At 52.9% G+C, this 115343-nt stretch carries 100 protein-coding genes, 15 tRNA genes, 2 pseudogenes and 1 riboswitch (2 of these 118 cut by a window edge); of the genes and pseudogenes, 74 read left to right on the top strand and 43 right to left on the bottom strand.

The window, feature by feature from the left end; translation table 11 throughout:
* From fliQ to LZP73_RS10930, 16 genes are all read left to right on the top strand, one after another.
* On the top strand, nt 1-12 hold the final stretch of the coding sequence (fliQ, locus tag LZP73_RS10855; protein ID WP_169564259.1) for a flagellar biosynthesis protein FliQ. 258 nt of this gene lie to the left of the window's left edge; the window shows 12 of its 270 coding nt (coding positions 259-270); its start codon lies off the left edge, out of view; the stop codon is at nt 10-12.
* Between the two features lie 3 nt (nt 13-15).
* The gene (gene fliR / locus LZP73_RS10860; protein ID WP_234234991.1) at nt 16-813 is read left to right on the top strand and encodes a flagellar biosynthetic protein FliR; all 798 of its coding nucleotides are present in this window, start codon (nt 16-18) and stop codon (nt 811-813) included.
* A 138-nt stretch (nt 814-951) separates the two neighbouring features.
* On the top strand, nt 952-2085 hold the full coding sequence (gene flhB / locus LZP73_RS10865) for a flagellar biosynthesis protein FlhB (protein WP_234234993.1): 1134 nt from the start codon (nt 952-954) through the stop codon (nt 2083-2085).
* Between the two features lie 165 nt (nt 2086-2250).
* A complete protein-coding gene (gene flhA, locus LZP73_RS10870; RefSeq protein WP_234234995.1) occupies nt 2251-4350 on the top strand; it encodes a flagellar biosynthesis protein FlhA in 2100 nt (699 codons plus the stop codon).
* An 11-nt stretch (nt 4351-4361) separates the two neighbouring features.
* A complete protein-coding gene (flhF, locus tag LZP73_RS10875; RefSeq protein ID WP_234234997.1) occupies nt 4362-5741 on the top strand; it encodes a flagellar biosynthesis protein FlhF in 1380 nt (459 codons plus the stop codon).
* Between the two features lie 4 nt (nt 5742-5745).
* A complete protein-coding gene (locus LZP73_RS10880; protein WP_234234999.1) occupies nt 5746-6627 on the top strand; it encodes a MinD/ParA family protein in 882 nt (293 codons plus the stop codon).
* The gene (locus LZP73_RS10885; protein ID WP_234235001.1) at nt 6620-7339 is read left to right on the top strand and encodes an RNA polymerase sigma factor FliA; all 720 of its coding nucleotides are present in this window, start codon (nt 6620-6622) and stop codon (nt 7337-7339) included. The genes LZP73_RS10880 and LZP73_RS10885 overlap by 8 nt, the downstream gene beginning before the upstream one ends.
* Nucleotides 7340-7382: 43 nt before the next feature.
* Nucleotides 7383-7766, top strand: a complete 384-nt coding sequence (gene cheY / locus LZP73_RS10890; RefSeq protein ID WP_007649667.1) for a chemotaxis response regulator CheY — start codon at nt 7383-7385, stop codon at nt 7764-7766.
* Nucleotides 7767-7779: 13 nt separating this feature from the next.
* Nucleotides 7780-8517 (top strand): protein phosphatase CheZ, encoded by a 738-nt coding sequence (locus tag LZP73_RS10895; RefSeq protein ID WP_169564266.1) that lies wholly within the window; start codon nt 7780-7782, stop codon nt 8515-8517.
* A gap of 15 nt (nt 8518-8532) precedes the next feature.
* Nucleotides 8533-10845 carry a chemotaxis protein CheA gene (locus LZP73_RS10900; RefSeq protein ID WP_234235002.1) on the top strand — a complete coding sequence of 771 codons (2313 nt, stop codon included), beginning with the start codon at nt 8533-8535 and terminating at the stop codon, nt 10843-10845.
* A 21-nt stretch (nt 10846-10866) separates the two neighbouring features.
* Complete coding sequence (locus tag LZP73_RS10905; protein ID WP_234235003.1) at nt 10867-12009, top strand: protein-glutamate methylesterase/protein-glutamine glutaminase; 1143 nt, start codon at nt 10867-10869, stop codon at nt 12007-12009.
* A 43-nt stretch (nt 12010-12052) separates the two neighbouring features.
* Nucleotides 12053-12445 (top strand): hypothetical protein, encoded by a 393-nt coding sequence (locus LZP73_RS10910; protein ID WP_234235267.1) that lies wholly within the window; start codon nt 12053-12055, stop codon nt 12443-12445.
* A gap of 41 nt (nt 12446-12486) precedes the next feature.
* Nucleotides 12487-13278, top strand: coding sequence for a ParA family protein (locus LZP73_RS10915; protein WP_234235004.1), 792 nt, complete (start codon nt 12487-12489; stop codon nt 13276-13278).
* Nucleotides 13262-14185, top strand: coding sequence for a chemotaxis protein CheW (locus LZP73_RS10920; protein ID WP_234235005.1), 924 nt, complete (start codon nt 13262-13264; stop codon nt 14183-14185). The genes LZP73_RS10915 and LZP73_RS10920 overlap by 17 nt, the downstream gene beginning before the upstream one ends.
* A 7-nt stretch (nt 14186-14192) precedes the next feature.
* Nucleotides 14193-14687, top strand: a complete 495-nt coding sequence (locus LZP73_RS10925) for a chemotaxis protein CheW (protein ID WP_169564271.1) — start codon at nt 14193-14195, stop codon at nt 14685-14687.
* Nucleotides 14688-14776: 89 nt separating this feature from the next.
* A complete protein-coding gene (locus LZP73_RS10930; RefSeq protein WP_234235268.1) occupies nt 14777-15178 on the top strand; it encodes a DUF2802 domain-containing protein in 402 nt (133 codons plus the stop codon).
* Between the two features lie 145 nt (nt 15179-15323).
* Here LZP73_RS10930 and LZP73_RS10935 read toward each other — a convergent pair whose 3' ends face one another.
* Together LZP73_RS10935 and LZP73_RS10940 are read right to left on the bottom strand one after the other, a co-directional pair.
* Nucleotides 15324-15635, bottom strand: a complete 312-nt coding sequence (locus LZP73_RS10935; RefSeq protein ID WP_234235006.1) for an EscU/YscU/HrcU family type III secretion system export apparatus switch protein — start codon at nt 15633-15635, stop codon at nt 15324-15326.
* Between the two features lie 51 nt (nt 15636-15686).
* Entirely contained in the window at nt 15687-17525 is a 1839-nt protein-coding gene (locus tag LZP73_RS10940; protein ID WP_234235007.1) for a hypothetical protein, read from the bottom strand.
* A 295-nt stretch (nt 17526-17820) separates the two neighbouring features.
* Here LZP73_RS10940 and LZP73_RS10945 point away from each other — a divergent pair, with 295 nt between their 5' ends.
* Both LZP73_RS10945 and LZP73_RS10950 read left to right on the top strand, forming a co-directional pair.
* Nucleotides 17821-18591 (top strand): MlaA family lipoprotein, encoded by a 771-nt coding sequence (locus LZP73_RS10945; protein WP_234235008.1) that lies wholly within the window; start codon nt 17821-17823, stop codon nt 18589-18591.
* A gap of 105 nt (nt 18592-18696) precedes the next feature.
* Nucleotides 18697-19800 (top strand): response regulator, encoded by a 1104-nt coding sequence (locus LZP73_RS10950; protein ID WP_234235010.1) that lies wholly within the window; start codon nt 18697-18699, stop codon nt 19798-19800.
* A 320-nt stretch (nt 19801-20120) separates the two neighbouring features.
* Here the strand turns inward: LZP73_RS10950 and LZP73_RS10955 are convergent, their stop codons facing one another.
* Nucleotides 20121-21596 carry a peptide MFS transporter gene (locus LZP73_RS10955; protein WP_234235012.1) on the bottom strand — a complete coding sequence of 492 codons (1476 nt, stop codon included), beginning with the start codon at nt 21594-21596 and terminating at the stop codon, nt 20121-20123.
* 452 nt (nt 21597-22048) lie between these two features.
* On the opposite strand from LZP73_RS10955, the gene rfaH reads away from it, so the two are divergent.
* The 14 genes from rfaH to LZP73_RS11025 all read left to right on the top strand — a co-directional run bounded on the left by rfaH (nt 22049) and on the right by LZP73_RS11025 (nt 37873).
* Complete coding sequence (gene rfaH, locus LZP73_RS10960) at nt 22049-22573, top strand: transcription/translation regulatory transformer protein RfaH (RefSeq protein WP_234235014.1); 525 nt, start codon at nt 22049-22051, stop codon at nt 22571-22573.
* Nucleotides 22574-23336: 763 nt separating this feature from the next.
* Nucleotides 23337-26093: an SLBB domain-containing protein gene (locus tag LZP73_RS10965; RefSeq protein ID WP_234235016.1), complete on the top strand. Its 2757-nt coding sequence runs from the start codon at nt 23337-23339 to the stop codon at nt 26091-26093.
* 86 nt (nt 26094-26179) lie between these two features.
* A complete protein-coding gene (locus LZP73_RS10970; protein WP_234235018.1) occupies nt 26180-27151 on the top strand; it encodes a Wzz/FepE/Etk N-terminal domain-containing protein in 972 nt (323 codons plus the stop codon).
* 213 nt (nt 27152-27364) lie between these two features.
* Nucleotides 27365-28441: a dTDP-glucose 4,6-dehydratase gene (gene rfbB, locus LZP73_RS10975; RefSeq protein WP_234235020.1), complete on the top strand. Its 1077-nt coding sequence runs from the start codon at nt 27365-27367 to the stop codon at nt 28439-28441.
* 51 nt (nt 28442-28492) lie between these two features.
* Nucleotides 28493-29362, top strand: a complete 870-nt coding sequence (gene rfbA, locus LZP73_RS10980) for a glucose-1-phosphate thymidylyltransferase RfbA (protein ID WP_234235022.1) — start codon at nt 28493-28495, stop codon at nt 29360-29362.
* 2 nt (nt 29363-29364) lie between these two features.
* On the top strand, nt 29365-30246 hold the full coding sequence (rfbD, locus tag LZP73_RS10985) for a dTDP-4-dehydrorhamnose reductase (RefSeq protein ID WP_234235024.1): 882 nt from the start codon (nt 29365-29367) through the stop codon (nt 30244-30246).
* Nucleotides 30247-30792, top strand: a complete 546-nt coding sequence (rfbC, locus tag LZP73_RS10990; RefSeq protein ID WP_234235026.1) for a dTDP-4-dehydrorhamnose 3,5-epimerase — start codon at nt 30247-30249, stop codon at nt 30790-30792.
* On the top strand, nt 30789-31703 hold the full coding sequence (locus LZP73_RS10995) for a glycosyltransferase family 2 protein (protein WP_234235027.1): 915 nt from the start codon (nt 30789-30791) through the stop codon (nt 31701-31703). Before rfbC (LZP73_RS10990) ends, LZP73_RS10995 begins: the two co-directional genes overlap by 4 nt.
* Nucleotides 31700-32767 carry a glycosyltransferase family 4 protein gene (locus tag LZP73_RS11000; RefSeq protein WP_234235028.1) on the top strand — a complete coding sequence of 356 codons (1068 nt, stop codon included), beginning with the start codon at nt 31700-31702 and terminating at the stop codon, nt 32765-32767. Before LZP73_RS10995 ends, LZP73_RS11000 begins: the two co-directional genes overlap by 4 nt.
* On the top strand, nt 32760-33524 hold the full coding sequence (locus tag LZP73_RS11005; RefSeq protein WP_234235029.1) for a glycosyltransferase family 2 protein: 765 nt from the start codon (nt 32760-32762) through the stop codon (nt 33522-33524). The genes LZP73_RS11000 and LZP73_RS11005 overlap by 8 nt, the downstream gene beginning before the upstream one ends.
* Complete coding sequence (locus tag LZP73_RS11010) at nt 33514-34743, top strand: oligosaccharide flippase family protein (protein WP_234235030.1); 1230 nt, start codon at nt 33514-33516, stop codon at nt 34741-34743. The genes LZP73_RS11005 and LZP73_RS11010 overlap by 11 nt, the downstream gene beginning before the upstream one ends.
* Nucleotides 34709-35725 (top strand): hypothetical protein, encoded by a 1017-nt coding sequence (locus LZP73_RS11015; RefSeq protein WP_234235031.1) that lies wholly within the window; start codon nt 34709-34711, stop codon nt 35723-35725. Before LZP73_RS11010 ends, LZP73_RS11015 begins: the two co-directional genes overlap by 35 nt.
* A 10-nt stretch (nt 35726-35735) precedes the next feature.
* Nucleotides 35736-36815: a hypothetical protein gene (locus tag LZP73_RS11020; RefSeq protein WP_234235032.1), complete on the top strand. Its 1080-nt coding sequence runs from the start codon at nt 35736-35738 to the stop codon at nt 36813-36815.
* Between the two features lie 8 nt (nt 36816-36823).
* Complete coding sequence (locus LZP73_RS11025; protein WP_234235033.1) at nt 36824-37873, top strand: glycosyltransferase family 4 protein; 1050 nt, start codon at nt 36824-36826, stop codon at nt 37871-37873.
* A 361-nt stretch (nt 37874-38234) separates the two neighbouring features.
* Here LZP73_RS11025 and LZP73_RS11030 read toward each other — a convergent pair.
* Nucleotides 38235-39099, bottom strand: a pseudogene (locus LZP73_RS11030) (IS5 family transposase).
* 854 nt (nt 39100-39953) lie between these two features.
* Here LZP73_RS11030 and wecA point away from each other — a divergent pair.
* From wecA to rfbD (LZP73_RS11050), 4 genes and pseudogenes are all read left to right on the top strand, one after another.
* Entirely contained in the window at nt 39954-40997 is a 1044-nt protein-coding gene (gene wecA, locus LZP73_RS11035) for a UDP-N-acetylglucosamine--undecaprenyl-phosphate N-acetylglucosaminephosphotransferase (RefSeq protein ID WP_234235035.1), read from the top strand.
* A 96-nt stretch (nt 40998-41093) separates the two neighbouring features.
* Nucleotides 41094-41978, top strand: a complete 885-nt coding sequence (gene galU / locus LZP73_RS11040) for a UTP--glucose-1-phosphate uridylyltransferase GalU (protein ID WP_234235037.1) — start codon at nt 41094-41096, stop codon at nt 41976-41978.
* Between the two features lie 216 nt (nt 41979-42194).
* Nucleotides 42195-43234: pseudogene (rfbB, locus tag LZP73_RS11045) on the top strand (dTDP-glucose 4,6-dehydratase).
* 83 nt (nt 43235-43317) lie between these two features.
* Nucleotides 43318-44271, top strand: a complete 954-nt coding sequence (gene rfbD / locus LZP73_RS11050) for a dTDP-4-dehydrorhamnose reductase (RefSeq protein WP_234235039.1) — start codon at nt 43318-43320, stop codon at nt 44269-44271.
* A 63-nt stretch (nt 44272-44334) separates the two neighbouring features.
* Here rfbD (LZP73_RS11050) and LZP73_RS11055 read toward each other — a convergent pair whose 3' ends face one another.
* Nucleotides 44335-44922 carry a HutD/Ves family protein gene (locus LZP73_RS11055; protein ID WP_234235041.1) on the bottom strand — a complete coding sequence of 196 codons (588 nt, stop codon included), beginning with the start codon at nt 44920-44922 and terminating at the stop codon, nt 44335-44337.
* 281 nt (nt 44923-45203) lie between these two features.
* Between LZP73_RS11055 and rfbA (LZP73_RS11060) the strand changes: the two genes are divergently transcribed.
* From rfbA (LZP73_RS11060) to LZP73_RS11075, 4 genes are all read left to right on the top strand, one after another.
* On the top strand, nt 45204-46094 hold the full coding sequence (rfbA, locus tag LZP73_RS11060) for a glucose-1-phosphate thymidylyltransferase RfbA (protein ID WP_267960145.1): 891 nt from the start codon (nt 45204-45206) through the stop codon (nt 46092-46094).
* Entirely contained in the window at nt 46094-46627 is a 534-nt protein-coding gene (gene rfbC / locus LZP73_RS11065; RefSeq protein ID WP_234235043.1) for a dTDP-4-dehydrorhamnose 3,5-epimerase, read from the top strand. Before rfbA (LZP73_RS11060) ends, rfbC (LZP73_RS11065) begins: the two co-directional genes overlap by 1 nt.
* A gap of 155 nt (nt 46628-46782) precedes the next feature.
* Nucleotides 46783-47949, top strand: a complete 1167-nt coding sequence (locus LZP73_RS11070) for a nucleotide sugar dehydrogenase (protein WP_234235045.1) — start codon at nt 46783-46785, stop codon at nt 47947-47949.
* Between the two features lie 49 nt (nt 47950-47998).
* Nucleotides 47999-49006, top strand: coding sequence for an NAD-dependent epimerase (locus tag LZP73_RS11075; protein WP_234235270.1), 1008 nt, complete (start codon nt 47999-48001; stop codon nt 49004-49006).
* A 79-nt stretch (nt 49007-49085) separates the two neighbouring features.
* Here LZP73_RS11075 and LZP73_RS11080 read toward each other — a convergent pair whose 3' ends face one another.
* The 7 genes from LZP73_RS11080 to LZP73_RS11110 all read right to left on the bottom strand — a co-directional run bounded on the left by LZP73_RS11080 (nt 49086) and on the right by LZP73_RS11110 (nt 55919).
* Entirely contained in the window at nt 49086-50264 is a 1179-nt protein-coding gene (locus tag LZP73_RS11080) for a patatin-like phospholipase family protein (RefSeq protein WP_234235047.1), read from the bottom strand.
* 29 nt (nt 50265-50293) lie between these two features.
* Entirely contained in the window at nt 50294-50503 is a 210-nt protein-coding gene (locus tag LZP73_RS11085) for a hypothetical protein (RefSeq protein WP_234235049.1), read from the bottom strand.
* A 181-nt stretch (nt 50504-50684) separates the two neighbouring features.
* Nucleotides 50685-52400: a proline--tRNA ligase gene (locus LZP73_RS11090; RefSeq protein ID WP_234235051.1), complete on the bottom strand. Its 1716-nt coding sequence runs from the start codon at nt 52398-52400 to the stop codon at nt 50685-50687.
* Nucleotides 52401-52721: 321 nt separating this feature from the next.
* Entirely contained in the window at nt 52722-53354 is a 633-nt protein-coding gene (locus tag LZP73_RS11095) for an acyltransferase (RefSeq protein WP_442800731.1), read from the bottom strand.
* Between the two features lie 98 nt (nt 53355-53452).
* Entirely contained in the window at nt 53453-54214 is a 762-nt protein-coding gene (gene tsaA, locus LZP73_RS11100; protein ID WP_234235053.1) for a tRNA (N6-threonylcarbamoyladenosine(37)-N6)-methyltransferase TrmO, read from the bottom strand.
* A gap of 17 nt (nt 54215-54231) precedes the next feature.
* Nucleotides 54232-54618 carry an Rcs stress response system protein RcsF gene (rcsF, locus tag LZP73_RS11105; RefSeq protein WP_234235055.1) on the bottom strand — a complete coding sequence of 129 codons (387 nt, stop codon included), beginning with the start codon at nt 54616-54618 and terminating at the stop codon, nt 54232-54234.
* Nucleotides 54619-55526: 908 nt separating this feature from the next.
* Nucleotides 55527-55919, bottom strand: a complete 393-nt coding sequence (locus LZP73_RS11110) for an H-NS histone family protein (RefSeq protein WP_169564330.1) — start codon at nt 55917-55919, stop codon at nt 55527-55529.
* 325 nt (nt 55920-56244) lie between these two features.
* Here LZP73_RS11110 and LZP73_RS11115 point away from each other — a divergent pair, with 325 nt between their 5' ends.
* The 4 genes from LZP73_RS11115 to LZP73_RS11130 all read left to right on the top strand — a co-directional run bounded on the left by LZP73_RS11115 (nt 56245) and on the right by LZP73_RS11130 (nt 60677).
* Entirely contained in the window at nt 56245-56994 is a 750-nt protein-coding gene (locus LZP73_RS11115; RefSeq protein WP_234235057.1) for an electron transfer flavoprotein subunit beta/FixA family protein, read from the top strand.
* Nucleotides 56995-57924, top strand: a complete 930-nt coding sequence (locus LZP73_RS11120) for an electron transfer flavoprotein subunit alpha/FixB family protein (protein ID WP_234235059.1) — start codon at nt 56995-56997, stop codon at nt 57922-57924. It abuts the gene before it with no gap.
* Between the two features lie 142 nt (nt 57925-58066).
* Nucleotides 58067-58264: riboswitch (Lysine riboswitch) on the top strand.
* 79 nt (nt 58265-58343) lie between these two features.
* On the top strand, nt 58344-59900 hold the full coding sequence (locus LZP73_RS11125; RefSeq protein WP_234235061.1) for a Na+/H+ antiporter NhaC family protein: 1557 nt from the start codon (nt 58344-58346) through the stop codon (nt 59898-59900).
* Between the two features lie 198 nt (nt 59901-60098).
* On the top strand, nt 60099-60677 hold the full coding sequence (locus LZP73_RS11130) for a thymidine kinase (RefSeq protein WP_234235063.1): 579 nt from the start codon (nt 60099-60101) through the stop codon (nt 60675-60677).
* Nucleotide 60678: 1 nt separating this feature from the next.
* Here LZP73_RS11130 and LZP73_RS11135 read toward each other — a convergent pair whose 3' ends face one another.
* The 3 genes from LZP73_RS11135 to LZP73_RS11145 all read right to left on the bottom strand — a co-directional run bounded on the left by LZP73_RS11135 (nt 60679) and on the right by LZP73_RS11145 (nt 63916).
* Entirely contained in the window at nt 60679-61116 is a 438-nt protein-coding gene (locus tag LZP73_RS11135) for a hypothetical protein (RefSeq protein ID WP_234235065.1), read from the bottom strand.
* 105 nt (nt 61117-61221) lie between these two features.
* On the bottom strand, nt 61222-61854 hold the full coding sequence (locus LZP73_RS11140) for a class I SAM-dependent methyltransferase (RefSeq protein ID WP_234235067.1): 633 nt from the start codon (nt 61852-61854) through the stop codon (nt 61222-61224).
* Nucleotides 61855-62020: 166 nt separating this feature from the next.
* Nucleotides 62021-63916, bottom strand: a complete 1896-nt coding sequence (locus tag LZP73_RS11145) for a M61 family metallopeptidase (RefSeq protein ID WP_234235069.1) — start codon at nt 63914-63916, stop codon at nt 62021-62023.
* Between the two features lie 614 nt (nt 63917-64530).
* On the opposite strand from LZP73_RS11145, the gene LZP73_RS11150 reads away from it, so the two are divergent.
* A complete protein-coding gene (locus LZP73_RS11150) occupies nt 64531-64890 on the top strand; it encodes a hypothetical protein (RefSeq protein WP_169564342.1) in 360 nt (119 codons plus the stop codon).
* Between the two features lie 324 nt (nt 64891-65214).
* Here the strand turns inward: LZP73_RS11150 and LZP73_RS11155 are convergent, their stop codons facing one another.
* On the bottom strand, nt 65215-66216 hold the full coding sequence (locus LZP73_RS11155; RefSeq protein WP_234235071.1) for a zinc-dependent alcohol dehydrogenase family protein: 1002 nt from the start codon (nt 66214-66216) through the stop codon (nt 65215-65217).
* Between the two features lie 103 nt (nt 66217-66319).
* Here LZP73_RS11155 and LZP73_RS11160 point away from each other — a divergent pair, with 103 nt between their 5' ends.
* Nucleotides 66320-67198, top strand: a complete 879-nt coding sequence (locus LZP73_RS11160) for a LysR family transcriptional regulator (protein WP_234235073.1) — start codon at nt 66320-66322, stop codon at nt 67196-67198.
* 227 nt (nt 67199-67425) lie between these two features.
* A complete protein-coding gene (locus LZP73_RS11165) occupies nt 67426-68178 on the top strand; it encodes a hypothetical protein (RefSeq protein ID WP_234235075.1) in 753 nt (250 codons plus the stop codon).
* A gap of 288 nt (nt 68179-68466) precedes the next feature.
* On the opposite strand, the gene LZP73_RS11170 is transcribed toward LZP73_RS11165, so the two are convergent.
* From LZP73_RS11170 to LZP73_RS11210, 9 genes are all read right to left on the bottom strand, one after another.
* The gene (locus tag LZP73_RS11170) at nt 68467-69147 is read right to left on the bottom strand and encodes a PilZ domain-containing protein (RefSeq protein WP_234235077.1); all 681 of its coding nucleotides are present in this window, start codon (nt 69145-69147) and stop codon (nt 68467-68469) included.
* 198 nt (nt 69148-69345) lie between these two features.
* The gene (locus tag LZP73_RS11175) at nt 69346-70002 is read right to left on the bottom strand and encodes a 3-oxoacid CoA-transferase subunit B (RefSeq protein WP_169564349.1); all 657 of its coding nucleotides are present in this window, start codon (nt 70000-70002) and stop codon (nt 69346-69348) included.
* Nucleotides 70003-70031: 29 nt separating this feature from the next.
* On the bottom strand, nt 70032-70736 hold the full coding sequence (locus LZP73_RS11180; RefSeq protein ID WP_234235079.1) for a CoA transferase subunit A: 705 nt from the start codon (nt 70734-70736) through the stop codon (nt 70032-70034).
* 92 nt (nt 70737-70828) lie between these two features.
* Nucleotides 70829-71722, bottom strand: a complete 894-nt coding sequence (locus LZP73_RS11185) for a hydroxymethylglutaryl-CoA lyase (RefSeq protein WP_234235081.1) — start codon at nt 71720-71722, stop codon at nt 70829-70831.
* A 1-nt stretch (nt 71723) separates the two neighbouring features.
* Nucleotides 71724-73760, bottom strand: coding sequence for an acetyl/propionyl/methylcrotonyl-CoA carboxylase subunit alpha (locus LZP73_RS11190; protein ID WP_234235082.1), 2037 nt, complete (start codon nt 73758-73760; stop codon nt 71724-71726).
* A complete protein-coding gene (locus LZP73_RS11195) occupies nt 73761-74645 on the bottom strand; it encodes an enoyl-CoA hydratase-related protein (RefSeq protein WP_442800732.1) in 885 nt (294 codons plus the stop codon).
* Nucleotides 74646-74671: 26 nt separating this feature from the next.
* Nucleotides 74672-76294: a carboxyl transferase domain-containing protein gene (locus LZP73_RS11200; protein ID WP_169564356.1), complete on the bottom strand. Its 1623-nt coding sequence runs from the start codon at nt 76292-76294 to the stop codon at nt 74672-74674.
* A gap of 60 nt (nt 76295-76354) precedes the next feature.
* The gene (locus LZP73_RS11205; RefSeq protein ID WP_234235084.1) at nt 76355-77524 is read right to left on the bottom strand and encodes an isovaleryl-CoA dehydrogenase; all 1170 of its coding nucleotides are present in this window, start codon (nt 77522-77524) and stop codon (nt 76355-76357) included.
* A gap of 189 nt (nt 77525-77713) precedes the next feature.
* The gene (locus LZP73_RS11210; protein WP_234235086.1) at nt 77714-78121 is read right to left on the bottom strand and encodes a MerR family transcriptional regulator; all 408 of its coding nucleotides are present in this window, start codon (nt 78119-78121) and stop codon (nt 77714-77716) included.
* A gap of 403 nt (nt 78122-78524) precedes the next feature.
* Here LZP73_RS11210 and LZP73_RS11215 point away from each other — a divergent pair, with 403 nt between their 5' ends.
* Together LZP73_RS11215 and gndA are read left to right on the top strand one after the other, a co-directional pair.
* Complete coding sequence (locus LZP73_RS11215; RefSeq protein ID WP_234235273.1) at nt 78525-80474, top strand: propionyl-CoA synthetase; 1950 nt, start codon at nt 78525-78527, stop codon at nt 80472-80474.
* Nucleotides 80475-80777: 303 nt separating this feature from the next.
* Nucleotides 80778-82304, top strand: coding sequence for an NADP-dependent phosphogluconate dehydrogenase (gndA, locus tag LZP73_RS11220; RefSeq protein ID WP_234235088.1), 1527 nt, complete (start codon nt 80778-80780; stop codon nt 82302-82304).
* 165 nt (nt 82305-82469) lie between these two features.
* On the opposite strand, the gene LZP73_RS11225 is transcribed toward gndA, so the two are convergent.
* Nucleotides 82470-83345, bottom strand: coding sequence for a 1,4-dihydroxy-2-naphthoate polyprenyltransferase (locus LZP73_RS11225; protein WP_234235090.1), 876 nt, complete (start codon nt 83343-83345; stop codon nt 82470-82472).
* 240 nt (nt 83346-83585) lie between these two features.
* Here LZP73_RS11225 and tesB point away from each other — a divergent pair, with 240 nt between their 5' ends.
* Together tesB and LZP73_RS11235 are read left to right on the top strand one after the other, a co-directional pair.
* A complete protein-coding gene (gene tesB, locus LZP73_RS11230; protein ID WP_234235092.1) occupies nt 83586-84452 on the top strand; it encodes an acyl-CoA thioesterase II in 867 nt (288 codons plus the stop codon).
* Entirely contained in the window at nt 84453-84854 is a 402-nt protein-coding gene (locus LZP73_RS11235) for a YbaY family lipoprotein (RefSeq protein ID WP_234235094.1), read from the top strand. It begins immediately after the preceding gene.
* Nucleotides 84855-84862: 8 nt separating this feature from the next.
* Here LZP73_RS11235 and LZP73_RS11240 read toward each other — a convergent pair whose 3' ends face one another.
* The gene (locus LZP73_RS11240) at nt 84863-85732 is read right to left on the bottom strand and encodes a LysR family transcriptional regulator (RefSeq protein ID WP_234235096.1); all 870 of its coding nucleotides are present in this window, start codon (nt 85730-85732) and stop codon (nt 84863-84865) included.
* Nucleotides 85733-85850: 118 nt separating this feature from the next.
* On the opposite strand from LZP73_RS11240, the gene LZP73_RS11245 reads away from it, so the two are divergent.
* On the top strand, nt 85851-87098 hold the full coding sequence (locus tag LZP73_RS11245; RefSeq protein ID WP_234235098.1) for an MFS transporter: 1248 nt from the start codon (nt 85851-85853) through the stop codon (nt 87096-87098).
* 36 nt (nt 87099-87134) lie between these two features.
* Here the strand turns inward: LZP73_RS11245 and LZP73_RS11250 are convergent, their stop codons facing one another.
* The 13 genes from LZP73_RS11250 to LZP73_RS11310 all read right to left on the bottom strand — a co-directional run bounded on the left by LZP73_RS11250 (nt 87135) and on the right by LZP73_RS11310 (nt 96414).
* Nucleotides 87135-88514, bottom strand: a complete 1380-nt coding sequence (locus LZP73_RS11250; RefSeq protein WP_234235099.1) for a sigma-54-dependent transcriptional regulator — start codon at nt 88512-88514, stop codon at nt 87135-87137.
* Complete coding sequence (locus LZP73_RS11255; RefSeq protein ID WP_234235274.1) at nt 88511-90265, bottom strand: ATP-binding protein; 1755 nt, start codon at nt 90263-90265, stop codon at nt 88511-88513. The genes LZP73_RS11250 and LZP73_RS11255 overlap by 4 nt, the downstream gene beginning before the upstream one ends.
* 184 nt (nt 90266-90449) lie before the next feature.
* Nucleotides 90450-91850, bottom strand: a complete 1401-nt coding sequence (locus LZP73_RS11260) for a TRAP transporter large permease (RefSeq protein ID WP_234235275.1) — start codon at nt 91848-91850, stop codon at nt 90450-90452.
* Complete coding sequence (locus LZP73_RS11265; RefSeq protein WP_234235101.1) at nt 91850-92527, bottom strand: TRAP transporter small permease; 678 nt, start codon at nt 92525-92527, stop codon at nt 91850-91852. Before LZP73_RS11265 ends, LZP73_RS11260 begins: the two co-directional genes overlap by 1 nt.
* A 61-nt stretch (nt 92528-92588) precedes the next feature.
* Nucleotides 92589-93611, bottom strand: a complete 1023-nt coding sequence (locus LZP73_RS11270) for a TRAP transporter substrate-binding protein (protein ID WP_326490345.1) — start codon at nt 93609-93611, stop codon at nt 92589-92591.
* Nucleotides 93612-93875: 264 nt separating this feature from the next.
* A complete protein-coding gene (locus LZP73_RS11275) occupies nt 93876-95126 on the bottom strand; it encodes an MFS transporter (protein WP_234235103.1) in 1251 nt (416 codons plus the stop codon).
* Between the two features lie 288 nt (nt 95127-95414).
* A complete protein-coding gene (locus LZP73_RS11280; RefSeq protein WP_169564370.1) occupies nt 95415-95642 on the bottom strand; it encodes a hypothetical protein in 228 nt (75 codons plus the stop codon).
* Between the two features lie 76 nt (nt 95643-95718).
* Nucleotides 95719-95794: transfer RNA gene (locus LZP73_RS11285), tRNA-Val, on the bottom strand.
* A gap of 74 nt (nt 95795-95868) precedes the next feature.
* Nucleotides 95869-95944: transfer RNA gene (locus tag LZP73_RS11290), tRNA-Val, on the bottom strand.
* 48 nt (nt 95945-95992) lie between these two features.
* Nucleotides 95993-96068: transfer RNA gene (locus LZP73_RS11295), tRNA-Val, on the bottom strand.
* 39 nt (nt 96069-96107) lie between these two features.
* A tRNA-Val gene (locus LZP73_RS11300) sits at nt 96108-96183 on the bottom strand.
* A gap of 34 nt (nt 96184-96217) precedes the next feature.
* Nucleotides 96218-96293, bottom strand: a tRNA-Val gene (locus LZP73_RS11305).
* 45 nt (nt 96294-96338) lie between these two features.
* A tRNA-Val gene (locus LZP73_RS11310) sits at nt 96339-96414 on the bottom strand.
* Between the two features lie 483 nt (nt 96415-96897).
* Here LZP73_RS11310 and gltX point away from each other — a divergent pair.
* The 10 genes from gltX (at nt 96898) to LZP73_RS11360 (ending at nt 100617) form a co-directional block, all read left to right on the top strand.
* Nucleotides 96898-98307 (top strand): glutamate--tRNA ligase, encoded by a 1410-nt coding sequence (gltX, locus tag LZP73_RS11315; RefSeq protein ID WP_234235105.1) that lies wholly within the window; start codon nt 96898-96900, stop codon nt 98305-98307.
* 127 nt (nt 98308-98434) lie between these two features.
* A tRNA-Ala gene (locus LZP73_RS11320) sits at nt 98435-98510 on the top strand.
* A 203-nt stretch (nt 98511-98713) separates the two neighbouring features.
* A tRNA-Glu gene (locus LZP73_RS11325) sits at nt 98714-98789 on the top strand.
* A gap of 277 nt (nt 98790-99066) precedes the next feature.
* A tRNA-Glu gene (locus LZP73_RS11330) sits at nt 99067-99142 on the top strand.
* Between the two features lie 119 nt (nt 99143-99261).
* Nucleotides 99262-99337, top strand: a tRNA-Glu gene (locus tag LZP73_RS11335).
* A gap of 48 nt (nt 99338-99385) precedes the next feature.
* Nucleotides 99386-99461 (top strand) — tRNA-Ala (locus tag LZP73_RS11340).
* A gap of 128 nt (nt 99462-99589) precedes the next feature.
* A tRNA-Glu gene (locus LZP73_RS11345) sits at nt 99590-99665 on the top strand.
* A 358-nt stretch (nt 99666-100023) separates the two neighbouring features.
* Nucleotides 100024-100099, top strand: a tRNA-Glu gene (locus LZP73_RS11350).
* A gap of 87 nt (nt 100100-100186) precedes the next feature.
* A tRNA-Ala gene (locus LZP73_RS11355) sits at nt 100187-100262 on the top strand.
* A gap of 279 nt (nt 100263-100541) precedes the next feature.
* Nucleotides 100542-100617 (top strand) — tRNA-Glu (locus LZP73_RS11360).
* Between the two features lie 500 nt (nt 100618-101117).
* On the opposite strand, the gene LZP73_RS11365 is transcribed toward LZP73_RS11360, so the two are convergent.
* A complete protein-coding gene (locus LZP73_RS11365) occupies nt 101118-102947 on the bottom strand; it encodes an ABC transporter ATP-binding protein (RefSeq protein WP_234235107.1) in 1830 nt (609 codons plus the stop codon).
* 166 nt (nt 102948-103113) lie between these two features.
* Between LZP73_RS11365 and LZP73_RS11370 the strand changes: the two genes are divergently transcribed.
* From LZP73_RS11370 to LZP73_RS11400, 7 genes are all read left to right on the top strand, one after another.
* On the top strand, nt 103114-104583 hold the full coding sequence (locus LZP73_RS11370) for a DNA-3-methyladenine glycosylase 2 family protein (protein ID WP_234235109.1): 1470 nt from the start codon (nt 103114-103116) through the stop codon (nt 104581-104583).
* Nucleotides 104584-104704: 121 nt separating this feature from the next.
* A complete protein-coding gene (locus LZP73_RS11375) occupies nt 104705-105205 on the top strand; it encodes a methylated-DNA--[protein]-cysteine S-methyltransferase (RefSeq protein WP_234235277.1) in 501 nt (166 codons plus the stop codon).
* A gap of 56 nt (nt 105206-105261) precedes the next feature.
* Nucleotides 105262-106563 carry a DEAD/DEAH box helicase gene (locus LZP73_RS11380; RefSeq protein WP_234235111.1) on the top strand — a complete coding sequence of 434 codons (1302 nt, stop codon included), beginning with the start codon at nt 105262-105264 and terminating at the stop codon, nt 106561-106563.
* A gap of 43 nt (nt 106564-106606) precedes the next feature.
* Nucleotides 106607-107086: a phosphatase domain-containing protein gene (locus LZP73_RS11385; RefSeq protein ID WP_234235114.1), complete on the top strand. Its 480-nt coding sequence runs from the start codon at nt 106607-106609 to the stop codon at nt 107084-107086.
* A 168-nt stretch (nt 107087-107254) separates the two neighbouring features.
* Nucleotides 107255-108154 (top strand): chemotaxis protein CheV, encoded by a 900-nt coding sequence (locus tag LZP73_RS11390; protein ID WP_234235115.1) that lies wholly within the window; start codon nt 107255-107257, stop codon nt 108152-108154.
* Nucleotides 108155-108409: 255 nt separating this feature from the next.
* Nucleotides 108410-109663, top strand: a complete 1254-nt coding sequence (gene sstT, locus LZP73_RS11395) for a serine/threonine transporter SstT (protein ID WP_234235117.1) — start codon at nt 108410-108412, stop codon at nt 109661-109663.
* Nucleotides 109664-109848: 185 nt separating this feature from the next.
* Nucleotides 109849-110193, top strand: coding sequence for a hypothetical protein (locus LZP73_RS11400; protein WP_234235119.1), 345 nt, complete (start codon nt 109849-109851; stop codon nt 110191-110193).
* 28 nt (nt 110194-110221) lie between these two features.
* Here the strand turns inward: LZP73_RS11400 and LZP73_RS11405 are convergent, their stop codons facing one another.
* A complete protein-coding gene (locus LZP73_RS11405) occupies nt 110222-110875 on the bottom strand; it encodes an RluA family pseudouridine synthase (RefSeq protein ID WP_234235121.1) in 654 nt (217 codons plus the stop codon).
* 108 nt (nt 110876-110983) lie between these two features.
* A complete protein-coding gene (locus LZP73_RS11410; protein ID WP_234235123.1) occupies nt 110984-111580 on the bottom strand; it encodes an acyl carrier protein phosphodiesterase in 597 nt (198 codons plus the stop codon).
* Nucleotides 111581-111773: 193 nt separating this feature from the next.
* Between LZP73_RS11410 and LZP73_RS21335 the strand changes: the two genes are divergently transcribed.
* The 5 genes from LZP73_RS21335 to secD all read left to right on the top strand — a co-directional run.
* Nucleotides 111774-111905 carry a hypothetical protein gene (locus tag LZP73_RS21335; protein WP_267960146.1) on the top strand — a complete coding sequence of 44 codons (132 nt, stop codon included), beginning with the start codon at nt 111774-111776 and terminating at the stop codon, nt 111903-111905.
* A gap of 57 nt (nt 111906-111962) precedes the next feature.
* Complete coding sequence (queA, locus tag LZP73_RS11415; RefSeq protein ID WP_234235125.1) at nt 111963-113000, top strand: tRNA preQ1(34) S-adenosylmethionine ribosyltransferase-isomerase QueA; 1038 nt, start codon at nt 111963-111965, stop codon at nt 112998-113000.
* Between the two features lie 162 nt (nt 113001-113162).
* Nucleotides 113163-114287 (top strand): tRNA guanosine(34) transglycosylase Tgt, encoded by a 1125-nt coding sequence (gene tgt / locus LZP73_RS11420; protein WP_169564749.1) that lies wholly within the window; start codon nt 113163-113165, stop codon nt 114285-114287.
* Between the two features lie 25 nt (nt 114288-114312).
* Nucleotides 114313-114645 carry a preprotein translocase subunit YajC gene (gene yajC, locus LZP73_RS11425; protein WP_169564750.1) on the top strand — a complete coding sequence of 111 codons (333 nt, stop codon included), beginning with the start codon at nt 114313-114315 and terminating at the stop codon, nt 114643-114645.
* A 17-nt stretch (nt 114646-114662) separates the two neighbouring features.
* Nucleotides 114663-115343, top strand: partial view of a protein translocase subunit SecD gene (gene secD / locus LZP73_RS11430; protein WP_234235127.1) — the beginning only. It continues 1170 nt past the right edge of the window; 681 of the gene's 1851 nt are visible here — the first part of the coding sequence; it begins with the start codon at nt 114663-114665; its stop codon lies off the right edge, out of view.

Below are 115343 nucleotides of genomic sequence, written 5' to 3' on the forward strand. Positions count from 1 at the left end.
GTGATAGGCTAAGCCGTGGAGTTGCTGTTTGACACCCTATCCCAGACCATAGCCGCTTATATCTGGCCGCTGTTTCGTATCGCCAGCATGTTGATGGTGATGGTCGTCTTCGGCGCCAATACCACGCCTACCAGGGTGCGCTTGCTGTTTGCCATGGCGATCACCTTCGCCATAGCGCCGGTATTGCCCCCCATGGACAAGGTCGAGTTGTTCGGTTTCAGCGCCGTCTTTATTACGGCGCAACAGATACTGATAGGCAGCGCCATGGGCTTCGTTACCCTGATGCTGATGCAGACCTTCGTGTTGACCGGGCAGATCATAGGCATGCAGACCAGCTTGGGCTTCGCCTCCATGGTGGATCCCAGTTCTGGGCAGCAGACCCCAGTGGTAGGTAACTTCTTTCTCTTGTTGGCGACGCTGATCTTCCTGGCGGTCGATGGCCATCTGTTGATGATCCGCATGCTGGTGGCCAGCTTCGAGACGATTCCCATCAGCAACCAAGGCATAGATATCAGCAGCTATCGGGCGTTGGCCGAATGGGGTTCGTACATGTTTGGCGCCGCGCTGACCATGTCCTTGTCGGCGATCATCGCCTTGCTCTTGGTTAACCTCTCTTTCGGTGTCATGACCCGCGCCGCGCCGCAGCTGAACATCTTCGCCATAGGCTTCCCCGTCACCATGGTGGGAGGCCTGTTGATCCTTTGGCTGACCCTGACCCCCATAATGGCGCACTTCGATGAGGTCTGGCGTGCGGCCCAGTTGCTCCTATGCGACATGTTGCATTTGCAATGTTCCAAGGACGCAGTCCTATGATAGCCCTTGTCATGGCACCTATGTTCGATGAGGTCTGGCGCGGCCCAGTTGCTCTTATGCGACATGCCGCACCTGCAATGCACCAAGGACGCTGTCCTGTGATGGGTCGTATCAAGTCATTGAACTGGAGTTGCCGTCATGGCCGATAACGACAGTAGTCAGGAACGTACCGAGGAGGCCACCAGTAGGCGACTGGAGCAGGCCCGAGAGAAAGGCCAGGTCGCCCGCTCCAAAGAACTCGGTACCGCCGCCGTGCTGCTCGCCGCCGCCGTGGGCTTTTCCATGACGGGGCCGGCACTGGCCCAGAGTCTGTCGAGGATCATGACCCAGGTGTTCACCATGGAGCGGGCGCAGATATTCGATACCAACTCCATGTACCGGGTCTGGGGCGTCGTCGGCACTGAATTGACCCTGCCGATGCTGAGTTTCATTGGCATGCTCGCCGTGGTGGCTTTCCTGGGCAATATAGTGCTTGGCGGATTGAGTTTTTCGACCAAGGCCTTCATGCCCAAGGGTAGCAAGATGAATCCCATGAATGGCTTCAAGCGCATGTTCGGCACCCAGGCCCTGGTGGAGCTGACCAAGGGCATAGCCAAGTTTTCTGTCATCGCCCTGTCGGCCTATTTGCTGCTCAGCTTCTATTTCAACGATCTTCTCATGCTGTCGGCGGACCACCTGCCGGGCAATGTGTATCATGCCCTGGATCTACTGGTGTGGATGTTTATCCTGCTGTGCTCATCCATGTTGATCATCGTCGCCATAGACGTGCCATTCCAGATCTGGAATCACAATAAACAGCTGAAGATGACCAAGCAGGAAGTCAAAGACGAATATAAGGACACCGAGGGTAAACCCGAGGTCAAGGGGCGCATCCGGCAGATGCAGCGCGAAATGGCCCAGCGCAAGATGATGAGTGAAGTGCCCAATGCCGACGTGATAGTGGTTAACCCAGAGCATTATGCCGTGGCGGTGAAATACGATGCGACACGTTCGGCGGCGCCTTTCGTGATAGCCAAGGGCGTCGATGAGGTGGCCTTTAAAATCCGGGAAATTGCCAGGGAGCATAAGGTGGCCATAGTCTCGGCGCCGCCGCTCGCCAGGGCGATATACCACACCACCAAGTTGGATCAGCAGGTGCCCGAGGGCTTGTTTACCGCCGTTGCCCAGGTGCTGGCCTATGTGTTCCAGCTAAGGCAATACCAGAAGGGCCGCGGCCGTAAGCCCTTGCCCATACCGCTCAACCAACCCATTCCGGATGAATTGAAGCATTGAGGCTGAGGCCGGAGTTGGCCGAGGCGCTCCCGGGCCGGCGGGATCGGGCTAAGTGGGCTGCCGCAACTATTGGCTGTTTTTACGGCTGAAACCTCGAATCGAACATAAATCTGGCGTGCTTTTTGCTTTAAGACTGCTATGCGTCAAAGTTTAGGTTAACTGTGAATGGATGTTAAAGCGACCCTGGGTCAGATAAAACAAGTAAGACCTGCCACCTTTAAGGGGATAGGCACGCCTCTGTTGGTGCTCGCGGCACTGGCCATGGTGGTGTTGCCTATTCCGCCATTCCTGCTCGACATCCTGTTTTCCTTCAATATCGCCCTGGCACTCGTGGTACTGCTGGTGTCCATTTACAGCGACCGGCCGCTGGATTTCGCCGCTTTTCCGACAGTGCTCCTGGTGGCGACCCTGCTCAGGTTGGCGCTTAACGTCGCCTCGACCCGGGTGGTGTTGCTCGAGGGCCACAACGGCGGCGATGCCGCGGGTAAAGTCATCGAAGCCTTCGGCTCCGTGGTGATCGGCGGTAATTATGCCGTGGGCCTGGTGGTCTTCCTCATCCTGATCATCATCAACTTTGCCGTGGTGACCAAGGGTGCCGGTCGTATCTCGGAAGTGAGTGCTCGCTTTACCTTGGATGCCATGCCGGGCAAGCAGATGGCCATAGATGCAGATCTCAATGCCGGCACTCTGAATCAGGATCAGGCCAGGATACGGCGCGCCGAAGTGACCCGTGAGGCCGACTTCTACGGTGCCATGGACGGTGCTTCAAAATTTGTTAAGGGTGATGCCATAGCGGGTATCATGATCTTGGTCATCAACATACTGGGTGGTTTCGTCATAGGCATAGCCCAGCATGGACTGAGTTTCTCCGATGCCATGGAGATCTATACCCTGCTGACCATAGGTGACGGTCTGGTGGCACAGATCCCCGGACTCTTGCTCTCGATTGCCGCTGCCCTGATGGTGACACGCCAGAACGAGTCGGGTGACATGGGCCAGATGGTGATGAGTCAGATGTTTGACAGCCCCAAGTCGATGGCGATCGCCTCAGGGGTGTTACTCGTCATGGGGCTGGTGCCCGGCATGCCGCATCTGGCCTTCCTGGGCTTCGCCCTCTGCACCGCCGGCGGTGCGTATTTCATCAATAAACGCAATAATGCCAAACGCACCCAGGCATTGGCGCTGGCCCAACAGGGGCCGACCGAGAAACTGGATAAAGAGCCCAAGGATCTGAGCTGGGATGACGTGCGCCATGTGGATACCGTCGGCCTGGAGGTGGGTTATCGGCTGATCCCTCTGGTGGATAAGGGCCAGGGCGGCGAGTTGTTGGGGCGGATCAAAGGGGTTCGCAAGAAATTGTCCCAGGAGCTGGGTTTCCTGGTGCCTGCGGTGCACATACGTGACAATCTCGACCTGTCGCCCAACGTCTATCGTATCTCCCTCATGGGGGTGGTGGTAGGTGAAGCCGAGGTGCGCCACGATTGCGAGCTGGCGATCAATCCGGGTCAGGTTTATGGCAAGCTCGATGGCATAGAGACCAAAGATCCCGCCTTCGGCCTGGAAGCCGTATGGATAGCCCCGGAACAGAGGGAACACGCCCAGACCCTGGGGTACACAGTGGTGGATGCGGCGACAGTGATCGCCACCCATATCAGCCAGTTGCTCACCAACAATGCCGCCAAACTGCTGGGCTACGAAGAAGTGCAGCAGCTGATGGACATGCTGGGCAAACATTCGCCCAAGCTGGTCGATGGTTTCGTGCCGGATGTGATGCCGCTGGGCAGCGTGGTGAAGGTCATGCAGAACCTGCTCAATGAAGGGGTGTCGGTGCGGGATCTGCGCACCATAGTCCAGACCCTGCTGGAGTATGGCACCAAGAGCAATGATACCGAAGTCTTGACCGCCGCCGTGCGTATCGCCCTGAAACGCATGATAGTGCAGGAGATCTCCGGCCCAGAGTTGGAAATTCCTGTCATAACTTTGGCGCCAGAGTTGGAACAGATGTTGCATCAGTCTATGCAGGCAACCGGTGGCGAGGGACCAAATATCGAACCAGGCCTTGCAGAGCGCATGCAGCAGTCACTCGCTGACGCGGCGCAGAAGCAGGAAATGGTCGGTCAACCTGCCATATTGTTGACGTCGGGTATGTTGCGAGCCACATTGTCACGCTTCGTGAAATATACCATTCCAAATCTCAGGGTGATTTCCTACCAGGAGATCCCAGATGAGAAGCAGATACGCATAGTATCCGCAGTCGGTCAGTAGAGGGTGCGTAATTGAAGATTAAACGTTTTTTTGCCAAAGATATGCGTGCCGCGCTGGCCCAGGTCAAGGAGACCTTAGGCTCGGATGCGGTGATCATGTCGAACAAGAAGGTCACGGGTGGCATAGAAATTGTGGCTGCTGTCGACTATGACGAACCCAAGGCCAACATCAAGACCCAGTCGGCCGTATCCAGTTTGCTGGACATAGGCGACGACAAGGTCTCGCTGGGCAACCAACCTGTCCGGGCCCAAAGCAGGGTCAATGCCCCAGCTGCCCCGGATTCGCTGCAGGCCTTGCTGGAGAAGCAACAGAGCCGCCTGACTCAGCAGTTGTCGCAACAGCAGGAAGAGTTGGATATGCCGGCCTGGGCCAAGGAGTTGCAGACCCCGACCGCCCCTAAGGTCGCGCCCCGAGAGCCTCAGTCAGGTTTCGAGCGCCAGCATAAGGGCAACAGCAAGCCCAGCGCCGAGTTGGACGCCATGCGCGACGAGCTGGCTTCACTGCGAAGCCTGTTGACCCATCAAGTGTCTTCCCTGATGAATGAGCAGAAGAAGCGCACGGATCCCGTCGGTGCCATGTTGGAAACCAAGTTATTGGAAGCCGAGTTTTCTCCTGCGGTCGCAGGCAAACTCGCCGCTCTGAGTCAGCATTACTCTCCGGCCGAATTGGTCAACGCCTTGCCCCAGAGTCTGGCCAATATGCTCGACAATCAGGGGGATGACATAGTCCGCCAGGGCGGGGTAGTGGCCTTGGTAGGCCCCACGGGCGTGGGCAAAACCACCTCGCTGGCGAAACTGGCGGCGCGTTTCGCCGCCCACCATGGCGCCGACCAAGTTGCCCTCATTACCACAGATCATTATCGCATCGGAGCCTTTGAGCAATTGGCGACTTATGGCAAAATAATGGGCTGTCCGGTAAAACAGGCTCACGACTTGGGTGAGTTGGAACAAATTCTTTACCAGTTCAGGAACCGCAAGTTAGTCTTGATAGATACCGCCGGCATGGGCCAGCGGGATATGCGGCTTTATCAGCAACTCGACAATTTGACTGCAAATACCAGGATACCGATACGCAGTTATCTGGTACTGTCTGCAACAGGGCAGCGCCGGGTGTTGCAGGATGCGGTGGATCACTTCAAGCGCATTCCCTTGTCGGGGGCCGTGCTCACTAAGCTCGACGAGTCAGTCTCCTTGGCTGGCGCCTTGAGTGTTTTGATCCAAAGTGGGTTACCATTGAGTTATGTGACTGATGGTCAAAGAGTTCCTGAAGATATGCAGGTAGCGGACACCCTGGCTCTGGCGCAGCAAGCCTTGACAGCGTTGAACAATACCGAACAACAATCGTTACATGACAAAAGCTGGTCAGAAGATATGACCCGTGCATTTGAGTAGAGTTATGACCCCGGATCAAGCAAGTGGTTTACGTATGATGAATCAACCTTATAACGAAAAAGTAAAAGTCATCGCTGTGACTGGCGGTAAAGGCGGCGTGGGTAAGACCAGTGTCTCCATCAATACGGCTGTCGCCCTGGCGGAAAAAGGCAAGCGGGTGTTGGTGCTCGATGCCGACCTCGGTCTGGCGAACGTCGATGTCATGTTGGGGATCCGGGCCGAGCGCAATTTGTCGCACGTCTTGTCCGGTGATGCCGAACTGGATGAGATCATCGTCCGTGGCCCCAAGGGCATAGGCATAGTGCCTGCGACTTCGGGTACTCAGGGCATGGTGGAACTCACTCCGGCGCAACATGCCGGCCTGATCCGCGCCTTCAGCGAGATGCGCACCCAGTTCGATATCCTGGTGGTGGATACCGCCGCCGGTATTTCCGACATGGTGCTGAGCTTCTCCCGCGCTTCCCAGGATGTGTTGGTGGTGGTCTGTGACGAGCCGACATCGATAACCGATGCCTACGCCCTGATCAAGATCCTCAGCCGTGAGCATGGGGTATTTCGTTTCAAGATAGTGGCCAACATGGTGCGCAGTCTGAGGGAAGGCATGGAACTCTTCGCCAAACTCAGCAAGGTGACCGACAGATTCCTGGACGTGGCGCTGGAGCTGGTGGCGACTATTCCCTTCGATGAAAACCTGCGCAAGTCGGTACGCAAGCAGAAGCTGGTCATAGAAGCCTATCCTAAATCGCCTGCGGCTATTGCTTATCAGGGATTAGCCAATAAAATAATGAGCTGGCCCGTGCCACAGCAACCCGGTGGTCATCTGGAGTTCTTCGTCGAGCGTTTAGTGCAAAGACCAGATTTTCAAGAGGAAAAAACGGGTGAATAAAGCCGCTGCGTATACTTGTTTAGACAATAAATCCACTATCGTTGAACAGTATGCTCCGCTGGTTAAAAGAATTGCCCACCATTTATTGGCAAGATTGCCGGCGAGTGTGCAACTGGATGACCTGTTACAGGCTGGAATGATGGGGTTGCTCGAGGCCTCATCCAAGTTTGATGGCGGTAAGGGAGCCAAGTTTGAGACCTTTGCCGGGATCCGCATCCGCGGTGCCATGCTCGATGAAATTCGCCGTGGTGACTGGGTTCCGCGTTCGGTTCACAGGAACCAACGCCGGGTCGCCCAGGCGATAGATGAGTTGGAGCAAGAGCTGGGCCGAGATGCCCGCGATGGCGAAATTGCAGAAAGACTTGATATGACTCTGGATGAGTATCATCATATCCTCAATGACGTTTCTGTCGGGAAAATCATAGGCATAGAAGATTTGGGTGTCTCCCAGGATGTGTTAACTCCCGAGGATGGCACCAACGATGATGCCTTTGAAAGCCTGGCAGAGACCCAATTTCATTCGGCCTTGGTGTCAGCCATTAAACTCTTGCCGGAAAGAGATGCCTTAGTCTTGTCGCTGTATTACGATGAAGCACTTAATTTAAAAGAAATTGGTGCCATTCTTGAGGTGAGCGAGTCGCGGATCAGCCAGATACTGAGTCAGGCTATGTTGCGACTGAAAGCGAAACTCAAGCACTGGACACTAACATAATTACTAATCGAGCACATTGAATGTCAGCTCACCGGAGGAAACCTTGGACAAGAATATGAAGATTCTCATTGTTGACGACTTTTCAACAATGAGACGTATCATTAAGAACTTGTTGCGAGATCTGGGGTTTAATAACACCCAGGAAGCAGATGATGGATCGACAGCCCTACCTATGCTGCAGAAAGGAGATTTCGATTTTGTCGTGACAGATTGGAACATGCCCGGCATGCAAGGGATAGATCTGTTGAAGGCAATACGCGCCGATGACTCACTCAAGCATTTACCCGTACTCATGGTGACGGCGGAAGCCAAGCGTGAGCAAATCATTGCCGCGGCGCAAGCCGGGGTCAATGGCTATGTGGTGAAACCTTTCACCGCGGCCACATTGAAAGAGAAGCTAGATAAAATCTTCGAACGTCTCGCTTGAGCAAGGATGGGTTATGCAGTCACATACTTCAGGGCTCATCACGCTCGAGCAGGCGCAACACTTGGTTGCCTTGCTCGGTGCGGGCAGTCAGAGCCAGGCAGATGATGTCATCAGGGAACTTGCCGCACCGTTACAAAGGGATCTCTTCGAGGAAGTGGGTAAACTGACCCGCCAGCTTCACAGCGCTTTGATGGACTTTCAGGTCGATAATCGCTTGGCGGAATTGGCAAATAATGAGATCCCGGATGCGAAAGAACGCCTTAACTATGTGATTGACATGACAGAGCAGGCCGCTAACAAGACCATGGATGCGGTCGAAGAATGTTTGCCGCTGGCCGATGCGCTGACGACCAATATTCAGACTGTGATGCCGAGTTGGGACAGGTTGATGCGCCGCGACATAGACTTAACCGAATTCAAGGGTTTATGCCACAATATTCAGCAGCTTATGACTCGCAGCGAGCATGACTCCAGCCGGTTGAAAGAGCTGCTGAACCAGATACTGTTGGCGCAGGATTTCCAGGATCTCACAGGGCAGATGATACGCCGGGTGATAGACCTGGTCAGAGAAGTCGAGAATAATTTGGTGTCCATGCTGACGGTATTTGGCGAACAGGCGGTGAGCGAAAGCCAGTTTGTGGTGGAAAAGAATATTGAGGCCGAAGGTCCGATCATGAATGCGGAGCTGCGTGAAGATGTGGTGACAGGTCAGGATGAAGTCGACGACCTGCTGTCGAGTCTGGGTTTCTAACTAGGAGTCAAGCTAATGGCCTTTGAAGTTGATGAAGAGATACTCCAGGACTTTTTGATTGAAGCGGGTGAAATTTTAGAGTTACTGCAGGAGCAATTGGTGGCGTTGGAGAACAATCCCGACGATACCAACCTGTTGAATGCGATTTTCCGTGGTTTCCACACAGTTAAAGGCGGCGCCGGTTTCCTGAGCCTGACTCCCATGGTCGATGTGTGCCACGAGGCCGAGAATACCTTCGACCTGCTCCGGACCGGCAAACGCCAGGTGAACGCCGAGCTGATGGACATCATACTGCAGGCCGTCGATGCCATTAATGGCATGTTCGCCCAGACCCAGCGCGGTGAGGAACAAGACGCCGCCGACAGCGGCCTGCTCGGTCAACTCAAGTTATTGAGTTCGGGCGCCCCGCTGGCATCGGAAACCCAGGTGCAAGCAGCCGCAGCCGATTTCAGTGGTATCGAACTGCTCGATGCCCTGATAGAGGCAGATGCGCCGGCCGATGCCGGCATGGCGCTGTTCGACTCGGTCGCCGGCGTGGCTGAGACCGCCGGCAGCATAGATGAGATCAACGAAGACGAATTCGAGGCCCTGCTCGATGCCTTGCACGGTGCGGGCCAGAGCCCGACCTCCAAGGGCGTCGATATGGCGCAAGCCGGCACGCCGCTTGCGGTGAGCCCGGCGCCTCATGTCGCGCCCCAGACGGGCGGCAACGACGACATCACGGACGATGAGTTCGAGGCCCTGCTCGATGAGCTGCATGGTTCGGGACAGTTCAAGGCGACGTCCGCTCACGCCAGTCAGCCCCAAACCACATCCGCGCCGACATCCAATCAAACCGGCCAGCAGCAGAGTGCGCCGGTCGCCGGCGCCGGCAGTGACTCGGATGAAATCACAGACGATGAATTCGAGCGTTTGCTCGACGAACTCCATGGCAAGGGGGGCGCGCCGGCCAAAGTCGATGTGCCGCAAAGCAATCCTGCCCCCATAGAGGCCTCCAGGGTCAGCGCCCCAAACAGCGCGGCCGAGGTCGCTGCGACGCCGGTACCTCAGGCGCCTGCCGCCAAGGCAGTGCCCAGTGTCGCCGCCAAAGCGAATGTCTCAGTGCCGGAAAAGGCCCAGGCAAAAGCCGTCACCGCCAATGTGCCCCAGGGCGAAACCACAGTGCGGGTCGATACCGCCAGGTTGGATCAGATAATGAACATGGTGGGTGAGCTGGTGTTGGTGCGCAATCGCCTGGTCAGCCTCGGCATCAGCCGTGACGATGAGGAAATGTCCAAGGCGTTGGCCAACCTGGATCTGGTGACCGCCGATTTGCAGGGCGCTGTGATGAAGACCCGGATGCAACCTATCAAGAAGGTCTTCGGTCGCTTCCCGCGGGTGGTAAGGGATCTCGCCCGCAGCCTGAATAAAGAAATTGATTTGATCATGGTGGGTGAAGAGACAGATCTGGACAAGAATCTGGTCGAGGCACTGGCCGATCCTCTGGTGCATCTGGTGCGCAACTCTGTCGATCATGGCATAGAAATGCCCTTGGAGCGCGAAGCCAAAGGCAAACCCAGAACCGGTACCATCACATTGTCGGCCAGTCAGGAAGGCGATCATATACTGCTGAAAATCGAAGATGATGGCGCCGGGATGGATCCCGAGAAGCTCAAGCAGATCGCCATCAGCCGCGGGGTATTGGATGAGGATGCCGCCGCCCGCATGTCTGACGGCGAGGCCTATAACCTGATCTTTGCCCCTGGATTCTCGACCAAAGTGGAGATCTCAGATATTTCCGGTCGTGGCGTGGGAATGGATGTGGTCAAGACCCGCATCACCCAGTTGAACGGCACAGTGCATATCGACTCGCTCAAAGGCAAGGGCACCACCTTGGAAATCAAGGTGCCGCTGACCCTGGCGATCATGCCGACCCTGATGGTCGACGTCGCCCAGCAAGTGTTCGCCTTGCCTCTGTCGAGCGTGAGTGAAATTTTCCACCTGGACTTGACCAAGACGAATGTGGTCGATAGCCAGTTGACCGTCATAGTGCGCAATAAAGCCGTGCCCTTGTTCTATCTCGAGCATTGGCTGCACCGCAACAAGACCCAGTTCAAGCATGGTGACAGACAACACGGTCATGTGGTCATAGTCCAGCTGGGCACTATGCAAATAGGCTTCGTGGTCGATGCCCTGATAGGCCAGGAAGAGGTCGTCATTAAGCCTTTGGGTGCCATGCTTCACGGTACCCCAGGGATGGCGGGTGCGACTATCACCTCAGACGGTGGCATAGCACTGATATTGGATGTTCCCGGATTGCTGAAGCATTACGCCAAGAATAAGAGCTAGTCCGGGATATTAAGGAATTGCATGGCCATTAAAGTATTAGTCGTCGATGATTCGAGTTTTTTCAGGCGACGTGTCAGCGAGATCATAAGCCAGGACGCTGAGCTGGAAGTCATAGGTACCGCGACCAATGGTCTCGAGGCGGTGAAGATGGCTGCCGAGCTAAACCCTCAGGTCATCACCATGGACATAGAGATGCCAGTGATGGATGGGATCACCGCAGTGCGGGAGATCATGGCGAAGACGCCAATCCCTATCCTGATGTTTTCTTCACTGACCCACGATGGCGCCAAGGCGACGCTGGATGCCCTGGATGCAGGTGCGCTGGACTTCCTGCCGAAACGCTTCGAGGACATAGCCACCAACAAGGACGATGCCATCGCCTTGCTGCAGCAGAGGGTCAGGGCCCTGGGACGCAGACGCTTGTTTCGGCCCATAGGTCGACCTGCGCCCCTGCAGCCGCGTCCGCTCACAGGCAGCCAGGTCGGCACTGCTCCTGGCACTTCGGTCGGCAGCAGCCGGCTTCAGAGCCAGAGCCAGAGCCCGGCTCCCGTCAGGCAAGCGGCTCCGACTATCCGTGCCAGCGGCAAGCAATATAAGTTATTGCTGATTGGGACATCCACGGGCGGGCCTGTGGCGCTGCAAAAAATTCTCACCCAATTTCCGGCCGACTACCCCCATCCCATCCTGTTGATCCAGCATATGCCGGCGGCCTTTACGCCGGCCTTTGCCGCCAGACTCAATGGCTTATGCAAGATCCAGGTCAAGGAGGCGGCCGCAGGCGATGTGTTGAGCCCAGGGCATGCCTATCTGGCCCCCGGCGGAATGCAAATGTTGGTCGAGCGGGCGGGCACGAGCGGCAGGATTAAAGTCCTCGCAGGCAATGCCGATATGAATTACAAACCCAGCGTCGACATCACGTTCGCTTCGGCATCCAAGGCCTTCGGCGGCGATATCCTGGCCGTGGTATTGACCGGCATGGGCGCCGATGGCCGTGAAGGCGCACGCATGTTGAAGAGCGTTGGCGCCAACATCTGGGCCCAGGACGAGGCCAGCTGTGTCGTCTATGGCATGCCTCAGGCGGTGACTGCCGCCGGACTGACGAGCCAGTCTATCCCACTGGATAGTATGGCTGAGTCCATCTTGAAAGAGACGGCGCGTGGCTGAGCCAGGGGGCCATGTTGACCCGGGTGCCGCCCGCAGCCTAGGCATTAGCACCGCCGGCAAAAGCACTGCCAGCGGCTTGGCTATTTTTCTGTTGGCAGGCGCAGTGCTGGTATTGCTGGCCTTCTGCACTCAGCTGCAGCGCAAGAATAGCCTGTTGCTCAATGAGCTTGAGCGTTTGCAGGCGGAGCAGGTCGTGCTCATGGCGCCGAGCGAACAGGCCCAGGCGCTGGCCAGCTGGCTGGATTCACATCCGCAGCAAACCCGGGCCTTAGTTCAAAAGCCGTCACAGGCCAGTCCCATGCAACTTGGCCAGGACGCAAACCGTGACACCCGGCCCGCAAGCGCGCAGACGGTCATACTGTCCGAGAATGCTGCGGGCGTGAAAGTAGTGAGTTTACCCGATGGCGGGATCCGGGTGACGACTCGTGTAGAGTAGTCATATCAGGCTGATAACATGGGCTATTCGAGGGGCGTTTCTTGAAAGTATGGACGGTAGCAAACCAGAAAGGCGGTGTGGGGAAAACCACCACAGTGGCGAGCCTGGCCGGCGCCTTGGCCAAACGCGGCAAACGTGTGCTCATGATAGACACGGATCCCCATGCCTCCCTGGGTTATTACCTGGGTATAGACAGTGAAGAAGTGCCGGGCTCCCTCTACGACGTCTTTCTGGCCCATGACAAATTGACCAGGGAGCTCGTCGCCCAGCACATAGTGCCGACCCTGGTCGAAGGCCTGGACTTGTTACCCGCCACCATGGCCCTGGCGACCCTGGACAGGGCTCTGGGACATAAGGAAGGCATGGGCTTGGTACTGCGCAACTTGTTGGCCAGGGTCGAAGATGACTATGACGTCGCCATCATAGATTGTCCGCCTGTGTTGGGGGTGCTGATGGTCAATGCCCTGGCGGCATCACAGCACATAGTGATCCCTGTGCAGACAGAGTTCCTGGCGATCAAGGGCCTGGACCGCATGCTCAAGACCATGGAACTCATGGGGCGCTCGAAGCGGACCCGCTACAGCTATACCATAGTGCCGACCATGTTCGATAAACGCACCAAGGCATCGCCGGTGGCGTTAACCAGCCTGATGCAAGATTACCCTGATACCCTATGGGACGACATCATTCCCGTGGATACCAAATTCCGTGATGCCAGCCTGGCACATGTGCCGGCAACCCATTATGCCGCCGGCAGCCGTGGGGTGAAGGCCTACATGAGGTTGTTGGATTTCTTATTCGCCGGGGAGTTTGGTCATGTCAAAATCGGTTGATCAAACTGTTTTTGATTTCTTCCAGCTGTTGTTGCAGGAACCCGAAACAGGCCAAGACAATGCAAAAGCCGGACTCGAACTAAGGCCGCAAGCCGGAACCCCAGCAGGCCAGAGGGCGCCCCGGGCGGCGGAGTTGAAGCCGGATTTTGCCCCCGCGGAGAAGCAGGCCGGGCCGCAGCTGGATAAGGCCGCGTTGGAAAAATTATTCGCCCCCATGCGGGTGCGGGCCGAGCCCCAGACTCAGAGCCAGTCACGGCAAGCTATGGCGGGGGAGGCGAGTCAGCCAGGTGCGGTAGCGCCGGCACTCACAGGGGAAGCCGCCAGGCTCGCAACTTGCGCCCCTATGCCGGCGGCAGCAAAAACTGCTACCATCGCGCCGCCAGAGGCTCGTCAAGAGGTTGACCTTGCGCCAGCCCCGGCGGAGAGCCTGACCTGTGAGTTGCAGGATGGACTGGATGATGAGTTTCAGGTGTTGTTCTTCAAAGTGGCAGGCTTGACCTTGGCCGTGCCGCTGGTGAGCCTGGGCGGGATAGTCAAGATAGAGAAGATTAACCATATTATCGGCCGGCCCGACTGGTTCATGGGGGTGCAATCCCACAGGGAGTCGCAACTCAATATTGTCGATACCGGCGCCTGGGTCATGCCGGAAAAGTATGACGCTATTCTGGCTCAGAAGGTCAGTTACCAGTATCTTGTGATGCTGGAAGGCAGTAATTGGGGCCTGGCCTGTGAATCTCTGATCAATGCGGTCAAGATTAACAAGTCCCAGGTAAATTGGCGCAGCAAGGCGGGTAAACGTCCCTGGCTCGCCGGGGTGGTACGGGAACAAATGTGTGGTATTTTGCATGTGCAATCGCTGATCGGCATGCTGGATGCGGGTTTAGGTTGTCAGGACTCTATTGGCTGAGGTAAATATGACAGAATCAAGAAATGTGGCAGTGGTTGCTGCGGGTAAAGAAGACGCGGTATTACAGTGGGTAACCTTCAAGTTAGATAACGAAACCTACGGTATTAACGTCATGCAGGTGCAGGAAGTGTTGCGTTATTCCGACATAGCACCTGTGCCGGGCGCACCCTATTATGTGCTGGGGATCATTAATCTGCGCGGCAATGTGGTGACTGTTATCGATACCCGCACCCGTTTCGGGCTGCCGTCGGCCGAGATAGATGATTCCAGCCGGATTGTAATCATAGAAGCGGAAAAACAGGTGATAGGCATACTGGTCGACAGCGTCGCCGAAGTCGTTTACCTGCGCCGCTCTGAAATAGACAACGCGCCAAACGTGGGCACGGAAGAAAGTGCCAAGTTTATTCAGGGCGTGAGCAACCGTGATGATGAGCTGCTGATCCTGGTGGATTTGGATAAGCTGTTATCCGATGAAGAATGGGCCGAACTGACGCAGATCTGATTGCCCGCGTCTAGCGTCCCTGCTGTGGCCCGAGTCCCGGGCCAGAAGTCTTGCCCTTGTTGTAGCTTTACCCTGTTGAGACCGACATGATCGCCGATGAAATGATTATCCTAGCTGCACTGGTTTTTGTGGTTGCCTGCCTCGCTCTGGTGCTCTATTTGCAGAAGCAGGCGGGTAAGCTGCGCACCAAGGTGGATGCCTTGACTGTGCTGGTGAAGGAAAGTGATCGTCAGCGCGAGACGGTTAAACGTGAACTGCATGAGTTGCGCAGCGGCACCATAGGTGTCGGCCGGCGGGTGCTGGAACTGGAAAAGAGATTGCAGCAACAGTCGGAGCGTATCGAAGAGTCCAGCCAGCAAGATCCCCAGGCCAAATTATACAGTCGCGCCATGAAGATGGTGTCGCTGGGCGCAGGGGTCGAGGAGCTGGTACGCGAGTGCGAGTTGCCCAAGGCCGAGGCCGAGTTGTTGATCCGCTTACACGGCAAATAGTGCCTGCTGCGCGCAGGCTGGCCGCTGCCCTCAATTCTTTGATGCCTTAATTCTTTGATGCCTTAATTCTTTGACGTCTCGATTTTTTGACACCTCGATTTTTTGACATCTAAAGCCCGCCTCCTTCCTGGGCTAAGGTACTGCTTCAGGCTTTTTCGATAATCTTCTGATGCAGGTTATTCCATTGCTCGGGAAACTTGCCATCGAGCATATAGACGAAGGAAATCAGCTCGGCGATTAACAGATATAGCTCCTTGGGTATTTCTTCTCCCAGCTCCAATCGTTGCAAGAAATCACTCAGGTGAGGATCCCTGTGGATATAGATGCCGGCATCCTTTGCCAGGCTGATGATTTCCTCGGCGATGAGATCTTGCCCAGTGGCGGTGATCTTGGGGGCGCCCTTACCGTCATAACTCAGGGCGACCGCTTGGGTCGGTTGTTGCTTGTTAGCTGACATCTCAGTTTTTCCTTGGTTACTCATGTTACGCCCGGCTGGCGCTGCAGTGCCTCAGGCCTGGGTCTTGACCAGATAATGATCGCCGGGAAGCAGTGTGGCGGGTATCGAAGTTACCTGGGTCGTCATTTTCCCCGGCATGAAGCCCAATTGGGTGAGTTTTTCACTTAGGGGAGTCAGGTAATTGCTCACTCTATCCAGCAAGGCGGGATCATTGGCCTTGAATTGCATATTCAGGCGTTCACCCTGTTGCTGTGCCTGGATCAGCAAGGGGCCATGGCTCAGATTAAATTTAAGCTGCAGCCGCCATAGGTTTGAGTGCTTATCTTCGGCCTCGCCGCAGCTACGCTCGAATTTTCCTTCAAGCTGTTCATGTCTCTGGTTGATGACATAGGGCAGGGCAAAATACCAATTGAGCGAGCCTTTATCCTCGCCGCTGGCCTGCTGATACTGAGCCTGTCCCGCAGATAACAGTCCGAGGGCGTCCAGGGTACCCGCCTTGTCGAGAGCCTCCAGCTGTCGCCGACTCATGCCGCTGGAAGCCTGCAAATGCTGCAGATAGTTTTCGAGCTTGGGACTGATGTGGGCGCCGGCGGCCGAGGCTTTGACTCCCAGCAGCAGCTGGAACAGGGTGGTTATGGCATTGGCGTTAACAGCCAGTGAGGAGAGCGTCGCCGGCTGGTTCGCCAGACTGAGGCCGGCGAGCCCGGTCATTTCGGCGGCGAGAATGCTTGGCTCTGCTAAAATACTCAGAGGCAATGGGTCGAGTCGAGGCAAGTGCTTGAGCAGCTCACCGGCCAAGTTGTCCTTAATGGCCGCGCCTATGTTGTCCCTTGGCATGGCTCCGGCTTTATTCAGCGCCTGCTGCAAGATCTGGCTTCTTGCCTTGGTATCCGGGGCGGCAGCAAGTTCAGGCGCTGTGACTGCATTTATGCCTGTGCCAGGGCTGGCTGTGTTAGTGGCAATGTTAGTGGCAGTGTTTGTGGCAGTGTTAGTGGTGATGTTAAGGCCTATATTGGCACCAGCAACTGTCAGGGGAGGCCTGGTCTGTGTGGCGGCAGGAACCAACCTGGCTTCGGTGCCGAGGCGGTTTATTGACGCCTTGTCTGACGTCAGCCCTTGATTGGCCGGCTTGGCAGCCGGGGTGTTTGGCTGCGACGAGCCGGGCGCCTCGGTCTGCGTCGCTGCTGTTGGGGTCTGAGAGGGCTGGGTCTCGGCCATCTTGGATGGGACGTTAGCCACCGGCGTTGTTGACCCTGTCGATGGCGGGAGCTGTTCCAGCTTTTTCAGCAGTTGCCCCCATACCTGTGCCGGTTCGGTCTTGCTCTGTACTTGTGATTCGAGCTTGGCGTCAGCGGGGAGCTCGGTTTCTGCTACCGTTGCTGTTGCTATGCTTCCCAGTTGAACCTGGGTTTGAGCCAGTAGCGGGCTGAGACTCAGTTTGAAGCTGCCCTGAGTGAAGACTATCTTGGCGACATAGTCGCCATCATCGACTCGGATATTGGCACTCAGGTGGATATTGGTACTGCCGGAAAAGGAAAGCTGCTGTGCTTGCAGGCTAGCGATGGGAAGAGGATAGCCTTGAGGCCGGGCGGCTAACTGGGTGAGCTGCTCAGTGGACACGCCGTTTTGTCTGGCCAGGGCGAGCAGGGCCGACGGCAGTTTGAATTCTACTGCCGCGCCCAGGCCGAGCAGCTTTGCCATTTGGTCGGCGGGGGGCGGGTTATTGTTCTGGGCTTGAGTCTGGGCCTGAGCTTGGGGTGGCAGCTGCAGCATGAAGGTGTCTATGCCGGCGAATTTACGCTGTTGGGCAGAATTCAGCACAAGACCATATTCGCTGCCATTGAGCACCAGTGTGGCGCTTGGCGCAGCCGGATTCAGTTCAACTGTCACCAGCCTGGTTTGCCCCTGGCTGGCCGCGGTAGCTCCCGCTGGGTATGTAGCTGAATTGTTAATGTTTATCGGGGCTTTTAGTGGCTCCATGGTGTAACCTTCGGCAGATTATGGCGAGCGTTATGATTTATCACAAATTAACATTTGACCTTAATTTTCTGGCAAGTATCCTTAGCCACCATATCGGGCTAATTGGCCGGCTTTCGCATCAAACCGATCTTTATATCGTCCGCTGCGCGGCTTCACTTTAGCGAAAACCCGGTATGTGTGCAGTACTTTCACATAAGAGAATGCTATGAAGTTGAAATGGATGATGATATCTCTGGTCGTTTTGGCGAGCCATTACGCCGATGCAGTTGAAACCGCAAAGGAAAGCGAATCTTCCGGGGTGCAGGTCAGTTATAACGATCCCAATGACCCTTTCGAAGGCTTTAACCGGACCATGTGGGACTTTAACTATCTTTTCTTGGATAGGTATTTCTACCGCCCCGTTGCCCATGGTTACAACGATTACATTCCGTCACCGATAAAGTCCGGACTGAATAATTTCGTCAGGAATTTTGATGAACCCAGCAGCTTAGTCAACAATAGCCTACAGGGGAAATGGGGCTGGGCGGCGAATGCGGGTGGACGCTTTACCATCAACACCACTCTGGGTTTGTTGGGCTTCATAGATGTGGCCGACATGATGGGGATGCCGCGCAAGAATGATGAATTCAATGAAGTGCTCGGCTACTATGGCGTCCCCAATGGACCCTATTTTATGGCACCCTTTGCCGGGCCTTACGTGACCCGTGAGCTCGCATCGGATTGGGTGGATGGTCTATACTTTCCCTTGTCAGAGTTCACCTTATGGCAGTCGGTAATCAAGTGGGGTCTCAAGAGTCTTCATGCCCGGGCAACGGCCATAGATCAGGAACGACTCGTCGACAATGCCCTAGATCCTTATACTTTTGTGAAAGATGCCTATTTACAGCATATGGATTACAAGGTGTATGATGGCAATCTTCCAACGAATGATGATGATGACGCATTACTCGATGAATACATGAAGGAGCTGGATTAGCACCCTGGTCCTACAGCATTGCAGATAAGATAGCTTAATTTCAGAGGCAGGATTTTCCGAAACCTGATCATTTCTAACGCTATCCGCTCCTATGGGGATTTGGTTATGGCGTTAAAGGATGTTGCGGTACTCTTGGTCGAAGATGATCCTGTTTTCAGGCAAGTTGTCGCCAGTTTTCTCTGCAGTCGCGGCGCCAGTGTCTGCGAGGCCGCCGATGGTGAACAAGGCTTGTCCAAGTTCAGCCAGCAACGCTTCGATGTGGTACTTGCCGATCTGAGCATGCCTGTCATGGGAGGCCTGGACATGCTCAAGGCCATGTCCGGCCTGGATGCCCGGGTGCCTTCCATCGTTATCTCAGGCAACGATGTCATGGCCGATGTGGTCGAGGCGCTGCGTTTAGGCGCCAGTGACTACCTGGTCAAGCCCATTCCGGATCTGTACATCATAGAGCAGGCAATAAACCAGTGCCTTGCCGAGGTGACTCACACAGATCCTGTCCTGTCTCAATTGGAAGAACTCTCCTATCAAGAACTGAATGACAATCTGGCGCTACTCGAACAAAACGCCCAGGCCGCCAAGAGTGTGCAGCAACAGCTGTTTCCCGCATCCAACATCAGTTACCCCCATGCCAAGATAGATTACAGTTTATTTAAAGATAACGATATCAGCGCCTATTTTATCGACTCCACCATGGTCGGTAGTGAGCATCTGATCTTGTATATGGCGCATTTTCACCCCGAAGACAACAGAGCCGCCTTCGGTTGTGTGTTGCTCAGGAGCTTCGTGAATCAGAAGCTGAAACTCTTCAGGAACGGTTTGAGTAAGACCATAATCGAACCCTTCAACATGCTCAGTTACCTGAATGAGCGCATGGTCAAATCCGGCCTGGATATTTATGTCGATATCATTTACATCAGCATTGAACTGACTAAGTTTCGTGCCGGTATAGCACAGGCAGGACAGGGCTTACGCTGTTATCTACGCAACAATGAGGGATTGAGCCCACTGGCATTGCCTGAGTCACTGCAACTCGGCATCTTGGACTGGGGTAAACCCAGCATCCAATTCAGGACCCTAATGCCGGGAGAGCAGTTGTGTATCGCTACCCATGATCCCCTGCATAAGCAACTGCTGTTGCAAAATCAATTCAAGGGTTTGGTCTATGATGTCAATATTCCGGCCGGAGGCTTCATTCAGCTGCGACTCTGATGGCTTGATTGTGGGCAATGCTTGTGAGTGAGCCTAAGGCTCAGGGCCAGCGGATAAATATGAGTTTCCTAAGTCAAGGGACAGTTCGGGTTTAGGCAGTGAATGCCGCTTTGCTAATACCACTTTACTGATGTCATTTACCGGTAAGTCTTTCTCCTGGCTAGCTACTAAGTACTTAAGTCGCAGTGACTTAAGTAACAGAGATGTAAGTTGCAGTTGTTTAGGTCGCATAAAAAAGCTGACAAGGGAAAGCATGCATAAAGCAGGTTTCTCTTGTCAGCCGGTATCAGTTTAACTTTTCTAAGAACTCTTACTAAGAGCTAGCGCTTCAGGGCTATCGCTTCATGCTCTGCAGTTACGGCAATTTCTTCTTCCAGCACTTCGGCCTCGGTATGCTCTTTGGTTTCGGCGCCATGCATCCAATCGACCAGCTTATCCGCCATGAAATACAGTATCATGCCAGAAATGGCTGCGGTAATGGCTATGCCGGCGAAGATAGACATGGCGTTGGCCAGCTGCTCTTCCTTCTCGCCACCGTTGCCTATGAAAGAGCCTACCACACCGGCAATCTTGTTGGCGGCAGCGATAAACAGGAACCAGGCACCCATCATAAGGGACGCGATGCGCAGTGGTGCCAGTTTGGTTACCATAGACAGGCCGATAGGGGACAGACACAGCTCACCCATAGTATGGAAGAAGTAGGCGCCTACTAACCACCACATGCTTGATTTAGCGCTTGGGTCGCCGCCCATTTCCATAACGGCGCCTATCATGAACAGGAAGCCTATACCCAACAGTAACAGGCCTATGGCAAACTTGACCGGTGAGTTAGGTTCATTCTTGCCTAAACGTATCCAGATGGAGGCGAGTACAGGGGCAAAGATGACGATGAACATGGCGTTCAGTGACTGGAACCAGGTGGTGGGGACTTCCCAGTTGCCTATCATGCGATCGGTAAAATCATTGGTGAACAGATTCATCAGGCCGCCGGCTTGCTCGAAGCCAGCCCAGAAAATGATGGTGAACAGACCCATGACCATGATGACTTTGATGCGATCACGTTCAACCTTAGTGAGTGGTTCCTTACGTACTTCACCGCGAGCGGCATCTTTCTCTTTCTCCAGCTTGGCTGCAGGCACTGTGCCTATATCACCCAATAATTTCTGTGCGAAGAAAAACTGAATGATCAGTGAGAGGACCATGCCGACACCGGCGCAGAAGAAACCCGCCTGGAAGTTGCCGTCATAGGCGCTGACAACAGAGCCGACTATGATGCCGGACAGGAAGGCACCGACGTTGATGCCCATATAGAAGATGGTAAAGGCACCATCACGGCGATGATCGCCTTCCGGATATAAATCGCCGACCATGGTGGAGATGTTTGGCTTAAACAGACCGTTACCCAAAATTAGGGTACCCAGACCTAAATAAAAGGCCGTGGTTTCCAGGCCTGGGATCCAGCTGTGAGGCGCGGACAAGATGAACTGGCCCATGGCCATCAGCGCACCGCCTATGTAAATGGCTTTGCGCTGCCCAAGCACATTGTCAGCCAACCAGCCACCCAACAAAGGGGTTAGGTAGACGAGCCCGGTGAAAGTACCGTACAAGGACAGGGCATCGGCCTGTGACCAGCCTAAACCATGGCCACCTTCGCTCTGTACTTTATCCGCCAAATACAGCACCAGAATGGCGCGCATAGCGTAATAACTGAACCTTTCCCATAACTCTGTCGTAAAGAGTAGGAACAGTCCCTTGGGATGCCCAAGCATCGTTCCTTGTGGTTTTGCTGCGCTCATGAAGTCTTCCACCTTAAGCTTGTTATTGCCTGCGGACCCACAATGCCAGAGGGGGGGCCGCAGAAAAGTTGTTGTTGCTAATGTTAGTACAGCCGTGCCATGTCGAAATGATAAAACCCCTTGGTTTTGATGCTATTCCCATGATGTTCTTGTTAGCCGCACTTAGGTAACTCGTTATATTTTTATAATAAAAGTTGTTTTTTAGACCTTAAAAAGCACTTAATGCTAAAAAATCCCAATCTATATACCCTCTTAAGGCTGCGAAAGTCAATTTTAGCGGTTTGATTGGCGCTATTTTCAGCAGGTGCCGGCCTGTGTCTTTCCCAGTGTTGGCGAGGGTTAGCCTGGCGCCATAGGGGTTAAAAAATTATTTCATAAGCAGGGGTATCTTTGTTATCATCCTCGCCCGTGTGAAAGGACGTCAGTTGGCTGGCAGGAACGAGAGAAATGAGATGAAAGCCTGGTACCTTTTGTACTGTAAAGCTCGGGAAGAACAGAGGGCGCAGCAGAATTTAGCCCTGCAAGAGCTTGAAACCTATCTGCCCATGATGACTTGCCAAAAGCGCACCAAGGGCGGGTTGAGAGTGTCTAAAGCGCCGCTATTTCCCAGCTATATCTTCATTCATTTCGATCCCTTACAGACCAGTGTCGGCCGAATTCACTCTACCCGTGGCGTGGTGCGCTTGGTGGGGTGCAAAGAGGACATTACGCCGATAGACGACAGAATTATCCATGGCTTGAAGCTGAGGGAGTTGTCCTTAAGCACAACTGAGGGCGCGTTTTCCGGGCTTGAGCCTATTGAGGTTGAGCTTAAATCTGGCGACAGGATTAGGTTCAGCGAGGGCCCCTTTGCCGAGCTTGAAGGCATTTTTGAAGAGCAGTGTGCCAACAAACGTTGTTTTGTGTTGTTCGATATTTTGGGGCAGCAGAAAAAGGTGGCCGTGCCACAGAGCAGCGTCAAACGCATCTGTGAGTGATGCACCTGCAGACGTGTGAGATATTCGCCCTGATTTAGTGATACATTGTAACGCTTGGACTGCAGGTAGTAGGGAAAGATAGAGTGGATTGAATGGGAAAGTGATATTTATCAATATGTTATCAGTATTTCATTTTTGGCTTATGTAGAGGTAGAGTACAACTGCTTGAAATCTAAACCGAACCTGCGTGTTAGGTCAGAGATTGAGCTTTTTGGTTTTTTTATTCGGGTATAATCCGGCTCGCCGTAGGTAAAGTTCGTGAATGCCGGGAGAGATACACCCGTTCAGCCTGATATAAGGTTGAGCCACTATAGTATAGCCGTAGCCAAGAAAGATTTTAAGGTATGAGGTTTATACGTTACTGTTTACAAAGATATTTTCACTCAGTGAAGGGCATGTTGGAGGCCGTAATCCATGGGCGGTAGCGTGCCTGAAAGGTGATAACTTTTGCCAAGGGTGGGCTTTTTAGCGAGAGACATGGATGTCGAGCTGGCTGTTAAATTAGAGAGATTGTTAACTCATGAAAAGTTTCATGAGTCTGGCGAAACCGAAGAACTCAGGCCGCCACGCGATAAAAACATTTGGAATGTTTTTTAACCGCTTCAGCGGGTTCGCAGGATGAAGTACATGAATGTACGGAATAAACGGTAACGTGTCTGAAGAACAAGGCGTCCCTAAATCACGCTATTGAGGCCTTAGGTTCAACAATTAGCCATTCGTAGAGTTTCTGGACCTTAGCACTATTTTTAAACGGAGATAACAGGTGTTACAACAAGTAAAAAAATTCATCTTAGTTGGCCTTGGTGCCTTGGTGTTGCTTGGGGCCCAGGCTCATGCCATCACCCCATCTCCGCAAATGCTGGAACAGTTCAAGAGTTTGCCCAAGTCAGAACAGCAGAGACTGGCGAAGCAGTATGGTCTGGATCCTGCGCTACTTGATGGTGTTAATCGCGGTCAGCAGTCATTGGAAAACCCACAACTGGTTCAGCCAAGAGGTGAGTACCCAAACGAGCGTGAGCAGGAGTCAACTTCCGTTGACAAGGGACAAAAAAAGAAAGAGTTCGATTTCAGTGAAAGCACTGACAAGAGTGAATTGAAGCGCTTCGGTTATGATTTATTTGCCGGCGAACCAAGCACTTTTGCCCCTGTTTCCGATGCGCCGGTACCCAATGAATACCTGGTTGGTCCGGGTGACAACATCAAGGTGCAACTTTACGGCAAAGAGAACAAGGAATACGACCTGGTAATTAACCGTGAAGGCGTGATCCAGTTTCCGGAATTGGGCCCTATTGCTGTTATGGGACTCAATTTTGCCGAAATGCGTGACTCACTGAGCAAGCGCATTCAGCAGCAGATGATAGGCATTGAGTCCAACATCACCATGGGTGAGCTGCGCTCTATTCGTATTTTTGTCGCCGGCGATGCCTACAAGCCGGGCTCTTATACTGTTTCCAGCTTGTCTACCTTGACCCAGGCGCTGTTTGTAGCTGGTGGCATCAATGAGATAGGTTCATTGCGCAACGTACAGCTGAAGCGCAATGGCAAGCTTATAGGTTCGATGGACCTTTATGATCTATTGCTGCGAGGCGACGCCTCGGGTGATCTACGTTTGCACTCGGGGGATGTGGTATTCATTCCGTCCGTTGGTGGCTTGGTGAGCGTTACCGGTGAGGTTCGCCGCCCGGCGATTTATGAGCTCAAAACCGATGAAACCATGGCCGATGTTATTCACATGGCCGCCGGGATCAAGCCGGGCGCTTACCCCAAGAGCAGTTCAGTCGAGCGTTACAATGCAAAATCGCTCAAGGCTATCTTGAATGTCGACTTGACCTCAGAGAAAGGCAAAAACACCCGCGCCAGGGCAGGGGACGTGATCCGGGTGAAGAGCGCCTCGGAGCAATATGAGAGTGCGATTACTGTAGTGGGTGCCGTGGTGCGTCCGGGCAAATACCAGTGGTTTGAGGGGCAAACAGTCAGCGATCTGCTTCCTTCAATCTGGGGCGATTTGGCTGTGTCTGCCGATCTGGATTATGCCCTGATAGTGCGTGAGATAAACCAGTATGGTGATATCGAAGTGCACCAATTTGCTCCGGGAAAAGCCATAGGAGCAAGAGATGCCAGTCAAAATTTAGTTTTGCGACCCCGTGATAAGATCATCCTCTTTAACTTTACAGAAGAAGCCAACAATCGTTTCGAGCTCAATAAACTGGTCAAGCAGAGAGTGGAAGAAGTGACTTCACTCAGTGACGACAGCTTGCTCGGTTCTGACTTATTCAAGGCAGGCTTTACGCAACTGGATAACAGCAAACTGAACCAACGCACCGAGCTTGCTGGAGTGGTATTGGCGGACCAAAAGCTCACGGATGAAGAAACCGTGCTGAAGGGGGTTGTCAATAAGATGTTGGCTAACCTGTTTGAGGACGCAGATCTCATCAAGTTAAGTGGTCAGATGGGAAGAGATGAATTGCTTTACCCTGTAATTATTAAACTCAATAGTCAGGGGCGGGCAGGTGACGGCGCTCAGATAGTAGCGATCAATGGGCAGGTTCGTCACTCCGGAGTCTATCCGCTGACGGCAAATGCCAGAGTCACAGACTTGGTGGCCGCTGCAGGTGGCTTGAAAGAAGGCGCCTATACCGCAAGAGCCGAGTTAACCACCACAGTGACAGATGTTGCCGGTTCGAGTATCAGGCATAAAAATGTCGATTTAACCCAGGCTCTGAAAGGAAAAGCCGATGCCAATCTTCGCTTGGTGGGGCGGGACATATTGACAGTGATGACCATCCCGGATTGGCAAGAGAGCAAGGTGGTTGAAATTCGCGGCGAAGTGAAATTCCCCGGGAAATACAATATCAGCCGTGGCGAGACACTAAGCCAAGTGCTCGAACGTGCTGGCGGTTTTACCGAATATGCTTCGTTGCCATCGGCCGTATTCGTGCGCGAATCTGTACGCCAGCAGGAGCAACTGGAGATCCAGAAGCTTGCCGATCAACTGCGTCGTGACATAGCCACCCGCGGAGTCTCCAAAGACGGCAATGTGGTCAATTATGCCGATGCGCAGTTGATGCTGACCGATTTGGAGAATATTCAGGCTGTCGGTCGTCTGGTGGTCGATTTGCCTGCAATTTCAATCGGCATTGAACAGGCCAATATTCAGCTGGAAGATGCCGATATTCTATACGTACCCTCGACCAAACAGACCATTTCCGTCATGGGAGAGGTGCAGCATCCGGCGACTCACAGGTTCAAACAGGGCTTGACGCTGGAACAGTATCTGACCATGTCCGGTGGTGCCCGCAAGCGCGCCGATGAAGACAGGACTTATGTTATTCAGGCCAACGGCTCGGTATTGCTGCCGAACCGTTCGGCGTGGTTCAGCGGTGAGGAGCAGCTGCAACCCGGCGATACCATCATAGTGCCGCTCGACACTGAGTATAAAGACAATCTGACCCTCTGGGCGCAAGTCACCAGCATCATATACAACAGCGCTGTGGCATTGGCCAGCATCGCCAGGTTGTAAAAAAGAATGATGCGGAATCTCTTTAAAAACGCTTCGCTTCTAGATTCTAGAAGCGAAGCGTTCTACTTCCCAGATAAAAAAGACTTATGACTAAACAAATACCTCAACCTATTTATGATACAAACTTCCTCTCCCCACCGCAGATGGAAAGTTCCGACGAAATCGATCTCCGTGAACTTTTCTCTGTCATCTGGCAAGGTAAGTGGCTGATCGTTGCTATTACTGTTGTGTTCGCATTTGGCTCAGTTATTTTTGCGGTTATGCAGCCCAATATTTACAAGTCTGAAGCATTACTTGCACCGGCATCTGAAGAGCAAAATGGTGGTTTAAGCGGCTTAGCATCACAGTTCGGCGGTTTAGCAAGCCTTGCCGGAGTGAATCTTGGGGGCAAGGGCGGAGTAGATAAGACCCAGATGGCGATAGAGGTGATGAAGTCACGCCAATTTGCCAGTGCTTTTATTCTAAAACATGATCTATTGGCTGATCTCATGGCTGCAAAAAAATGGGACATGACAAATGACAAGCTTATTTATGATGCTGATATTTATAACGAGCAAACCAAGACTTGGATGCGTAAGGTAAAGGCACCGTACGAACCCGAACCATCGATGCAGGAGGCTTATAAAGAGTTTACTAAAATCATCAGTGTGAATGCGGCTAAAGACACCGGCATGGTGACGGTAGCTGTGGAACATCTATCGCCTAGCGTTGCCCAACAGTGGGTCACTTGGTTGGTACAAGACATCAACAAGGTGATGAAGGACCGTGATGTTGCCGAGGCCAATCGCAGCAGTGAATTTTTAAACAAACAGATTGCACTCACAAATGTTGCCGATATTCGCTCAATTCTTTACAAGCTAGTCGAAGAACAAGCAAAAACTATCATGTTCGCCGAAGTGCGTGATGAATACGTTTTTAAGACTATAGACCCGGCATTAGTGCCAGAAGAAAAGGCCAAACCAAAACGTGCTCTTATTTGTGTATTAGGAACTATGCTGGGTGGCATGTTAGGTGTAATGTTTGTGCTTATCAGGCATTTTGCAAGGAAAGAAGATTGAGATTCTCTGCTTTTGTAATTTCTAAAAGCGCAGCGTTCTAAATACTGTCCTAAAATGGCTTACAATGATAGCAAAGAATAGATTGTCTCAAAATGAATAATAGTCTCTCAGAAAAGTTTGAAAGACTGAGATGGTAAACTGAAACTTTTCAATATTTATAATTCTTATATAATCATTTAGCATGGTTATAATCATCGATTTTGGTTGTGAAAAATGAAAATTCTTGTCACTGGTGGTGCAGGTTTTATTGGTTCTGCAGTCGTTCGTCATATCATCAATAACACTCAAGATAGTGTAGTTAATGTAGATAAATTAACTTACGCTGGTAACCTTGAATCACTTGTAAATGTGGAAAAAAATGAAAAATATTCGTTTGAGCAAGTTGATATTTGCGACCGAGTTGAATTAGACCGCGTTTTCAAACAGCATAAACCTGATGCAGTGATGCACTTGGCTGCGGAGTCTCATGTCGATCGTTCAATCACAGGCCCAAGTGATTTTATTCAAACAAACATTGTTGGCACTTATAACCTGCTTGAAGCAACTCGTTTATATTGGAACGAGTTAGCCGCGGAAGCAAAGAAAGCCTTTCGGTTTCATCATATTTCTACTGATGAGGTTTACGGTGATTTACCTCATCCTGATGAGGTTCAAAGTCCAGAAGAGTTAACTCTTTTCACCGAAACAACACCCTACGCACCAAGTAGCCCTTATTCAGCTTCAAAGGCTTCAAGTGATCATCTAGTTCGGGCATGGTTGCGCACTTACGGTTTACCGACCATAGTTACTAATTGCTCTAATAACTATGGCCCTTTTCATTTTCCTGAAAAGTTAATCCCCTTAGTGATTCTCAATGCATTAGAAGGTAAGCCTCTTCCAATCTATGGTAAAGGTGATCAAATACGTGATTGGTTGTATGTAGACGATCATGCTCGAGCACTTTATAAAGTAGTCACAACCGGTGAAGTGGGGGAAACCTACAATATTGGTGGTCATAACGAAAAACAAAATCTCGAAGTAGTACAAACTATTTGCAGTATTTTAGATACGCTAGCACCAAGAAATGTGCCTTATGCAAAGCAAATTACTTATGTCACAGACAGGGCTGGTCATGACCGTCGTTATGCGATTGACTCAAGTAAAATGAGTCGTGAGTTAAACTGGCGACCAGAGGAAACCTTTGAGTCGGGTTTACGTAAAACTATCGAATGGTATTTGACTAACCAAAATTGGTGTAAACATGTACAAGATGGAAGTTATCAACGCGAACGCTTAGGCATTAATTCTTAAACGAGACATTTTTTATATTTGGTATGTTTAACGTGTGGCATTTGAGGATTTATGAAAGGAATTATTTTAGCTGGTGGTTCAGGAACTCGTTTATATCCTCTCACAAGAGGGGTGTCAAAGCAGTTATTACCAGTATATGACAAACCAATGATCTATTATCCATTGTCAACATTAATGCTTGCTGAGATAAGAGATATATTGGTTATAACAACGCCAGAAGATAATGAAAGTTTTAAACGTTTATTAGGTGATGGTTCAGATTTTGGTATCAATCTTACTTATGCAGTGCAACTATCACCAGATGGATTGGCTCAAGCATTTTTAATTGGTGAAGAATTTATCGGTAAAGATTCCGTTTGTTTAGTTTTGGGTGATAATATTTTTTATGGACAATCCTTTAGTCGAACATTAAAGAGTGCAGCGAATAGAGGAAAGGGGGCCACAATCTTTGGTTATCAAGTCAAAGACCCAGAAAGATTTGGCGTGGTTGAATTTGATGAAGGTATGAAAGCCATATCGATAGAAGAAAAACCAACTAAGCCTAAATCCAATTATGCGGTTACAGGTCTATATTTTTACGACAGTAGTGTTGTTGAAATGGCAAAGCACGTTAAGCCATCGAACCGTGGTGAGCTAGAAATTACTACCTTAAATGAGATGTATTTGAATCAAGGTAATTTAAATGTTGAATTACTCGGTCGCGGCTTTGCATGGTTAGATACCGGTACGCATGAAAGTTTGCATGAGGCCTCTTCTTTTGTGCAAACGATAGAACATGTGCAAGGCTTAAAAGTGGCTTGCCTAGAAGAGATAGCTTGGCGTAATGGCTGGTTGAGCTCTGAACAACTCGCTGAATTGGCTAAGCCAATGATGAAAAACAACTATGGTCAATATTTGGAGCGTTTAGCAAACGGCGCTTAAGAATGAAAATATTAATAGCTGGTAAAAATGGCCAATTGGGTCGTTGTTTAGTGAATCAACTCGAAGCACAGACTGATATATCTTTTTTAGCTTTAGACCGTGAACAGCTTGATATCACCGACCCAATTCAAGTCAATAAAATCGTCACAGAATTTCAACCTAATATAATTATTAATGCAGCAGCTTACACTGCAGTTGATAAAGCTGAACAAGATACTAAACTAGTCTACTCTGTTAATAGAGACGGCCCACAAAATCTTGCGCTAGCGGCATGCAAAGTTAATGCTACCATCATCCATATTTCGACAGATTATGTTTTCGATGGCAGCAGTTCTAACAGCTATACTGAGTCAGATGTGACTGCACCTCAAGGAGAATACGGTCGTAGTAAATTAGCAGGTGAGCAAGTGGTTGCTAATGCTTGTCCTAGACATATTATAATAAGAACAGCGTGGGTTTTTGGTGAGCATGGTAATAATTTTGTTAAAACCATATTGCGGCTTGCTAAAAAGAAAGATTCCTTAGCTGTGGTTGCTGATCAGTTTGGTGGCCCTACCTATGCGGGTGATATAGCAAACGCAATACTGATAATCTCAAATCAGCTTGCTCGTGATGATCATGATCATACTTATGGTATTTATCATTTCTCTGGTTTTCCATATGTAAGTTGGCATACATTTGCACAAAATATACTCGATATCGCTGTGGAGCAGGGGCTATTAGACAAGCCCATTCAAGTTAATCCAATTATAACGCTAGATTATCCAACCCCTGCGAAACGTCCAGCAAACTCACGCTTAAACTGTCATAAAATTGATAGAATATTTGGTATTCAACAAAGTGATTGGAAAGTAGCCTTAACTAAAATTCAAGAGTATTCATAAATGAACGTTATCGATACGAAAATCCCAGATGTGAAGATCATTGAACCAACGGTATTTAGTGATGAGCGTGGCTTTTTTATGGAAACCTGGAACCAACAAAAATTTGAGGAACTTGTAACTCGTAAACCAACAAAGTTTGTGCAGGATAATCACTCTAAGTCAAAGAAAGGCATACTACGAGGCTTACATTATCAAGCAGTAAATACTCAAGGGAAACTGGTGCGCGTTGTTTCTGGTGAGGTATTTGACGTTGCTGTTGATATACGTAAAGATTCCAATACATTTGGTCAGTGGGTTGGTGTATATTTATCAGCGGAGAACAAACGTCAATTATGGATACCTGAAGGTTTTGCCCATGGGTTTTATGTAACTAGTGATGAAGCTGAATTTGTATATAAGTGTACGGATTACTATAGTCCTAAGTTTGAGATAACCTTGAAGTGGGACGATAAATTAATTGACATAGAGTGGCCTATCTTAGAAGCCCCAATTTTATCTGAAAAAGATATTAAAGGAATTAGCTTGAACAATTGGTGTGAGAAATGAAGCCTCTTGTTAGTGTTATAATTCCTGCCTTTAATGTTGAGAAATATGTTTATGAGGCAATATCAAGTATATTGCAGCAGACATATGAAAATTTAGAAATTATTGTTGTCGATGATGGTTCGACGGATAATACAGTATCCGTATGCAAGAACATAGTTTCAATTGATAATCGAGTGAAGCTGTACCAGAATGAAACGAATTTGGGAATTGCAGAGACTTTAAATTATGCCATTTCAATATCAGCCGGGACCTATATTGTTAGAATGGATGCAGACGATGTTTCTTTTCCTAATAGAATAGATGAAATGTATGATTTTTTAAATAACTCAGACGTTGATATTGTTGGAACTGGAACGATAACTATCAATGAGGCTGGTGATGAAGTTGGTAGATATATGCCAATTGAAAAGCATGAGGATATATTAAAAACTTTAAAATATGCTTCTCCATTACTACATATATGGATGTGTAAAAAAAGTTTATATAAGGAAGTGGGTTTATATAGATTCCCTCCTGTTGAAGATTATGATTTTCTTTTACGCTGTATAAAAAAGAACTTTAAGCTCCACAATATTCAAAAGCCATTATATAAGGTAAGGATTCGAGGTGGTAATACAGTTGACCTTTATGGTTTTAAACAGTTGAAATCATTTGAAGTGGCTTATCGTAATTATTTAGATGACGAAGTGAAGTTGTTAAGTTCAAGCAGCATGATGGTAGAGCGTTTTAATCAGTTTTTTTATGAAAAATCTAGGGTTTTATTACTTAAAGGAAGTTCATACTGGAAAGGTGGTAATATGCTATTTTCTTTTATGTATTTCTTTTTATCGGCTCTAATTTCTCAATACCAATTTCGATATTTATATAGACGTTTATCTTTATTCTTATATAAAAAGAAAAATAAATTATGAAAAGAAAGTTGAAAGCCGCTTTTATACTGCCCTCATTGGCTAATAGAGGACCAGTGGTATTTACCGCTTACTTGGTTAATGAATTGGTTAAATTGATTGACCTCGTGGATGTTTATTATTTTGATGATATAAGAGAAGTTCAGTTTGACTGTGATTCATATAAAATAAAAAGCATAAGTGATATTGACTATGGGAAATATAACATTGTGCAAACCACAATGTTTAGGCCTGATGTATACCTAGCATTAAACAAAAATAGGTTGTGTCAAGGGGCTATATTGATATCAGGAATGCATAATTATATCTTGGAAGACATGCAGTATAATTATGGAAAGGTTAAAGGTTATATCATTTCTACCTTGTGGATGTTAATGCTTAAACGCTTTGATGCCTTAGTATACTCTTCTAACGAAATGGTGAACTATTATAGTTGTTTTTTAGGACAGAAGAGATATAGCAAAATTCCATACGGAATAGGTAGGTTTGAATTCAGTAATGTAGAATTAGAGTTTGAGAATGAAATAAAATCTCTGAGCTCGAGGTACACAATATTAGGTGCAGTAGGTTTACTGATAAAACGTAAAGGATTTCATCAGTTGATCGAAAGTCTAAAGTATCTTAGTGATTGTGCTTTGATTTTAATTGGTGATGGTCCTGAGAAAGAATCATTGATGAACTTAGCATTAGCTGAAGGTGTTAGTGAGCGAATTATATTTACAGGTTTTCAAAATAACTCAAAAGAGTATTATAAGTATCTTGATATTTATTGTATGTCCTCCTACTCAGAGGGATTTGGTTTGGCAATGCTTGAAGCATTGTCATGCAAAATTCCATTGATCTGCTCGAATTTAAATATTTATAAAGAATTTTTTAATAACAGAGATGTTGGTATTTTCTCGCTTGATAATATAGACTCTCTCGTAGGTGCAGTTGTAAAAGTTAAGTCTGATTTGGCCTTGTTTTCAAGATCATCTTTTGAGTTATTTGAAAAGAATTTTGAGGTAAACGTTATGGCTAAGAAGCATCTTGATTTTTATAACGAATTATTGGATTGCTATGAGTAATTTTATTATTTCTGTAGTTTCACATAATCATTTCGATTTAATTAAAAAAATTGGCTGTCTAGGAAGGTTATCTAGTTTAGATTTTGTTACGATCATAATTAAGACTAACACCAATGAGAATATCAAAGAGTATTGTTTAGAAAATAATATTTATTACATTGAAGACCATCCCAACCTTGGTTTCGGTGAAAATAATAATAAAGTATTTGAATTCTGCAAAAAAGAATTTGACTGTAGTGATGATGATTACTTTATCGTAATGAATCCTGATGTAGAACTTAGTGTTCAAAGCTGCATAAAGTTATACAATTCTTTGGAAGTTATGAAACCTAATGTTGCTGCAATAAATCTTTACAAAGATTTAAATTTTTCGGAGCATGATTATTCCATCAGGCTATTCCCCAAATTTAGCACATTCATTAAATCTTTCTTTGGCTTTGGTAATTCTACATTATATAAAAAAGAGGTACTTACTAACCCAACGGATGTCGATTGGGCTGCAGGGTCTTTTTTGGCGTTTAAATTTGGTTTTTATGATGAGCTTAGTGGTTTTGATACTCGGTATTTTATGTACTGCGAAGATGTTGATATTTGCTTTAGAGCATCTTTACTTGGCACAAGGGTTAAATATTTTCCTGGTGTAAAGGCTATACATTATGCTCAACATAATAATAGAAAACTGTTTAGTAAACACTTTTTTTGGCATGTATATAGTTCGATTTTATTTTTGATTGTTAAAGCTAGAAATGAAAAATAAATTATTATTATTTTCTAAGATACTATCTGGAAACGCATTTTCTCAAATGATAGTTATATTTACTACTCCATTACTAACAAGATTGTATAGCGTAGATGACTTTGGGGTTTTAGGGCTTGTAAATGCTATTCTGCTTATCGTGGGCGTTATAGGATGTTTAAGATACGATCAGTTGATGTATTCCACTATTAATGAAAAAGATTGGAATATTTTTTATTCTAACTCTATATTTTCATCATTTTTAGTTTCTGTTTTTGCGTTTTTTGTTTTAATGATCTTAAATTCAGCGTATGACTATCTAAATTTCGAGTTAATAATTTTAGTTTCATTAATGATTTTTCTATTTTCAATAACACAAATTCTGAGTGCATCGCTAGCAGTGCATAGATTTTATGTTTATATAAGTAATAGCTTTTTATTGAAATCAATATTTGTATTTGTTTCTCAATATATGCTGTTTGATTACTTGGGTAGTTCAGCACTAATTTGGGGGTTGGTTTTAGGGCAATTTTTTCAAGTAACAATATTGTTTTTACTGGTGAGTAAAGAAACGAAACTGGTATACTCTTTTAGTTGTCTTATGTTCCCATCTAAAAACTCTATCTCGAGCACAGTTCAATCTTTATCTAATTCTTTTTCATCGCAGTTACCATCAATCATTATCCCTTCCAAATTTAGTATGGAGTTAATGGGGTATTATAGTATGGCGCTTCGATTAACTTACCTACCAATTACATTTTTCTCCAATGCTTTGAGACCGTACTTATTAGGTGAGCTCAATCGGAAAAGGAATGAGCATGCAAGTGTGTTTAATACTCTTTTATATGGGAGCCTTATTTTATTGTTGTTTTCTATAATCGGTGTCGTACTCATTTATTTTTTTTCAAAACCATTTTTCATTTTGTATGCGGGACCTGAGTGGGAACTCTCTGGTGATATTTCAGTTGTTTTATCATTTTGGATAATGACAGCTTTTTCAAATATTATTTCAACATGTTATTTGACTGTGTACTCTAAGTTTAAGGAACTGTTAGTTTATGACTCATTATTGTTGGTCGCCAGATTGATGGTTGTGATGTTCATGCTCCTACTTAATTTTACTTTTTTTGAATTTATTACTGCATATTCAATAGTTGGTTCTTTTTTCAACTTTTGTATTATATTTTTTGCTATAAAGTTGGGTTATGATGAAAAAAATTCTAATAGTTACAACTCCTGACGGTTTTTTTGCTCAAAATAAAATGCCTTGGAGTAGTATGGATACTCTAAAAATAAAAGATAAATTGTCATCTTATGGTTTTTTAGTTGAAATTGTAGACTTTGACTATATCAAATACAATTTAAATTCAATATCTAATTTCATAATTATTTATACAAGTTCTCAACGCCCTCAGCATAAGCAATATATAGAAGATATTGTATATTATTTAGATGCGGATAATTTCCTAATTCCTTCTTTCGAATCTCTTAAGGCTCACGACAATAAAGGATTTCAGTATCTTTTAAATGAAAAGTATAATCTAGGCTTAATAAAATCTGATTATATTTGTGATGTGAGTGAGTTGAAAGAAAATACTTTAGACTTTCCATTTGTGATCAAACCAGCCAATGGCGCCTCTTCTATGGGTGTTAAAATTGTTGGCAAGTTTAAGGATATTAAAAAGTGCTTGTTTAATAAGGATGATTTATCCTTTAAAGATGTAAAGAGAGTTATAAAAAAATATTTATTAACTAGTAGATATAACCAAGAGTGGGAAGACTATTTGGGGTTTGGTTCCCAAAGGTTTGTTGTGCAAAGTTTGCTACCTGGTTTGAAATATGATTACAAGGTTTTGATTTTTGGTGATAAATTTTACCTTTTGAAAAGGTACACTAGAGATGGTGATTTTAGGGCTAGTGGAAGTGGTATTCACTCTACTATATTTGATGCTGAGGTCTATAAAGTATTAGATGCCGCTAATGAGTTTAAGGAAAAATATCCTTCTCATATATATTCATTAGATATGTGTGTATTCGAAAATAATGTTTCATTAATTGAGTTTCAATTCACTCATGTCGGTCCAGTGACTTTGTCTGATTCAAATTTTTACTTCCAAAATGTTGGTGGTAAATGGGAGAGAATAGAATCTACCAGCTGTCTAGAATATGAATTTGCCAATTCGATAGTACACTTACTTAGTTCAAGTTTCTATACTGATTAGGTCTTTTTGAATGAAGTTACAAAAAAAGAAAATAGGTCTATTCTGGTTGGCATCTTCCGGTCTTTTTTTAACTCAGATTACAATTTTTAGTCCTATTTACTTATCTTTTATAATTGCCTTTGTATTAATGCTATTCTATGGAAGGAGAATCTCTAAGCTATCATTGGTTATTTATTTTTTGTCGTTTACTTTTTGTTTTACTTTGCTTAACTCACATTTTTCACGTGTTTTAAACTTGGCTATCCCCTTTTTATCTTGCATCTTGGTTTATTTTTATTTAAATCGTAGCGTTATAACGCTAAAGAATATTAATCTTGTTATTTTTTTTCCACTTGTTTTGCTGATTTTTGACGGAGTTTGGCGCTTTCTTCATCCAGATCTAACTCTCGATGTAGTTAAATTAGAGGAGAATGGGATTCTATTCCAAATGTACAAATCTAATTCTATCATGTATATGGACTCTAATGCTGTAGGTTTGCAATCTTTATTCTTATTTAGTTCCATTTTGTATTTCAATGCGCGCTTTCAAAAAAGTCGTTTTTTTTATTGTGCTCTTTTTTTAGCATTTGTATCTGTATGCCTCTCATTAAGTCGATCTTCAATTATATGCATGTTTTTAGCTGTGGTTTTATACTTTTTTAGTATATATAGAAGGTTATTCGTATGCCTTTTCCCTGTGCTATTAATGATCGGTTTTTATGTTTCTTATATCTTGTTTGATTTTTTCTTGGATGACCTTAGTTTTCAAAGCAAATTCAAGATATTGCATTTGTTTTTTGCGTATATACAAGATAGTTCTTTTTACGACTTAATTTTCGGATCTGGTGTTGGTAATGGTGAAAATGTGCTTGGCATAGGGGCTCACAATTTTATTGTTATCTTATTTGTTGAATTGGGTTTCTTTCTAGGTTTTCTGTATTCGATGTTTATACTTTATTTATTTTTTGAATTGCGATACAACAGCTTTGTTCTGATGCTTCCTTTTCTAATCGCTTCAAATTCAGCTGGTACTTTGGCTCTCCCGTATTTTTTCTCTTTTGTTGCTTTTGCCATTATGATAGAAAAGAAACAAGCATACATTGTGGAATAGGTTAGTTTATGTATAAAGTTTTACATGTCGTACATAATTATGATGGTTATAGCGGGGCTTCGCTTCAGGCTAAATCTTTGGTTAATTATCTTAATATGTATTGTGTTAACTCTTTCGTATCTACTAGCGAGGGTGTCTCTAAAGAATGTTACTTCATTGGATCGGGGCGATTTAAGAGGGCTGCGGGTTTTGTTTTTTGCCTTATGAAAAATAGACCAGACATTATTCACTTCCATGGAGCAGATTTTTTGCTGCTTATTATTTCTAAATTGTTCAAAGTGAAAGTTTATTGGAAAACAACTTTACATGGGAGTGATGATTTTTTTTCTCTCTGCAATACAGGAAATAAGTTAAGTAAATTTGTTAAGTCTCTTCTTATTTCAGGAATAAATATCAATAATTCATTGACCATACAGAATTATAATGTGAACAAGTTGTATTTACCTGAGGAACGGATTGTTACAATCCCCAATGGTGTTAACTTACCGAGTGTTAGTCTAGATGGTTTTTTTTCTTTAAAAAGTAAAACTGTAATTATTGTGGCAGCTTTGATTCCTAGAAAGAAGATTCTGGAAAGTATATTGCTTTTTAAAAGAAAGTTTGAACCGGATGGGTTTACTCTTAGAGTTATCGGCCCTGATTCAGCATCTCTCGATGGTTTTGAACCTAATTATGTCAACGAGTGTAAAAAGTTAAAGTCTGCAACTATCTCATTTTTAGGGCAAGTAAGTAAGATAGCGTTAGAAAATCACTACTTGGAAAGCATGTATATTATTCTCTTGTCCAATAACGAAGGAATGCCTAATGTCGTTTTGGAAGCCATGTCATATGGTGTTGTTCCGATTCTTTCTGATATGGGAGGTGTCTCGGCTGAGATTGTAAAAAATGGTGTTGATGGTTATATAGTGACTGAACCTGATTGTTTAATAGATTTTCAAAGTTATCGTACTCAAGCTAGTTTAACTATAAAGAAAGTTGAAAAATACTTTTCTTTTTCGGTTGTGTCAAAGAAGACTTTTGGGGAATATGCCAATCTAATGTCTCTAAAAAAGCAGTGACCTAGTTACATTTTCCTATCGTTCAGTCATAGATGTTGCGAAGTACTGGACATACCCCCTTTATGTTGTTTCGTTGGCTAAAAGAATATCGGGAGGGTAAATGGGGCATACCGAGCAAGACCAAGGCAAAAGTGACGAAACCGCAGGATGAAATTGTCTGGCTCAAACGACATTTGGCCGAACTGGAAATCGAGAATGACCTGCTAAAAAGTGACAACGTTTTCAGGCCGAGGAAGCGAGGCTGAATTCTAGTTTGTAGCCAGGTTCACGAACGCTATCCATTGAGCAGCTCTGTGGTTTTGTGGGGCCTAGTTGGTCAAATTATTCGTGGGTAAGCTTGTTGTCATCTGGATTTCCGGTGTTAATTGGCGATCTGACGAACGGGTATACCTAGTCTTATGACTTTGCTCATCACTTTCACGCCGGTCTCACCGACTTGACTGTTGTGGCCTCACAGGCTCAGCTTAGAGCGATGAGTTGCTTGTAGCGGTACATGGCGGTTTCCGATAATGAACGTCGGTGGTAGTCATTGCCTTTCTTCCATTGCAAAACTTAATCACGATTCAGCGCCGCGACGGCCTCGTTTCTGGAATGGTTCTCTTCCCTGTACCTCATGTTTTTTCTGAATGATATTGTTGGGTTACTACCTTGTGTTTCAGCAGCATATGACATTCCTTGGTGTCATATGCGCCATCTGTCGTGACTCGCAGTATCTTGCGTCTCAGTGAGTTTAACAAGGTTGGCAGCACTTCGTTATCCAGCACACTCATCAGGCTGACCTCGGCGGCAATTATGTCGTGCGTGGTGGCATTCTCTGTCAGGTGCAGCTTGCGCGAAGTACGACGCTTTTCTTTGCCATGCTTGCGGGTTTTCTATTCGTCTTGGCCGTAAACTTTCAGTCCAGTGGCATCGACAACCAAGTGTGCAATCGGCCCACGGCTGAGATTGCGGTAGTTAATCTAGACAGTCTTGGTACGCTAGTTGTAATTAAACCAAATACCTAGTTGATGAAGCCTTCCTGTGCCTGAAAGGGAAAATTGAACTGCTCTTTGGGCATCAACGCCGTTTCAATTGCTGTGTCACTGTACTGAAATCCCCGACCTCGACTGCGGTGAGTCCCAGTGGCTCATTGCCTGATCACCTATCTAGAAAGTGAGCGAGCCTCGGTTGGTTAAGGTTCTGTTATATTCCGGCTAATTGGTGATGCGATGTTTGGATTTACTCATCTTGTGTCAGTTCCTGTGTGCTATTCACAGGATCAGATCATCATAAGCGATGAAGGTCACTTATTTAGGAAATAACGTCCATTGCCACTGAAACTGTTGGTTCCGTCGAGCTGGCTCTGTTCTTGACTGGAGTCCAGAGCAAATTAACAACATCAGTACGCGGCTGAGTATGTGTCAGTCAGGCACAAGTGGATTTGCCGGTATATCGCCGCAGACAAAGCGACAGGCGGTAAGCTTTGTAGGGACATAAGCGCTATCGCAAGGGGAGAAATTGCAAGCGTGCTGTCACACCTCAGCCGGTTTCTATTGATGAACGACCCGCGGTGGTAGATACGAGTGAGCGCTTCAGTGATTGGGGAAATCGATATAGTGCTAGGTAAGCAAGGAACCTGTAGGATAGCCACCCTTTCGGAGCGTAAGAACAGGCTCTATCTGGTGAAGAATGTCAGTGCTAAAACCATATCTGCAGCGGTAGTAGATTCCGAAAGGAACAGATTTTTGGTAGGTAACGGGTGAGGGTGTGCTCAGAATGCAGGCTCGATTATATGAGGGCCGAGGAAATGCCTTGGTTTCAGGCAGCCCAGAGCGATGTTCGATGACCCCTAGGCGAGCGTTGCACTTCGGAGCTGAATTCGCGAAACGCCCATTGTGGTCTGTCAGTTGATAACAGCAAGACATAAAAACGAGAACCTGAACCGATGAAAATATAGAGATTTTCTCATTCGTAGTTTCGAAACGCAGCCTAGTCGTTTTTTATCCTAGTGCTGGCTGCTATAATGCTGCTGCTCATTGAACGTAATGATTAAATGATGCACATTTTTTAACATTCTGTATCCAGCTTAAGGAAGAGAATCATGGAATATCTTGTTCCGTTTATCGCTGCTTTTGGTTTGACTTGTATCGCCATAAAAATGCTGCATCCTATTGCTCAACATGTCGGTTTAGTCGATTTGCCTAACGAACGTAAGCTACATGTAGGTGCCGTCCCCTTGATTGGTGGCGTGTCAATCTACTGTAGCGTGTTGCTGGTTTCAGGCATTGTCATTGAACAGAGCCAAGTGTTTAATTTGTATCTTATTTCAGCTGCATTGATCTTGTTCCTTGGTGTGCTTGATGATAAGTATGATCTTTCGGTGCGGTTAAGGATAGTGGCGCAGGTGATTACGGCCTCGATCCTGATTTTTGGTGCAGGACAATATCTCACGTCCTTGGGGAATATTTTTTATTTCTTTGAGCTAAAACTTGGCTATATAGGTGTTTTTGTTACCGTGGTTGCTGTCATTGGTGCGATAAATGCCTTTAACATGGTCGATGGCATCGATGGGTTGGCAGGAATGTTGAGCTTGGTGACCTTTTCTTCCTTGGCGATTTTGTTTTACTCGGCAGGAAATCACTGGTTCATGCTGCCTTTGCTGTTTATTGCGGCAATTATGGCTTACTTGGTGTTTAATTTACGTTGGCCTTATGCCTCAATAGAGAAGGTGTTTATGGGCGATGCCGGTAGTATGCTGATCGGTTTAACAGTGGTGTGGTTGTTGGTGTTGGGAGTGGAGGCCGATAGCCAAGTATTTGTTCCTGTAACTGCATTGTACCTCATAGGTCTCCCTCTGATGGATATGGCTGCGATCATGTACCGGCGTGTCAAGAAGGGTCATTCTCCGTTCAAACCAGACAGAGATCATTTACATCATATCTTCGAGCGTGCTGGCTATAGCCGGAAGCAGACACTCGTAAGAATTTCTTGTGCTTCATTAGTTTTGGCGCTGCTCGGGATAGCCGGTGAGATTTTCAATGCACCTGAATGGTTGATGTTTACTGGTTTTTTGTTGATATTTGCTGGCTACAATTGGGCACTTGCTCATGTATGGCAAATATTAACCTGGATTCGTAGGACTTAGGTCGATTGTTCTAATGACTTTTTGTTAAAATCCTCCGAGAGAGAATTTTTTGAGATTAATTTGTATTTTTTTAAAATCATGGATTTAGGAGTGGTTATGAAAGCTGTTATCCCAGTTGCAGGTCTAGGCACCCGTATGTTGCCTGCGACTAAGGCTATTCCTAAAGAGATGTTGCCTTTGGTGGATAAACCGCTGATCCAATATATAGTCAACGAGTGTGTCAAGGCCGGAGTAAAAGAAATCGTGTTGGTGACTCATGCCAGTAAAAACGCCATTGAAAACCATTTCGATACCTCCTATGAACTTGAGTCCACGCTCGAAAAGCGGGTTAAGCGTCAGCTACTGGAAGAAGTACAGGCGATTTGTCCGAAAGATGTAACTATCATGCATGTGCGCCAAGGTGAAGCTAAGGGGCTAGGGCATGCGGTTTTATGCGCTAAGCCTTGTATAGGTAACCATCCTTTTGCAGTGGTGTTACCGGATGTGATTTTGGATGAGTATGCCGCCGATCAGAAAACGGAAAATTTAGCCGCTATGATTTCTCGCTACAAAACGACGCAAGCCAGTCAGATCATGGTTGCCCCTGTGCCTCATGCCGATGTCAGCAAGTATGGTATCGCTGATTGTAATGCTGCGGGGCTATGTGGTGGTGAGTCGGTTAAAATTCAGCGTATGGTCGAGAAGCCTGCCGTGGATGAAGCTCCTTCGAATTTAGCCGTGGTTGGTCGTTACGTGTTGTCGGAAAAAATCTGGGAGTTGCTGGCGAGAACACCCGCCGGCGCCGGTGATGAGATCCAACTGACAGATGCCATAGATATGCTGATTGCTTCCGACACGGTCGAGGCTTTTCATATGACAGGCAAGTCACATGATTGCGGTGACAAACTGGGCTATATGACGGCTTTTGTCGAGTATGGGCTTAGGGATCCAAAGCTGGGTGTGGAGTTCAGAGGGCAACTGGAAAATATGTTGCGTGCCTAGCCGCACTGCTTGGCATATACCGATACGTTGCCTATAGCAGCTACAGCGCTAAAATATTTTTCATTATGCTTCGAGCATCAGTTCAGAATCTGTTGTTTTACTTACCCTTCATTTTTAAGCCAGGAAGCTATACTTTCTGGCTTTTTTGTTTATTTTGCTTGGTAGATCTAACTGTTTTTGTTGGTGTTGTCGCTGTGCTATTTTTTAAGGCTTTTTATGAATATTCTGATCATCGGCGGTGCCGGCTTCATCGGCTCGGCGTTGGTGCGTTTTCTCGTCAAGGAGATAGGCTGCCGTGTTATCAATCTCGATAAGTTGACCTATGCGGGGCATCTGGCGTCTTTGGTGTCGGTCGAAGGCTGTGAGCGTTACCATTTCATCCAGGCTGACATCTGTGACAGAATCGCCGTGGATGCAGCTTTGACTAGGTATCAGCCGGATATCATCATGCATTTGGCGGCCGAGAGTCATGTGGATCGCTCCATCGAAGGCCCGGCGGAGTTTATTCAGACCAATATAGTGGGCACTTACACCTTGCTGGAGGCGGCGCGTGCTTATTATCTCGCTTTGGATGAGGGCCGACGCAACAACTTCAGATTTCTTCATGTCTCGACCGATGAGGTCTATGGCGACCTTGGCTCCGGTGAGGTCGGCGCAGGCGCGCTGTTTACCGAAGAGAGTGCTTATGCCCCAGCTCACCTTATGTGGCCAGCAAGGCGGCGTCGGATCATCTGGTACGGGCCTGGCAGCGAACCTATGGCCTGCCGATAGTGATCACTCACTGCTCTGATAATTACGGTCCCTTCCAACTTTCCGAGAAACTTATCCCGCAGATAATACTCAATGCGCTGGCTGGCAAGCCGCTGCCGCTGTACGGTGATGGTCGGCAGGTGCGGGACTGGCTGTATGTGGAAGATCATGTCAGGGCGCTGTACCAGGTCGCGACTCGAGGCAAGTTGGGCGAAACCTATAATATCGGTGGTCATAACGAGAAGACTAACCTCGAGGTGGTAAACGCCATCTGTGAGTTGTTGGAGCAGCTTGCGCCCGCCAAACCTCAGGGCATTGCCAGATACAAAGATCTGATCCGCTTCGTGGCCGATAGGCCGGGTCACGATGTGCGCTATGCCATAGATGCAGGTAAAATACAGCGTGAGCTTGGCTGGCTGCCACAGGAGAGTTTCGACACTGGTCTCAGAAAAACCCTGTGCTGGTATCTGGCTAATCTGAACTGGCCGAGGCAATTGCCAAGCTAGTATGCTTTGCCCGGATTTTTGAGGTGTTTATGGGCATCCTGAGTTGGGTTGCAGCAGGCGTTATTTGAGTTTGTAAGGCAAAAATGAGAGTACTGATCATAGGCAAACACGGCCAACTGGCCCGGGAACTGGCGGCTGTTGCAAAGGAGCAAGCGGCGAAGGGAAAAGAGGCTAAGGAAAAAGAAGCGGACGAGAGCCGGGCGCCGGCTGGCGTGCAGCTGCTGTGCCTCGGCCGCGCCGATGTCGACATATTGCAACCGGTCACATTGGCCGCCGCAGTGACCGCATTCGACCCAGAGGTGATGATCAACGCCTCCGGCTATACCCAGGTCGATAAGGCCGAGACCGACATAGCGCAGGCCTTTGCCATCAACGAGACTGCGGTTGCCAATATGGCGCAAATTGCTGCCGAGCGAGGTATTCGCTTCATTCACATATCGAGCGATTATGTCTTTGGCGGTGACAGCAGGGCCCGCTATGGCGTCGGCGATGCCCCCAAGCCGCTCAATGTCTATGGCGCCTCCAAGCTCACCGGTGAGCTGGCATTGGCACGCATCATTCCTCCGGACACGGACACGGACACGGCCATGGCCACCATAGTCAGGAGTGCCTGGGTCTATTCGCAATATGGCAATAATTTTGTCAATACCATGCTGGGGTTGATGCAGCAAAAAACCGAACTCGCTGTGGTCGCCGACCAAGTAGGTTGTCCTACCTATGCCAGAGGCTTGGCCGAATTTATCTGGCGACTGACTCAACTCGACCGGCTCGAGCCCATTTATCACTGGTGCGATTTGGGCCAGGCTTCCTGGTATGAGTTTGCCGTGGCGATCCAAGAGACAGCATTGGAGCTTGGGCTGTTGCAGCGGGCGACAAACATCAGCCCAATTAGCTCGGAGCAGTACCCTTCAGCAGCCAAACGGCCGTATTTCAGTGTGCTGGACGTGAGCGGATCACAGGCGATTATGGCGGGCACGCCCTGGCGTGAACAGCTGAACATCATGCTATCGGCGCTGGCCGGCAAGCGGCAGCTATAGCCTGGTCCAAACCTTTCCCACCTGCTTAGCCAAGCAACACTCATCCAATCAATACCTATTCAATCAAGGCCTATCCAACCAGACTCTGATGATGCCTGCGGCTGCTTGCGGTTGCAGGAAAATAGTTTCTCCTGCCTCATAGCTCAAGAGATCATAGGTCTGCAACTCGAGTGCAGGCATGCCTTCTCCCGTGAGGCAGAGTGTCTGGGTTAAAAATATCAACAGGCAGCGCCGACTGCGGCATTCCTGGTTGATGCCGACATTCTTCTCCAGCCTGAGGTACTCAGTCTTTGCCCTGTAGTGGCCCCGGCGGGTCATGACGTTGAAGTCGAGTACCGGCCCGGCCAATAACTTGCTGCCAATCATCAACTCGCCGGCGAATGCCAGCGCCGGCCCCAGCTTCAACAGGGTTGCAGCCCCTTCCTTTCCTTCAATCTCCAATGCCAATCCCTCGCCCTCGAGGATCAGCAATTGCCTGTCTATGGCTTCGAACTGTGAGAAGGGGGTGTCCGAATTGACCCTGGCCATGCTGACACGATAATCGAAGTTATCCAGGCCGGCCCCAGGCGGGGCGATTATCAGTTGGGTGGTGGTACCGCCGCCATTTTTCCACTGTGTGCTCTGGCATTGGTTGAAGCGAATGATATCCATTATGTTACCGTCACCCTTATTTGGTGTTGTTTTGACCAGTGTTGTGTCTTCTAAGCCGTATTGGTAAGCGAAACGTTTCAGGAGGAACCATCGTAAACCAATAGCACTGTGCCGGGTCCGATGTCAGCCTGCGGCATAGCACCGTCGTCAGATTAACATAAAAGCCGCTGTCGGCTAATGGGCTTTGATCCGAGAGGTTTCGCTTTTCTGGCGGCGACTCTGCCGAGCCGTTTTGCGTCCCTGGGTCTTGAATATGCTACAATCCCGACAGTTTAGGATGATTGCAGACAGGCGATGAGAAAGGCATTTTGTTGGCGGGGGGCACGGGTAGCCGTTTATTCCCCATGACCCAAGTAGTGAGCAAGCAGCTGTTGCCTCTGTATGATAAGCCGATGATTTATTATCCCTTATCCACGCTGATGCAGGCCGGCGTCCGCGAGGTGCTGCTGATCTGCACCCCGAGCGATCTTGGGCTGTTTCGCGCCTTGCTCGGGGACGGTTTTCAGTGGGGCATGCAGCTGCACTATGAAGTGCAGCCCAGACCCGAGGGACTGGCGCAGGCGCTGCTCATTGCCGAGGAATATCTGGGCGGTGACGACAGTGTGTTTATCCTCGGTGATAACCTCTTCTATGGTCACGAGCTGCCGCAGATGCTCACACACGTCGCCGCCAGCCAAGGCGGTGCCACTGTCTTCGGTTATCATGTGGCCAATCCCCGGGCCTATGGGGTGCAGGGGTTCGATGCTGAGAGAAGGGTCACCTCTATCACAGAGAAACCACTCGTACCCGCATCCCAATATGCCCTGTCCGGACTGTATTTCTTCGACGGCCGGGCCTCGTCCATAGCCAAAGGGGTTAAGCCGTCATTGCGGGGCGAGCTGGAAATCGCCGATGTGCTCAATCACTACCTTGCCGAGGGCTGCCTCGAGGTGGAAATCATGGGGCGGGGCACGGCTTGGCTCGATACAGGCACAGCGGATGCCATGGCGGAGGCGAGTCAATTCATTGCCGCCATAGAGAAACGTCAGGGGCTGAAGATCAATTGCCCGGAAGAGCAGGCCTATCGGCTCGGTTGGATAGATGCTGCACAGTTACAGGCGTTGGCACAGCCGTTATTGAAGAGTGGTTACGGTGAGTATTTGCTCAGTCTGCTAGACACTAAGGTATTTTAATGCACTGCATCAGCACAGAAATTCCCGATGTTCTCCTATTTGAACCCCAGGTGTTTGGCGATGAACGGGGTTTCTTCATGGAGACCTTTCGCGAGTCCGAGTTCAACGCCTGCTTTAAGGCCCATGGCCTGGTGGCCCCCAAGCTGGTGCAGGAGAACCACAGTCGCTCGATGAATAATGTGCTGCGCGGCCTGCATTATCAGGCTACCAGGCCCCAGGGCAAGCTGGTGCGGGTCATCGCCGGCACTGTCTTCGATGTGGCGGTGGACATTAGGTCCGAGTCGCCAACCCATGGCCGCTGGGTCGGACGTGAGTTGTCCGCCGATAACCGCCTGCAGCAGTGGATCCCGCCGGGGTTCGCCCATGGCTTCTATGTGCTCAGCGATTCTGCCGAAGTGGTCTATAAGTGCAGCGACTATTATGCTCCGGAAGATGAGCAGGTGCTCCCCTGGAACGACCCGAGGTTTGCTATCGCCTGGCCTCTGTCGGCAGCCCCTATATTGTCCAGACGCGATACCCCAGAGGTGGATTAGTTTTGGCAATGGCTTTCATTGGTAGTAAACTGCGTGATTTCAGCCGGTTTGGCTCAATACAATCAGTCACTGACTTTCTCTATAGACCCTGTTTATGCTCTTGGGTTCGGCGTTGACGGTTGGTCATTGGACTTATTCTTTTTGTAAGGTTTTTTATGAAAATTGCGGTAGCGGGTACCGGGTATGTTGGCTTGTCGAATGCTGTGTTGCTGGCGCAGCACAATGAAGTCATTGCGGTGGATATTCTTCAGAGCCGGGTCGATGCGGTTAATCTGCGTGAGTCACCCATTGTCGATGAGCAAATCCAGCATTATCTCAGCATCAAACCGCTGAAACTGCAGGCGACGTTGGACAGCAAGCAGGCCTACCTGGATGCCGATTATGTGATCATCGCCACTCCGACAGATTACGATCCTGCGACCAACTATTTCAATACCAGTTCGGTAGAAGCTGTGATCCAAGAGGTGATGGCCATCAACCCCAATGCCGTGATGGTGATCAAGTCCACAGTGCCCGTGGGCTATACCCAGTCGATCAGAGCCAAGTTCAATTGTGACAACATTCTCTTCTCGCCCGAGTTCTTGCGCGAAGGCAAGGCCTTGTACGACAACCTGTACCCTTCACGCATCATAGTAGGTGAGCGTTCCGAGCGGGCGCGGGTGTTTGCCGACTTGCTGAGCCAAGCCGCCATCAAACAGGACATTCCCGTGCTGTTCACTGACTCGACCGAGGCCGAGGCGGTGAAACTCTTCTCCAACACCTATCTGGCGATGCGGGTGGCCTATTTCAATGAGCTGGACAGCTATGCCGAGACCCATAACCTCGACAGTCGGCAGATCATCGAAGGGGTAGGGCTGGATCCACGCATCGGCTCTCACTACAACAACCCTTCCTTCGGTTACGGCGGTTATTGTCTGCCCAAGGACACAAAGCAGTTGCGGGCCAACTATGCCGACGTGCCCAACAGCCTCATCAGCGCCATCGTCGATGCCAACACTACCCGTAAGGATTTTATCGCCGATGCCATCATACGCAAGCAGCCCAAGGTGGTGGGCATTTATCGATTGATCATGAAGTCGGGCTCGGACAACTTTCGCGCCTCATCCATCCAGGGGATTATGAAGCGCATCAAGGCCAAAGGCATAGAAGTGGTAGTGTATGAGCCTGTGCTGACCGAGCCCGAGTTCTTCAACTCCAGGGTGATCACAGATCTCGACGAGTTCAAGGCCATGGCGGATGTGATAGTGTCTAACCGTATGCTGGCAGAGCTCAACGATGTGGCCGACAAGGTCTATACCCGGGATCTGTTTGGATCAGATTAAGCTCCGGATTTCCAAAATTATTTTTAAGGATTAGGTTTTAATGAAGCTGATGAAATATTTAGTCACAGGCGCGGCAGGATTTATCGGTGCCAAGGTCAGCGAGCGCCTGTGCGCCGCAGGTCATAGTGTCGTAGGCATAGATAATCTCAATGATTATTATGATGTTAACTTGAAACATGCAAGGTTGGCCAGGCTGGCGTCCCAGGACAACTTTCGCTTCATCGAGCTGGATCTGGCCGACAGGGTTGGCATCGCCGAGTTATTCGCCGGCGAAGGCTTCACCCGGGTGATCCACCTGGGCGCCCAAGCCGGGGTGCGCTACTCGATAGACAATCCCCTGGCTTATGCCGACAGTAACCTCATAGGTCAGCTGACCATACTCGAAGGTTGCCGCCATCATAAGATAGAGCATCTGGTGTATGCCTCTTCCAGTTCTGTCTATGGCCTGAATCAGAAGATGCCATTCTCGACCGCCGACAGTGTCGATCACCCCATTTCCCTGTATGCGGCCACAAAGAAGGCCAACGAACTGATGGCCCATACCTACTCGCATCTGTATGGCTTGCCGACCACAGGGCTGAGATTCTTCACCGTTTATGGCCCCTGGGGCCGACCGGACATGGCGCCGATCAAGTTCGTCAGGGCGATCCTCAAGGGTGAGGCCATAGATGTGTACAACCATGGCAACCTGAGCCGTGACTTCACCTATATCGACGACATAGTCGAAGGCATCATGCGTATCCAGGATGCCGTGCCTGCGGCCGATGTCGACTGGACGGTCGAAACCGGCACCCCGGGCACCAGCTCGGCGCCCTATAAGGTGTTCAACATAGGCAACGGCAGTCCCGTTCCCCTGATGGAATTTATCGCCGCCATAGAAGCGGCGCTCGGCGTGGAGGCCATCAAGAACATGTTGCCTATGCAGCCGGGCGATGTGCATGCCACCTGGGCCGATACCGAGGATCTGTTTAAGACAGTGGGTTACAAGCCGCAGATGGACATCAAGCAAGGGGTGCAGCAGTTCGTCGATTGGTATCGCGACTATTATTCCGTCTAAGTTCCCGGTCACACAGAGTTGAACAACAACCCCGCATCTCTTGGCAATAAGCAATGCGGGGTTATTTTTTACTCGTCTGCTAACGGCTAACTGTGGCGGTTGGTTTGTCTCTGACACACACTGAACCTCTGCCGCCTTCGATACCGAAGAAGGCTTTGATCTCATCTATTTGGCACATGGCATCCTGGTAGCCCAGATCTATCAGTGTGCTGGTATAGGATTTTTCGAACAGCAGGTAGGAGACAATACTCGAGTCCGAGTGTTTATCTATGCCGATAAAGGCCAACAAGGTGCGGATCGCAAACGGCATGTCGTCATAATAGCGGGCGGCTATTTGGGTGAGATCTTCGCTCGGCTTGATGACCAAGGTTTCTATCGGTTTAAGCTCCAACTTGGTTTTGCCAGATTCAGGGATCAGGCTCAGGGTGTTGTTGATCCGCTCCAGCCGCTCCAGATCGCTGTTGAGGGTATCTGAGAAGATGGTATCCAATAGATGACCCGCAATGGTGGCCGTCTTGGGGTGATGGGCTTGGCGGCTCGGCAGCAGCCTGTTGGGACTGTCCAGATTGATCACCATGAGCTTCTTGGCCCCCAAATGGATAGGGCTGGAGAGGGGCGCCAGCTGGTGGACTGAGCCATCGCCATAGTAACCCTGCTCGAGTTTAATCGACGGGAACACCAGCGGTATGGCCGAGCTGGCGAGCAAATGCTCCGTGTTGAGGCGCCTGCGCTCACCGCTGCGTCTGGCGCGGGTCCAGTTTGCGATATCACTGCTGGCCTGGAAAAAGGTCTCTGAGCGGGAGCGATCATAACAGGAGGTGTCTATGCTCAGGGCGGTGAGGGCGCCGTGGGTGATATTCCTGTCTATGCGTTTGAAGTCTATTAGCTGGTTCAGCAGGTGCCTCAGGGGTTCATTGTCGAGCAGACTGCCGGCATCCGTGTTGACGGCATCATTTTGCAGTCCCCTCAAGGCCATCTTGCCGAGGTGACGCAGCACGCCGGGGATTGAGGCGCGATAAACCTTGCGGGTCTCAATGTGACGCCAGACCCACTCGAGCTTACGCACCCCCAGATGGAAACAGGAGGCGTGAGTGGCGATGGAGGTGCCATTGATGGCCCCGGCCGAGGTGCCACTGATGATCTTGAAGGGAATACCGTGATTGCGGGGATAAAATTGTACCAGCGCTTTCAATACTCCCAATTGGTAGGCGGCTCTGGCGCCGCCGCCACCCAGTACCAGTGCGGTTGTTGTTGGCAAAATAGGGCCCCAATTGCTTGATAGATAAATCAATTAAAGCCATTTAACACCCTAAAAAGCAATAGGACAGGCAAAATAAGCCACACTTGGCCATCCAGCGTCGGCGCAAACCGGCATTCGGGTTGCTCCAGCATAGTGAAGCAATGGGCAGAGGTCGGAAAGCTGCCTTGGCGCACTTCCATGGCGAATTGCGCCCATGCCGTTGAGATCAGCGGGCTCAGCTCGGCATTGGGTTTCATGTTCAAGCAACAGATGGGCATCGGCCCGAGCGAGTTTATTTCCGGGGGCGGCGTCTTTGGCAACAGCCGCAGGCAAACTGAGGTTGTCGGGCCAGCATAAAAAAACGCACCCCGGGGTGCGTTTTTTTTGGTAGGTCGGCGCCAGTCATTCGGCACACACCTGGGGTCCATAGTCTGAACTTCAGGCCTGAAGCTGGCCCTTGAGGAAGTCGATGAGTTGATCGAAGGGGATGTCCTGCTTCTCGCCTGTGCGGCGGTTCTTGTATTCGAACATGCCGGCATCTATGTTGCGATCGCCTATGACCACAGTGTGCGGAATGCCCAGCAGTTCCATGTCGGCAAACATCACTCCAGGGCGTTCCTTGCGATCGTCCAGCAGCACTTCGATACCGGCGGCGTTGAGATCTTGATACAGTTTCTCGGCGATATCCGTGACTCTATGGGACTTGTGCATGTTCATCGGCAGTATGCCAACGCTGAATGGCGCTATGGCTTCCGGCCAGATGATGCCGCGCGCGTCATTGTTCTGCTCGATCGCGGCCGCCACTATGCGGCTGACACCGACACCGTAACAACCCATCAAGAGGACCTGTGACTTGCCATTTTCGTCCAAGACAGTGGCGTTCATCGCCTCCGAGTAGTTGGTGCCCAACTGGAAGATATGACCCACTTCTATGCCGCGTGCCATGGCATAGGTGCCCAGGCCATCCGGTGTCGGCTCGCCTTCAACCACGTTGCGTATGTCGGCAGCCTGGGCCAGCGGCAGATCCCGCTCCCAGTTGATACCGAAATAATGCTTGTCATCGAGGTTGGCACCGGCACTGAAATCGCTCATTACGGCCACGCTGTGATCGATAATGATGGGCAGCTTAAGACCGACAGGGCCGAGTGAACCCGGACCCGCGCCTATGGCGTCGCGGATTTCGGCGTCGGAGGCAAACTCCAACGGTGAGGCAACCAGCTCCAGCTTGTCGGCCTTGATTTCGTTCAGCTCGTGATCGCCGCGAACGATCAAGGCCACCAGAGGCACCTCATCGCTGGCGCCTTTGACTATCAAGGTTTTGACCGTCTTGGTGATGTCCAGACCAAATTGGTCGACCAATTCGGCTATGGTCTTGGCATTCGGGGTATCGACCAGAGTCATTTCCTGGGTTGCGGCGCCACGTGCCTCGGTCGGCATGGGGGACTCGGCTTTCTCTATGTTGGCGGCATAATCGCTGCCGGTAGAGTAGGCGATAAGATCTTCACCGCTTTGGGCCAGTACATGGAATTCGTGTGACATGCTGCCGCCGATGGAGCCGGTATCGGCCAGCACGGGACGGAAAGCCAGTCCCATGCGTGACAGTATGTTGCTGTAGGCCTGGTGCATGGCGTGATAGGTATCATCCATGGTGCCTTGATCCAGATGGAAGGAGTAGGCGTCTTTCATCAGGAACTCACGGGCACGCATCACACCGAAACGTGGGCGGACTTCGTCACGGAATTTGGTCTGGATCTGATACAGGCTCAGAGGCAACTGCTTGTATGAGTTGACTTCTTTACGAATGATATCTGTGATCACTTCTTCATGGGTCGGACCCAGGACGAAGTCACGGTTGTGGCGATCTTTGAAGCGCAGCAGCTCGGGACCAAACTTTTCCCAACGACCCGTCTCAACCCAAAGATCCCCGGGTTGCACCATGGGCATCAAGATCTCTATGGCGCCGGCCTTGTTCATTTCTTCACGAACTATGGCCTCGACCTTACGCAGTACACGCAGGCCTGAGGGCAACCAGCTGTACAGGCCCGATGCGTTACGGCGGATCATGCCGGCACGTAACATTAATTGGTGACTGACCACTTCTGCGTTGGCAGGGGTTTCTTTTTGTGTTGATAGCAGGTACTTGCTGACGCGCATTACCGAAGTCCATATTTGAGTTGAATGGGCGTCATTTTATCACCTGCGGCTATGATGTCACCTACCAAGTACCAAATAAGTGCAGCAGATAAAGGCTGTTGCGCCGCTGGATGGGCTTTATCGCGTCTGTGCTTATGATGTGAGCTTCTTCTTAGGCATCAGACAGGGACTTTATCCCGCCTATCGCCTAGGATGCGGGTGAGAACACCCGCGCCACCATGCGTGGTGTGCAATTCAGACATCAGACTGGGACTTTATCCCGCCTATTGCCTTAGGGATACGAGTGAGAACACCCGCGCCACTATGCGTGCAATTCAGGCATCAGACTTGGGCTTTATTCCGCCTATCGCCTATGATACGGGCGGGATTTCCTGCCACTATCGCCCAGTCGGGCACATCTTTGGTGACAATGGCGCCCATGCCAACCACAGCGTGATGGCCTATGGTGACGCCATCGACTATCCCGGCCTGCGCCCCTATCCACACATCCTCGCCTATGACCACGCCGCATGAGTTGGCGGCCTGCCGGTACACAGGGGCGTTGGGGGCCATGCCATGATTGAAGGCGTAGATGGTGACATTGTTGGCGATACGGGTCTGACGGCCGATGCGAATGCCCTTGCGGCCGCCATCGAGGGAGCAGCCGTGGTTGATGGCCACTTCGTCGCCGAGGGTGATGGGACCATGGAGAAAGCTCTCGGCGGCGATCATGCAGTCATCGCCTATGAGTATGTCCCGCCCTGGCTCGGCGAACAGCCGCGCTTCGGGGGCGATAAAACAATGTTTGCCTATGCTGACGGTTTCCAGCGCGCTGAATTGGCGCTGTACCTCCTCCTGCCAGGGCCTGGCCCAGCTCAAGTGTTTCTCTTTCAGGGAGAAATACAGCCAGGGCATCCAGGATAGCCGGCGTTTGTGTTGGCTGCGATAGTCGGGTTGTGACAGAGATTCTGGCATGGGATCAGGCATATGTTCGGGCATGGGTCAGTGCATAGTTCCAAGTAGCTGTATGGGTTGCGGCTTGTTCTGTCCTAAGTGGCCGGTCCGGCAGCTTGTCAGTTGGCACTGGGTGACTCTTTATCCAGTCTATCCAGTCTATCCAGTCTATCCAGTTTTGCCGGCTTGAGTTCCAGTACCTTGATGCCATCGTTTTCTATGCACCAGAAGATATCCAAATCGTATAACGCCACCTGGTACAACTTGGGGTCCTCCTTGGCCTTCTTGTAGGCGGGACGGGGATCCTGAGCCAAGACTCCGTCTATGAGTTCGGCCAAGTCCAGGTATTGTGCTTGGGCGGCATAGGCGGCGATCTGCGCGCCGGCAAGCTCAGTGTAGTTCACCGTCATGAGTGCCGGCGCCTCATGAGCTATGCCGCCAACGGCATCATGAATGGCGTCGGAAAAGGGAATATAAGGTTTGATGTCGATAACCGGGGTGTTATCGAGCAAGTCCATGCCGGAGATTTCCAGGCAGACCCTGCCATTGCGTTGCACCACACCATGCAACTTGACCACAGATTGGCCTATGCCGTTGGGTCTGAAGGTGGAACGGGTGGCAAATACCCCGAGCTTCTCGTTGCCGCCGAGCCGGGGAGGGCGCACCGTGGTCTTCCAGCCCTGAGCCAAGTTCTCATGGAAACAGAACAACAGCCACAGATGTGAGTATTGTTCCAGGCCGCGCACCGCATCCATGTGATTGAATTCGGCTTCGAGTTCGACAAATCCCCTGGCCGCAACCAAACCTGGTTGTCTCGGGATGCCGAATTTCTGTTTATAAGGCGTGCGGCAACGGGCCACCGCCTTGATCTGGTAGGTCATACAGTCTCTTATCTGGGTTATTTGGCTTCTGGCTTGGCCATCTTGATCGCTTGGCCGACGCAGAGGGCGCGGCTGATACAGCCTTGATCCGCCTCTTCAAACAGGGCGCAACGTTTGATGATGAGGCCATTGGCCTGCTTGTCGGCGGCGGCCCGGCGCGCCTGGGTCCTGGCGTCACTGATGGCGGCGGGGACATCGTTGGGCTTTATCTGGCATGACTCGCCTTCGACCAAGCCCAACACCTCGTATTGCCCCTGAGGAGAAAGCTTGCCCTCGAAGACAGTCACGTCCGAGGCCTTGAAGTAATCGTTGATGGCGTCGCTGTCGAGGTTGGAGTTGAAGCGATAGTCACCGGCACAGCCGCTGAGTAAAAGGACTATCACTGTCACAGTTGGCATTTTCATAGACTGGGCCTGAAGTTAGCTGAGGTGGCACCAAGAGGAATCTATACTCCTGCTTAGTGAAAGTTAAGCAAATTCTAGCGCTTAAGTCGCTTTTGATAAAGCTTTGCCGGCGATTATTCGTCGCTGTGATGATTCCTGTCTTCGGCAGGCCTGTGATTTAAGTTCTGGGATGGCTCCCGGGGCAAACAGACTGTCACCTTACTTCACTCGGGCGGCTATCTTTAACTCAGCCCTTTTCTTGGATCTATGGTGAATTAATTCTTCAGGGGAACATCATTGGTGTCATGGGTGGTTTCATCGACTCGCCGGCATAGGAAGATAGGCTTGCAGATACATGGCAGATGTTATAATAAGTTAATTATTTGTTGGCAGCATATCGCCATGGAGTAACTGCTTGGTGGCTGTTTATAAGAGAGCAAAATTAGCCTAAGAGCCGATATTCGTACCGCTGCGGCCCAGGTTAATTGGATCCGGGTACTCAAATTAACTTGAATATTAAGACCTGGTCGAGAGGACGGGAACTTTAAACTGCCAATTCAATCAGCTAGGTAACAGATTTATGACGGCAATAAATCTGAATCCATGTCAGGCATGGATTTTTCTAAAGTGAATATTGCTGCGATTGGCAGGGAAATTATCCCTTCCGCCTTACTCTGTCAGCAGCTTAATCTGTTATTGGCATAAAGAAAGGAGAGATTATGCTGAATGCCGGTGACCGAGATTGAGCCTGTTGAGGCACTCTGCCCTGTGTTGCCGGCCCGCGTTCCTGACTGGCCCGCTGAAGATTGACTCGCTGTAGGTCAGCCTGATACATAGTGTCTTTATGACACAACCAAGCACCCACTGATACAGATACACACAAAAAAAGACCCGCTGTTGCGGGTCCATGACAGTCAAGATACTGACGCTTAAATCAGGAAATCATCCATAGAACGACCTTTCTCAACTTCGTTCTTAAATACGGTTGGCATACGACCTTGACCCGTCCATTGGATCATTTCGCCATTGACTTCGATTTGATATTTAGGTGGGCGTGGTGCACGTTTCTTGGTCGTTGCTTTAGCTGCAACACCACCAAGATCATCGATAGATAAACCTACGGCTTCCATTTGCAGGCGGATGGCTTCGATTTTAGCGTTACGCTCAGCCATGGCTTTCTCTTCTTCTTCAGCCATAGATGCACGGTCGAGGATAATCTTATCCAGTTTGTCGGCTACATCACGTAATTCGACAACGCTTAAATCTTTCACTGCGGCTTTGAAACGACGGCCGTGAGTTAATATATCTAAAAATTCGCTCATATCAATTTTCGTCCCACATGATTTTATTTACAGGATAACGGTGAACAACAACTAAATAATAGAAACTAATATGGCTAGGAGCAAACAAAATTAGCAAATATTAAGAAGAATTTATTAAAAAGTGTCCAATCTAATAAAATTTGACCGTTTTGGTGTTCAAAAAAGTGGCCAACAGTGACAACAAAAAATCAAAACAGGCGTTTGAGTTTGGTTGACGTTAACGTCAACAGCACGTAGAGTTGGCCTATCTTACATAGGTTCGACGGATTTACAGGTCAGAGCCCATGTGTCATCCACTCAGATAAAGCGGTAGGAAGGTAGCCCTATGAAAGTACTGGTGCCTATAAAGCGTGTGGTCGATGCCAACGTGAAAGTCAGGGTCAAGGCCGACAACTCGAACGTTGATACAGCCAACCTCAAGATGGCGTTGAATCCTTTTTGTGAAATCGCCGTCGAAGAAGCTGTGCGTCTCAAGGAAGCCGGTTCGGCCAGCGAAATAGTCGTGGTCAGTATTGGCAGCAAGGCAGTACAAGAGCAGCTGCGTACCGCCATGGCACTGGGGGCCGATCGCGCCATTCATATCGAAACCGACGAAGAGTTGACACCGCTTTCTATCGCTAAGCTGCTCAAGGCAGTGCAAGAGAAAGAGCAGGCCCAGTTGGTGATCTTCGGTAAACAATCTATCGATGGTGACAATAACCAGACGGGTCAAATGTTCGCTGCCTTGACCGATATGCCGCAGGCAACCTTCGCCTCGGAAGTGAAGCTGGAAGGTGACAGCCTGTTGGTCACCCGCGAAGTCGATGGTGGCTTACAGACGCTGAAACTCCCGTTGCCGGCGGTGGTCACCACAGATCTGCGTTTGAATGAACCGCGTTATGCCTCCCTGCCCAACATCATGAAGGCGAAACGCAAGCCTTTGGATGTCATGGCCGTTGCCGATCTCGGGGTGACCCTGAAACAACATGTGAAGTTGCTCGATGTCACGCCGCCGGCCCAGCGCACTGCGGGTGTGATGCTAGCCTCTGTGGCCGAGTTGGTGGAAAAGTTAAGAAACGAAGCGAAGGTGATCTAAATGGCCATTCTAGTATTAGCAGAACATGATAATGCCAGCCTGAAGCTGGACACAGCCAAAGTGGTTACTGCGGCTAAGGCCATAGGCACAGAGATCCATGTGTTGGTGGCCGGACATGAGTGTGCCGAAGTGGCGGCTGCCGCGCAGCGACTCGACGGGGTGACAAGAGTCTTGCTGGCCGATGCCGCAGCCTATCAGGCACACCTGGCGGAAAACCTGGCCAAACTCATCCTCGAGCTGGCTCCGGATTATGAGCATATCCTGGCAAGTGCATCGAGTGTCGGCAAGGATACGCTTCCCAGAGTTGCGGCCTTGCTGGACGTGGCGCAGATCTCCGAAGTCGTGCAAGTGCTGGGCGGCGATACCTTCGTGCGGCCCATCTATGCAGGTAACGCCATGGCCAAGGTGCAGAGCCTGGATGACAAGAAAGTGCTGACGGTGCGCGCGAGCGCCTTCGATGCCACCGCCAATGGCGGCAATGCCGGCCTGGAGAGCATAGACAAGGTCATAGAGGCCAAGACTCAGTTCGTCTCCCAGAGCCTGACTGTGTCGGAGCGCCCAGAGCTTGGCAACGCAGGCATCATAGTCTCGGGTGGCCGAGGTATGGGCAGCGGTGAGAACTTCGCCATGTTGGAAGCGTTGGCCGATAGCCTGGGCGCCGCCGTCGGGGCATCGCGTGCCGCCGTGGACGCAGGTTTCGTGCCTAACGATTTACAGGTTGGCCAGACGGGTAAGATAGTCGCCCCGGATCTCTATATTGCCGTGGGTATCTCGGGTGCCATTCAGCACCTTGCCGGCATGAAAGATTCCAAGGTGATAGTGGCTATCAACAAAGATCCCGAAGCGCCGATTTTCCAGATCGCCGACTATGGGTTAACGGCCGATTTATTCGAAGCCATCCCCGAGTTGATCGCGGCCATCAAGGCCTGAGTGTGACAGCCGTACCCAGGTACGGCGTAAGTTGATTTAATCTGTGATCTCGGTCACGTTAAGCGGCTTTGAGGTAGCTCCTCAAAGCCGCTTATGTTTTTATGTGCCCGCGCCGCATAGGCGCCCTACATAGATACAATTTCTATGCAGTAGAGGTGCACTTAATATCAGTAGTGATCAGTAGGGTGATGCCGCTGAGGGGTCATGAAAGGATTGAGTGCCGAAATGGTGAGACCCATCCCGGCTCGTCATTGGGGCTGTTGCCGAACAGGAACAGCACTGCCATGGTATTTTCTATCCCTAAGATAGAGATAATTGACTGTGGAGCGCTACTATTAGGACAGGTGTTTATGAACGTCTATGGGCGTTTCCAGCCAGTTCAGTTGCCTTCCATTCGTACTCAACGAAGAACATAATAAATGACCGTACTAAGTTATGCCGATTCGGCACTGTCTTTACTGCCACCCGTGATGGCGATTCTGCTGGCGATTGTTACCCGTAAAGTATTGATTTCGCTTGGTGTGGGGATCCTGCTCGGTACCCTGTTGCTGAATGACTTCTCTGTCTTGGATAGTGGCCGATTCTTGCTCGAGAGCGTGATTTCACTCCTGTGGCGTGACGGGGCACTCAACAGTTGGAACCTCTATATTCTTGGTTTCTTGATCTTGCTGGGGATGATCACCGCCTTGATCACCGTCAGTGGTGCGGCCCGTGCCTTTGCTATCTGGGCCCGTAACCATATCCGCAATAAGCGTGATGCCAAGTTGCTGACCATATTCTTGGGCTGTGTCGTGTTCATCGATGACTACTTCAACAGCCTGGTGGTAGGCAGTGTGGCGCGGCCATTGACCGACAGGTACTATGTTTCCCGCGCCAAGCTCGCCTACATATTGGACTCGACCGCAGCCCCAGTATGCGTGATCTCCCCCGTATCCAGCTGGGGCGCCTATATCATAGCGCTGATCGGCGGCATACTCACGGCCCATGGTTTCGCCGATACCGGCCATTTGAGCCTGTTCATCCAGATGATCCCGATGAACTTTTACGCCATCTTCGCCTTGCTGTTGTTATTCTGTGTCGCCTTCTGGGGGCTGGACATAGGTCCGATGCGGACCCATGAGCTCAATGCCGTGCGTGGTGAACTCTATGACGAGTCCAAGGGCTTACCACCCGGTGCCAATGTGGATCTGCCCGAGGCCGAGAGTGGCAGGGTACTGGGCCTCTTCCTGCCAATAAGTGTGCTGGTACTGGCGACCCTGTATTTCATGCTCAGCAGCGGTGCCCGGGTGTTGAGTGCCGATGGTCTGGCGTTCAGCCTCATAGGAGCCTTCGAGAAGACGGATGTCAGCTCATCCTTGTTTTTCGGTGCGCTGGTGGGATTGGGGGCGACCCTGGCCTTGGTGTTCATTCAGGGGATAGATAAGCCGTCCGTGGTTAAGGGCGTCACTCTGGGGGCCCGCTCCATGTTGCCCGCCATCTATATACTGCTGTTTGCCTGGACCATAGCAGCTGTCATAGGTCAGCTGGAAACCGGCAAGTTTATGGCCAGCCTGGCGACGGACAATATTCCTTTCGCCCTCCTGCCGGCGTTGATGTTCGTGCTGGCCGGCTTCACAGCCTTTGCCACAGGCACCAGTTGGGGCACCTTCGGGATCATGCTGCCGATAGCGGCCGACATGGCCATGGGCAGCCATACCGGTATGATGCTGCCCATGCTGGCGGCCGTACTGGCAGGCGCGGTATTTGGCGACCATTGCTCACCCATATCCGATACGACTATCCTGTCATCGACAGGTGCCAGCTGCCATCATATAGATCATGTGGTGACTCAGCTGCCTTATGCCTTGATCGTCGCGGCCATCAGCCTGGGCGGTTATGTGGTGCTGGGCTTTACCGAGTCGGTTGCCTTGGGGCTGGGCGCCTGCAGCCTGCTATTCCTCTTGTCACTCCTGTGGTTGAAGTTGAAAACTCGCTAGCTCAGCGGCTCGGGCTGGGTTTCAGCCCAGTCGGTTCTGCATAGATGAAACTGCGCCGCCTTTGTCGGCGCTTTTTTATGCGCGTCTCCCAGAGGCGGCAGGCCCTGTGTCCTGCATACGCGGGCCGTGATTTATCGGTGCTTTCAATGCTAGAATGACGCGGTTTTCCACTGCAGTTTTCACTCAAGGGCAAGGATTTTGGCACAACTTTATTTTTATTACTCGGCGATGAACGCAGGCAAGTCGACCTCGCTGTTACAATCTTCCTACAACTATCGCGAACGCGGCATGAACACCTTGGTGATGACGGCCTCGATAGATGACAGGTACGGTAAGGGTAAAGTCGCCTCGCGCATCGGCATAGAGACCGAGGCGCAGGTGTTTGCCGCCGAGGATAACCTGGTCCGCATCATAGAAGCGGCTCACAGGGAAACACCACTGCATTGTGTGTTGGTGGATGAATGCCAATTCCTCAGCAAGGAGCAGGTAAGGCAATTGACCTTTATCGTCGATAAGCTCGATATTCCCGTGCTCTGCTATGGCCTGAGAACCGATTTCCAGGGGGAGCTGTTCCTCGGCAGCCACTATCTGTTGGCCTGGGCCGATAAGCTGGTGGAATTGAAGACCATTTGCCATTGTGGGCGCAAGGCCAACATGGTGGTGCGCCTCGATGGCGACGGCAAGGTGATGCGTGAGGGCGAGCAAGTCGCCATCGGCGGCAACGAGAGTTATGAGTCGGTGTGCCGCAAGCACTTTCGCGAATCTATCTGGGATTGAGTCAGTCCAATGCCGCCAGTGCCTGTCGAACCTGGGCACGGGTGGCATCTATGGCCGTCACCACTGAGATGGCACTGGTCTCCTCGGTCGGCAGCCGCGACCAATGTTCACTCCACGACTGTTTCAGTTCTTTGGCCGCCAAACGGATCTCCGCCGGCATTAGCATGCTCAGATCTTCAATCAGGCCGACCTTGACCCAGCCCCTGCGCGGATTGCCTTCGATGGCATCCTGATCATAGTAGGCGGCGTAGACATTCAGCTCCAACTCAGACAGCTGCAATAACATTTCGAAGCTGGCTTCCCTCAGGGTCGCATTGGTTTCCGTCACCTCCATGCGCCAGACGTTGTAGCTGAAGCCTATCAGGGCAAACAGCATGCTGAACACTGCCGTAGTCTGGAATACCGTTACCCCTGAGGGTCTCGTCACAGCCGCTTTCATCTTGCCACCTCAGACGTTGCTTCCCTGAGATGACTCTAGCCAAGGGCGCTGAAAAAAGACAGGGGCTGGCAGGTTAAGGCAAGAAGTTCGGCCTTGGCGAAAAACTCATACCGCCTGGGCATAAATAAACAGGTCTGTGCCTGGGGTGCCATTTTCCACCGGAAATTGCTTGCGCAGCACTTTTATTATGCTGAAGCCATTCGATGTCAATGCCTGTGCCAGATGCTCGAGTTGGTGATAGTGGATGAAGACGCGATCGCCGCCACTCGAGGTCTGCCAGCCTGAGCGACTGTCCTCATCTTCCATGGTGCTGAGGTAGAGGATCCCGCCAATGTTAACTCGGTCGCGCATCTGCTTGATGAGCCGTTCAACATCTGATTTGCTCAAATATGGGGTGCAGAAGCCACAGATGATGGCATCGAAGCCTTTGGCTATGGCGGATATATCACGGCTGTCCATGACCTCGAATGAGGCCTCTGGGTTATTGCTTCTGGCCAGCGCCACCATGTTGGGCGCCAAGTCGATCCCATGGATCTGATAATCTGGGCGCTTATTCAACAGATATCGGGTGATGTTACCCGGACCACTGGCGATCTCGAATACCTTGGCATTCGGCCGTGACACCAGCTCGCAGAAGCTGTCGTAGGTATCGAAATAGAAGTCGAAATCCATGTATTTCGCCTGATACTTATCGGCTAATTTGTCGAAAGTGCTGACTGTGATGTCATATTTATCCATGGGCATATTCCCGGGGTTATTCACTGGCTTGTTTACTGGATTATTCACAGGCTAGGCATGGTATGACGCATGCAATAGGGCCGGCAGCGCGCTGCCGGGCCTATTGTGCTCTGCGCTTGTTTGGCTATGCGCATTTAGCCATGCGCATTTAGCTATGGCGGCGCGCTTAGCGTGGCGTCAACAGCTGCGTCAGGTAATCCGGCTTGCTGTCGATGCGTTCCAGGTGCGGGTATTTGAGGCCGCCGTGGTAGTCGAGCTTCAGGGTCCGGTACTGGTTGAAGTCCTTGACCAGAAGTTCTATGGGCGCCTTATTGTCTTTGGCGGCGATCACCGCATCCTTGAGGGCGTGGCCATCCATGTCCAGCTGTTCACCGTTGATGGCCACTATGGTCATGCTGGGGGCCAGGCCGGCGTTAAAGGCCGGGCTGTCCCAGAGCACATCCTTGAGTGTGCCATCCTTGCCCACCATGAAGCCAAGCGAATAGACAAAATCTATGCTTTCGTAGCGTTTTTCCGCCGCCTTGACCGCCTCTGTTATTTGCTCGTTATAGACCAACTGCCAGCCCTGGTCGGCCAGGGAGCTGGACAGGTTCACATGCCCCTTGAGGCGAGCGTTGAGGAATTCGCTCCAGTCATACTGCTGGACGCCATTCAGGCTGGCCACCACATCCTCGAATTCGTAGGTGTTGACATCCCAGGCGCCCGGGTTGACGCCGAAGAAGGCCTTGGCGAAATCGTCCAGGCTCAGCTTATTGGCGCTGAGTTCACGCAGCTTGGCATCCACCGCCAGCCAGATCAGCTCACCGCCCGAGTAGTAGTCTTCGCTCATCTGATAGTTGCGATAGGCCAGGGGAGTGCGTTGGGCTATGGTGGGATCGTTGGTGGTATCCAGTATGTTGCGCCACTGCATGCCGGGGCGGCCCTTGTCATAGGTGGCCGCCAGGCGCGCCATCATGTCCATGGTCTGCTCCTGGCTCCAGAGGCCGGAGCGGGCGGCGATGACATTGCCCCAGTACTGGGTCTGCCCCTCGTAGACCCAGAGGCCATGGTCACGCTTGACCTCATTGTAACTTGGGGTCCAGACGCCGGCGGGGCGGCGGTACTTTCCGTTCCAGGAGTGATTGAATTCGTGGGCCAAGAGATCCCGCCCCAGCCAAGACTTATCCCACTCGGTGAAGTAGTTGGGCTTGGCGCTGTTCTCACTGGATCTGTGGTGTTCCAGGCCTATGCCACCCAGCTTGTCGGTCAGGGCCAGCAGGAAGTCATAGTGATCATAATGATGGGCGCCATACACCTTGTACATCTGCTGCACCAGGTTGCGGTGAATTGTCAGGCTCTCTTCACTCAGCTCAAGCGATTTGGCCTTGTCGGCAAAGACGTTGAGATGCACGGGGGTCTCGGCGCCTGGCGCCAGGTCCAAGCGTTTGTAATAGCGCCCGGCAAACATGGGAGAGTCCACCAGGTTCTCGAAATCTATGGCCTTGAAGCTGACGGTATTGCCATGCTGGCCGGTTTTTTCCAGTGCGGTGGCGAACTGCCAGCCGTTCGGCAGGGTTACGCTGGGAGCAACCTGGATCCGGCGGCTGTAATGGCCTGCCGGGTACAGGGCGACCGTGTTCCATTGCAGGTTGAGCATTTCCGGGGTCATCACCACCCGGCCCTGTTCCGGGTTCTGTGGGCTGAGGAATTTAAAGTCCAGGCTGATGCTGGTGACGCCTGCCGGTACCTGCAGATTGAAAGCATAGACGTTGCCTTGATCCCGCTCCCAGGGAATGGTCTTGCCCTTGGCACTTATGCTCAGGCCGGCGATTTTGTCTATGGGGCCAGTGGGGGAATGATGACCTGGGATCCATTGGGGATAGAGCAAGGTCAAGGGGCCAGGAGTCACAGGAATGTCTTCATGGACCTGGAAGATACGGTGGCTCAGATCTGTGGCGTCCACTTTCAGGCTCAGGGTGCCTGCATAGGCTTGATCCTGAGGGGCCGCAATCTCGGCCCTGGCCGGCAGTGCCAACCCCAATAGAGTGCTGAATACGGCAATCGCTACGGCAGATTTTTTCACTTGTGTCTCCAATGTGCCGGGCATTAAAAGCGCCCGTTATTTTATTATGTTGGATAGTTATTATTTCCACGGCTCGCAGGGCGAACTCGGACTTGGCACCATACATCCCGAGTCAGGCAAAGTCGCACGAGTGTATTGATGCAGAGATACAGAAGGAGATAGCCTCGTTGGTATAAGCCAATAGTTGCACTCAGCAGAGGTGGAATACACCTCTGAAGCCAGGCTCCTTGCTGCACTTGGCCTTTATCTGGAGTTAAAATCACTCATGCAAAATGCCATGCGAAATAAAAGCATTGAGACAGACTAAGCTTTTCCCGGGGATAAGTGAAGCCAAGCGCTTAACTCAGATGTCATTTCAGTTTTCCCAGCCTGGATAGGGCGGCGCCATCGACGCGTCTTATTCTTGGCTCAAGCTAGATTTGAGTTGTCGTTAATTCTCTGTCTCAGAAAGTTTACGACATTTATATTCCCTGTCATTTTACTTTGGCAAAGGCTGAACTAGACTTTTGAGGCGTTACACAACCGCCTTGCAACGAGGCTTAGTGCAGCTCGAAGCAAGTGGTCGTTCTTAACCTAATTGAATCTATGGATCAACACACATTAAGGAAATGATTATGGCACTTTCAGCATCACTGGAAATCGTAAATAACACCAGCTACAACATCAAAATCACCGGCGTGAGTAAGGTCAATGACGACTCGACTTTTGCCGGCATTAAGGTGGGGGATGTGATCCTACCCGACGGCTCTGAGACCTTGGCCATGGGCAACTCTTCGGTATTTTTGGCGCCCAAGGGCTGTGGTGCCGATATCACCTTTATCGTCGCCGATGACAATCTGGACCTGGGCAACGTTTATCTGGATATTCCCGCCGTTGGTGCTCACAGTTTCAGCTACGGCAATGAAACGGTGTTCGCTTATGCAACCCAAAACCCCAGTGGTAATAACTATATCGTTGCCATTTCCTTGAAATAACCGAAGATAAAAAATATCGGCATGCTGAAATAGCATGCCCGATACAGCATGTCAGATATAGATATGCCCTATAGGGATATACTCCCTAGATTTCAGCAATAAGTGACACATTCTATATTGACACTAGAGAGGCGGGTGTGCGGCAAAGTGCCATGCCCGCTTCTCTTATATCACCATCCTGGCCAGTGCCGCTGGGCATTAGCTGGCGTCGGGTCTTGCATTGTTCAGAGTTTGATGCGCATAACAGCTTGGGCCATTGCAATATCTGCTAAAGACTATCAATCATCGGGAACCTGACAACGAGGGAAACACCTTCCCCGTGAATCAAATGTCGGCAATAGTGATGACAACTTTACCTTTGGCCCTGCCTGCCATGATATGACTATGTGCCTCATTGGTCTGTGATAAATCAAATTTGTTAGGATCCTGAATGACCCGTAATTGGCTGTTGTCCACTAATTTAGAGGCTTGCTGCATTATGTGGCCATGGTGAGCACGGGCCTTGCCCGTTTGCAATGGCATTAAGGTGAAGACACCCGAATAGGTTGCACCTCTAAAGGATAGCGGAGCAAGGCTGTGTGTGCCCCAGCCTAAACAGCTGACGACGTGACCCGTATAGGTTTTTACCGACTCGAAGGCATTATCCAACACTGTGCCGCCAACCGTATCATAGACTATGTCGAACCCGGCACCGCCGGTATATTGGTTCAGGTACTCTTCAACTGAGGTGCGTTCGAAATCGATTGGCGTGGCACCTAAGTTGCGGATTGTTTCTGCATCTTGTGCTTTGCCTGTGGCGTAAACCTCGGCACCATGGGCTTTAGCAATCTGAACGGCCATTTGCCCTACGCCACCGGCACCACCATGGACCAATACGCTTTGTCCTTCGCTGACCTTAGCCCTATCGACGATTCCCTCCCATGCGGTGATAAAAATCAGTGGGATGGATGCAGCTTCTCGCAGTGACATGGATTCCGGTACCTTTGCCAGCAGAGCGGCATCCACAACTTGGTATTCAGCTAAGGCACCTTGATGACCGCCGATACCTCCGGTCAAGCCAAATACTCGGTCCCCCTGCTTGAATTGGTCGACTTCGCTGCCAACCGAGTCGACAATGCCGGCCATGTCCATACCCAATACGGCCGGGAGGGGATGCTTGGCGTGGGGGGCTTTCCCTGCACGGATTTTAAGATCCAAAGGATTAACCCCACTGGCAGCGACCCTCACTCTGACTTCACCCGGCTTAGGTGTCGGAACGGCTAAGATCACGGATTTAAGGGGGGCGTCTATGTGTTCTGCAATGACGGCTTTCATGGACTCAGACATGAGTTTTCTCCAAATGAATTGAACGTTTTCTTAAGAGTATATTTATATATTTTTGAATTGAAATTAACTAAAATGCAGTACATTTATTCAAAAATGAATAGTTATGAATTGGAATGATGTGCGTTTCTTTTTAGAGGTTGCCAGGGCGGGGACCCTGAGTGGGGCGGCTAAAGTTTTGGGAGCCAGCCAGCCAACGGTTGGACGCCGTATTCAAAGCCTGGAAAAAGCCATAGGACAAAGACTGTTTCAACGCTCTTCTGAGGGTTTCTGGCTCACGGATGAAGGCCTGATGATGCTGAGTTTCGCCCAGAGAATGGAAAGTGAAACCTTGGCCTTATCACGCAGCCTGCAGGGGCAAGATCAAGAGTTAAGTGGCTCGATCAAGGTGTCATCCTCGGATTGGTTTGGGAGCCATGTTTTAAGTCCCCTGTTTACCGAATTCTTAGCGCTTCATCCTAAGCTGATGATAGAGCTTGTGACTGATAGCAGGCCATTCAATCTCAATCGCAGAGAAGCCGATTTGGCTTTTCGTATCTTACCCTTTGAAGACCCTGACATTGTTCAACGCAAAGTGCTTACCATGAAGTATGGCGTCTATGCTGCGGCAACGCTCGACTGGCAAAAGGTTGGTACTGGCGCCGGAATGCAGCTGATCACTATGGACAGTCAATTTGGGAGTATGCCGGATGTCCTGTGGTTGAAGCAGCATTGTCCAGATGCGCAGGTCATTTTTACCAGCAATAATCGCATTGCCCAAGCTCAAGTCTGCTCATTGGGCAAAGGGCTGGCTGTATTACCTGAATTACTCGGCGATCGCTACCCGGGCCTGAAAAGAGTCGAGGTGGGGGAGCACTTGCCGAGTCGCGATGTCTGGATGGGGTATCATCAGGATTTTCGACACTTACTCAGACTGAGAGCGTTAATCACGTTCATTACCGAGGCGCTGCAGCGGGATCCCAGTATGCATCTGCAAAATACATAGCAGTGCCCCATACACACTCACACAGGCTTATTGCGCCTGTGTATCATCCCGGCACTCTCTGTTCGGACTCTGTCGGCGTATCCGCTGTTTGGCTGCCAATTCTGCCGTTCTCTGGATGTTAAATTCAATTCTTGCGGCGATTTTTTTGGGCTCGGTAGCGAAATGCTGGTTCTTTGCTAAGCTTGCCTCGACGTTTAGTTAGATTCATTAATTTAAGGAGAGAAGATATGAGTAATAACTACGTTTATGCCTCTTACAAAGGTTCGCAACAAGGAGTCACGGTTCGCGATTTAGGTTTGGACCAGATCTCATTCATCAATACCGGGTTCGATATTAATGGGGTGGCGGCCGGCGCCGATAACGATTTTTACGTCGCTTCTGCCAACAACATTTATCACTATCGGACTGACGGTGCGCTGATCTCGCGGATGACCTTTCCCGACAAAGGCATTATCTACACCAGCTTGACCGTGCGTGGCGATTTGCTGTTTGCGACCTATAAAGGTTCACAAGTAGGGGTAACGGTTCGGGATTTGAATCTCACTCAGATTTCCTGGTTTGCGACGCCCTTTGTCAGCAGTGGCATAGCGGCAGGGCCCAGCCAGGATGTGTATCTGGCCGCAGGTAATCACATCTATCGTTACAAAACCAATGGGACGCAACTACAGGACATGACCTTCCCTGTCACCAGCATTAATTACACCGACGTCAGTGTATTGGAAGATAGGCTGTATGCTTCTTATAATGGCTCGCAACTCGGATTTACCGTACGCGATTTGAATCTGAATCAGTTGTCCTATTGCAACACCGGCTTCAATATCAGCAGCATCGCGGCCGGGGCCAGCAACAATGTGTATCTGACCTCGAGTAATCATATTTACAACTATTCGGCGGCCGGGAATCTGTTGGCCGATATGAATTTCCCCGATAAGGGGGTCGACTACACCAGCGCTTCGGTGGTATTTACCAGCCTGACCTAACCCAGGCTCAGGGCCAGAGCACGGACGAGTCTGGCTAGGGCTCGTCCGTGCTGCTTAGGTCAGTAGCCGTAAAATATGAGGGCCGGTAGCGGTAAAATAGGCGACCGCTAGCGGTAAAAAATTAGCCTAGTAACGCTTAGTAAAACAGTAAACCCCCTCGCCAATCCGCCATTTGCCGTGAGTTTTAAGTTGTAAAGGCTACCCTAGCTCTAGCTGCAGCCGTGCCGTCCTGGCAGGCTGAGAGACACGAGTCCAGGCCCGGGAAAGTTCAAAACGGATAGACTGGCGTCATGGCTCGCTGGTCCACATGGTTTCGTCAAAGTCAGCTTGTATCTCATCGAACTTGATGCCGACACATAGACCTGTATCTTCCATTTTGGAGTTACGCACCAAGCCCTGGATCTGCCTTTGCGGCTGCCCTTCCTGGCCATGCAGATTGATTTGCACCGGCAACAGGTTGACCTTATGTCCCTTGTGGTTCGGGGCGAAGCGGAAGCGACACCCCACTTGGGAGATGTCCGTTATCAGGCCATCATAGGCCTTGCCCACCTGGCCATGCCCTGTACGTAACTGGATGGAAGCGGGAATGCTGATGCTGACCCGTCTTGTGGTCCTCAGCGGCCGGCGATGGATTTCGGTGGGGAAGGATAAAAACAGCAGCTTGTCGGGTAGACGCACAGCATTGAGTACCTGGCTCTTGAAGGCATAGCATTCACCGACACTGTCCTCTACCAGAAAGCGGCAGACGGCGACCAAGCCATTGAGGCTAAGCTTGGGCGGCAGGGCCTGCTCATCGAAGCGCACCAGGATGAAGCGACCCAGGCGATAGCCAATCAGTTCGCTGTGAAACCGACTGTTGTGGTGATCCAGCAGTTGTACATCCAGGCGCATGCCGATCCAGACATGTTCCAGCCATTGGCTCTGTGGTGCGAACGAATTCAGCGAATTCTCGACAATGACGTTTGACATCAAATACTTCCTATGTCGCAGACGACATCCATGTTTTTATTGCACTATACCTTGTCCTCGTCCTGAGAGCCATTGTCGTCGCAGTCGACGAGGAGGCGGCAAGGCTATTGCGGGCCCTTTCGGCATTCACATAGACATAAAAAACCACCCAAGGAGGGTGGTTCTCATATCAGACAGGCCTTCAGGCTTGGGCTAAGCCTAAAACACCATCTCAGGCACATGCTCCGGCACTATCAGCTTGCCGGCGGTCTTGGAAACGATTTCCTCGACACTGACCCCAGGGGCCCGCTCCAACAAGTGGAAGGCGCCGTCCTTGATCTCTATGAAGGCCAAGTCGGTCAGTACCCGCTTGATGCAGCCGTAACCCGTCAGCGGCAATTCACACTTGGGCAACAGCTTGGAGTTGCCGTATTTGTCGGCGTGCATCATGGTGACTATGATGTTTTCCGCGCCGGCCACCAGGTCCATGGCGCCGCCCATGCCCTTGATCAGCTTGCCGGGGATCATCCAGGAAGCGATGGAGCCGTCGACGTCGACTTCGAAGGCACCGAGCACTGTGAGATCCACATGACCGCCGCGGATCATGGCGAAGCTTTCCGCCGAGGAGAAGAAGGAGGCCCCCTTGACTGCGGTGACCGTCTGCTTGCCGGCGTTGATGAGATCCGGATCTATGGTCTCTTCGGTGGGAAATTCACCCATGCCCAGCAGACCGTTTTCCGACTGCAGCATGACTTCTATGCCGGCGGGGATATAGTTGGCCACCAGGGTAGGTATGCCTATGCCTAAGTTAACGTAATAGCCGTCTTTCAGTTCTTTGGCGACGCGCTGGGCCAGTTGTTCTCTGGATAATGCCATGGTATTGAATCCCTTATTGCTGCTGCGCCTTAGTTGGCGGCCTTGACGGTGCGCTGTTCTATGCGCTTCTCGAAGCTGGCCTGGATCACCCGGTTGACATAGATGCCTGGGGTATGGATATGATCCGGATCCAGTTCGCCCGGCTGAACTATGTGTTCGGCTTCGACCACGGTTATCTTGCCGGCGGTGGCCATCATGGGATTGAAGTTGGCGGCTGTCTTGCGGTATACCAGATTGCCCATGGTGTCGGCCTTCCAGGCTCGGATCAGGGCGAAATCTGCGGTCAGCGACTCTTCCAGCACATAGTGACGGCCCTTGATTTCACGGGTCTCCTTGCCGTCGGCGACCGGGGTGCCGTAGCCTGTGGCGGTGAAGAATGCCGGAATACCTGCGCCGCCGGCGCGGATTTTTTCCGCCAGGGTGCCCTGGGGGGTGAGGATCACATTCAGTTCGCCGCTGAGCATCTGTTGCTCGAAGGTGGCGTTCTCGCCCACGTAGGAGGCGATCATAGTGGCTATCTGTCTATGCTTGAGCAGCAGCCCCAGGCCGAAGTCATCCACACCCGCATTGTTGGAAATGGCCGTCAGGCCGCTGACGCCCAGCTTGACCATCTGCTCGATCAGCCCTTCGGGAATGCCGCATAGGCCAAATCCGCCTACCATTATGGTCATGTCATCGGTCAGGCCGCTCAGGGCTTCTTCATAGCTGCCGACGACTTTATTGAGTCCCGCCATTGTTATTTCCTTGTGTTTGGCGCCGATGTTCAGGTCGGCGCTGAAGCTGGATCTGTGAGGCTGGCTATGCCGCCGTGGCATAGCCAGCCAGGTTAGTTCTGTGCCGTGGCTCTGGCGACCTTGGCGCCGCTCGGCCGTCCCAGCGCCTGGCTGATGCCATTGCCGGCCGCCGCCAGCTTGGCTAAGTCTATGCCAGTTTCTATGCCCATGCCGTGCAGCATATAGACAAGATCTTCGCTCGCCAGGTTACCCGAGGCGCCCTTGGCATAGGGGCAGCCGCCGAGACCCGCCACCGAGGCGTCGAAGGTGCGTACCCCGGTATCCAGACAGGCGAGGATGTTGGCCAACGCCTGGCCATAGGTGTCATGGAAGTGCAGCGCCAGTTGTTCGACCGGTACCCGAGCTGCGACCGCATCCAGCATTCTACGGGCATTTAACGGCGTGCCAACCCCTATGGTGTCGCCCAGAGAAATCTCGTAACAACCCATTTTGTAAAGGATTTCAGACACGCGCGCCACTTCGGTGACGGCAATCTCGCCCTCGTAGGGGCAACCCAGGACGCAGGAAACATAACCCCGCACCCTGACTCCGGCTTCTTTTGCCTTTTCCATCAAGGGGATGAAGCGGGCAATCGACTCATCTATGGAACAGTTGATGTTGCGCCGGCTGAAGCTCTCCGAGGCGGCGCCGAAGATGGCGACTTCGTCGGCCCCGGCGGCAAGCGCGAGTTCCAGTCCCTGTAAGTTAGGGGTGAGGGCGCTGTAAACCACGCCCGGACTGCGGTTGATGGCGGCAAACACCTGTGCCGAGTCGGCCATCTGCGGCACCCACTTGGGGGAGACGAAGCTGCCGGCTTCGATGCGCTTGACCCCGGCAGCGCTCAGCTGGTCGATCAGCGCCACCTTGGCGGCCGTGGGGACCGCCTTCTCATTCTGCAGCCCGTCACGTGGACCGACTTCGAAGATACTGACCTCGGTTGGTAACATCTCAGTTCCCCTTGTCTTCTGCGTCTGGCACCAGAGCTTCGATTTCCAGCAGTTTGGCGCCATCGCCGACCAGCTCGCCACTCTGATAGTAGAATGCCGTCACTACGCCATCGAATGGCGCTTCTATTGTGTATTCCATCTTCATGGCTTCCATCACCAACAGCCCCTGACCCGCGCTGACGCGATCGCCGACCTGCACCAGGTGGGTGACGACAGTGCCGTTCATCGGCGCCTTCAGCTTGTCTTCATGGCTGGCCTGTTCCTCGACTATCTCAGTCTGGATGGCGCGGTAATGATAGCTGCCCGAGGTCAGGAAGAGGGTGAAATCGTCGCCGACCTGGCTGACAGGGATCTTGCTCTTGTGACCGTTGATCTCGGCAAGCAACATATCCTGTCTGAGCTCGCCCGCCAGCAGCAGTTCCCTGCCGTGCAGCGTCAGCTGGTAATAGCCGGCCACTTCGGTTACCGCCAGTTGTTGCAGCTGGTGGTCATTGTCCAGCAGGGACACATGGTGGACGTTGGCGCTGTTGAGGCGAAAGCCACTGGCCAGGCCCCATGGCGAATAAGGATCTGCGCTGTTCACCGCCGCGGCTTGGGCCTCGGCCTTACGGGCACATAGCTGATACAGGGCGGCCAGTGCCAGCGCCATGTCGGCCTCGCTGGAAGCCGAGCCTATCAGGGCATCGCCGTAACGCTCGATGAAGTCTGTGCTGAAGTCCGCTGCGGCGAAGGCCGGGTGCTCTGCTATGTTGGCCAGGAACTCTATGTTGTGCTTCAGGCCACTGATCTGATAGGACTCGAGCGCATGCACCAAACGCTGCAGCGCCCGTGGCCGCGACTCGTCCCAGACGATGAGCTTGGCGATCATGGGATCGTAGAAGTTGCTGATCACATCGTTCTCGCGGATCCCCGAGTCGATGCGCACGAACTTGCTCTGCTCCGGCTCGCGCAGGAAGTTGAGCTTGCCGCTGGCGGGCAGGAACTCGTTCTGGGGATCTTCGGCGTAGATGCGCACTTCGAAGGAATGGCCGTGAATGCGCACTTCATCCTGGCTCAGTGGCAGTGGCTGGCCGCTGGCAACCAGCAGCTGCCATTTGACCAAGTCCTGGCCCGTGACCATCTCGGTCACAGGGTGTTCCACCTGCAGCCGGGTGTTCATTTCCATGAAGTAGAAGTTGCTGCCGTCGTCGTCAGCCAGGGTGTCCAGCAGGAATTCGACAGTGCCGGCGCCGACATAGTCTATCGCCTTGGCGGCAGCGACGGCCGCCGCTCCCATGCGGGCGCGCAGGGTATCGGACAGACCGGGAGCCGGAGCTTCTTCGACCACCTTCTGATGGCGGCGCTGGATGGAGCAGTCACGGTCGGATAAGTAAATCGCATTGCCTAAGGTATCGGCAAACACTTGCACTTCCACATGGCGCGGCTGGCGCAGGTAGCGCTCCATCAACAGCTTGTCGTTGCCGAAGGATGAGGCGGCTTCGCGGCGCGCCGAGTCGATGGCGCCCTGAAGTTCGGCCGCATTTTCGACGATCCGCATTCCCTTGCCACCGCCACCGTAGGCGGCCTTGATCAGCAAAGGGAAGCCTATCTTGTTGGCTTCGCTGAGCAGCAGGGTATCGCTCTGATCGTCACCATGGTAGCCCGGCACCAGCGGCACCTTGGCGGCGGCCATGATGGCCTTGGCGGCGCTCTTGCTGCCCATGGCGTCTATGGCATCCGAGCCAGGACCGACGAAGGCGATGCCGGCAGCTTCGCACTTGCGGGCGAAGTCGGCATTCTCCGACAGGAAACCATAACCCGGGTGTATCGCCTGGGCGCCGGCCTTCTTGGCTATCTCTATGATGACATCGCCCTTGAGGTAGGAGTCTGCCGGGGCGCTGCCGCCCAGATAGAAAGACTCATCGGCCATGGCCACATGGCGGGCGTCTTTGTCGGCATCCGAGTAGAGGGCGACGGTGCGCACCCCCATGCTCTGGGCCGTCTTGATGATACGACAGGCGATTTCGCCGCGGTTGGCAATTAATAATTTGCTGAACATTTATTGGGCTCCTGGCGTATCGTCGGTTTTTTCTTGTGCTTTGGCGGCTTTTTGGCTTGAGGCTGTTTGCCGGCTCAAGGCTGTCCAAGCCGGCGGGCGCTTGTCGAAGAAGGCATTGAGGCCTTCCTGGCCTTCTTCCGATACCCGGATGCGGGCGATGCGCTCGCTGGTGTAGGCGAGGGTGGCGGCGTCTATCACCCCATTCTCCTGGCGCTGCAACAGGGTCTTGACCCAAGCCATGCCCTGGGGGCTGTTGGCCAGCAGGGCACTCATTATGGGCGCGGCGGCGGCATCCAGATCTTCATGTATTTCGTGGATCACCTGCAGCTCGGCCGCCTTGGCAGCATCGAAGCGTTCGGCGGTCAGCATGTAGCGCCGCGAGGCGCGTTGGCCCATGGCGCGGATCACATAGGGGCTGATCACCGCGGGAATGAGCCCCAGCTTGACTTCGCTGAGGCAGAAACTGGCCTTGGGGGTGGCGATGGCGATGTCACAGCAGCAGATGAGTCCCAGGGCGCCACCGAAGGCGGCACCCTGGACCAGGGCCAGTGTCGGCTTGGGGAATCTGTCCAGCGTCTGCATCAATCCGGCCAGGGCCTCGGCATCGTCGAGGTTTTGCTCGAAGTCCATCTTGGCCTGTTTACGCATCCAGTTGAGATCCGCGCCGGCACTGAAGTTCTTGCCCTCGGCCCTGAGCAGCAGCAGCTGACAGTCCGGGTTGGCGGCGAAGGCCTGAATGGCCTGGGTCATCTCGGCGATCATCACCTCGTCGAAGGCGTTATGCAGTGAGGGACGATTGAGGCTCAGTGTTCCCACGCCCAGCTCCAGGCTGGTGAGAATATGCTGGTACTGGCCCGGGTGTTTGGCTTCCATTGGGGTTTCCATAGTCGGTTCCTTAGCGCTTGCTGCCATTACATGCGGAACACGCCGAAACGTGTGTCCTCTATGGGGGCGTTGAGCGCCGCCGACAGCGCCAGGCCCACCACGTCGCGGGTCTGCGCCGGATCTATGATGCCATCGTCCCACAAACGGGCGCTGGCATGGTAGGGATGACCTTCCTTATCGTATTGAGCGACGATCGGCGCCTTGAAGGCCTGTTCTTCCTCGACCGGCCAGTCCAATCCCTTGCGGGCCAGACCATCGCGGCGCACTGTGGCGAGCACGCCGGCGGCCTGCTCGCCGCCCATCACAGAGATGCGGGCGTTGGGCCACATCCACATCATGGTCGGCTCGAAGGCGCGGCCACACATGCCGTAGTTACCTGCGCCATAGCTGCCGCCTATGATGACGGTAAACTTGGGCACTGTGGCGCAGGACACTGCGGTCACCATCTTGGCACCATGCTTGGCTATGCCTTCGTGCTCATACTTCTTGCCCACCATGAAGCCTGTGATGTTCTGCAGGAATAGCAGGGGGATCTTGCGCTGACAGCAGAGCTCGATGAAGTGGGCGCCTTTCTGCGCCGACTCGGAGAAGAGGATGCCGTTGTTGGCGACTATGCCGACCGGGTAGCCGTGGACGCGGGCGAAGCCACACACCAGGGTGGCGCCATAGTTGGCCTTGAATTCGTCGAAGTCCGAGTCGTCCACCAGGCGGGCTATGACCTCCTTGACGTCGAAGGGCTTCTTCAGATCTGTACCTACTATGCCATACAGCTCGTTGATGTCGTATTTGGGCGCCTTCACCTGGCCCGGGTGTGACGGGCTGAGCAGGCTGCGAATTTCTTTCTGATGATTGAGGCGCGACACGGCACGGCGCGCCAGTTCCAGCGCGTGATCGTCGTTCTGAGCCAGGTGATCGGCCACCCCGGAAATCTTGGTATGCACCTCGGCGCCGCCGAGCTCTTCGGCGCTCACTTCTTCACCCGTGGCGGCTTTCACCAGCGGCGGGCCGGCGAGGAAGATGGTGCCCTGTTCCTTGACTATGATGGACTCGTCCGCCATCGCCGGCACATAGGCGCCGCCGGCGGTGCATAGGCCCATGACCACGGCTATCTGGGGTATGCCCTTGGCCGACATCTGTGCCTGGTTGTAGAAGATGCGACCGAAATGATCCCTGTCGGGGAAGACTTCGTCCTGGCGCGGCAGGTTGGCGCCACCCGAGTCCACCAGATAGATACAGGGCAGGTGGCAACGGCTGGCGATGTCCTGGGCGCGCAGGTGTTTCTTCACCGTTAGCGGATAGTAGGTCCCGCCCTTGACCGTGGCATCGTTGGCGATGATCATGCACTCCACGCCGCTGACCCTGCCTATGCCGGCTATGATGCCGGCCGCCGGCACTTCTTCGTCATAGACCTCGAAGGCGGCAAATTGGGACAGCTCGAGGAAGGGCGAACCGGGATCGAGCAGTTTCTCGACCCTCTGACGCGGCAGCAACTTGCCACGGGACAGGTGACGTTCCAGTGCGACCGGGCCGCCACCTTGTTCGATTTTTGCCAGTTTGAGTTTGAGATCTTGTACCAGAGATGCCATGCCGTCGTATTTGGCTTTGAATTCATCGCTGCGGGCGTTGATGCGGCTGCCGAGTTGGGTCACTGTCTTATCCTTTTCGAAACAGGAAGGGTAGAGGGCGGCAGACCGCCCTCGATACATAGCTTATTTGGACTCGTTGAAGAGTTCGCGGCCGATCAGCATGCGGCGGATCTCCGAGGTGCCGGCGCCGATTTCATACAGCTTGGCATCGCGCAGCAGGCGGCCGGTGGCGTATTCGTTGACATAGCCGTTGCCGCCCAGCAGCTGGATGGCATCCAGCGCCATCTTGGTTGCCAGCTCGGCGCTGTAGAGAATGGCGCCGGCGGCATCCTTGCGGGTGGTCTCGCCGCGATCACAGGACTTGGCGACATTGTAGATGTAGGACTTGGCGGCGTTCATGCCGGTATACATGTCGGCCAGCTTGCCCTGTACCAGTTGGAATTCGCCGATGGACTTGCCGAACTGTTCACGTTCGTGGATGTAGGGCACGACTATGTCCATGCAGGCGGCCATGATCCCCAGCGGACCCCCGGAGAGCACCACGCGCTCGTAATCCAGGCCGCTCATCAGCACCTTGACGCCGTTGTTGAGGCCGCCAAGGATGTTTTCTTCCGGCACTTCACAGTCTTCGAACACCAGCTCACAGGTGTTGGAGCCGCGCATCCCCAGCTTGTCGAGTTTCTGCGCCTGGCTGAAGCCCTTGCTGTCGCGCTCGACTATGAAGGCCGTGATGCCGTGGGGCCCCTTGTCGAGATCTGTCTTGGCGTAGATCACATAGGTGTGGGCGTCCGGACCATTGGTGATCCACATCTTGTTGCCGTTGAGTATGTATCTGTCGCCTTGCTTGCGGGCGTGCAGTTTCATTGACACTACGTCCGAACCTGCGTTGGGCTCGCTCATGGCCAGTGCGCCTATGTGCTCGCCGCTGACCAGTTTGGGCAGGTACTTGGCCTTCTGTTCGCTGTTGCCGTTGCGGTTGATCTGGTTGACACACAGGTTGGAGTGGGCGCCATAGGACAGGCCGATAGAGGCCGAGGCACGGGAAATTTCTTCCATCGCCACCACATGGGCCAGGTAGCCCATGTTGGCGCCACCGAACTCCTCGGGTACAGTCACGCCCAGCAGCCCCATGTTACCCAGCACGGGCCAGAGCTCGTTGGGGAAGGCGTTGTCGTGATCTACCTTGGCGGCTATGGGGGCGATTTCATTGGCGGCGAAGTCCTGTACCGCGTCGCGCAACATGTCTATGTCTTGGCCTAGGCCGAAATTGAGGCTGGTGTAGAGTGAGGTCATGGCTTGTATCCTGTGTCTTATTGGTCCCTGGACCGAACCTGCGGCTTGTCACTTGTGTCTACAGACAGCTGTGGACTGTGACTGTGTGCCGCGGCGCTGAGACCAGGGGTCTGGTTATCTTTATTATATTTATGGTGTTGAGCTTATATGTTTCATCTTTCGCCGGCTTGGGTCTCAGGCCAGGCGCAATCAGGCCCGGTTGCTGAGGTTATCTTCCAGCGCCGCGCGGCATTGCTGCTCGGCAGAATTGAGTTCCATCAGCACGACCTTGATATCGTCCATCTGCTGCTGCAGTGCCGTCTTCTTCTCTTCGACCAGCGCCAGCATGGTATTGAGCTGCGAAGTGCTGCTCTTGTCGGCGTCGTAGAGTTCGAATAGTCTACGGGTCTCGGCCAGGGAGAAGCCCAGGCGTTTACCGCGCAGGATCAGCTTGAGCCGTACCCTGTCTTTCAAACTATAGATGCGGGTCTGGCCGCGACGCTTGGGTTTAAGCAGGCCCTGATCTTCGTAAAACCTGATGCTTCGAGTGGTGATATCAAACTCTTTGGAGAGATCACTGATCGAATAGGTGGTTTGTGGATTGCTGTTCACGCTCATATGACACCATAAATAATCACTTTCCCAGCACGATATATGAAGTTTACGTAAAGGTAAAGCTGGTTGGTTTTTTTCCTTGGCTCCAGGTGTCAATCCCTATTGCCAGCGGGCTGTCCAGGGAAGTTAAAACGCTTGTTTATTTTTTGTCTTCAATCCATCCGGGCCGGGTTTTCATGCCGGCATGCCCCCGCGCGTCTCTACCCTGCAGGTGCAAAACCTCGGGCCGTTGCAGTTAACTTTTAGGCTAATGTCTAATAGGGCCGCGGCTCGCATTCTGTTCATAATGTGGCAGGCCGGGCGGCTTGACCCATATCCGGCGGGGGCAATCTATGGCGCGAATCTATGGCTCGAATCAAGGGCTCGATAGCCGGGCCGAGCAATGCGAATGGGGGAGATGACAGAGATGACACAGGCAAGCAATCTGGCGTTACACAGGCAGCTGCTGCGGCAGTCGTTGGAAGATAAGCAGGGCTTCTGGCGCCAGGCGGCCGGGCTGCTGGATTGGTCCCGGCCGGCCGCTAGGGTACTGGATGACAGTCAGGCGCCTTTTTATCGCTGGTTCAGCGGCGGGGAATTGAATACCTGTTACAACGCCGTCGATCGCCATGTGTTGGCCGGGCGGGGTGAGCAGACTGCCATAGCCTATGTCAGCCCGCTGGCAGGCAAGGAATACAGCATAAGTTATCGCGAGTTATTGGCCGAGGTGAGGCGACTTGCGGGCTATATGCGCTCGATTGGGGTAACCAAGGGCGACAGGGTCATCATCTACATGCCCATGGTGCCGGAAACCGCCTTCGCCATGTTGGCCTGTGCCCGTATCGGTGCCGTGCATTCAGTAGTCTTCGGCGGCTTCGCCGCCAGTGAGCTGGCCACCCGGATAGAGGATGCCAAACCCAAGTTGGTGCTTTCGGCTTCCTGTGGCATAGAGCCATCGGGCGTGGTGCCCTACAAACCCTTGCTCGATGCCGCCTTGGATCTGAGCCGGCATAAGGTGGCCCATTGCCTGATACTCGGTCGCAGCCAGTATCAGGCCGAGTTGGTAGCGGGGCGGGATCAGGACTGGCAACAGGCCCTGGCCGGTGCCGGCGATGCCGAGTGTGCCGCTCTGGCGGCCACGGATCCTCTCTATATACTGTACACCTCAGGCACCACAGGGCAGCCCAAAGGCGTGGTGCGAGACAACGGCGGTCATGCGGTGGCGCTGGCCTGGTCCATGAACAACATCTATGACATAGGACCCGGAGAGGTGTTTTGGGCGGCTTCGGATGTGGGCTGGGTCGTGGGCCATTCCTATATTGTCTACGGGCCGCTGCTGGTCGGGGCAACGACCTTGATGTACGAAGGAAAACCCGTGGGCACGCCGGATCCCGGGGCCTTCTGGCGCACCATAGAAAAGTATCGGGTGAAAAGCTTCTTCACCGCGCCTACCGCCATCCGTGCCATCAAGCGCGAAGATCCACAGGGGTTGTGCGTGGCAGGGCATGATCTGGCTTGTCTCGGGGCCGTGTTTCTGGCCGGTGAGCGCTGCGATCCCGATACCTTGAGCTGGGCGACACAAACCCTGGATAAACCCGTGATAGATCATTGGTGGCAAACCGAGACCGGTTGGCCGGTAGCGGCCAACCTGATGGGCGTGGCCCCCGTTGCCATCAAACCCGGCTCGCCCGCCTTGCCTGTGCCCGGCTATCGGGTCGAAGTCCTGAACGAGCAGGGCGAGGCGGTCGGCGCCAATGTGCCCGGGAATCTGGTGATCAAACTGCCGCTGCCGCCGGGCACACTCTGCACCCTGTGGCAGAACGATCGCCGTTATGCGGACAGTTACCTGTCCATGTACCCAGGCTATTACTTGACGGGGGATGCTGGCTACCTGGATGAAGAGGGCTACCTCTATGTCATGAGTCGCATCGACGACATCATCAATGTTGCCGGACATAGATTGTCGACCGGGCGTTTCGAGGAAGTCCTGTGCCAACATCCGGATGTTGCCGAGGCCGCCGTGATAGGCGTCGAGGATAAGCTCAAGGGCCAGGTGCCCCTTGGGCTGGTGGTGCTTAAAAGCGGGGTACAGACCCGGGATGAGATCTTGCATCAAGAGTTGATCGCCCTGGTGCGCCAACAGATAGGGCCGGTGGCGTCGTTTCGTTTGGTCAGTGCGGTGCAAAAGCTGCCCAAGACGCGCTCGGGCAAGATCTTGCGTGGCACCATGCGCAAGATCGCCGACAATCAGGATTACACTCCACCCGCGACCCTGGAAGATCCCCTGAGTCTGGCCCTGGTGCGCGCCGCACTGACGCTACTCGGTTATGCCGACGCCCTGGTACGGGCGCCGGCCGAGCGGCAGCAGCGACGCTAGGGCCTGGGTTTGGCTTGAGGCAAGCTGGCATGGGCATTTGCCAGTGGCTTAGGCTAAGTCTTGGGCCCTATGCCCTGATGTCATACTCGGTCCCCGGCCATGGCTATCCTTGTCTATCATTAAGCTATCGGCCAGGACGTTTCGAGCGCGTTATCTGGCAGAAACTGCTGCTAAGCCTTTTTGCCGGCAGTGGTTATTGACAGCCGCAAACGTATGCAGAGGCTATTGTCGCTGGTAATTAACTTACCAAAGTCGGTATAATCGGCAAAAAATAGCCCTCCTGTATCCGTGGGAATAATAGCAATGCCAAACCGCAGCAAACTGAATGACATAGGCGTAATAGGCCTGGGTGTCATGGGAAAAAACCTTGCCCTCAACATAGTCGACAACGGCTATCGTGTCTCTGCCTTCGATTTAGATCCTGTTAAAGTCACTGCTGCCGTAGCGCAGGCCCGGGCCGAAGTGCCCGGCCGTGCCCAAGTACTGGATGGCTGTAATAATCTTACCGATATGTTGGCCAGCCTGGCTAAACCCAGGATCTTGGTGTTATCCGTGCCCGCGGGGGCGCCGGTCGACGGTGTGTGCTCGGCATTGTTCGATGCCGGCCTGGAAGCCGACGACATAGTCATAGATACGGGTAACAGCCTGTGGACAGATACGGTCGAGCGCGAGCAACGTTATGCGGGCAAGTGCGTGTTCTTCAGTTCGGCCGTGTCCGGCGGTGAAGTCGGCGCGCGCTTCGGCCCTTCGCTGATGCCGAGTGGCGATCTCAAGGCTTGGCAGCATGTGGCGCCCATCTGGAAGGCGATTGCCGCCAAGGTGGATGGCGCTACCGGCTTGCCGATAGAGCGTTTCGAGCCGGGTAATCCTGTCACCGAAGGCGAGCCTTGCACTACTTATATAGGTCCCGCCGGCGCCGGCCATTATGTGAAGATGGTGCATAACGGCATCGAATATGCCGACATGCAGCTGATCTGTGAGGCGTACCAGCTGCTGCATGATGGCCTGGGTATGACACCGTTTGCCGTGGGTGAAGTGTTCAAGGCCTGGAACCAGGGCAGCCTCAACTCTTACCTCATGGGGATCAGCGCCGAAGTGCTGCAGCAGGATGACCCGCTCACAGGTAAGCCGCTGGTGGAGATGATACTGGACAAGGCCGGCCAGAAGGGCACTGGCCTGTGGACCGCGGTCAGCAGCTTACAGATTGGCTGTCCGGCACCGACCATAGCCGAGGCGGTTTACGCCAGGGCCGTCAGTACCCAGAAACCACTGCGCCTGGCGCTGAGCCAGAAATTGGCTGGCCCGGCGGGCACTAAACTGCCCGAGGATGAGCAGCAGGCCTTCATTCAGGCGCTGGAGAGCGCCCTCTATTGCGCCAAGGTTTGCAGCTATGCCCAGGGCTTTCAGCTGATGGCGATGACAGCCAAGGAGCAGGGCTGGCAACTGGATTTTGCCGAGATAGCCAAGATCTGGCGTGCCGGCTGTATCATACGAGCCACCTTCCTTCAGTCCATTACCCAGGCCTATAGGGACAATGCCGAGCTGCATAATCTGTTGATGGCCGACAGTTTCAGCCAGGCCCTGTCGCAGAAACAGAAGGAATGGCGCAAGGCGGTGATTTCCGCCGTCAGCCTCGGCATTCCCGTGCCTTGCATCGCTTCGGCCCTGAGCTACTACGACAGTTACCGCAGTGAAACCCTGCCGGCGAATCTGTTGCAGGGCCAGCGTGATTACTTCGGCGCCCATAGCTTCGAGCGCACCGACACCCCGGCCGGCGACAAGTATCACCTCAACTGGAGTGACGCCAAGCGTGAGCTGCATAAGCTCTGAACTGCCGGTGTTGACCGCTTGAATGCCGCTGGCTTTTGAAGGCTACAGGTTTAAAGCGGCATTGATTGGCAAAGAATTCTGGTTTAAAGCGGCATTGATTGGCAAAAAAAGGCTCATAATATGAGCCTTTTTCATGGTCCTGAATACTCAAGGCTCAGCGCCGTCTCAAGGGAGCAGGAGCCAACCGGCGCTGAACAGCAGGCTGAAGACCAGCATGAGTTTGGCGGTGCGCCCCAGCAGGGGATTGAGTGCCTGGCCTGAGGTTTCGGAAAATTCACGGCTCAGACCGCGGGCCAGAGGCAAGGATACCCCCGCCAGCAACACGGGCAGGCCGGGCAGCAGCCCCAGCAAGAAACCCGAGATGATGAGGCCATAAGGCAGATAGGCCAAGGTCTGGTACCAGACTCTGGCCTGGGCCTGACCCCAACGCACCGCCAGGGTCAGCTTGCCTGCCTTGGCGTCCGTCTGTATATCACGGGTGTTGTTGACCAGCATGATGGCGGCGCTGAAACTGCCCATGGCGCAACCTAGCAGCCAGGCGGTCGGCGTGGTGACGCCCGTCTGCAGCAGGTAGCTGCCGACCACGGCCACCAGGCCGAAGAAGATGAAGGCGGCGACTTCGCCCAAGCCATGGGAGGCCAGCGGGTAGGGGCCGCCACTGTAACCCAGTACTCCGAAAACCGAGGCCGTCGCCAGCAGGGCTATGGGCCAGCCACCGTGCCAGATGAGATAGCTGCCGACGGCCAGGGCCAGCAACAGGCATAGCAGCATGGCGCTGCGTACCTTGACCGGGGCCAGCAGGCCGCTCTGGCTGACACGCACGGGTCCAAGGCGCTCCGCCGTGTCTATGCCATGCTTGTGATCGAAGTAATCATTGGCCAGATTGACGGCAATTTGCAGCAAGAGGGCACAGCTCAAGGATGCCAGGGCGATGAGCCAGCTGAAATGGTCGGTTGCAAAGGCCAACACATTGCCCAGGATTAGCGGGCTGGCGGCTGCGGGCAGGGTGCGGGGTCTGATGGCTAATATCCAAGGGTTCATTTTGCTGTCCAGTGATGCATTAAAGGCCAATAGTGACAAAGAGTTAAGTTTACTCTCTGCCGGCATAGCATAACAAGGACTCAGGCTCGGGTGTGGGGAATTCCCATGCTTGTCCGACGCGCTTGAATACCATGCCCGGACGTCGGTCGCGGCTGGGGCAGGCGACTAAAAGCTGCTGGCAGGGGGAGGGGATGTGAGTTACCCTTTAGGCATTTATTGCTAAGTATTCAGTAGGATCTTATGAGTCATGTGTTAGACGATCTCTTGTCCTTGTTATCCCTGGAGCAAATTGAAATCGGCCTGTTTCGGGGCCAGAGCCAGGATCTGGGCTTCGGTCATGTGTTTGGCGGCCAGGTAATGGGTCAGGCCTTGAGCGCCGCCAAGCAAACTGTGCCGCCGGAGCGCAAGGTGCATTCGCTGCATTCTTACTTCTTGCGGGCCGGCGATGAGAAGTTGCCGATAGTCTATGATGTGGAAATCATGCGCGATGGCGGCAGCTTCAGTGCCCGGCGGGTGAAGGCGATTCAGAAGGGGCGGCCGATTTTCTACATGACCTGTTCCTTCCAGGCCGAAGAGGCAGGCTTCGAACATCAGGCCAGTATGCCACAAGTACCTGGGCCTGAGGGGCTGCTCAATCAGCAGGAACTGGCGATGACCATGCGCGATCGGGTGCCGCCCAGGATGTTGGAAAAGTTCATGGCCGATGCACCTATCGAGATGCGCCTGATCAACCCGCTCAATCCCGTGGCGCCGGCGGCAACCGAGCCGCACCGCTATCTGTGGTTGCGGGCCAATGGCACAGTGCCGGCCGATGAGCATGTGCATGACTCTCTGCTGGCCTATGCTTCGGATTTCAACTTTTTGGTCACCGCCGCCCAGCCCCACGGGGTCTCTTTCCTGACGCCGGGAATGCGGATGGCGACCATAGATCACTCCATGTGGTTCCATCGCCCCTTCGACATAGGCGAATGGTTGCTCTACAGCATAGACAGCCCCACCGCCAGCGGTGGCCGCGGTTATGTGAAGGGACAGTTTTTCAATCAGCAGGGCGAGTTGGTGGCTTCGGCGACCCAGGAAGGCCTGCTGCGAATGGTTAAGGATAAATAAATGCTCAAGCGCATCATCAAAAGTGTGACATTAGTCTGTATCGCCATAGGTCTGAGTGCCTGCGTGACAGTCGAGCCTCCACCGTCCGTGGTGATTAATGGCGCCGCCGGCTATTTGGAACGCATCGCCTTGCCCCAGGGCTGCAGCATCACTATCGCCATCATAGATCTCTCATCGCCCGGAGTGATAGTGGCCCAGAAGAGCTTCAACATTGCCCGCGCCCCTGTGCCCTTCAAGTTCATCCTGCCGCCCGAGTCGATCGACAGCAGCATAGACTATGGGGTGGTGGCCATGATCCAATACCAGGGGCGGGTTATCTTCCAGACCTATGACAGGTTTCCCGTGATCAACAACCAGAAGTTCACCACGGAAGTGCTGATGAAGGCGGTGCCTTTAAAATAGCAGTAGCCTTATCTGTTCTGCATAAGAAAATCGACGAACGCCCGGTCGGCCAAGCTGATCGGGCGTTGTTTTTTCCAGGCGACATGCAAGTCGAGAAACACCGGCGGTTCGAAGGGTTTGGCGAGTATGTCATCCTTGGGGCCGATAGCCATTTCCAGCACGCTGGTGATGGCGAAGCCTTGGGACACCACCTGCTTTATCAGGTTGATCAGATTGGTCTCGAAGGCGATGTTCGGTGTTTTTCCCAGAGATTTGGCCTGTGACAAGATCCACTCACGGTGGAAATAGCCTGTCTTGAACATCACCAGCTCATGCTCGAGGAAATCGTCGAGGCGGATGCGCTCGAGTCCGGCCAGCGGATGTTCCTGTCCCAGGGCGACGACCATCTGTTCCCGCAGCAACAGCCGACTGTCCAACTCGCTGTTGAGATCCTGGGCCGTGATGATGGCGATATCCACCTCCTCCTGTTGCAGCATCCTCAAGGCATCGCGGGTGCCACCTTCGAACAGCGACAGTTTCAGCTCAGGATGCTGATGCCTGAAGGCCATCAGGCGCGAGGGCAGATAGAAGGAGCCGAGCATTCCCGGCACGGCGATGCGTACCTCTCCCGAACTCAGGTTGGCCATGGCACGGATCTGCGCCTGTGCCTGTTGCAGCTGCTTGATGATCAGCGTGGCATGCTGGTGCAGTACCAGGCCTTCGGCGGTCAGGCTGAGCCGGCCCATGCCGCGATTGACCAGAGTGACACCCAGGGAGTGTTCCAGGCGTTTGATGCTCTGACTCAGGGCCGGCTGGGCCATGTTGAGGCGTTTGGCGGCAAGGGTAAAACTGCCGCTGCGGGCGAGGGCATCCAGGTGGGTCAACTGGCGTATGTCCATGGCTTCCTCGACGAAATGTTATAACAAAAATCAATATGTTTGATTGATTTTATTTATTATTGTTATCTCCTGTCCAGTGCTAATCTTGGCCTATCGCATTTGGGCTAACGAGGTTGCCATGCAAGATGAACTGGATGCCCTAATCGACGCCAGAAGACGGGATAAGAAGCTGATCTGGGGGCTATGCCTGGCTTCCGTGGTGGTGTACATCAACCTTTATCTGATGCAGGGGATGTTGCCCTTGATCGCCGAGCAGTTCAGTGTGGCGCCGGCGAAGGCGCCGCTGATCCTCTCGTTCACCAGTTTTTCCATGGCCTTCTCGCTGTTGCTGTACGCCATCTTGTCCGATCGCATCGGCCGGCATTGGCCTATCCTCATCAGTCTCTGGTTGCTGGTGGCATCAGACCTGATGCTGGTGTTTGTGGCGGATTTCGAGGCCTTGATGTGGACGCGTTTGCTGCAGGGCCTGCTGCTGGCCGCGGTGCCTGCCATCGCCATGGCCTATTTCAAGGAGCAGCTGCAACCCGCTATCATGCTCAAGGCCGCGGCGGTATACATCACGGCCAACAGCACGGGCGGTATCCTGGGGCGTTTATTCGGTGGCCTGATGTCGCAGTATTTCGCCTGGCAGGAGGCCATGTGGATCTTATGCCTGTTGAGCCTATTCGGCGTCGCCTTGGCCAGCTATTTGCTGACGCCGATAACCGAGCTCAGGCCGACGACCTGCGTCGCCAAGCTGCCGGGCTTCTGGCGCGGGATGCAGAGGGATGTGCAAGGATTCTGGTATCACCTGACCGATGCCCAGATGCGTTTGGTCTATGGCATAGGTGGCCTGGCGTTCATGGTGATGGTCAACCAGTTCAGCTTCATCCAGCTGCATCTGATGGCGCCGCCCTACAACTGGAGCCGCTTCGAGGCGACGCTGATCTTCCTCTGCTACTCCAGCGGCACAGTCGCCTCCTACTTTACTTCCAGGTGGATAGTGAAACACGGTCAGCTTAAATTGTTTCAGCTGTCTCTGGCCATGATGCTATGCGGCAGCCTGCTGACCCTGGCCGACACTGAGCCGATGATCTGCCTGGGATTTCTGCTGACCGCCTGTGGTTTCTTCATCATCCACAGCTGCTGCAATTCCTTCGTCGCCATGCGCGCCATGAGCCATAGGGCCAAGGCGACGTCGCTCTACCTCTGTTGTTACTATCTGGGCGCCGCCGTGGGCGGCCCTTATCTGATGTATTTTTGGCATGCCGCCGACTGGTCGGGCGTGGTGCTTGGGTCGCTGCTTATCTTGCTGTTGACTGGGGTGGCCATCTGGCGCCTGGGACGTTTTCGCCAGCCAGCTGTGGGTGAGCTGGCCAGCATCTGAGCCGGGATTGCCCCTGCTCTGAGCCGAGGGGCTACATCAAGCCTCGTCGGCGGTCAGGTATTGTTTCCTGTCCAATTCATATTTGCGCATCTTGTCATACAAGGTCTTGCGCGGCAGTTCCAGCTGCTCCATGGTCAGTTTGATGCTGCCCTTGTTGTGGCTCAGGGCATCTTCGATCAACATGCGCTCGAAAAACTCTACCCTCTGTTGCAGCGACATGCCCGTATGCAGCCCCTGGGTGGTGAGCGGGCCGGCGAAGGCCGCCTCGGCGCCGAGCAGCACGAAACGCTCCGCCAGGTTACGCAGCTCGCGGACATTGCCCGGCCAGTCGTGGGCGGTCAGCACGGCATTCTGCTCGGCGTTGAGGGCGATAAGCGCCCTGTGATAGCGGGCCGACGCGACGCGGGCGAAATGCAGGAACAGCAGGGGTATGTCTTCGCGCCTGTCCCGCAACGGGGGAATGGCCACAGTCACCAGGTTCAAACGATAATAGAGATCCTGGCGAAATTCGCCCTTGTCACACAGTTGCTTGAGATCCACCTTGGTGGCGGCCACCACTCGTATGTCCAGCGCTATGCTCTTGTTGGAACCCAGGCGTTGCAGTTTCCTGTCTTCCAGCACCCTGAGCAGTTTCACCTGCAGCGACAGCGGCGTGCTCTCTATCTCATCGAGAAACAGGGTACCGCCGTTGGCATATTCGAACTTGCCTATGCGGGTCTTGTCCATGCCGGTGAAGGCGCCGGGATCGGCACCAAAGAGTTCACTCTCGATCAGGTTTTCCGGAATGGCACCACAGTTGATGGCGACGAAGTTGGCGCGGCTGCGCTGGCTGTGATCGTGCAGGTAACGGGCGACCAGCTCCTTGCCTGTCCCCGTCTCGCCCTCGATCAGCACGTCGGCCGGGGTATCCAAGACGCTGTCGAGAATGTTGCGCATGCGATTGATGCCTGGGCTGTTGCCAAGGATCCTGGGCCCAGGCAGGCTCTGGGATTCGAGCTCCTTCTTCAGCTGGCGGTTTTCCAGGGTGAGGCTGCGCTTTTCCAGCGCCCGTTTGACCACATCGAGAATATGCTCGTTGTTGAAGGGTTTCTCGATAAAATCGTAGGCCCCCTGTTTGAGGGCCTTGACCGCCATGGCGATGTCACCGACGCCCGTGAGCAAGATCACCGGCAAGTCGGCGTCTTGGTGGTGGAGCTGCTGCATCAGGCCTATGCCGTCCAGATACGGCATGTTGACGTCGGAGAGCACCACGCCCGGCCAGTGTCTGTCCAGGCTGTTGGCCAGGCCCCTGGGATCTGTGCAGGCGATGGCGCTGATGCCTTCGAGTTCGAACAGCTGCACCAGGACCGTGCCTATGTGGGCCTCATCGTCGACGATAAGTACGGCATGGTCTTGGATATTTTTCGGGACACTCATGGCTGTGGTGCTTCCTCACGTGAAAATATGGGTAAAATGAGCTGAAAAATGGCCCCGCCTTCGGCGGCGTTGGCGACGGTGATCTGGCCCTTCATCGCCTCCATGATACGCCTGGAGATGGACAAACCCAGACCCAGACCCTGGCGTTCATTGGTGGTGAAGTAAGGCTCGAAAATTTTCTCCATCTGGCTTTCCCGTACCCCAGGGCCTGTGTCCTGGATACTGATGTGAAATTTTTCCCCGGCCCAGACCCGAATCGCCAGGCGTTTGGGGTGGGATAGCTGCATTGCGACTATGGCATTGCTCATCAGGTTCACCAGCACTTGCTGCAATCGCACCTTATCGCCCCATATCAGGTAGCGGCCAGGAGCGGATTCCAACGTCAGCATTATGCCCTGTTTGTCGATTTCCGGCTGCACTATGGTCAATGCCTGTTGTATGCATTGGCCGAGATCGACGGCGCCCTCTGTGCCCTGGCTCTTGCGGGTAAAGCTCTTGAACTGGCCTATGATGTCCGCCAGACGGTCGGTGAGCTCGATCATGATGCGAATGTTGTCGGCGGCCTTATCCAGCAGATTACGGCCGAGGAAGGTCTGGGTATTTTGGGCGTAACTGCGCAGCGCCGCCAATGGCTGATTCAACTCATGGTTGATACTGGCCGACAGGCTGCCGATGGCGGTGAGCTTGGCCGCCTGGATCAGTTGATCTTGGGTGTCTTTGAGTTGCTGGTTGGTGGCCTGCAGCTCACGGGTGCGTTCGGCGACGCGCTGTTCCAGCCAGCTCTGGGCCAGTTGCATGCGTTGCAGGTTGCGCCGCCGCTCGGCACCGAACAGCAGCGCCAGGGCGACCAGCAGGTAGAGGCTGGCCGCCAGCCAGAGTTGCGGTGCCAGGGATTGCTGCAGCGGTGCCAGCGGGGCCAGAATATGCACCCGCCAGCCGGCGCTGCTCATGGCGCCCTGGGTTTCCATGAAGCGAGGCCATTGTTGGCCCAGTTTCAGGCGATAGAAACTGACGCGTTCGTCTGTCCCTGGGCGGTATTCGGGGAGCACATCCAGCTCGGCTATGGGACGGTTGGCATAACGTCTGGATGCCGTCAGCGCCGTTTGCCTGGCCTGAGTTAGGGGGACAAGGGAGCCCAGGCGCCACTGGGCAATGCTGGAGAGGAAGACCACCTGTTCGGGATCTGTGACGATAAATTCGTACTGACCTGCGGTCGCTATGCCCGTGCTTTGCTTCTCTATGTCTGTGATGTCGACCTTGACGACTATCACGCCCAAAACCTTGTCTTGGTGGTAAATGGGGTAAGAGAAATAGAAGCCCCGCTTATTCGATGCGGTGCCTACGGCGTAGTAGCGGCCGGTTTTGCCCTTGATGGCCTCGCGATAATAGGGGCGGAAACCATAGTTCTGGCCTATGAAGGAATAGCCTTGCTGCCAGTTACTGGCGGCGATGGCTGTGCCCTTGGCGTCCAGCAAATAGATATCCGATGCCTCGGTGGCCTGTTGCATTTCTTCGAAATAGTCATTGACGCGTTGCACCTGCAACTCGTCATTCCCGAGCAGCGTCTGGGCCAGCAGTGGGTTGCCCGACATCACGTGGGGAATATTGGCATAGCGCGCCAGGACGGCATCGTAGAAGTCGATGAGTTCGCTCAACTGCTGCCTGGACTGTGCCTGGATTGCCGCCTGACCCTGCTGCTGGTGGAACCAGAGCGTCAGCTTGAGGGTCACGAATAAACCACATAGCAGCATCACAAAGAGCAGCAGGCGTTTCTTCGCTTTGGTGGAAAAGAGATTGGCGGACGATTTCAGTGTGGATAGTGTCAGTGTGGATAGTGACAGTCTGGGCAATAACATAGTGAATCAGCCTGAAAAACAACGAGCCCGTTAAGGCTCGCTCAATTGGGGTAACTAATCAAGGATTAATACAGGGTTATCAGTTATAGCCGCTCAGCTTATCCAGCAGCTCGGGTAAGAAGAGTGAGATTTGAGGCACATAAGTGATCAGCATCAGGAAACCGAGCAAGAGCAAGAGCCAGGGCAGGCAGGACTTGATCACCCAGCCCATGCTGTGGCCTGTGATCCCGGCGGTGACGAACAGGTTCAGGCCAACCGGCGGCGTCAGCATGCCTATCTCCATGTTCACCACCATGATGATCCCCAGGTGGATGGGATCTATGCCGAGCTGGGTGGCGATGGGGAAGAGGATAGGCGCCATGATCAATAAGATGGCCGAAGGCTCCATGAAGTTACCTGCTGCCAGCAGCAAGAGGTTGACTATGATGAGAAAACCCCAGGCCGGCAGCCCCATGCCCACTATGGTCTCGGCTATGATATGGGGGATCCGCTCCGTGGTCAGCACGTGGGCGAACAACATGGCGTTGGCTATGATGAACAGCAACATGATGCTGACCTTGGCACCATCGCGCAGCACCAGGCGCACTTCCTTGTCGAAGGGGGTTTTCAACAGCCCGAGCAGGCTCTGCCACAGGTTGCGCAGGGTGGCGGCAGCCAGGGATTCCCCTTGGATGCGCCAAGGCACCTGTCTCAGCGGCCCTATGTCCCGGTAACCGAATACGGCGATAAGATAGGCATAGACACAGGCGACCGCCGCCGCTTCCGTGGGACTGGCGATGCCGCCATAGATGGAGCCCAGCACTATGACTATCAGCGCCAGACCGCCCATGGCCTTGATGCTCGACAGCGCGAGTTTCTTGACCCCGGGGAAGGGCATGGATGGCAACTTCTTGATCCTGGCGACGATATAGATGGCCAGCATCAACAGACAACCCATCATGATCCCAGGGATCAAGCCCGCCATGAACATGCGGGCGGCCGACACTTCGGTGGCGGCGGCATAGACCAGCATGACGATGGAGGGCGGGATCAATATCCCCAGGGTGCCTGAGGTGGTGATCACCCCGGCGGCGAACTTCTCCGGATAGCCGGCCTTCACCATGCCGGCAATGACGATCGAGCCTATGGCGGCAACTGTGGCCGGCGAAGAGCCTGAGACGGCGGCAAACAACATACAGGCCATCACGGATGCCATCGCCAGGCCACCGCGAATATGACCTACGCTGTCCATGGCAAAGTCTATGATGCGCCTCGCCACGCCGCCGGTGGACAGGAACGCCGACGACAGGATGAAAAAGGGGATGGCCAAGAGGGTGTAATGCTCCGAGGAGGAGGCATAGAGTTTGAGTGCTATGGATGCCAATGAGTCATTGGAAAACAGCATTATGGTCAGCATGCTGGAGAAGCCTAAGGCGATGGCGATAGGCATGCCGAGAAACATGCAGATGAATAGGGTCAAGAACAGGGTCGCAATCGTCATCATTTCACCTTGTCATTCTTATCTTGGGCTGAAGTCTGAGTGTCTGAGCCTGTGGTTTGCGGCGTGGTTTCCGTCTCGACTTCGTCGAGTAAGTGCATGGCTTCCTTGGCTTCATCGGCAAATTGGAAGCCGCTGACCTGACCGCGGAGGATGGCGATGAAGAGCTCCAGGAAACGCCAGGCGAGCAGGGAAAAACCAATCAGGAGTATGCTTTGGGACATCCAGATAGGCACTGCGCCGTCTTCGACATCGATGCGCAGCGTATCCCAGGCGAAATCGGGATCCAGGTGTTTGAGCAGCAACGCAGGTAAGTTTATGTCTTCCATGGGGACCCCTATCTGATACATCTCCGACAGATAATCCCAGCTGCCCTTGAGGAACATGCCGCAATACAAGAGGCAGACAAGGGTTGCGATCAGGGCGGTAATCTTACGTGCCTTAGGGGCCAGATCTTTGACGAACACATCTACCCCTATGTGGGCCCCGATCTTGACGCCATAGGACATGCCAAAGAGCACGAACCAGCCGGCCATAGTCAGAGTCAGCTCCTGGATCCAGAGAAAGCCGGTGCTGAAGAAAAAACGGGCCACGACTTCCACAAATACCAACAGCGTCATGGCGCTGATAAGCAGGCTGAGAAGACCTTCCTCAAAATAGCCAAAAATTCGCGATATCACTCTGCTACTCCTTCGAATTGACACAGCCACGGCAGCGCTTGCGCTACCGTGGTATCAGACATTACTTGTTGTTGGCGGCTTCTGCGGCCTGGATGACGTCCTTGCCGACCTTATCTTCAAATTTGGCCCAAACAGGTTTCATGATGTCGACCCATTGCTGACGCTGAGCCGGCGTGAGGGTGACCAGCTGGGTGCGTTTGGAGTTCAGAATGGCTTGTTTGTCTTCTTCGTTCTTGGTCATGGCAATCTTGTTGCCCAGGGCGATGGCTTCATCCAATGAATCTTTGATGATCTGGCGCTTGTCTTTCGGCAGGCTATTCCAGAAGGCGTCCGAGGTGACAACCATATAGTCCAATACCCCATGGTTACTCTCAGTGATGTGGGACTGAACTTCGTAGAATTTCTTCGAGTAGATGTTCGACCAGGTATTCTCCTGGCCATCTATGGCGCGGGTCTGGAGCAGGGTGAAGACTTCGGAGAAGGGCTTCTTCACCGGAATGGCGTCGACGGCGTCAAACTGGGCGGCGATGACATCCGAGGCCATGATGCGGAATTTCTTGCCCTTGGCGTCGCCCGGGAGGGTCAGGGGTTCGTTGGCCGAGAACTGCTTCATACCGTTATGCAAGTACCCCAGCCCAAGCAAACCTTTGCGTCTCATGGAGGTCAACAGCTTCTGACCTGCTTCGCTCTGTTGGAAGCGGTCGACCGCGGCCATGTCTTCGAACAGGAAGGGCAGATCGAATACCTGCAGCTTCTTGGTGTAACGTTCGAATTTCGACAGGGAAGGCGCCACCAGTTGCACGTCGTTGAGCAAGAGGGCGGCTAATTCGTTGTTGTCGCCAAACAGCTGGGAGTTGGGGAATACGCTGACCTTGTACTCGCCCGGCAGACGTTTTTCCACCAATTCCTTGAACTTAAGCGCCATTTGTCCCTTGGGGGTATTCTCTGCCACCACGTGAGAGAACTTGATTTCCACCGGCGCGGCAAACACATTCAGGCTCAGCGTCAGCATGGAGGCGAGGGTGGCCATCTTCATCATGGCTTTGAGTGGCTGTTTGCAGATCTTGTCTTGTAGCTTTGTCATCTTGAGTTCCCTTATATGGTTATTAGGATGTTGGCCTCGGTGCTGCGACTGGGCAGCTTTGAGTAGGAATACTGCCTTGATTTCCATGAGGTCTGACTGACTATAGGCAAATAGCGCGCCAAGTGAATTAACCGAGGCATAACCCGTTGGTTGTAAAAGTGTAGTTGATTTGTTGTCAAAAAGCCGGGGGGATTGGATGGGTGGGGGGGCGCTCACACAAGTATGGCCCATGGGTGGATAACCACCCATGGGCCATGGCGGAGATCAGTGGCCGGGCAAGGCTGTTTCTTGTGCCATTGCAGCCTTGGCTTGCCATAAGCCGGCCTTGAAATGGCCGTGAAAAAACACCATACAGGCCAGCAGCACTGTGATGGCGCCGACCAAGAGCGCCCACTGCACCGCCAGCAAGGACAGCAGGCTGCCTATGATGGCCGCCAGCAGGTTGCCGACGCAGAAGATGGTCACCAGCATGCCCATCAGCTGGCCTTGGGCCCTATGCTCATAGGCGGTGGAGATATAGGCGGGGAGAAAGCCGTTGTAGATGGCGATACCCATGCCCATCAAGGCAAAACAAAGCAGGAAGCTGAGGGGACCACTGACAGGCAGCATGGCCAACGCCAGGCTGAACAGCAGCATGCCCAAGAGCCCCGCCTGTGCCTGGCTCAAGCGGCGTTGTAACTTGGGATTGAACATCAAGCTGGTGGCTATCATGCAGCTGGTCAGAAACACAGTCGCCCAGCTGATGCCGACAGCACTGAAGTCCTGCTGCTGTACCAGCCACAGGGGATAGAATTCATAGTAGATGTTGACGCCCAGCGTCAGCAGCAGGTACAGCAGGAAGAAGCGCCGCAGTTGCGCATCTTGAAGCAGCACCAGGCTCGAGCCCTTGTCGGCATGCTGGACTCTGGCATCGAGTGCCTTGGGTAACAGGCCATGGGATAACAGGGTGCAGATAAGACATGCCAATGCCGCCAGGTAAAACACCACCTCTGTGCCGGCAAAGGCGAGTTGGCCGCCAACGAGTGGCCCCAGCAGGTAGCCGCCATAGCCCATGGCACTGATGAGTGAAAAACTGCGCAGCTTATCTATCTTGGGGTGTAAATCTGTGGCGATCGCCCGGGCGATGGCGATATTGCCTTCGCAGATCCCTGTCAGTAGCCTGGCCAGGCAAAACAGCAGGAAATTGCCCGAGGCGGCGGCCAGACCGGTCAGGCCATAGCCCAGGGCACTGCCGAGCAAGGTCAGCGAGAGGACGCGTTTGCGGCCGAGGTGATCCGATAAGGCGCCGATGAAACTGCTGCCTATGATGATGCCCAGCGGATAGATGCCGAGCACTATGCCGAGCAGGAGCTCGGGTGGCAGTTGCATGAACTGGGTCAGGGGTGAACTGGCCTCGGAAAACAAGGGCGCCAGTATGGGGTAGGGTAAGGCGATACCGGCCACGCTGATCAGGGTGACCAATAGGGTGACAGCCAGTATCTGTTGGGCGTTATCTTGGATCTCTGTGGTATTCATCTTATTATCGGCTCGGATCTGCTATGTCCGATACTATTGCAGTTAGCCTTAATTAAGTAAATAAAAAACTTTACTTAATTGCCTGAAGATAGCTGTTCCCCCTGACTGGCCAATTGTAATGATATGATTTTATTTATTTAATTTCTTGTCTAGGTTTTTTGATTAGATCTTTGGCTGAGCCGCTGGTTGCTGAAACCGGGTTGACAAGGGCTTGCCATTGGGGCCTGACTATAGGAGCTGCTGTCGAGTGGGTGGTTTTTTTGCATGCAAGCGGCTGAACTCGCAATACTATTTTTGTGGATCTATGCGTTTTAGGATGGCATCGCTGGGTAAGAGTTCCAAATGGCCCTGTTCATCAAAATACCAGCCGTTTATGAAGCCTTTTTGGCGCATGGTGACGAGATTTTGCATGACTTCCCTGGCCTCTCTCAAGGCGGTTTCATCGTCACAGTCATGGGTTAATTTCAAGTAGGCGGCGATATTATCTAAAGATGCCGATTGGCTGACATTTGCCATCAGAAAACCCCTATGCCTTTACATGTGTAAAGCATAGACGACTGACAGGGGGATGAAGCGAGAAAATGGCAGAAAATGGTGGTCGCTACTGGGCTCGAACCAGTGACCCCCTCCTTGTAAGGGAGGTGCTCTCCCAGCTGAGCTAAGCGACCTGGGACTTTCCTGTCTACAAGCGACAGAGAACTAACTTGAATTGAAACTGATTATCTTGAAATGATGCAAGATATGGTGGTCGCTACTGGGCTCGAACCAGTGACCCCCTCCTTGTAAGGGAGGTGCTCTCCCAGCTGAGCTAAGCGACCTGGGATTTTCCTGTCTATGGCGACAGTTTGTAACTTATTGCCTGAAGATGGTGGTCGTTACTGGGCTCGAACCAGTGACCCCCTCCTTGTAAGGGAGGTGCTCTCCCAGCTGAGCTAAACGACCTGGGAATTCTTCATATTGTCGAGTATCTATACCAAAATATGGTGGTCGTTACTGGGCTCGAACCAGTGACCCCCTCCTTGTAAGGGAGGTGCTCTCCCAGCTGAGCTAAACGACCTGGGAATACTCTCACACTGCAAACTAAGGTTATATGGTGGTCGCTACTGGGCTCGAACCAGTGACCCCCTCCTTGTAAGGGAGGTGCTCTCCCAGCTGAGCTAAGCGACCTGGGATATAACACTTTGTAAAACCATGTCTTTTACTTAAAAGATATGGTGGTCGATACTGGGCTCGAACCAGTGACCCCCTCCTTGTAAGGGAGGTGCTCTCCCAGCTGAGCTAATCGACCTCGCTGTGTGGAGCCGTATTATAGGTGGGGCGTCTCCACTGTCAACGCTTTTTTAGATAAAAAGCATTGAGCGTATTAATTTTATCCGCCTTGATGCTTTGTTAGGCAGGCCATTAACTCTCTGGGGTTTATAAGGGCCCGAGTGCGCTCCGAGCGGGCAAATTTTGCCGGCCGACAGAGGCTATCGGCGCCTGGGTGTTTTCTCTGTATCGAGTTCCAGGGGCTATTGATAACGCGTTCAATTGCGGCAAGAGTGCAACTTCTATTTCTACTTTTAGTATCCCTGCTGCTTTTATTACTTCTCTCTCTATTTTTTATGTCAGTCCTACACTCTGACTGAGTGGCGGCGCTTGAGTGGCGCAGCGGAGAATTTGCTTTAGGCATTAAGAGTGGCATTTCCAGTGGCAGGTTTGGCTGTTAGAATGGCCCCCTTTGATAGTGACAGTCTTTCTATAGACTATTTATATAGGTTAGTGTCCCATTATGACAACTAAGACGCGTTTTGCTCCAAGCCCTACCGGTTTTTTACATGTTGGCGGCGCCCGCACCGCACTCTACTCCTGGTTACATGCCCGCGCCAACAAGGGTGAGTTTGTGCTGCGTATCGAAGATACAGATCTCGAACGTTCCAGCCAGGCAGCCTGTGATGCCATTCTCGATGGCATGCAGTGGTTGGGCTTGACCTGGGATGAGGGGCCGTATTACCAGACAAAACGTTTCGATCGTTACAATGAAATCATTGCTCAGATGTTGGAGCAGGGCACAGCCTATAAATGTTATTGCTCACGCGAGCGCATAGAGACGCTGCGCGATGAACAAGCCGCCAGGGGCGAAAAGCAGAAGTACGATGGTTGTTGTCGCAACCTGGCCCCCCGTGACACGGATGAGCCTTTTGTGGTGCGTTTCAAGAATCCATTGGAAGGTTCTGTGGTATTTGACGATCATGTTCGTGGTCGCATCGAGTTTGCCAACGAGGAGCTGGACGATCTCATCATAGCCCGCAGCGAAGGCACGCCTACCTATAACTTCTGCGTCGTGGTCGACGATTGGGACATGGGGATCACTTGTGTGGTGCGTGGTGAAGATCATATCAACAACACCCCAAGACAGATAAACATACTCAAAGCCCTGGGGGCACCTATCCCTGAGTATGCCCATGTGTCGATGATCCTGGGTGATGATGGCGCCAAGTTGTCCAAACGTCACGGTGCCGTGAGCGTGATGCAATACCGTGATGATGGCTATTTGCCCGAAGCGCTGCTCAATTATCTGGTGCGTCTGGGTTGGTCCCATGGGGATCAGGAGATCTTCACTCTCGACGAGATGAAGCAGCTGTTTAAGCTGAGCGACATCAATAAGGCCCCTTCGGCCTTTAATACCGAGAAATTGCTGTGGTTGAATCAGCACTATATGAAGAGTCTGGCGCCCGAGTATGTTGCCAGCCATTTGCAATGGCATATGGATGAGCAAAAAATCGATACCAGCAACGGGCCTGCCTTGGCCGAGGTCGTCACCGCCTTATCCGAACGCGCCAAGACCCTGAAGGAGCTGGCGGCTTCGAGCCGTTACTTCTATGAAGACTTCAGTGAGTTCGATGAAGCCCAGGCCAAGAAGCATCTGCGTGGGGTGGCGTTGGAGCCGCTCAAGTTAGTGCAGCAGAAGATTGCCGCCCTAAGCGAATGGACCCAGGAAGCGATTCATCAGGCGATCGAAGATACCGCCACCGAATTAGAGGTTGGCATGGGCAAGGTTGGTATGCCGCTGCGGGTTGCCGTTACCGGGGCAGGGCAGTCACCTGGTCTAGATTTGACCTTGTTTCTCATTGGAAAAGCCCGTTCTGAGCAAAGAATCTCCAAAGCGATTGAATTTGTAGCAGATAGAATAAATTCCTAAAAAAACGAGTTGACACATTTGGGTGTGCTGCATAGAATGCGCCACGCACTTGAGACACAAGCTGGCAAGCGTCGGCGATGCACTCAAATGTGATTTAAAAGCGTAGTAAAGAGTAAGTTATTTACTTGGGGCTATAGCTCAGCTGGGAGAGCGCTTGCATGGCATGCAAGAGGTCGACGGTTCGATCCCGTCTAGCTCCACCAAGTAATTTTATCTTGTAAATTACGCTTTTAAATTGGGTCCTGCTCAGCTTTGATGTTTAGAAGAGAGTGTAAGGGACACCGCCTTAACATGCGGTAACTAAGTTAGACATGTTGAGTTCAGGGTTCGCATTCGGTTTTAGAAGAGAATGCCTGGGATACCGCCTTAACATGCGGTAATGCAAATTAGAAATGTTAAGTCCAGGGTCCCCTTCGTCTAGAGGCCTAGGACACCGCCCTTTCACGGCGGTAACAGGGGTTCGAATCCCCTAGGGGATACCACATTTTGGTTCCTGACAAGTGACTAACGAGTCGTTTGGCAAGAACAAAGCATCGGTTTCATAGCCTACTGAAATAGATGTGTTGTAAGACTCGGTTACGAGGATAAACATAAGTCCAGGGTCCACTTCGTTTTAGAAGAGCATGCCTGAGACACCGCCTTAACATGCGGTAATGCAAATTAGAAATGTTAACTCCAGAGTTTCCTTCGGTTTAGAAGAGAGCGCCTGGGACACCGCCTTAACATGCGGTAATGCAAGTTAGAAATGTTAAGTCCAGGGTCCCCTTCGTCTAGAGGCCTAGGACACCGCCCTTTCACGGCGGTAACAGGGGTTCGAATCCCCTAGGGGATACCACATTTTGGTTCCTGACAAGTGGCTAACGAGTCGTTTGGCAAGAACAAAGCATCGGTTTCATAGCCTACTGAAATGGATGTGTTGTAAGACTCGGTTACGAGGATAAACATAAGTCCAGGGTCCCCTTCGTCTAGAGGCCTAGGACACCGCCCTTTCACGGCGGTAACAGGGGTTCGAATCCCCTAGGGGATACCAAAATTTCCAAGTTTTTGTTGAATATCACCGGATAGTCAATTGAAATTAGGGGCTATAGCTCAGCTGGGAGAGCGCTTGCATGGCATGCAAGAGGTCGACGGTTCGATCCCGTCTAGCTCCACCATTTACTTCAAGTCATTTACTTCAAGTAAGTAATGTAAAGTAAGTCCTGGGTTCACTTCGGTTTTAGAAGAGAGCGCCTGAGACACCGCCTTAACATGCGGTAACTAAGTTAGAAATGTTAAGTCCAGGGTCCCCTTCGTCTAGAGGCCTAGGACACCGCCCTTTCACGGCGGTAACAGGGGTTCGAATCCCCTAGGGGATACCACATTTTGGTTCCTGACAAGTGACTAACGAGTCGTTTGGCAAGAACAAAGCATCGATTTCATAGCCTACTGAAATGGATGTGTTGTAAGACTCGGTTACGAGGATACACATAAGTCCAGGGGTCGCTTCGGTTTTAGAAGAGAATGCCTGGGACACCGCCTTAACATGCGGTAATGCAAATTAGAAATGTTAACTCCAGAGTTTTCTTCGGTTTAGAAGAGAGCGCCTGGGACACCGCTTTGACATGCGGTAATGCAAGTTAGAAATGTTAACTCCAGGGTCCCCTTCGGTTTTAGAAGAGAGCGCCTGGGACACCGCCTTAACATGCGGTAATGAAAGTTAGAAATGTTAAGTCCAGGGTCCCCTTCGTCTAGAGGCCTAGGACACCGCCCTTTCACGGCGGTAACAGGGGTTCGAATCCCCTAGGGGATACCATATTTTGGTTCCTGGCAAATGACTAACGAGTCGTTTGGCGAGAACAAAGCTGAATTTATGCCGATGCTCGGGTATCGACACGAATTTGGGGCTATAGCTCAGCTGGGAGAGCGCTTGCATGGCATGCAAGAGGTCGACGGTTCGATCCCGTCTAGCTCCACCATTTACTTCAAGCAAGTAATGTAAGTAAAGCAAGTTCAGGGTTCACTTCTTATTTAGAAGAGAGCGCCCGGGACACCGCCTTAACATGCGGTAATGCAAGTTAGAAATGTTAAGTCCAGAGTTTCCTTCGATTTTAGAAGAGAATGCCTGGGACACCGCCTTAACATGCGGTAATGCAAGTTAGAAATGTTAAGTCCAGAGTTTCCTTCGATTTTAGAAGAGAATGCCTGGGACACCGCCTTAACTTGCGGTAATGCAAGTTAGAAATGTTAAGTCCAGGGTCCCCTTCGTCTAGAGGCCTAGGACACCGCCCTTTCACGGCGGTAACAGGGGTTCGAATCCCCTAGGGGATACCACATTTATTCCAGGCTGTTATTTATCGAAATGACAGACTGGAGCAAGAAACCACCTCAGGGTGGTTTTTTTGTGCCTGAATTTTGTCTTTTGGTTCTCCCTATCTCTGCATGTTGCCAGAACCTGGCTTTGTCTTTCTTCCTGGGATCGTCGGCAGATTTGTCTGCCCTGGCGTGACAATACAGGCGTACCTTGGCTGGCCGTCTGCCGATCTACCCGACCTGCTGACGGGCATAGACTATCAGCTCAGGCAAGGGGCGGGCAAAGGGCGGACAACTGAGACAGGGTAATTGGGCAGGGCAACTGAGACAGGACAAGGCAGCTGGAGTCACCTAAGGTTGGCTATTGCCATCTCTGGTGCGCAGCAGGCGGGATTAAAGATAGGGCGGCGGGATTAAAGACGGAGCGGCGTTTGCCGCCCCGTCTGATTTGACTTGCGCATTTGACTTGCGCATTTGGTTCGGGCCATGGGTGCAGCGCATGAGCCTGGGCGAGAGGCAGGTTAGTCGACCCCGAGGAAGCCGCCAGTCTGATGCGCCCACAGCTGGGCATAGATGCCGCCTTGGCGGATCAGTTGCTGATGTGTGCCTTGCTCGACAATCTTGCCTTCATCCAGCACTATCAGACGGTCCATCGCCGCTATGGTCGAGAGCCTATGGGCAATGGCGATCACTGTCTTGCCCTGCATCAGCTGATACAGACTCTCCTGAATGGCGGCTTCCACTTCCGAGTCCAGTGCCGAGGTGGCTTCGTCCAGCAAGAGTATGGGGGCATTCTTCAACAATACCCTGGCGATGGCGATGCGTTGTCGCTGGCCGCCGGACAATTTGACCCCGCGCTCGCCGACCTGGGCATCCAGGCCGCGATTGCCATGGGGATCTGTCAGCTCGGCGATAAACCTGTCCGCCTGGGCCTGTTTGATGGCTTCGAGCAGCTGCGCTTCGCTGGCATCGGGATCGCCGTAGAGGATGTTTTCCCTTATGCTGCGATGCAGCAGGGAGGTATCCTGGGTCACCATGCCTATCTGGGCCCGCAGCGAGTCCTGGGTGACCGTCTTGATGTCCTGCCCGTCTATGGCAATCTCGCCACTCTCGAGATCGTGGAAACGCATCAGGAGGTTGACCAGGGTCGACTTGCCTGCACCTGAGCGCCCCACCAGGCCCACTTTCTCGCCCGGTTTGATCTTGAGGTTCAGGCCTTCGATAACGCCTGATTGTTCCCCATAGTGAAAGCAGACATGGGAAAAGTCGATCTTCCCCTGAGTGACCTGCAAGGCCTTGGCGCCGGCAGCGTCCTGGATCTCGGTTGGCCGCGAAAGGGTGTTGATCCCGTCGGCGACCGTGCCTATGTTTTCGAATAATGCACTGATTTCCCACATGATCCACTGAGACATGCCGTTGAGACGCAGCGCCAGGCTGACGGCGATGGCGATGGCGCCGACCGTGATGGCATTGTCTGTCCACAACAGAATGGATACGGCGGCTATGCTGAACGCCAGCACATAGTTGATGATCTGCACGCTGACGTTGATGCCGGTAACCAGGCGCATCTGCCGATACACTGTTTGCAGAAAACTTTCCATGCTGGATTGGGCGTAATCTGCTTCCTGCTGGGTGTGGGCGAACAGCTTGACCGTGGCTATGTTGGTGTAGCTGTCGACGATGCGGCCCGTCATGGTGGAACGGGCATCGGCCTGCTCTGTGGCGACGGCCTTGAGCCTGGGAACGAAATACCACTGCAGGCCTATGTAGACACAGAGCCAGATTAGCATGGGCAATACCAGGCGCAGATCTGCGCTGGCGATCATCACCAGCATGGAGGTGAAATACACAAGTATGTACACCAACACGTCCAGCAGTTTCATCACTGTCTCGCGCACCGCCAGCGAGGTTTGCATCACCTTGGTGGCGATGCGGCCGGCGAAGTCGTTCTGGTAGAAAGAGATGCTCTGCTTGAGCAGGTATCTATGTGCCAACCAGCGAATGGACATGGGATAGTTACCGAGCAGGCCCTGGTACACGACCAAGGCATGCAGCACCACCAGAGCGGGGATCAGCACCAATACCAGGAGTGTCATGCCGAGCAGGGTCGTGCCTTCCTGCTCGAACAGGGTGGCGGGATCTTTGGTCACCAGCCAGTCGACCAGCTGGCCCATGAAGCCGAACAGGGACACTTCGAGCATCGCCAGCAAGGCTGTCAGTACCGACATCAGCAGCAGCGGGCGTTCGTAGCCGCGGGTGTAGTGGCGACAAAACGCATAAATGCCGCGGGGCGGCTGGCTCGGCTCATCGCCGGGCATAGCCTCGACCCAGGACTCAAATCGTTTAAACATAAAAGGCTTACCATAGAGAAGGAGGACAACTTTGGCACTTAGCATATCGCAAATTGCTCCGGGTCGGGATGATATTTAATTGAGTTCCGTTTTCCGCTAGTGCTGCCGGGCCGCTTTGAGTAAAGTGAGTCTATCAGGACAGTATCAGTTCTATGAGGGGTTAACCATGCCATCCAGCTGTACCGCCTTGGATCCCGGCATTTGCCGTGCGGCGCGCCTGGCCCGTGATGCCAGGTTCGACGGCCAATTTTTTGTCGGCGTGTTGAGCACGGGTATCTATTGTCGGCCCATCTGCCCGGCGATTGCGCCCAAAGAAGTCAATGTGCGCTATTTCGACTCGGCGCTGCGGGCGGCGCAGGCCGGGCTCAGGCCCTGCCTCAGGTGCCGCCCCGACAGTGCCCCGGATTCCTGTGCCTGGAAGGGCACAAATACCACCCTGGAACGGGCCATAGGCCTGATAGATGGCGGCATACTGGTGGGCGAGGATAAGCTCAGCGTCACGGCGCTGGCCGAAAAGTTGGGGATCAGCAGCCGCTATCTGGGCAAGTTGTTTACCCAGGGGTTTGGCACCTCACCCAAGCAATACGCCTTGTACCGCCAGTTGATGTTTGCCAAACAATTGTTGCATCAAACCCAGTTGAGCGTGACTCAGGTGGCGTTGGCGGCCGGCTTCAACAGCATAAGACGCTTCAACGAGGCCTTTAAACAAGAACTGCAGCTGACCCCGACGGCATTGCGCCGCAGCGGCAAGGCCAGCCGGGATGGCGAGGCACAGGAGAGCAGGGCGACCGGTCTTTGCCTGTATCAGTACTATAGGCCGCCGCTGGATTGGTCCAGGCAATGGGCCTTCTATCGATTGCGCGCCGTGGCCGGAATGGAATGGCTGGACGATGAGCAGCGTTATGGACGCAGTTTTCGGCTGGGAAAACTCGAAGGCTTCTTCGAGTTGCTGCATGAGCCTGAGGCGCATAGGTTCAGGGTCAATATTCAACTGGCGGAGGGCAGCGATCTCAGCGGTTTGCGCGCCTTGGTGAGCCATATACGCCGGCTGCTGGATCTCGATGCCGACATGATGCAGGTGCAGACCAGCCTGACGCCATTGCATGAACTGGGGGTCACCCCCCTCCCAGGCTTGAGATTGCCCGGGGTCGGCTGTGCCTTCGAGGCCGGCTGCCGGGCCGTGTTGGGGCAGCAGGTGAGTGTGGTGCAGGCGAGCAAACTGCTCAACCTCCTGGTGCTGCACTATGGTGAGTCCCGCGAGGTTGCCGGGCGGCGGCTGACGTTTTTCCCTTCCCCGCAGGCCGTCAGCCATGCAAGCTTGGACGAGCTCAAGATGCCGGGGGCCCGCAAGGCGGCACTCAATCAGCTGGCGCAGTTTATCTGCGATAATCCCGGTGCGACCCCGGATGCCTGGCTCGAGGTCAAGGGCATAGGCCCCTGGACAGTGGCCTATGCCAAGATGCGTGGCCTGGGGGATCCTAATGTGTTTCTCGGCACGGATCTGGTGGTGAAGAATCGATTACTGGCCTTGGCGCCCGGCATCGGCAAGCAGGATTATCCTGGGTTTGCCGGCAAGCTGGCGTCCGCCATTGCCCCCTGGGGCAGTTACCTTACCTTTCAACTGTGGAACCTTTAACTATGGGAGCTGAGCTATGAGCACTAGACCCGGCTGTACTTCTCGCTGTATCTGGGGCAGCACCTTAGACACCCAGGCCAAACTGCTCGTCCCCGTGGCCGAGTCGTATCTTGACTCGCCAATGGGGTTGCTCAGACTCAGGGCCAACCCTTTGGGATTGAGCCATCTGAGCCTGGTCGAAGCCCCTCGGGGCGCGAGTTCCGCGGCTCCGGCAGCGACCACGCAGGAGGCGAGCCCTCTGGGTGAGGTTGCGCCCGGGCAGTTCGAGGCGGCCAAGGCGCATCTGGAGGCCGCCCGTGCCCAGCTGCTGGGGTATTTCGCCGGCGAGCGCCAGGACTTCAGTCTGACGCTCGCGCCCAAGGGCACGCTATTTCAGCGCCAGGTGTGGCAGGCATTGCTGGACACGGGGTTCGGCCAGGTATGCAGTTACAGCGACATCGCCGGCAAGATAGCCCGTCCCAAGGCCGTGCGGGCCGTGGGGGCGGCCAACGGTGCCAATCCCATCGCCATCATAGTGCCTTGCCACAGGATCATAGGCAAGAATGGCAGCCTCACAGGCTACGCCTATGGTCTGACCATGAAACAGCAACTGCTGGCGCTGGAATCTGTCGAGCAAGCCTGATGCTTTTACGTTAGAATAGCGGCCTAGACAGCTATTGATGGGCATCCCTCAGATTTATGACTCAGGCCACCACCGCCGCGGCAAGCTTTGCCGGGCTCGGCATCATGCCGCAACTCTTGTCCCGATTGACCGAACTCGGTTATCAGACACCGACTCAGGTACAAAGCGCCACCATTCCTGCCGTATTGGCGGGCAGGGATGTGTTGGCCGGCGCCAATACCGGCTCGGGTAAAACCGCCGCCTTCGCCTTGCCGATTTTGCAGCGCCTTGCCGAGCATGCGCTAAAGTCCCCCCTTAAGCGGGATGCCAAGTCCGGCAATCTGGTGTCCTGTCTGGTGTTGGTGCCGACCCGTGAGTTGGCGCAGCAGGTGGGGCAGAGCTTTCAATCCTATGCCGAACGGCTGGACACCAGGCCCAAAGTGATTTCCGTCTTCGGTGGCGTGTCGGTCAATAGCCAGATGTTGGCGCTGCGTGGCGGCGCCGATGTGTTGGTGGCGACTCCGGGACGTTTGCTGGATCTCTTGTCCAGCAATGCCATCAAGCTCAACAAGGTCGCCTGTCTGGTGCTGGACGAGGCAGATCGCATGCTCAGCCTGGGTTTCACCGAAGAGCTGGCCGAAGTGCTTAAGAGCCTGCCCAAGCAGAAACAGACTTTGATGTTCTCGGCGACCTTCCCGGAAGAAGTGCGTGAGCTGACCGCCGAGTTGCTCGATGCGCCGGTGGAAGTGCAGCTGCAAAGCAGCGCCCAGAGCACAGTGCTGCAGCGGGTGATCACAGTCAATCGTCCCAATAAGACGGCGCTGTTGGCGCAGCTCATCAAGGAACATGACTGGTCCCAGGTACTGATCTTCGCCAGTGCCAAGAACAGCTGCAATCACCTGGCGCAGAAGTTATCCAAACGCGGGATCAGTGCCGAGGTCTTCCACAGCGACAAGGCCCAGGGGGCACGTACCAGGGTGTTGGACGGCTTCAAACGTGGTGAAATCCGGGTGCTTATCGCCACAGATATCGCCGCCCGTGGCATAGACATAGAAAAACTGCCCGTGGTCGTCAACTTCGATCTTCCCCGCAGCCCGGCCGACTATATGCATAGAATTGGCCGCAGCGGCCGCGCCGGTGAAGCCGGTCTGGCACTCACCCTGATAGCCCACGATGAGTACCACCATTTCGGGGTCATAGAGAAGAAGAACAAACTCAAGCTGGTGCGGGAGCAAATTGCCGGCTTCGAAGCGGATGCCGAGGCACCCGAGGGGGCGCTGGTTGCCGCTAAGCCGCTGGCGCCGCCAGCGGGCATGGGCAAGAAGAAACGCAAGCAATTGCCACAGGCCAATATTGCGCTATGGGGCAAGAAAGACTAAGTCAAGCAAGCGCTTGGTAAGAGTGTGAGATTAGGTAACGACGATGCAGCACCTGTTTTGGTTAGTCGAAGATAAGATAGCCGGTCGCAGTGGGCCGGACAAAGATCCCTGGGATCCTATGGCCCTGAAAGCCGCCGGGATTGGCGCCGTGTTGTCGGTTAACGCCGGCACCGGCTGTGATGCCGCGGCATTGGCGGCCGCCGGGCTGCGCTACGCCTGTACACCCCTGACCGACAACATACCGCCGCAGCAAGGCGATCTCGCCCTCTGCGTGGCGCAGCTGCCCAAGGCGCTGGCCTTCATTCACCAATGTGAGGCCGACGCCTTGCCCCTGCTCATTCACTGCCGTTCGGGCAAGGACAGAACCGGGGTGGTGATGGCCTATTATCTGATGAGCAATGGCGCCGCGCCTTTGCATGCCGTGAGCCAGGTCAGGAGCATCCGCGACATAGCCTTCAGCGCCGAGGGCTGGGATCAGTTCGTCTTCGATCTGCTCTACGCCCTGCAAGAGGCGGCCAACTAGCGGCACCCTGGCTAGGATCTTGTTACTGTACCAACCCCGCCCCGGCGGGGTTGGTCGTTTTCGGCCCGTCCCTATGTGGCCGATAGCTGCAATATGACTCAAGCATCGCATTAGTGGGTCGATAAGGGTAAACTGATGCGATTCAATGGCTAACCCAGGGGAATATAGATGAAAAGTAAGGCGAGCCAGTCTCAGGGGCTGTTGCTGTTCAAGTTATCCCAGACCCAGCTCTTTGCCTTGGGCACCCTGAAGATCCGCGAGCTGGTGCCTTTTACCCCCCTGAGTCAAATTCCTCAGTCGCATCCCAACATCCTCGGGGCGGCGACCATTCGCGGCACGACCATTCCTGTGGTCGACATGGCTGCGGCCGTCGGCTATCGCCCGGTGAGCGACGCCGAGCTGGCCAAGAGCTTCATCATCATTACCGACTGCCAGCGTATGGTCATAGGTTTTCTGGTACGGGCCATAGATAAGATCATCGAATGCAACTGGCGGGACATAGAGGCGCCGTCCAGCAACCTGGGCAAAGAGGCCTTTCTCACCGGGGTGACCCGCTTTGAGGATCAACTTGTGCAGTTGCTGGACGTCGAGTTGCTCTTGTCCAAAGTCTTCCCTGACAGTCCTGGTGCCAAGAGGGCGGCGCTGACGGATGTGCAGCGGGAACGCCTCAAGCCGCTGAATATCCTGTTGGTCGACGATTCCAAGGTGGCACGCAAACAGCTGTCGGATGCCCTGGATGCCCTCAACATTCCCTATCGGGTGACCGCCGACGGCAAGGAGGCGCTGACCATAATGGAACAGGCGGCGGCCGAGATGCAGCCGATCGACTTGCTGGTCAGCGACATAGAAATGCCCGGGCTGGACGGTTATGAACTGGCATTCGAAGTGAAAGACAACCCCAAATTGGCGGCGGCCTACATCATATTGCATACCTCGCTGTCGAGTGAGATCAGCGTCAGCCAGGCACACCAGGTCGGTGCCAATGAGGCGCTGACCAAGTTCGATGCCAACGAGCTGATCCAGGCCATGCTCAGGGGCGCCGACAACGCGGCCCGGCTCCTTGGCTAAGCCTTTGCTTAGCCTGGATGAGAGCCGCATCCCGGGGATTTGTGGCCGTTTCGGTGGTTTTTTGCAAATTTGACTTAAGATCACCGGCTTATTTGGCCACATGGCTGGACAAGTCGCGGCGCTTTCTATACAAAACTTATCTATACAAAAATGAGTAGAGGCAAACGGGCGTCGAGTTGAATGTCCGTGAGTCATCCTAGACAGATAATAACTACAGGTCCCGTCATTAAAGGTGCCGCAATTGAAGGTCAAGTCATGAATCAAACCCCGTCATTCTTCGCCAGGTTGGCCAATGGCAGCCTGGTGCTGCAAATTTTGCTCGGCATAATCGCAGGCGTGTTGCTGGCCAGCGTCTCCAGCTCGGGCGCCCAAAGCGTTGCCTTCCTGGGCAGCCTGTTTGTCGGTGCGCTCAAGGCCATAGCGCCCATCTTGGTGTTCATCCTGGTGGCTGCGTCCATCGCCAACCAGAAGAAAAACAGCCAGACCAATATGCGGCCGATAGTGATGCTGTATCTGTTGGGCACCTTCGCCGCCGCCCTGACGGCCGTGGTGCTGAGCTTTGTGTTTCCGACCGAACTTGTGTTGGTGGCCGGTGTCGAGGGCACCTCGCCGCCACAGGGCATAGGCGAGGTGATCAATACCTTGTTGTTCAAGCTGGTCGACAATCCAGTCAATGCCGTGATGACGGGCAATTATATCGGCATTCTCGCCTGGGGTGTGGGTCTGGGGCTGACATTGCACCATGCCAATGACTCGACCAAGCAAGTGCTGACAGATCTGAGCCATGGGATCTCCCAGATGGTGCGTTTCGTCATTCGTCTGGCCCCCATAGGCATCTTCGGCCTGGTGGCGGCAACCTTTGCCGAGACAGGTTTTTCCGCCATAGCGGGTTATGCCAAGCTGCTGTCGGTGCTGCTCGGTGCCATGCTGGTCATCGCCCTGGTGGTGAATCCCCTGATCGTGTTCGTTAAGATTAAACGCAACCCTTATCCCTTGGTGTTGAGATGTTTACGTGAGAGCGGCGTGACCGCATTCTTCACTCGCTCCAGCGCCGCCAATATTCCGGTGAACATGGCCCTATGCGAGAAGCTGGCACTGCATGAAGACACCTATTCTGTGTCTATCCCCCTGGGAGCCACCATCAACATGGGCGGCGCCGCGATTACCATTACCGTCTTGACCCTGGCGGCGGCGCACACCCTGGGCATAGAAGTCGATCTGCTGACGGCCTTGCTGCTCAGTGTGGTGGCGGCGGTATCTGCCTGTGGCGCTTCGGGTGTCGCCGGCGGCTCTCTGTTGTTGATCCCTCTGGCCTGTAGCCTGTTCGGCATCTCCAACGATGTCGCCATGCAAGTGGTCGCCGTCGGTTTCATCATAGGGGTGATCCAGGATGCGGCCGAAACCGCCCTCAACAGCTCGACCGATGTGATCTTCACCGCGGCGGCCTGTGAGGCGGCAGAGCGTCAGGCGAGCCTAAGCGTCGCCCCCCAATGCCGGGATTCGGTTTAGTCAGATAGGGTCAGGATTCGGCCTGGCCAAGATGCTTGGCAGTAAATGCATAAGAGGGCGCTCGGTTAACCACTGAGCGCCCTCTTTGCCATGCCCGTTATGGGCCGGTTTTTACACGTAAAACCCAGGATGAGTTCTATGCTTAAGCTGATGCCTGCGACAGGGTAAAGATTAGGGGCAATGATATGGTGGGACTGGAGAACCGCAGACGTTTGCGTTGGAAGGCGTCGGCCCTGCAGGCGCGCGAGCTCTTGGGGACTTGGGTGGATGAGCGCCCTAGGCTGGGAGACAAGATCACCTTTTACCGTGAGGATGACAAGTGGTATCTGGAAACCTGGTTCAACGATGGCTGCCACAGCCTGGATGAAGTCATACCCACCCCCATGGCGGAAGGGCTGAAACTCGAAGACAAGGGCGGCAACCTCTTCGCCGAATATTTCATCATAGATGCAGACAGCGAGCTGTACTTCTGCAATGCCGGCGGTCGTTATTACAAGGCCAGTAAAGTCACCCCCATGAGGGTGGCCTGAGCCTGTGGGGCTCAGGCTTATGCTTGTTTCAGAAGGGATGCTTGCTGTCGAAGCTGAGCCACTTGCCCGAATAAGGGTGCTTGAACGCCAGGCGCTGGGCATGCAGGCAGAGCCGTTGCCGCGCCCGGATAACTTCGGTATCGCCATAAAACTCGTCCCCCAGTATGGGGTGGCCCAGCGCCAGCATATGCACCCTGAGTTGATGGGTTCGGCCGGTTTGTGGTTGTAACTCGACCAGGCAGCTGGCGTCCCGTCGCTCCAACACCCGGTAGTGGGTCGAGGCGCTCTTGCCTTGGGGGCTTACCATCTGATAGGGGGGATTGTCTCTGTCCGCGGCGATCGCCAGGGCTATGCTGCCTTCGTCCAGCGGCAATTGGCCCTGAACCTCGGCGATATAGCACTTGGCCGCTTGCCTGTCCTGAAACTGGGTTTTTAAGTTGGACTCGGCCCGCTTGTTGCGGGCAAACACCATGATGCCCGAGGTGGCGCAATCGAGTCTATGCACCAGAATGGCTTCCGGATAGAGGCGCTGCAGGCGCGTCAGCGCGCAATCCCAAGTATTTTCCGCCCGTCCCGGGTTAGACAATAAGCCCGAAGGTTTATTGATCACTATGATGTCTCTGTCTTGATAGCGTAGGTCTAACCAAGGTATGGCCGGCGGCCGGTAATCGAATATTTGCATGCTGTCCCCTCTGCGCGGCCGGGATTCTAGCAAAAAATGGCGCGCAAGGCATCAGTTAACACAGGCAAGGTCCGAGTCGGCAGCCAGGTCTGATGGGAAGCCCCAGGCTCAGGGCAGATAGGCTTCCGGGGTCTGGCGGCTCCAGATGCGGCTATAGGCCATCAGTTGCGGGTAGAAGGTGCGAAAGGCAATTTCTATCTCTATATCCAGTTTCTCTATGCAGGCGGCGGCGCCATTGAACAGTTCCGGCTTGGACAGGCGCCGACTGACGCCCGCGATAGCCTGATTGAGCCCCTGTCTGTGTTGATAGGACTCGAGCCAATTCTCCCTGCGGATCCTGGGCGTCAATTGCTGCAGGGCCGCGGGCAAGTCTGGACAGGCGTCCAGCGCGTCATAGGCCTTAAGGCAAAAATCGCTCAGGCTCTGGGGATGGTATTCCTCCCAGTATTTGGCCAGCATATGATCGAAGGCCAGATCCATCAGAATCGGGGCGACCCGGGTGAGGGACTTGGGGAACTTGCCAACCAGTTCTCGGGTGAGTTCATGGCCGTCCGTGAGTTGATCTATTTGCCTATGCAACCAGATCCCTTGCCGTAAGTGCTTGGGAAAGTGTTCTATATTGCCCTTGGCGAAATCACCGGCGAGATTTGAGGCCAAACACGTTTTACTGTTATCGGCCAGATGCAAGTGTGCAAGAAAGTTCATATTTTCTACTTGGTTAACGCCATGCTTTCACGGTACCATGCCCGGCGGCGCCAAGGGAACCCTGAGGCGTTAAAATCATGGCCGGGGTGGCCGTGACCTTGCAGGGACCTGGCGTTTCGTCTTTCGATATTCACGCAGTGAAGGATCACGTAAAATGTGGAATTGGTTCATAAACAAGTTTAGGCAAAGAGGTGTGGCGAAGCGTAAACGTGTCCGTGTCCATATCCCCCACGAGCAGTTAAGTTTTCGTCTGGAGCAGACGTCGGCCCAGGGAGTACGGCCATCTATGCCGGCCAATTCCAAGGCGGAACTCAAGGAACCTTGATCTTATCCGCCTCTGACCCTAGACTAGCCGCCGTTCTAAGCTAAGCAGAGGCTAATCATGCGCGTTGCAGACTTTTCTTTCGATCTCCCAGATGAGCTCATCGCTCGCTATCCCATGGCGCAGCGCAGCGCCTCGCGTTTACTGACTCTGGATGGCAATTCGGGTGAGCTTGCCGATAAACAATTTACCGAGCTGCTGGGGTTGATCAACCCAGGGGATCTGGTGGTGTTCAACAACACCCGGGTGATCCCGGCGCGGCTGTTCGGCCAGAAGGCCAGTGGTGGCAAGTTGGAGATCCTGGTCGAGCGCATGTTGGATGACAAGCGCATCCTGGCCCATGTCCGCAGCTCCAAGTCCCCCAAGGTCGATGCCCTGATCCATCTCGATGGCGGTTACCGGATGAAGATGCTGGCCCGCCACGACACTTTGTTCGAGCTCGAACTCCTGTCTGAGCCGAGCATACTGGAAGTGCTCGAGGCCGTCGGTCACATGCCATTGCCGCCTTATATAGACAGACCCGATGATGATGCCGACAAGGAACGTTATCAAACCGTCTATAACCAGACGCCGGGCGCGGTGGCGGCGCCGACAGCCGGGCTGCATTTCGACGACGCCATGCTGGCGGCATTGCAGGCCAAAGGGGTCAATACCGCGTTTGTGACCCTGCATGTGGGGGCGGGCACCTTCCAACCTGTGCGGGTCGAGAGCATATTGGAACACAAGATGCATTCCGAGTGGGCCGAGGTGCCGCAGGACGTGGTCGATGCCATAGCCAGCACCAAGGCGGCGGGCAAGCGGGTGATCGCCGTCGGCACCACCTCGGTGCGTTCACTTGAGAGTGCCGCCCGTGCCAGTCAGGGCGAACTGCAGGCCTTCAGCGGCGATACGGATATTTTCATCTACCCAGGCTACCGCTTCCAGGTCGTCGATGCCATGGTGACTAACTTTCATTTGCCCGAGTCGACCCTCATCATGCTGATCAGTGCCTTCGCAGGTTTCGATGAGGTGATGCGGGCCTACCAACATGCCATAGCGCAAAAATACCGCTTCTTCAGCTATGGCGATGCCATGTTTATCACTAAAAAAGCCCCCTGAATACGGATTTTGTTTTAAAATACCCTGTTAATATTTGAAACTTGAGTATTTTTTGGGCCAAGGCTTGAAGCTTGGCGCTTGCGCCCTTATCTCTATTGATAATCTGAGCGGCATTGGCCGCTCACTCTTTGTAGTCAGACTGTTTCTCTGGCGAGGTGAATAATGAAATTTGAATTAGATACGACAGATGGCCGAGCCCGCCGTGGCCGCTTGATTTTCGAGCGCGGCACAGTGGAAACCCCGGCCTTCATGCCGGTCGGCACCTATGGCACTGTCAAGGGCATGACCCCGGAAGAAGTGCGTGCCACAGGCGCCGACATTCTGCTGGGCAATACCTTCCACCTCTGGTTGCGTCCGGGCGAAGAAATCATGCGCAAGCATGGCGACCTGCACGACTTCATGAACTGGCAGCGGCCGATACTGACCGACTCGGGTGGTTTCCAGGTCTTCAGCCTGGGCGACATACGCAAGATCACCGAGGAAGGGGTGCATTTCCGTTCGCCGATCAACGGCGAGAAGATCTTCCTCGACCCGGAAAAGTCGATGCAGATCCAGGATGCCCTGGGCAGCGACGTGGTGATGATATTCGACGAATGTACCCCGTATCCGGCCACCGAAGACGAGGCACGCAAGTCGATGCAGATGTCGCTGCGCTGGGCCAAGCGTTCGCGCGACGAGTTCGACCGCCTGGAAAACCCCAATTCGCTGTTTGGCATCATTCAGGGCGGGGTATATGAAGATCTGCGTGACGAGAGCCTCAAGGGCCTGGTCGACATAGGCTTCGACGGCTATGCGGTCGGGGGCTTGGCCGTGGGTGAGCCCAAGGAAGACATGCACCGCATTCTGGAGCATGTCTGCCCGCAAATACCCGCAGATAAGCCACGTTACCTCATGGGCGTGGGCAAGCCGGAAGATCTGGTCGAAGGGGTGCGCCGTGGGGTAGACATGTTCGATTGCGTCATGCCGACCCGTAACGCCCGCAACGGCCATCTGTTTACCAGTGAAGGGGTGATCAAGATACGCAATGCGCGTCATCGTGACGACACTGCACCGCTCGATGCCAAGTGTGATTGTTATACCTGTAAAAACTATTCGCGGGCATACCTTTACCACCTGGATCGCTGCAATGAGATTTTGGGTGCGCGTTTAAACACCATACATAACTTGAGATACTATCAAATGTTAATGGAAGGTTTGCGCGGCGCGATCGAGACAGGTACATTAGACGCCTTCGTAGAGGACTTCTATACCAGTCAAGGACGTGAAGTACCTGAATTTGTCGGTTAATTTTAGTTAATAAGAAGAGAGAACTATGTTTATTTCAAATGCATATGCAGCTGGTGAGGGTGCGGCTCAGACGGGTGGTACCATGGAACTGATTTTCATGCTGGTGGTGTTCGGGCTGATCTTCTACTTCATGATTTTCCGTCCCCAGTCCAAGCGCGTCAAAGAGCATAAGAACCTGATGTCTGCACTGGGCAAGGGTGATGAAGTGCTGACCAGTGGCGGGATCCTGGGCAAGATAGCCAAGATCAGCGACGACAGCGATTACGTGTTACTGAGCCTGAACGAGACGACTCAGATCACCATCAAGAAGGACTATATTGCTGCGGTCTTGCCTAAAGGCTCTATCCAGTCGTTGTAAGCCAAGAGGGCTCAGGTGTGTTAAATAAATACCCAATGTGGAAAAACATTATGGTGATGTTGATCATCGCCGTAGGTTGTTTCTATGCAGTACCAAACCTCTTCGGTGAGGACCATGCAGTGCAGGTGGTGGCGACTCGCGGCGCGGAAGTCACGACATCAACCCAATCGATAGTCGCTGAACAGCTGGCCGGCAAGGGCATTGCGGTAAAGCGCTCTGAGCTCGAAAATGGTCAGTTGTTGGTGCGTGTGCAGGATGCCGAGCAACAATTGCTGGCCAAGGAAGTGATTGCCGACGCCCTGGGTGATAAGTTCACCGTGGCGCTGAACCTGGCGCCTGCCACCCCTGAGTGGCTGGAATCCCTGGGTGGTTCACCCATGAAACTGGGTCTGGATCTTCGTGGCGGTGTGCACTTCCTGATGGAAGTGGACATGGGCGAAGCCCTGCGCAAGATGGAAGAAGGCAAGATAGCCGATTTCCGCAGCCAGCTGAGGGAAGAGAGGATACGTTATGCCGGCATTCGCGATACTGCCAAGGGCATAGAAATTAACTTCCGCGATGCGGAAACCCTAGGCCATGCCGAACGTTTCCTCAAGACCCGCACTAAAGACATGCTGTTTACCGACGTCTCCAACGGTGGCAACTTCGTGCTGCGTGCCGTCATGAGCGAAGTCTATATCAAGCAGGTCAAGGAAGAG

The sequence above is a fragment of the Shewanella sp. AS16 genome (genome assembly GCF_021412365.1).
In the GTDB taxonomy this organism is placed as follows: Bacteria; Pseudomonadota; Gammaproteobacteria; order Enterobacterales; family Shewanellaceae; genus Shewanella; species Shewanella salipaludis.

Bases quoted from the DNA above. Each gene is read 5' to 3' on its own strand.
- flhB (WP_234234993.1), top strand. From the start codon at position 952: ATGGCCGATAACGACAGTAGTCAGGAACGTACCGAGGAGGCCACCAGT.
- flhA (WP_234234995.1), top strand. From the start codon at position 2,251: ATGGATGTTAAAGCGACCCTGGGTCAGATAAAACAAGTAAGACCTGCC.
- LZP73_RS10880 (WP_234234999.1), top strand. From the start codon at position 5,746: ATGACCCCGGATCAAGCAAGTGGTTTACGTATGATGAATCAACCTTAT.
- LZP73_RS10895 (WP_169564266.1), top strand. From the start codon at position 7,780: ATGCAGTCACATACTTCAGGGCTCATCACGCTCGAGCAGGCGCAACAC.
- LZP73_RS10900 (WP_234235002.1), top strand. From the start codon at position 8,533: ATGGCCTTTGAAGTTGATGAAGAGATACTCCAGGACTTTTTGATTGAA.
- LZP73_RS10905 (WP_234235003.1), top strand. From the start codon at position 10,867: ATGGCCATTAAAGTATTAGTCGTCGATGATTCGAGTTTTTTCAGGCGA.
- LZP73_RS10920 (WP_234235005.1), top strand. From the start codon at position 13,262: ATGTCAAAATCGGTTGATCAAACTGTTTTTGATTTCTTCCAGCTGTTG.
- LZP73_RS10925 (WP_169564271.1), top strand. From the start codon at position 14,193: ATGACAGAATCAAGAAATGTGGCAGTGGTTGCTGCGGGTAAAGAAGAC.
- LZP73_RS10935 (WP_234235006.1), bottom strand. From the start codon at position 15,635: ATGTCAGCTAACAAGCAACAACCGACCCAAGCGGTCGCCCTGAGTTAT.
- LZP73_RS10945 (WP_234235008.1), top strand. From the start codon at position 17,821: ATGAAGTTGAAATGGATGATGATATCTCTGGTCGTTTTGGCGAGCCAT.
- LZP73_RS10950 (WP_234235010.1), top strand. From the start codon at position 18,697: ATGGCGTTAAAGGATGTTGCGGTACTCTTGGTCGAAGATGATCCTGTT.
- LZP73_RS10955 (WP_234235012.1), bottom strand. From the start codon at position 21,596: ATGAGCGCAGCAAAACCACAAGGAACGATGCTTGGGCATCCCAAGGGA.
- rfaH (WP_234235014.1), top strand. From the start codon at position 22,049: ATGAAAGCCTGGTACCTTTTGTACTGTAAAGCTCGGGAAGAACAGAGG.
- LZP73_RS10970 (WP_234235018.1), top strand. From the start codon at position 26,180: ATGACTAAACAAATACCTCAACCTATTTATGATACAAACTTCCTCTCC.
- rfbB (WP_234235020.1), top strand. From the start codon at position 27,365: ATGAAAATTCTTGTCACTGGTGGTGCAGGTTTTATTGGTTCTGCAGTC.
- rfbA (WP_234235022.1), top strand. From the start codon at position 28,493: ATGAAAGGAATTATTTTAGCTGGTGGTTCAGGAACTCGTTTATATCCT.
- rfbD (WP_234235024.1), top strand. From the start codon at position 29,365: ATGAAAATATTAATAGCTGGTAAAAATGGCCAATTGGGTCGTTGTTTA.
- rfbC (WP_234235026.1), top strand. From the start codon at position 30,247: ATGAACGTTATCGATACGAAAATCCCAGATGTGAAGATCATTGAACCA.
- LZP73_RS10995 (WP_234235027.1), top strand. From the start codon at position 30,789: ATGAAGCCTCTTGTTAGTGTTATAATTCCTGCCTTTAATGTTGAGAAA.
- LZP73_RS11000 (WP_234235028.1), top strand. From the start codon at position 31,700: ATGAAAAGAAAGTTGAAAGCCGCTTTTATACTGCCCTCATTGGCTAAT.
- LZP73_RS11005 (WP_234235029.1), top strand. From the start codon at position 32,760: ATGAGTAATTTTATTATTTCTGTAGTTTCACATAATCATTTCGATTTA.
- LZP73_RS11010 (WP_234235030.1), top strand. From the start codon at position 33,514: ATGAAAAATAAATTATTATTATTTTCTAAGATACTATCTGGAAACGCA.
- LZP73_RS11015 (WP_234235031.1), top strand. From the start codon at position 34,709: ATGATGAAAAAAATTCTAATAGTTACAACTCCTGACGGTTTTTTTGCT.
- LZP73_RS11020 (WP_234235032.1), top strand. From the start codon at position 35,736: ATGAAGTTACAAAAAAAGAAAATAGGTCTATTCTGGTTGGCATCTTCC.
- LZP73_RS11025 (WP_234235033.1), top strand. From the start codon at position 36,824: ATGTATAAAGTTTTACATGTCGTACATAATTATGATGGTTATAGCGGG.
- wecA (WP_234235035.1), top strand. From the start codon at position 39,954: ATGGAATATCTTGTTCCGTTTATCGCTGCTTTTGGTTTGACTTGTATC.
- galU (WP_234235037.1), top strand. From the start codon at position 41,094: ATGAAAGCTGTTATCCCAGTTGCAGGTCTAGGCACCCGTATGTTGCCT.
- rfbD (WP_234235039.1), top strand. From the start codon at position 43,318: ATGAGAGTACTGATCATAGGCAAACACGGCCAACTGGCCCGGGAACTG.
- LZP73_RS11055 (WP_234235041.1), bottom strand. From the start codon at position 44,922: ATGGATATCATTCGCTTCAACCAATGCCAGAGCACACAGTGGAAAAAT.
- rfbC (WP_234235043.1), top strand. From the start codon at position 46,094: ATGCACTGCATCAGCACAGAAATTCCCGATGTTCTCCTATTTGAACCC.
- LZP73_RS11070 (WP_234235045.1), top strand. From the start codon at position 46,783: ATGAAAATTGCGGTAGCGGGTACCGGGTATGTTGGCTTGTCGAATGCT.
- LZP73_RS11075 (WP_234235270.1), top strand. From the start codon at position 47,999: ATGAAATATTTAGTCACAGGCGCGGCAGGATTTATCGGTGCCAAGGTC.
- LZP73_RS11085 (WP_234235049.1), bottom strand. From the start codon at position 50,503: ATGAAACCCAATGCCGAGCTGAGCCCGCTGATCTCAACGGCATGGGCG.
- LZP73_RS11090 (WP_234235051.1), bottom strand. From the start codon at position 52,400: ATGCGCGTCAGCAAGTACCTGCTATCAACACAAAAAGAAACCCCTGCC.
- LZP73_RS11095 (WP_442800731.1), bottom strand. From the start codon at position 53,354: ATGCCAGAATCTCTGTCACAACCCGACTATCGCAGCCAACACAAACGC.
- tsaA (WP_234235053.1), bottom strand. From the start codon at position 54,214: ATGACCTACCAGATCAAGGCGGTGGCCCGTTGCCGCACGCCTTATAAA.
- rcsF (WP_234235055.1), bottom strand. From the start codon at position 54,618: ATGAAAATGCCAACTGTGACAGTGATAGTCCTTTTACTCAGCGGCTGT.
- LZP73_RS11110 (WP_169564330.1), bottom strand. From the start codon at position 55,919: ATGAGCGAATTTTTAGATATATTAACTCACGGCCGTCGTTTCAAAGCC.
- LZP73_RS11115 (WP_234235057.1), top strand. From the start codon at position 56,245: ATGAAAGTACTGGTGCCTATAAAGCGTGTGGTCGATGCCAACGTGAAA.
- LZP73_RS11120 (WP_234235059.1), top strand. From the start codon at position 56,995: ATGGCCATTCTAGTATTAGCAGAACATGATAATGCCAGCCTGAAGCTG.
- LZP73_RS11125 (WP_234235061.1), top strand. From the start codon at position 58,344: ATGACCGTACTAAGTTATGCCGATTCGGCACTGTCTTTACTGCCACCC.
- LZP73_RS11135 (WP_234235065.1), bottom strand. From the start codon at position 61,116: ATGAAAGCGGCTGTGACGAGACCCTCAGGGGTAACGGTATTCCAGACT.
- LZP73_RS11140 (WP_234235067.1), bottom strand. From the start codon at position 61,854: ATGGATAAATATGACATCACAGTCAGCACTTTCGACAAATTAGCCGAT.
- LZP73_RS11150 (WP_169564342.1), top strand. From the start codon at position 64,531: ATGGCACTTTCAGCATCACTGGAAATCGTAAATAACACCAGCTACAAC.
- LZP73_RS11155 (WP_234235071.1), bottom strand. From the start codon at position 66,216: ATGTCTGAGTCCATGAAAGCCGTCATTGCAGAACACATAGACGCCCCC.
- LZP73_RS11160 (WP_234235073.1), top strand. From the start codon at position 66,320: ATGAATTGGAATGATGTGCGTTTCTTTTTAGAGGTTGCCAGGGCGGGG.
- LZP73_RS11165 (WP_234235075.1), top strand. From the start codon at position 67,426: ATGAGTAATAACTACGTTTATGCCTCTTACAAAGGTTCGCAACAAGGA.
- LZP73_RS11170 (WP_234235077.1), bottom strand. From the start codon at position 69,147: ATGTCAAACGTCATTGTCGAGAATTCGCTGAATTCGTTCGCACCACAG.
- LZP73_RS11175 (WP_169564349.1), bottom strand. From the start codon at position 70,002: ATGGCATTATCCAGAGAACAACTGGCCCAGCGCGTCGCCAAAGAACTG.
- LZP73_RS11180 (WP_234235079.1), bottom strand. From the start codon at position 70,736: ATGGCGGGACTCAATAAAGTCGTCGGCAGCTATGAAGAAGCCCTGAGC.
- LZP73_RS11185 (WP_234235081.1), bottom strand. From the start codon at position 71,722: ATGTTACCAACCGAGGTCAGTATCTTCGAAGTCGGTCCACGTGACGGG.
- LZP73_RS11190 (WP_234235082.1), bottom strand. From the start codon at position 73,760: ATGTTCAGCAAATTATTAATTGCCAACCGCGGCGAAATCGCCTGTCGT.
- LZP73_RS11195 (WP_442800732.1), bottom strand. From the start codon at position 74,645: ATGGAAACCCCAATGGAAGCCAAACACCCGGGCCAGTACCAGCATATT.
- LZP73_RS11205 (WP_234235084.1), bottom strand. From the start codon at position 77,524: ATGACCTCACTCTACACCAGCCTCAATTTCGGCCTAGGCCAAGACATA.
- LZP73_RS11210 (WP_234235086.1), bottom strand. From the start codon at position 78,121: ATGAGCGTGAACAGCAATCCACAAACCACCTATTCGATCAGTGATCTC.
- LZP73_RS11215 (WP_234235273.1), top strand. From the start codon at position 78,525: ATGACACAGGCAAGCAATCTGGCGTTACACAGGCAGCTGCTGCGGCAG.
- gndA (WP_234235088.1), top strand. From the start codon at position 80,778: ATGCCAAACCGCAGCAAACTGAATGACATAGGCGTAATAGGCCTGGGT.
- LZP73_RS11225 (WP_234235090.1), bottom strand. From the start codon at position 83,345: ATGAACCCTTGGATATTAGCCATCAGACCCCGCACCCTGCCCGCAGCC.
- tesB (WP_234235092.1), top strand. From the start codon at position 83,586: ATGAGTCATGTGTTAGACGATCTCTTGTCCTTGTTATCCCTGGAGCAA.
- LZP73_RS11235 (WP_234235094.1), top strand. From the start codon at position 84,453: ATGCTCAAGCGCATCATCAAAAGTGTGACATTAGTCTGTATCGCCATA.
- LZP73_RS11240 (WP_234235096.1), bottom strand. From the start codon at position 85,732: ATGGACATACGCCAGTTGACCCACCTGGATGCCCTCGCCCGCAGCGGC.
- LZP73_RS11245 (WP_234235098.1), top strand. From the start codon at position 85,851: ATGCAAGATGAACTGGATGCCCTAATCGACGCCAGAAGACGGGATAAG.
- LZP73_RS11250 (WP_234235099.1), bottom strand. From the start codon at position 88,514: ATGAGTGTCCCGAAAAATATCCAAGACCATGCCGTACTTATCGTCGAC.
- LZP73_RS11255 (WP_234235274.1), bottom strand. From the start codon at position 90,265: ATGCTGCTATGTGGTTTATTCGTGACCCTCAAGCTGACGCTCTGGTTC.
- LZP73_RS11260 (WP_234235275.1), bottom strand. From the start codon at position 91,850: ATGACGATTGCGACCCTGTTCTTGACCCTATTCATCTGCATGTTTCTC.
- LZP73_RS11270 (WP_326490345.1), bottom strand. From the start codon at position 93,611: ATGACAAAGCTACAAGACAAGATCTGCAAACAGCCACTCAAAGCCATG.
- LZP73_RS11275 (WP_234235103.1), bottom strand. From the start codon at position 95,126: ATGAATACCACAGAGATCCAAGATAACGCCCAACAGATACTGGCTGTC.
- LZP73_RS11280 (WP_169564370.1), bottom strand. From the start codon at position 95,642: ATGGCAAATGTCAGCCAATCGGCATCTTTAGATAATATCGCCGCCTAC.
- gltX (WP_234235105.1), top strand. From the start codon at position 96,898: ATGACAACTAAGACGCGTTTTGCTCCAAGCCCTACCGGTTTTTTACAT.
- LZP73_RS11365 (WP_234235107.1), bottom strand. From the start codon at position 102,947: ATGTTTAAACGATTTGAGTCCTGGGTCGAGGCTATGCCCGGCGATGAG.
- LZP73_RS11370 (WP_234235109.1), top strand. From the start codon at position 103,114: ATGCCATCCAGCTGTACCGCCTTGGATCCCGGCATTTGCCGTGCGGCG.
- LZP73_RS11375 (WP_234235277.1), top strand. From the start codon at position 104,705: ATGGGGTTGCTCAGACTCAGGGCCAACCCTTTGGGATTGAGCCATCTG.
- LZP73_RS11380 (WP_234235111.1), top strand. From the start codon at position 105,262: ATGACTCAGGCCACCACCGCCGCGGCAAGCTTTGCCGGGCTCGGCATC.
- LZP73_RS11385 (WP_234235114.1), top strand. From the start codon at position 106,607: ATGCAGCACCTGTTTTGGTTAGTCGAAGATAAGATAGCCGGTCGCAGT.
- LZP73_RS11390 (WP_234235115.1), top strand. From the start codon at position 107,255: ATGAAAAGTAAGGCGAGCCAGTCTCAGGGGCTGTTGCTGTTCAAGTTA.
- sstT (WP_234235117.1), top strand. From the start codon at position 108,410: ATGAATCAAACCCCGTCATTCTTCGCCAGGTTGGCCAATGGCAGCCTG.
- LZP73_RS11400 (WP_234235119.1), top strand. From the start codon at position 109,849: ATGGTGGGACTGGAGAACCGCAGACGTTTGCGTTGGAAGGCGTCGGCC.
- LZP73_RS11405 (WP_234235121.1), bottom strand. From the start codon at position 110,875: ATGCAAATATTCGATTACCGGCCGCCGGCCATACCTTGGTTAGACCTA.
- LZP73_RS11410 (WP_234235123.1), bottom strand. From the start codon at position 111,580: ATGAACTTTCTTGCACACTTGCATCTGGCCGATAACAGTAAAACGTGT.
- queA (WP_234235125.1), top strand. From the start codon at position 111,963: ATGCGCGTTGCAGACTTTTCTTTCGATCTCCCAGATGAGCTCATCGCT.
- tgt (WP_169564749.1), top strand. From the start codon at position 113,163: ATGAAATTTGAATTAGATACGACAGATGGCCGAGCCCGCCGTGGCCGC.
- yajC (WP_169564750.1), top strand. From the start codon at position 114,313: ATGTTTATTTCAAATGCATATGCAGCTGGTGAGGGTGCGGCTCAGACG.